Here is a 113,639-nt window from a genome sequence, read left to right on the forward strand (position 1 = left end):
TTGTTTACCGGATTTCCACGGTCTTCTTGACGGATTTGCGAATTGACCGTTGACCGGAAATTAACCTTCCGACACTATATCTTGTGTCGGGGCAAAGGAGTGAGACCACATCTGGTTTAACTCCCGCGATATCCCTATATCCGCAGGAACATCGAGGAGGGTGGCCATGTCGGCAACCAACGCTAAATCCGTCGCCAGTGAAGCCGCCCGCAAAGGCAAGCCGAAAGCTGGTGGGGGCGCGAAAGTGGCGCTCGTGCCGGTCAACCAGGTTGTGACCGACCCGTCGCGCGACGCGTTGCTGACCGATTTTGGCAAGAAGACGCTCGACGACCGCTACCTGCTTCCGGGCGAGTCGTATCAGGACATGTTTGCCCGCGTCGCCACCGCCTTTGCGGATGATGCCGACCATGCCCAGCGTATCTATGACTATATCTCGCGCCTCTGGTTCATGCCGGCGACGCCTGTGCTCTCCAATGGCGGGGCCGATCGCGGCCTGCCGATTTCCTGCTTCCTCAACCAGGTCGGCGATTCGCTGGACGACATCGTCGAGACCTGGACCGAGAATGTCTGGCTCGCCTCCAATGGCGGCGGCATCGGCACATATTGGGGCAATGTCCGATCGATTGGCGAAAAGGTCGGCCAGAACGGGCAGACCTCCGGCATCATCCCCTTCATCCGCGTGATGGACTCCCTCACCCTCGCGATCAGCCAGGGCTCGCTGCGCCGCGGCTCGGCTGCCTGCTATCTTGATGTGCACCACCCGGAAATTGAGGAGTTCCTCGAAATCCGCAAAGCCTCGGGCGACTTCAACCGTAAATCGCTGAACCTCCATCACGGCATCAACATCACCGACGGCTTCATGGAAGCTGTCCGCAGTGATGAAGACTTCGGCCTGATCAGCCCGAAATCGGGCGAGGTTCTTAAATACGTCAACGCCCGCAAACTCTGGCAGAAGATCCTCGAACTGCGCATGCAGACCGGAGAGCCCTACCTCCTGTTTACCGATACGGTGAACAATGCCATGCCCGCCCACCAGAAACGGCTTGGCCTCAAGGTTACCCAGTCGAACCTCTGCTCGGAAATTACCCTGCCGACCGGCGTCGACCATCGCGGCATCGACCGGACGGCTGTCTGCTGCCTTTCTTCGGTCAATGCCGAGACCTTCCTGGAATGGTCGAAGGAGCCGATGTTCCTGGAGGACGTCTTCCGCTTCCTCGATAACGTCCTGGAAGACTTCATCCAGCGCGCCCCGCCGGAAATGGCCCGCGCCGTCTATTCGGCCAAGCGCGAGCGCTCTGTCGGTCTCGGCGTCATGGGCTTCCACTCCTTCCTGCAGGCAATGAACGTCTCGCTGGAAAGCGCGACCGCCAAGGCGCTGAACCTCAAGATATTCAAGCACATCCGTCAGGGCGCGGATGCAGCCTCGGTGAAACTTGCCAAGGAACGCGGCCCCTGTGAAGATGCCCGCGATGTCGGCATGATGGCCCGCTTCTCCAACAAGCTCGCCGTTGCCCCCACCGCGTCGATCTCGATCATCTGCGGCGGCACCTCGGCTGGCATCGAGCCCATCCCGGCCAACGTCTACACCCACAAGACCCTCTCGGGCTCCTTCACGGTGAAGAACCAGCAGCTGGAGACCCTGCTCGAATCGAAAGGCCTGAACTCTGACGAGATCTGGAATTCGATCCTCGAGCATGAAGGCTCGGTCCAGCATCTTGATTGCCTTGACGCGCAGGAGAAGGATGTCTTCAAGACCGCCTTCGAGCTCGACCAGCGCTGGATCATCGAGCTGGCGGCCGACCGCACGCCGTTCATCTGTCAGTCGCAGTCGCTGAACCTCTTCCTGCCGGGCGACATCAACAAGTGGGACCTCCACATGCTCCATTGGACGGCATGGGAGCGCGGCCTGAAATCGCTCTATTATTGCCGCTCCAAATCGGTCCAGCGCGCGGCCTTTGCCGGGTCTGAGAGAGCGGAAGTCGAGAAGCTCGAAGTCGAGAGCACCGACTATGACGAGTGCCTTGCCTGCCAATAAGGCTGGCTGCCTGACTTGAGTGCATTCCATCAAAGGGCGCTGGCTGATTCTGGCTGGCGCCCTTTTTGCTGCGCGAAGTAAACAGCTGTTTGGCCAGCTTTTCGTCAATTTTCTCAACGTGTTAATCAATTCCGACCCCGTATCGCAGGGGCAGGTTTGTCAAAAAAATTTTTAGAATCTGGAACCTGTAGCGGTTTCTACAGAACGGAGCGCAATGGCCGTCTGTTAATCTCTTCGGGGCGGAATCCGGGTTGGGCCGGTTTTCTCTTCATGATATTGGAACTGATAAGGGAGACCTTCGTTAGACATTATGTCGCGAGGAGCTACCTTGAGAGGCGTCAGACTTATGATGATTGCGTTTGCAACAGGTCTTGCATCACTGGCCTGCCAGGGCTGTGTCTCCGGCGATGCCATGAATGTCGCCCGGTATGAGCCAGCTGCCGAGCCCTCCCTCGGCATGACGCTCGCAGTTCCCGGCCTTATGGGCAACGGCGCGCTGAACACCCCTTCGGCAGAAGCATCCGCCTCGCTCGCCGCCACCACGGGGGCGCAGGCCATCACGCAGCTCGCCTCGCAGGGCGCGCCAATTTCCGTTGTGGCTGTTGCAGGCCCGCCGCCGGCTTTCAGCCTGACAGGTTCGGGCGTCACGGGCATGTCAGTTGTCGATACCAATCTCGGCTGGAGTGGAAGCCCCGCGCTCGCGCGCGTCGCTGCCCAGCTCTCCGCGCGCCGCGCGGGCCAGCCCATTGAAGTTATCCAGGACGTGTCGATCGGGGTCTCCATCGCCGCGCCTGCAGACCGCACCGGCCTTGCCTTTGATGTCGGGCTTGCTCCGCGCGTCGCCATCCGCGACCAGGGCGACCTGTCGAGCCAGCGTTTCGGCGGTGAAGTCCGTCTCGGTCAGGGTCTCAATATCGTCAACCAGAGCGGCCAGCCGGAAGGCTGGTATCTGTTCCTCGGCGCGGACGGGGAAGCCCTCGTCTGGGACAATGATGGCAGCCTGCCGTCGATCGGCGATGTGCTGGACGTCCAGATGACCGACCAGGTCACTGTTGGCGACCTTCAGGCAGGTCTCTCGATCCAGCGGGCAGGGGGCGAGCTTTCGCTCAGCTATATCCGCCGCGAAATGAAGTTCAGCGACCGCAACCGCAGCCTCTCGGACACTGAGGACTTCGCAGGGATCACCTTCACCATGCGCCGCTGAGCCTCCGGGCTCGCAAGTTTCCAATCCTGACACTCAGTTGGCCGGATAAATCCGGGTGACTTGGTCTGTGACGCCGCCCTCAATCGTCCTGATCAAGCGGCGGAGCGTCGCTCATGTCGCGGCGGGGGCGGGCAACGAGGTCGCCCAGATCGGTCAGTTCGATGAAGGTGTCGGCTTCCCGGCGCAGGTCGTCTGAAATCATCGGCGGGGTCGCGTTCATTGTCGAGACGACCGACACGCGCACGCCCTTGGCCTTCACCGCTTCCACCAGCCTGCGGAAGTCGCCATTGCCGCTGAACAGAACGATATGGTCGCAGTAAGCCGCCGCTTCGAGCATATCGACGGCAAGCTCCACATCCATGTTCCCGCGCACGCGCTTGCGCCCTTCGCGGTCCACAAACTCGCGCGCCGGCTTCTTCACGACGTTGAAACCGTTATAGGCCAGCCAGTCCACCAGCGGCCGGATGGGGCTGTATTCATCGCTCTCCACCAGCGCGGTGTAATAGCTCGCGCGCACCAGCCGGCCTCGCGACTGGAACTCCTTCAGCAGTTTCCGGAAATCGATCTCCAGCCCGACAGACCGGGCGGCGGAATAAAGATTGGCCCCGTCAATGAAAAGCGCCAGGCGCTCATCCTTGTAAAAAGCCATTGGCTTTATCCTTTTCTTCCAATAGGGAGGGGCCAAATTCATGCCCAGGCGCGTTTACGTTCCGGAATACCGGTCCCTTGCAGAGTCTGCAAGGACGGCTTGCCGTGGCGTGCTGCAGCGCATATAAAGGGCGGTTCTTCAGGAGAATACCCCGCATGGCCCGCGTTACCGTAGAAGACTGCATCCAGAAGGTTCCCAACCGCTTCGAGCTCGTTCTGCTCGCAGCCCACCGCGCCCGCATGATCCGTGAAGGATCGCCGCTGACCGTGGACCGGGACAATGACAAGGATCCGGTCGTTTCCCTGCGTGAGATCGCTGAAACCTCGGTCGACCTGAAAGTCGTCAAGGAAGCCCTTATCTCCAACCTCCAGGACATCCGTCCGGGCGAAGAGAATGAGCGCGAAGCCGACCGCGTCGCCCTGCAGGCAGCTCCTGCCGCCACCGAAGAAGATGTTCTGCGTGCCTATCAGGCAGAGCTCGAATCCGGGCGCGACGACCGGCTCTAGGAGACTCAATGGACGGCAGCGCCCTTTCCGGACCGGAAAAAGGGGCTGGCACAGGGGCTGGCAAACCGGCCCCTGCCGGCGATGCTGCGTCTGAACTCCCGCATTTCCTCTCCCGCGAAGAGCTGATCGCCAAGGTCCGCGCTTATCACCCGCGCGTGCGGTCTGAACTCCTCGGCCTCGCCTATGATTTCGCCAAGAAGCATCACGGTGAACAGTCCCGCGACTCGGGCGAGGCCTACTATTCCCACCCCGTTCAGGTCGCCAGCCTCCTGGCCGACGTGAAGCTCGACGAAGTCACCATCGTCGCCGGCCTCCTGCACGACGTGGTCGAGGATACAGAGATCGACATCGGCGACATCGAAGTCCGCTTCGGTCCGCATGTGGCCGAACTCGTCGACGGCGTCACCAAGCTCGACAAGCTGGATTTCACCTCCAGGGAAACCGCGCAGGCCGAGAACTTCCAGAAGTTCATCCTCGCCATGACCGGCGACCTGCGCGTGCTGCTCGTCAAGCTGGCCGACCGCATGCACAACATGGAGACGCTGCATTTCCGCAAGAAGCTGGAAAGCCGCCAGCGGACGGCGCGCGAAACCATGGACATCTACGCGCCGCTGGCGCGCCGCATCGGCCTCTATGACATGGCCGCGCGGATGGACGACCTTGCGTTCAAGGAGCTCAACCCCGAGGCCCGTCGCGCCATCATCTACCGGCTCGAAGAGCTGGAGCGCGAGAACAAGAACGACCTCGGACGGATCCGCGCCGACCTGACGCGCATCCTCAGCGAGGCAGGCATACGCTGCCGCATCAAGGGCCGCCGCAAACAGCCCTATTCGCTGTGGCGCAAGCTTGAGCGTAAATCGATTTCCTTCCGCGATGTGGCTGACCTCTTTGCTTTCCGCATCATCGTCCCGGATGTGACCGACTGCTACCGCGTGCTGGGCGTCCTGCACACGCATTGGGCCTGTATTCCCGAACGCTTCCGCGACTTCATCTCCGTGCCCAAGCCCAATGGCTATGCCAGCCTCCACACCACCGTGCGGGCGTCGGGTAATCGCCGCGTAGAGCTGCAGGTCCGTACAGAGACGATGGACCTCACCGCCGAGCTCGGTGTGGCCGCCCATTGGGGCTACAAGAACCGCGCTTACGGCTTTGACGCAGACTCCGCGCGCGCCGCCGGCCTTGATCCGGAAGCCAACCTCAAAGCCTTTGCAGAGCTTCTGCGTGACGGGGCAGAGCCCGGCGAATTCCTCGAGCATGCCAAGCTCGAGATGTACCGCGAGCACGTCTTTACCTTCACGCCCAAGGGCAAGCTGATCATCCTGCCGGCCGGCGCCATGCCGCTGGACTTTGCCTATGCCGTCCACTCCGCCGTGGGTGACACAACCATCGGGGCCCGGATCAATGGTGAGGAGAAATCCCTCCGCCGCCCGCTCAAGAATGGCGACGTGGTCGACATCATCCGGGGCAAGACGCCCGAGCCCATCCGGGGCTGGGAAATGCTCACCCATACCGGCCGCGCCAAGTCTGCCCTGCGCCGGCTCGAGCGCGAGCGCGAGATCGCCGAATTCCGCCGCCTTGGCGAAGGCCTCATCAACCAGGCCCTGCGCCGCGCCGGGGCCGACCCGGTCGACGTCATGCTGATGGATGTCGCGCAGAAGTTCGGCTTCAAAACGCTGGACGACATGCGCGAAGCGATCGGCCGGGGCCGGTTCAAGACCTCCACCCTCGTCCAGACCGTCTTCCCCGGCTACCAGCCCGAGCGTACCGATGACGCGGCCAAGACCATCATCGACGCCGACCATGTGCCCCTCTTCGTCGAGGGCCGAACGCTCACCCCCGGCGTGACGCTGCACCTGGCCACCTGCTGCCACCCGCTCCCGGGCGACCGCATCATCGGGGTTCAGGTGCCGGACAAGGGCCTGATGGTTCATGTTTCCAGCTGCCCGCGCCTTGCCGAATATGACGACCGGCCCGAGCTCTGGCACGACCTGAAATGGACCGAGCTTGCCCGCACAGACGCCGTCGCCGTTACGCGCATCCGCGTCAACGCTTCCAACCAGCGCGGCGTTCTGGCCAAGCTCTGCGCGGCGGTGGCCGAATCCAATGGCAACATCATCGGGATTTCCACAGCCTCCCGGCATCCCGATTTCATCGAACTCGTTATGGATATTGAGGTTGAAGACCTGAAGCGTATGACGCAAATCCTAGCGGCACTGCGGTCTCTGGCCGTGGTAGACCGGGCCATACGCGATCAGGAGGGACAATATGACCAGTGAAGACGTGCTCGCCGTGTTCAAAGAGGCGGGCGCATTGCTGGAGGGGCATTTCATCCTCTCCTCCGGACGGCGCAGCCCGGTCTTCCTGCAGAAGGCGCTCGTCTTCTCGCGGCCGGACCTGTCGGAGAAGCTCTGCAAGGCGCTCGCCGCCAGGCTGACGGCAGATTTCGGCAAGATTGATGTGGTGGCCGGCCCGGCGGTCGGCGGCATCATTCCGGGCTATGAGCTTGCGCGTCACCTCGGCGCGCGCGCCATCTTTGCCGAGCGCGTGGACGGCCAGCTCCAGTTCCGCCGCGGCTTCTCCATTGCGGCCGGCGAGCGGGTCCTGATCGCCGAAGACATCGTGACAACCGGTCTCTCTTTCCGCGAAACCGTCGAGGCGCTGGCCAAACTTCCCGGCGAAGTCGTCGGCGGCGCCTGTATCATCGACCGCTCGGGCGGGCGCGCCGATGTCGGCTGCAAACTGATCTCGCTCGCCCAGGTGAATTTTCCGGACTATTCGCCCGATGATCTGCCTCCGGAGCTTCAGAAACTGGAAGCCATCAAGCCCGGTTCGCGGGGCCTTGCCTGATGACCGGCCGTCTCCGCCTCGGGGTCAATATTGATCATGTGGCAACCATCCGCAACGCGCGCGGTGGCGCCCATCCCGACCCCATGCGCGCGGCTGAAATAGCCGCCGCTGCGGGCGCAGACGGCATCACCATTCACCTGCGCGAAGACCGCCGCCACATCCGTGACGGCGACCTTGAAGCCATCCGCGCCGCCACCCACCTGCCGATCAATCTGGAAATGGCGGCCACCGACGAGATGACGGAAATCGCCGTCCGTTTCCGCCCCCATGCCGCCTGCATCGTGCCCGAGCGGCGCGAGGAACGCACCACCGAAGGGGGCCTCAATGTCGCCGGTTTGCACAACCAGATTGCCCCTATCGTCAGCCGCCTGAATGAAGTTGGTGCGCGCGTCTCCCTGTTCATCGAGCCTGACCCGGTCCAGATTGCTGTGGCCGAAGTGCTAAAAGCGCCCGTCGTCGAGCTGCACACCGGCCGATATGCCGAGCTCTGGATCGAGGGCGGGGCAGAGGCCGCTGCGCCTGAGCTCGAACGTCTGAAACTCGCCGCCGCCGATGCCCGCCGCCGGGGCATCGAGCCCCATGCCGGCCATGGCCTCACCTTCGAAAATGTCGGTCCGATCGCAGCCATCGCCGAAATTGCCGAGCTCAATATCGGCCACTTCCTCATCGGTGAGGCCATCTTCATCGGCCTCAACGCCGCCATCCGCGAAATGCGCCGCCGCATGGATGAGGCGCGGCGATGATCATCGGCCTCGGCAATGATCTGTGCAATATAGAGCGCATCCAGCGCTCGCTCGATCGCTATGGCGAGCGCTTCGAGCAGCGCGTGTTTACGCCTCATGAAATCGCCAAGGCGCGCGGCCGCCGCCGCGTGGCGGAAACCTATGCCAAACGCTTTGCCGCCAAGGAGGCGATGGCCAAGGCGCTGGGCACGGGCGTGCCACGCGCGGGCGTCCACTGGAAACATCTCGGTGTCATCAATCTTCCTTCCGGAAAACCCGGCTTTGAGCTCTCCGGCGGCGCGGCCGCGAGACTCGCAAAGCTCACTCCGCCGGGCTACCGCGCCGTGATACATCTAACGCTCACCGATGATCACCCCTGGGCCGAGGCGCAGGTGATCATCGAAGCGCTCCCCATGATCGAGACATCATGAAGCCCGCCCGTCCCAAACGCACGCGCCAGCGCGCCGCGGTGAAGGCTGTCCGGCCTTCGCTGCAGCCTGACGCGCTGAAAGAAGCGCAGGAGCTGATCGGTTTCAAGTTCAAGGATGCCGCAAGTCTTGAGCGCGCACTGACCCATCCGAGCGCTATCCCGCCTTCGGGCGATACGGTGAAACTCTCCAACCAGCGTCTCGAATTTCTCGGAGACCGGGTGTTGAACCTGCTGATCGCAGAGCGCCTGATCGAGCGGCGCCAGTCCGACAGTGAAGGCGATCTTGCCCCGCGTCTCAACCGGCTGGTCAAGAAGGGCGCCTGCGCAGAGGCCATGCGCCATCTGGGCCTGCAGCGTTTCATCCTTCTGTCCGACAGCGAAATCGCCGCCGGCGGCCGCGACCGGGAATCGACCCTGGGGGATGCCTGCGAGGCGATCATCGCGGCGATCTATCTGGAAGGCGGTCTCAGCGCCGCGCGCAAGTTCGTCGAGCGGGCATGGGCGCCCCAGTTCGAGAACGCGCCGGCTGAAACCAAGGACCCCAAGACCCTCCTTCAGGAATGGGCGCAGGGGCAGGGCCATCCGCTCCCGGAATATGTCATCACCGGCCGATCGGGCCCAGATCACGCACCCGTTTACGAGGTGGAAGTCCGCCTTCCCGCCGGCAAGGCTGCCGCGACAGGATCATCAAAGCGCGAGGCGGAGCGTCATGCTGCCGCACTGATGCTCACGACACTGACAGGAACAGAATGACCGAAACAGAAATCCGCCGCGCAGGCTTTTGTGCCGTCATCGGCGCGCCGAACGCCGGCAAGTCGACGCTCACCAACCGCCTCGTCGGGGCCAAGGTCGCCATCGTCACTCACAAGGTGCAGACGACCCGCTTCCCCGTGCGCGGCGTCGCGCAGGTGGGCGACACGCAGATCGTCATCGTCGACACGCCCGGCATCTTTGCCGCCAAGCGCCGTCTGGACCGCGCCATGGTCAAGGCCGCCTGGGGCGGGGCCGATGAGGCAGATTGCGTCGTGCATCTGGTCGACGCTTCGGCCTGGGTCGCCGAACAGGCCGGCCGCACCAGCGCTGGCCAGCGCCACTCCCTGGAAGACGACCGCCGCGTCATCGAACAGCTCAAGGAAGCGGGCAAGCGCGCTTTCCTCGCCCTCAACAAGATCGACCTTTTCCCGCATGATCAGGTCCTGCCCGTCATCGCGGCGCTGAATGAAGCGGGCGTCTATGATGAGATCTTCCTGATCTCTGCGGAAAACGGGGAAGGCGTCGACACGCTCGAAGCCGCCATCGCAGCCCGCATGCCTGAAGGCCCCGCGCTCTATCCGCCAGACCAGATCGCCGATCTGCCGATGCGCCTGCTGGCGGCGGAAGTGACGCGCGAAAAGCTCATGCTCCGCCTGCACCAGGAGCTGCCCTACCAGCTGATGGTCGATACCGAAGCCTGGGAAGAGCGTGCTGACGGGTCTGTCCGTATCCAGCAGGTCGTCATTGTCGGCCGCGATGGCCACAAGGCCATGGTGCTTGGCAAGGGCGGCAGCCTGATCAAGGAAATCGGCCGCCAGGCGCGCCTTGATCTCACCGCCATGCTCGACCGCCCGGTCCACCTCTTCCTCTTCGTCAAGGTCGACGAACGCTGGCAGGAAAAGCGCGAGCGCTATCAGGGCATCGGCCTGGAGTTTGATGTCTGAGGGTTCATGAACTGGTCCGATGACGGAATAGTGCTGGGAGGGCGCCGCTTCGGGGAAGGCGGCCTGATCCTCGATGTGCTGACCCGTGAGAAGGGCCGCCGCTCCGGTCTCGTCTATGGCGGCGCCTCCCGCCGCAAGCGGGCCCAGTTCGAGGCTGGCAACACCATCGCGCTGAGCTGGACCGGACGCCTCGATGACCAGCTTGGCCGTTTCGATGTTGCCGAAGCCCGGAAAGACCGCGCTGCCCGCCTGTTGGACGATCCTGCCGCGCTCGCCGCGCTCTCGGCCATCACCTCCCTCCTGCGCGGGGGCCTGAACGAAGGCGACGCTGCAGGCTCCAGCCTCTACGAGGCTACCACCGTCCTTCTCGATGAGCTTGTCCATCCAGATGTCTGGCCCGCGATTTATGTGCGCTGGGAACTCGGCCTTCTCTCTGCGCTGGGCTTCGGGCTCGATCTCGACGAGTGCGCCGTCAGCGGCGCCAATGACGGCCTCACCCATGTCTCCCCGCGCACCGGCCGGGCGGTGCGCGGCTCCGAAGCCGAGCAATATGTCGACCGATTGTTCGCCCTGCCAGGGTTCCTCGTCGATACGCGCGCCGACATCCTGCCCGGCGACATCGCCGCCGGCCTGCGCCTTACCGGCCATTTCATCGAAAACCGCCTCTTCGCCTCGGTCCATCGCGGCCTGCCGCCCGAGCGCGAACGCCTCCTCCGGCGGATCGCCCGCCCAGCCTGAACCTCGCTCATTCAGCCAGTATTCACCCGGCCGCGTAAAGTATAGGGGCGGGGAGTTGATATTGATCAACACAAGAAGGCTGATGACATGAAACCGATCCTGATCGCCGCCAGCGCCGCGCTCACCCTCGCCCTCACGGGCTGCATCTCCGTATCCGACCATTCCGCAAAGTCCGCCAAGGTGCAGGAGAATACCGACCTCGCCGTGAGCGTCTGCGGCGGTCCCGGCAATGTCGCCGAAGTGAGCCGCGACGGGTATCGCTGCAAGGGTCGCTGACCGGCGCAAGCTGCCAGAACCGAAAGCCGGGAGGCGCGCCCTCCCGGCTGTTCCGGTCAGATCACCGGCAGATCCCGCCCGTCCCCATATCCATGTGGAAATGGTCGGCATGCGCCGCGTTGTAGTCCGGCCCCAGCGTCACCGAGAAAAGACCACACGCCCCCTCATGCGCGTGCTTCAGGAACTTGCCTTCCTTGCCGCGCTTGCCCCAATGGGCCTCCACATCAATTACCCGCCCGTCCTCCAGCCGGAAGCCGGAGACATCGAGCGCATTGCCAAACGCATGCTGGGAAAGCCGCCGCGAGCCGGCAATGTTGCGGCAGGAGAAACTGCCATAGGTCTCGATCCGCGTGACCGGCGCGTCAAAGATTTCCACAGCCGCCGGGCGCACCACATGCCGCTCCCACATATAGGCTGCCGCCGTCTGCGCGCAGGTCATCTGCAGCGTCGCCGAATAGGGCGTCAGCGTCCGGTCCAGCGTCAGGGCATCAAACAGGCCGCATTTTTCCCCGCGAAGCTCGTCTTGCAAAGGCGTATACAGCACGCCCGCCTGGTCCAGCGCCTTGAAACAGGCCTCCCGGTTGCCTTTCAGCCGCGCCAGCTGCATCGGGGTGGCCACGCCCGGCCTCGCCGCCAGGTCAATCGGCGCAAACGGGTTATGCCGTGCGGGCAGGGCGCGCACGATGATCACGGCAAGGGCTGCCAGAAGAAAGGCATATGTCAGGAGAATGCTGATTCCACGCATATCTGCAGCAGCGGCCTTTGATGTTCCTTAACCAAACGCAGGTTTCTGTTAACCTGCGCTGTTTCCAGCGAGTCGGGGCACCCTGACCCGCAAACCCGCACCAGAATGTGGCGAGACCTGCAAAGAGGCCAGAATGTCCAAACGCACCACCGAGCCCCCAGAGGACCGGATCATCAACGAGCCGATGAGCGAGGCGCTCTCCAAGCGCTACCTCGCCTATGCGCTCTCCACGATCACGTCCCGCGCGCTGCCCGATGTCCGCGACGGGCTCAAGCCCGTCCAGCGCCGCATCCTTTACGGCATGCGCGTCCTGCGGCTCGATCCGGAAGGCGGCTATCGCAAATGCGCCAAGATCGTCGGCGACGTCATGGGTAACTACCACCCCCATGGCGACAGCTCGATCTATGACACGCTCGTCCGCCTCGCCCAGGATTTCAACGTCCGTTATCCCCTCGTCGATGGCCAGGGAAACTTCGGGAATATCGACGGCGACAGCGCCGCCGCCTATCGCTACACCGAAGCGCGCATGACGCGCGGCGCCGAGCTGCTTGATGGAAGGGCTCGACGAGAACGCCGTCGATTTCCGCCCCAACTATGCCGAGAATGACGAGGAACCCGTCGTCCTCCCCGCCGGTTTCCCCAATCTCCTCGCCAATGGCGCCACCGGCATCGCCGTCGGCATGGCCACCTCCATTCCGCCCCACAACGTTGCCGAAGTGATCGACGCAGCCCGTTTCCTGATCGAGAAGCCCAAGGCGACGACCGAAGAGCTGATGCAATTCGTTCAGGGTCCGGACTTTCCGACCGGCGGCGTCATCGTCGAGGATCGCGCCTCGATGCTGGAGGCCTATGAGACCGGCCGGGGCGCCTTCCGCATGCGCGCCCGCTGGCATGTCGAGGATACCGGCCGGGGCACCTACCAGATCATCGTCACCGAGATCCCGTATCAGGTCCAGAAATCCCGCCTCCTGGAGAAACTCTCCGAGCTGCTGGAAGCCAAGAAGGTCCCTCTCCTGGAAGACGTGCGCGACGAGTCCGCCGAGGATGTCCGCCTCGTTCTCGTGCCGCGCGCCAAGACGGTCGAGCCCGATGTGCTGATGGAAAGCCTGTTCAAGACCTGCGATCTTGAAACGCGCTTCTCCATGAACATGAACGTGCTGCACAAGGGCGCGCCCCAGGTCATGGGCCTGCGCGATGTGCTCCAGGCCTATCTCGATCACCGCCGCGAAGTCGTCGTACGCCGGGCCGAGTTCCGCCTCGACAAGATCGAGAAGCGTCTGCACATCCTCGAGGGCTTCCTCAAAGCCTATCTCAACATCGATGAAGTGATCCGCATCATCCGCACCGAGGACGAGCCCAAGCCCGTCCTGATGAAGCGGTTCAAACTGTCCGACATCCAGGCCGAAGCGATCCTCAATCTCCGCCTGCGCGCGCTGCGCAAGCTCGAAGAGATGGAAATCCAGGGCGAGCATACCAGGCTGCAGGAAGAGCGCGACGAACTCGTCCAGCTCATCGGCTCGGTCCGCCGCCAGTGGACGCGCGTGTCGAAGGAACTGAAAGCCGCCCGCGACGAGTTTGATCCCTCCACCGCGCTCGGCCGCCGCCGCGCCACCTTCGAAGAGGCCCCCACGGTTGACCTTGCTGCAGCGCTGGAAGCCTCCCGCCCGAAAGAGCCCGTCACGGTCGTCCTTTCGGCGCAGGGCTGGATCCGCGGCATGAAGGGCCATGGCCTTGATCCGGATACGATCAAGTTCAAGGAAGGCGATGGCCCGAGCTTCACCGAAGAAGTGATGAGCACAGACCGGCTCGTCTTCATGTCATCGGACGGGCGTGCCTTCATGCTCTCGGCTGACAAGCTCCCCGGCGGGCGGGGCCATGGCGAACCGATCCGAATTTCAATCGAGCTGGAAGACAATGTCGCCATCGTCGGCATGTTCAGGTTCGATCCGGAGCGCAAACGCGTGATGGCGTCTTCTACCGGCTACGGCTTCGTTGTTCCGGAGGCGGAGCTTGAATCAAACCGCAAGGCCGGCAAGCAGATCGTCAACACCGGCGGGGGCCATCTCAATGTCTGCGTGCCCGTCCTGGGCGACATGATCGCGGTCGTCGGCACCAACCGGAAGATGCTGATCTTCCCGCTGAAAGACCTGCCCGAAATGCCGCGCGGCAAGGGCAACAAGCTCCAGTCCTACAGCGGCGGGGCAGAACTCGCCGACCTCATCACCTTCGACAGGCGCGACGGCCTCATCGTCGTCACGGGCGGCCGCTTCCGCGCCTTCGAGGAATGGAAAGAGTGGAAAGGCCAACGCGCCCAGGCCGGCAAGGTCGTGCCCAGGGGCTTCCCCCGGACGGGCACATTCAGCGGGTAACGTCGAGCGCTTACTGTTCTGCCGATAGCCACCCCACCCTATCCCTTCCCATGACCATGGGGAGGGATAGGGTGAGGCGCGCTGAGTAAAAAACACACAAGCCCGGCAAGCCCTAAGCCGCGCCGATCGTTGTCCGGTGCAGCAGCCGGTCATGCCCCGCATAGCCGCCTGTCGCCATGTGCAGCGTGCAACGATTGTCCCACATCAGCAGCATGCCCTTTTCCCAGCGGTGCCGGTACTGGAACTCCGGCCGCGTCTGCCAGCGATAAACCTCCGTCACGAGATCCCATCCCTCCTGCTCGCCCATGCCTTCCACGCCCACGATATAGCCCGCGCAGCCAAACAGGCTCTCGCGGCCCGTCTCGGGATGTACACGGATGAACGGATGGGTATTGGCCGCTTCGGCCTCGTCAGACGCGCGAATGTCCATGCTGCGGCCCGTGTCGCCGGCGCCATACATCCCCTTGGGCGAATAGGCATTCTTCGCCGAGTGGATGGCCTTCTTCCCCTCGATCCGGCGGCGAAGATCCTCTGGCATCTCGGCCAGCGCCTTGTACTGGTTCACGAACAGCGTATCCCCGCCCATGGGGGGAATGGTGATGCCATAAAGGCAGGTGCCCTGCGGCGGGCGCGCCTGAAAGCTCCAGTCCGAATGCCAGCTCTCGGCAAAGATCGGCGAGGTTTCATCGGCTGCCCGCTTGACCGCGATGATGTGTTTGCGCCCGGGGATCGGCGCAATGAACGGATCGTCGCCAAACGGCCCGAAGGCGAGGGTAAAGCGCTCGAGATCATCATCGCTGAGGGTCTGCTCCGGAAAGCAGATCACCTGATGCCTCAGCCAGATGTCCCGGATCTGCGCTGCCAGGTCCGCAGAGACCGGCTTTGACAGATCCAGCCCGCGAACTTCCGCGCCACACGCCATGTCAGAAGGTGTAACAGTCAGGGTCATTTTATATTTCCTCCCAATCCCCACCTTACCATGCCCTGCCCAAAGTCCTAGAAGTCCCCATGAGCGATCTTTTTTCCGCCGCTGGCCTTGAAGACACCGCGCCCCGTCCGCTGGCAGACCGCCTGCGCCCGAAGAAGCTGTCAGACGTCGTCGGGCAGGGGCATCTGATCGGTCCGGACGGCCCCATCGGCGCGATGCTGCGCAATGGCCGCCTTGTCTCGATGATCCTCTGGGGCCCGCCCGGCGTCGGCAAGACGACGATTGCCCGGCTGCTCGCCCAGGAAACCGATCTCGAATTTGAGGCCCTCTCGGCCATCTTCTCAGGCGTCAAGGATCTGCGCGCCGCCTTTGAAAAGGCCGAGGCCCGCCGCCGCATCGGCAAGGGCACGCTGCTCTTCGTCGACGAAATCCACCGCTTCAACCGCTCCCAGCAGGACGGGTTCCTCCCCTTCGTGGAAAGCGGCACGGTCACGCTGGTTGGCGCCACCACCGAGAACCCCAGCTTCGAGCTCAACGGCGCGCTTCTCTCCCGCTGCCAGGTGATGGTGCTCAAGCGCCTCGAAGACACCGATCTGCGCGAGCTGATGACGCGCGCGGAAAAAGCCATGGGCCGCCGCCTGCCGGCTGTTCCGGAAGCCCGCGAAGCCCTCCTGCGCATGGCGGACGGCGACGGGCGCTACCTCTTGAACCTCGTCGAACAGGCCTATGCCATGCGCGGCGAGCCAGGCCTCCTGAGCCTGGAAGAAATTGCCACCGGCCTGCAGAAACGCGCCGCCGCTTACGACAAGGACCGCGAGGAGCACTACAACCTCATCTCCGCCCTGCACAAATCCGTGCGCGGATCCGATCCCGACGCGGCCCTCTACTGGTTTGCCCGGATGCTGGAAGGAGGCGAAGACCCGCTTTTCATCGCCCGCCGCCTCATCCGCATGGCGAGTGAGGACATTGGCCTGGCTGATCCCACCGCCCTGATGATCTGCGGGGAGGCCGCCCGCGTCCTATGAGCGCCTCGGCTCGCCCGAAGGCGAGCTGATGCTCGCCCATGCCGTCATTCATCTCGCCACCGCGCCCAAATCCAATGCTGCCTATGTCGCCTACAAGGCCGCCCGCCGCGCCGCTGCGGAGACGGGCAGCCTGATGCCCCCCAAACATATCCTCAATGCCCCCACGTCCGATGATGAAGGATCAGGGCTATGGCTCAGGCTATGTCTATGATCACGATACGGAAGAAGGCGTTTCGGGCCAGGACTATTTCCCGGACGCCATGGGCCGCCAGCAATACTACACCCCCAAAGGCGCAGGCCGCGAAAAACCGATCGCCGACTGGCTGAGGGAAATCGCCGCCCTCCGCCAGAAGAAGACCGGCGCATGACCCGCAACCGCGACATCCCCGCGCTCAGCCCGGAAACGGTCGCCCTCGCGCGCAGCCTGCTGATCCATGAGGACGCCGTGCTTCTGGCGTTCAACAAGCCCTCCGGCATGGCCTCGCAAGGCGGCAGCAGCGTCGGCCAGTCCCTCGATGATCTCCTCTGGGCCTTTGCAAAGTCCAACGGCAAGCGCCCGCGTCTTGTCCACCGGCTGGACCAGGGCACCTCCGGCGTCATCCTCACCGCGCGCACCCAGCCCGCCGCCGCTTCCCTCTCGGCCGCCTTTGCCGGACGCGAGGCGAAGAAAACCTATCTCGCCCTCGTGAAGGGAAAACTTCCGCCTGCGGAGCATGGCGTGATCGATGCCTCGCTTGTGAAGGTGGAGGAAGGCGGGCGCCCCCGCATGATCCTCGCCCGCGAGGGCCGCAAGGGCGCCCAGCCCGCGCGCACCGGCTGGCATGTCCTTGCCCGCAATGGCGACCACGCGCTGATACAGATTTCCCCGGAAACCGGCCGCATGCACCAGATCCGCGTGCATCTCATGTCGCTCGGCTGCCCCATCCTCGGCGACGGCCTCTATGGCGAAGGGCAGGCGACCGGCGCCCGCGTCATGCTGCATGCCGCCCGGCTGGAGGTGCCCCATCCTGACGGCGGCACGCTGACGCTCGAGGCGCCCGTGCCGGAAGATTTTCAGACGATGGCGGAAAAGGCGGGCCTTCAGGCCGGCTTGAAATAATCGCGATACCAGTCGACGAAGCGCGCAATGCCGTCCCGGTAATCGGTGTCCGGCGTATACCCGGTCAGGGCTTCCAGCAGGCGCACATCGGCAAAGGTCTGCTTCACGTCGCCCGGCTGCATGTCGATCATGTTCTTCTCGGCCTTGCGGCCAATGGCGTCCTCGATGGCCTCGATATAGTCCATCAGGCGCACGGGGCTGGCATGGCCGATATTCACGAGCCGGTAGGGCGCCACCGGTGAGAGGGAATCCCCGCGGATCAGATGGTCGCCCACCTCCGGCGGATGATCCATCAGCCGGCGAATGGCCTCGACCAGGTCGTCGATATAGGTAAAGTCGCGCAAGAGGTCGCCGTGATTGAACACGTCGATCGGCTGGCCCTTGAAGATCTTGTCGGTGAACAGGAAGAAGGCCATGTCCGGCCGGCCCCAGGGTCCATACACGCTGAAAAAGCGCAGCGCCGTGGTCGGCACGCCATAGAGGTGGGAATGGCTGTGCGCGATCAGTTCGCTCGCCAGTTTTGTCGCTGCATAGATGGTCAGCGGGTAGGGCGCGGAGTCGCGCTCCTCGAAGGGGAATTTCTGGTTGGCGCCATAGGCAGAGCTCGTCGAGGCCAGCACGAGGTGGCGCGTGCCATAACGGCGCGCAAGATCAATCACATTGAACGAGCCGACGATGTTGGCGTCGATATAGTCGCGCGGATGGTCGAGGCTGTAGCGCACGCCCGCCTGCGCGGCGAAGTGGAGCACCATCTCGGGCGCGTCCCGCCGGAACACGGCCTCCATTGCCTCGCTGTCCTCGATGCGGATGCGCTCCAGGTCAAAGCCGTCGAATGCGGCGAGGCGCGCGGTGCGGTCTTCCTTCAGCTGCGGGTCGTAATACGGCGTGAAACAGTCGACCCCGGTCACGCTGTGGCCTTCCTTGAGAAGCCTCAGCGCCATTTCGCTCCCGATGAACCCGGCGGCGCCGGTTACAAGGATTTTCATGTTGGTCCGGTCTCGCGCCGCTGCGGGGACCTGCTAGCTAGCAGGTCCCCTGAAAGTGCAACACCCCCACCGGTCAGGCGAGGGTGTTGCGGCAGGTCAAACATCAGTGAGGATCAGCGCTCGCGGATGCGGGGGCCGATCGCCATGACTTGTCCGGAGTTCATCGCTTCGGCCGTCGCCAGTTCCTCAAGCAGGACCCGTGTCCGCTCGTCGCCGGCGATCGAGCTGATCACGGCGGCGGCGCGGGCGGTCTCGGCGGAGACGCCGAACAGGTCCTCAAGGGCTTCAAAGCCCGACTTGCGATAGGGGTAGAAGGCGAGGCGCGGTTTCACGTCGGCTTCGATGCTGGCCAGTTCCTTGGCTTTCTCGATGGCGTCCATGAATGTGCCGATCTCGTCGACAAGGCCTTGCTCGAGCGCATCTTCCCCGGTCCACACGCGGCCGCGGGCCACTTCATGCACCTGGTCATAGGTCATGCTGCGGCCTTCGCCCACATGGGCAAGGAACCGGTCATAACCGCGCTTGAGCATGTCACGCACCTCGGCTTCCTGGGTTTCGGTGAAGGCCTGCGTGCCCCAGGCAGAGGCAAAGTCGCCGCCCACCGTCACGGTGTCAAAGGTCACGCCGACCTTGTTGAACGTGCCGTCCAGGGCGAACTTGCCGCCGAAGATGCCGATCGAACCGGTGAGCGTTGCGCGGTTGGCGAGGATCGCGTCAGCGCCGGTCGAGACATAGTATCCGCCCGGAAGCTGCCAGGCTCCCCATGGAGACGACGACCGGCTTGCCCGCTTCCTGGGCGCGCTCGACGGCGCGCCAGATCTGGTCAGAGGCGGTCGGCGAGCCTCCGGGGCTTTCGACGCGGAACACGATGGCTTTCACGTCTTCGTCCTCGGCCGCATCCAGAATGGCGCGGGCAATCATGTCAGAGGCAAAGGCCGGCGGGTCGGAGAAGGGCGATCCACCTGCAGAGCCGCCGGTGACGATGGGGCCTTCGCCGCCGATCACCGCGATCAGCGGGGCTTTGCTGTCATACTTGGCAGGCGAAACATACATGCCGAGGTCAATCATCTCGGCATCATCGCCGCCGGCGCGTTCCTTGGCGGCCTCTTCGGCCTCTTCCGGCCAGCCGAGCTTGTCGACCAGTTTCAGCTCCAGCGCGGTTTCCGCGGGCTTGGGGCCGCTTTCCAGAACCGTGCGCAGCTGCCCGGCCGAGGTGCCGCGGTCTTCGGCGATCTCGTCGAGAGCGGTTGCCCAGATCGAGTTGGCGAGGGCGACCATGGCTTCACGGTGGGGCTCGGTGTAGCCCGCCTCATTATAAGAGTTGGGGGCGTTCTTGTATTCGTAGAAGGGATAGATCTGTGGTTCCAGATCGATCTTCTCGAACAGGCCCTTGAGGAACTCGGTCTCGAAGGTCACGCCGGTGACCATCAGGTCGGTGCCCGGCTGCATCCAGATTTCATCGGCGGCAGAGATGGAGTGGAAGGCCGAAGGGCCGCTGGCGCCGAACATGCCCTGCGAATGGGCGATCACGAACTTGCCCGAAGCCTGGAAGCTCTTGAGGGCTTCGCGCAGCTCTTCGGCGCGGGTGGTGCCGAAGCCGAAATCGGCGCCGCGAATAAAGAGGCCTTTCACCGCGTCGTCCGTCTCGGCGTCTTTCAGCTTGATCAGAAGGTCGATGAAGCCCGGCGTGCCGGAGAGGGCGGCAAAGCCGCTTGACGGCGCCTGGTCGGGATAGCCGGCATTCAGGTCAAGGGTGAGGACGATATTGTCCGGATGAGGGGGCTTTGCGCCCGCCGCTATGCCGATCAGGGTGAACAGGAAAAAGAAGCCCAGGACGATGAAAAGGATCATCGCCGCAAAGGCACCTGCCATGGACAGCAGAAAGGTTTTCATTTCCAGGAGGCCTTCCATAATGTGGCGCGCAGGATGCGCTGGACGTAGTTCGGATCGATATTGTTGATAATCGATAAAATGTAAAGGCCTGCTGTACTGCGGGTCCCTGTCGCAGGCCTTCTGGTGAAATCCGTGTGCAAAACGCTGGCAGCGGGTGTTGCCAGCGCAATAAAGGTTGGCTATCTGGCGCTTCCACTGTTGGGGTGTCGCCAAGTGGTAAGGCAGCGGTTTTTGGTACCGCCACCCTAGGTTCGAATCCTAGCACCCCAGCCACCTTGTCTCCTGTCCTGTATTTTCTGCGTCAGTCCGGCCGCGCGTCAGCGCGTTTGGCCGTGCCACCTGACGCGCGCGCAAAGCGCTGCCAAGGAAAGCGGCAACATTGCCCCAATTGTCCGCACTGACATGTCTGCGGACGTAATCCTGTCATGATGGATCGCTAGAGGAGGGAAGGGGTGCTTTGTGTTGCACCGGACCGGCACTGCGCTGGGCCGGTTGCGAAAAAGGGCAGTCAGGATATTTTCTGAAGGAATCGTAAAGCCTGATTGATCCGAAATTAGAGGATTGTTACCGTTATGGTTCACCGCTAAGGGCTTTCGGCGATCTGCAGCAGAATGCCGCTGGATCATCATGACAAAACAGAGGGCGGACAGCGCCCCGTTTTCAAGCAGGGGAGGTGATTGGGTGAATTCTCCCATTCCACTTCCGGGTCAACTTTCGGCTCAGTGTGTGCGAGCCGGTACACATCGGGACGGCCTCGCAAGCAGGACCGCCCGTAACCAGGATTTGCGCGCCCTTGAGGGCGCGTCACCGTTTGGAGAGTTGAGAGGCTGACCTCATGAAGAAATTTCTTTCACCCGCCCGCAGCGTGATCGCTGCAGCGCTTATTGCCGGGCTGGCAATCCCAGCCCAGGCACAATTCCGCGATGCGCTGAACACGGGCGAGCAGGCGACCCGGAGGGCAGAGCAGGTCCAGGACCAGATCAACCAGCTGGATGATCAACGCTCCGACATGGTCCGCGAATACCGCACCCTCCTGCAGCGCCGCGATGCTGCCGAGCTGTTTGCCAAACAGCAGGAACTGGTTGTCCAGAGCCAGCGCGAAGAGATCGCCTCGCTCACCGAACAGCTGGGCTCGATCGACGACATCACTGCCCAGACCGTCCCGATGCTCCTTGGCATGATCGAAGACCTCAAGCTTTTCGTGGCCGCTGACCTTCCGTTCAAGATGGAAGAGCGCACGATGCGTCTTGAGGCCCTCGACGGTGTCATGGCCAGCCCGAACGTCACCGCGTCCGAGCAGTACCGACTGATCATGGAGGCCTACCAGGCCGAGATGGAATACGGCCGCACGATCGACACCTGGCAGGAAGAGATCACCATCGACGGTAACCCGACGACGGTCGACATGTTCCTCTATGGCCGTGTCTCCCTCGTTTACCTGACGCCAGCCGGCAAAGCCGCCCGCTACGACCGCGCAACCGGTGAGTGGGTCGCCCTTCCGGGCAGCTATGTCCAGGATGTCCAGCGCGCCATCAGCGTTGCTCAGGGCAAGGCCCAGCAGGTTGTCCTGTTCGCCCCGGTCCAGAAGTTCTCGGTCCAGTAACCCGGTCCGAACCGTCAGAATCAAAGGTTTTCAAGACATGTTCAAGTTCAAATCCTCTCTGAAGGCTCTGGGTGTTTCGGTCCTGCTCGCATCGACCGGCGTGCTCGCTGCCCCCCCGGCAGTTGCCCAGTCCCTCTCCGAAGTCCTCGCCGCCGTGAAACGCGACTCCGACCAGATGTCGGCTGCTGACCAGGCTCGCCTGCGCGAGTTCCAGCAGGACACCGCCAGCCAGGCGGCCCGCATGGCCGAAGGCCGCGCGGCGCTCAACGCTGCTGAAGGCCGCGCAGCTGCCCTCAGCAACGAGTTCGACGCCAATGAAGCCCAGCTCGGCGCCCTGGAACAGCAGGTCTCCGAACAGGCCGGCGACTTCCAGGAACTGCTTGGCCAGTTCCGTTCGGCAGCCGGCGCCACGATGCCGGAAATCGCCAACTCCTTCGCCAACTTTGACTATGCAGACCGCGTCGACGCGATCGCCGAGATCGCTGAAGCCCGCGTCCTGCCGACCCGCGCCCAGCTGGAGCGTCTGCCCAAGGCGATGCTGCAGGAAATGATCGCCCAGTCGGAAGTCAAAACCTTCACCGCAACCGTCAACGGCATTGGCCCGGAAGGCTCCAACGCTGAAGCCGAACTGATCCGTATCGGCGTGTTCACGGCTGCGACCACTGATGGCCGCGAGCTGGTGGAAGTGCGGGGTTCGGGCTCCGACACCTTCCTTCAGGCATTTGCGAAACAGCCGGGCGGCGCTTACTCGTCCAGCCTCTCGTCCCTGATCCGTTCCGGTGAAGGCGAAGTTGTCCGCGCGCCGGTCGACCCGTCCAAGGGGAACCTCTTCGGCATCCTCGGCGACCTGCCGAGCTTCGGCGATCGTCTCCAGCAGGGCGGCGCCGTGGGTGCGGTCATCGCCTTCCTGGCCCTGATCGGTATCCTGATCGGCCTGTTCAAGGTCTTCACCCTGTTCACTGGCGGCGCTGCAATGCGCGCTACCGCAAAGACCCGCCAGGCAGGCACCGGCAACCCGCTGGCCCGCGTGTTCGAAGTCTACGAGAACAACCGCACTGCGGACGTGGAAACCCTCGAACTCAAGCTTGACGAGCAGATTCTGCGCGAAAGCCCCCGCATCGAGCGCTTCAACGACATCATCAAGGTGCTCGCCGCGATTGCGCCGCTGATGGGCCTGCTCGGTACGGTTATCGGTATGATCATCACCTTCACCGCCATCACCATCTACGGTGCAGGCGATCCGAAGCTGATGGCCGGCGGTATCTCGGTCGCGCTCATGACGACGGTGTTCGGTCTTGTGGCCGCCATCCCGCTGCTCCTGATCCACGCTGTGGTTTCGGCCATGGCGCGCGGCAACCAGCAGCTTCTCGACGAGCAGGCCGCTGGCCTTGTCGCCGAGAAAATGGAAGCCATTCACGGGGGCCGGGCATAAGCCCGCCCCTCAGAGCGCTCGAGGAGTAACCCGGTATGGGTTTCCAAGACCTACAAGCCTTCCTAGATCGTGGCGGTCCGGTTCTGATCGTCATCATGGCAGCCACATTCGTCATGTGGGCGCTGATCCTGGAACGGCTGTTCTACTTCCGCTTCGCCCACAAGAATGTGGCGGCTGACGCGATTGCCCAGTGGAACGCCCGCACGGACCGCAAGTCCGTGCCGGCTCACTGGATCCGCGACAAGCTCGTCTCCGAAGTGCGCGCCAAGGCGGAAGCGAACGTCCAGCTGACCAAAGCAATGGTGGCCCTTGCGCCATTGCTGGGCCTGCTGGGCACAGTTACGGGCATGGTGGCCGTGTTTGATATCATGGCCATCACCTCCGGTGCCGATGCCAAGGCCATGTCGGCCGGCGTGTCGCGCGCCACGATCCCGACCATGGCGGGCATGGTTGCCTCTCTGTCAGGCATCCTGTTCACCTCGGGCATGGACCGGCGGGTGAACCGTTCTGTCCAGGCGGTCGAAGACGATATGGAGATCAGCTGATGCGTGGACGCAGTTCAAGAGCCCCTGATGAGGCCAATGTTGACCTGACGCCCATGCTGGACGTCGTGTTCATCCTGCTCATCTTCTTCATCGTGACATCGACCTTTGCGCGTGAGGAAGCGATCGGCCTCGAGCCGCCGCCGCCGCCGCCCCCGCCGGATCAGCCGATCCCGCCGGATCAGCAGGCGATCCTGATCTACATTGACGAGTCGAGCCTCATCACTGTGAACGGGCGCCCGACGGACATCGGGTCGGTGCGTGCAAACATCGAGCGCGTGGTCGCAGAAAACCCGCAAAGTGCGCTTGTAATCCAGGCTCACCCCAAGACCCGCTCGGGCATTGTGGTGAGGATCCGGGACGAAGCGTACAATGCGGGCTTCACTGACCGCGTGAACATCGTCATTTCGCAGACCTAGGAGACCAGCCATGGCCAGAAGAAAACGCCAAGCAGCGGCTGGGGGCAGCGCCGAGGATGATGTCAACCTGACGCCCATGCTGGACGTCGTGTTCATCCTCCTCATCTTCTTCATCGTGACCGCTCAGTTCATCAAGGAGCCGGGTGTTCCCATCATTCGTCCGGAAGTGGACAACAAGGCAGGGGTCAAACCCCTCGCCATCCTGATCGCGATCAATGAGAACAGCGAAATCTATGTCGATAAACAACTTGTGAGCCCGGATGAAATCGGGTTCGTTATCAAGGAGATGCGCCTTGATAACCCGCGTGGCGAGGTCGTTATCCAGACGGACGTGGACGCTGAAGCGCAAGTTATGGTTGACGTAATGGAAGCTATCAACAAGATTGATGGGGATACGGTCATCAACATCTCGGCGAAAACGACGGGCTAAGGAGGATCGGGTATGCTCAATAATCCATTCATGCGCCTGCTGGTTGGTGTGGTTATCGCCGTACCGATCGTAATGATCCTTTTCCTTCTCATGAGTGCGCTCATCTCGGTTGATGAAATCGAGTTGCCGGAAGGGGAAACCCGCGTCCTGGCCGCCATCACCCCGCAGAAGCAGGACAGCGAAGTGCGCACGCGCTCGCGCTCCCAGCCCAAGCGGATTGATGCGGCCCAGAAGCCGCCGCCGCCACCCAAGCAATCGGCCACGAAGTCGAGCATCAACCTGCCGACTCCGAGAATCGACGGGGCTGTTCCGCAGAACCTCGATCTTGGCCGGATGAACTCGCTGGCGATCGACCCGGTTGCCGTGTCCGACCGTGACGCGCAGCCGATCCGTCCGCCGACGCCGTCTTTCCCGCAACGTGCGGCTGAGCGCGGCATCTCGGGGTCCTGTGATGTGCGCTTTGACGTGGATACACGCGGCAAGCCCTACAACATCCAGGCAACCTGCACGGACAACGTCTTCAAGTCGGAAGCAGAACGCTCGGTATCGCGCGTCGAGTTTGCGCCCAAGATCGTTCGCGGCAAGGCGGTCGAGCGCCGTAACGTGGTCTACCCGCTGGAATTCAACATCCAGTAGGCCCCCAATCGGGTGATGGCGGCTGCTCCAGGCAGCGGCCATCAGCCCCTTCGGCGGAGTTGCCGGCCCGGGCTCAGGGGCCAGCCGGCGACCCATCAGGTCCAGAATGCCGCCTCGGCGGCGAGGAGAAACAACGATGCAACTCAAGGCAATCCTCAAAGGGGCGATCGTAGCGGGGGCGATGGCTGTGATGGGCGCAGGGCATGCGCTGGCACAGGCTTGTACAGAGACCCAGTTCAGCGCGAAGACGGGCCAGTCCTATCTCGACGCTGAAACGGCCGCGATGGCGAACAAGGACTGGGCGACGGCGATTGCCAAGCTCAACCAGCTGCGCGCCGGCGAACTCAACTGCTACGAAGAAGGCGCGGTCATCCGCCTTTCTGCCTATATCAAGATCGAGACGGGCGACCGCGCAGGCGCCATCAAAGATCTTCTGGACGCGATCAACAAGGGTTACATCCCGGAAGATCAGCGCGCCCAGACCTATTACAATATCGCCCAGATCTACCTGCAGGACGAAAACCTCACCCAGGCGCTCGATTACATGAAGCGCTGGATCCAGGCCGGCGGCAAGCCGGACCGGACGCAGAAATGGCAGCTGGCGGTGCTCAACCAGCGCGCCGACAACAATGACGAGGCCATCAGATGGGCCGAGGACGTCCGCCGCGATGATGGCAGCAAGTTTGACCAGCAGCTCTATGACCTGCTCGTCTTCCTTTACAACGCAACCGGCAACAAGGCGAAGCTGGCTGAGGTTCTCGAAACCCTCGTCGAGCGCAATCCGCAGGAACGCAAATACTGGGATGCCATTGCCGGCAACTACTTTGCCGACAATGAAGAGCGCAAGGCGTTTGAAGTCCAGAAAGCCATGTATCTCGGAGGTCTGCTGAAGACCGAAGAGGAGATCATGCGCATCGTGAACTTTTATAACCGCTTCAACGCGCCCTTCCATGCAGCCCGCGTGCTCGAGAAGGAAATGAATGCCGGCCGTATCAACAAAACGGTTGAGCGCATGTCCCTCCTGGCCGACTTCTACCAGGTCGCCCGTGAGCATGAAAAAGCGATCCCCGTGATCCGCCAGGCTGCCGAAATGGGCGGTGGCGGCGCGATGTATGAGCGTCTCGGCGCGTCCTACAGCGAGCTGCAGAAATGGCCGGAAACCGAGGAAGCCCTCCAGCGCGCCCTTCAGCTTGGCGGCGTGAAGGACCGGGGCAATGCCTGGGTGCGTATCGGCCAGGCCCGCTTTGAGCGCAAGGACCGAGCCGGTGCCCGCGAAGCCTTCCGCCAGGCGAACAATGCCGGTGGCCGTGGCTGGCTCGCCTTCATGGAGTCCGAAGAGTACACCCGCGACGCGCTCGTCTGCTTCGAGGTTCAGGCAGCCCTCCTCAACGTCCAGAACGAAGAGAAGATCTGCAAGAAACTCGCTGCCCTCGGCGACAGCATGCCGGAAGGCTGCAAGACCGTTGCGACCCGTATCGAGGCCGCCGAGACGAAGTTCAACGACACGCCCGAGTGCAAGCGCGCAGCCCAGCCGGTCTGATCCGCTTCGCCAGGCCTGGCAGCCAAAAGCAGAGCCCCGGCCCGAAAAGGGCCGGGGCTTTGTCCGTTCTGGCCGCAATTGGCCGCATCTGTCACGCGTCTGACCGGCCTCAAATGACCGCCTTCGGGCCACAAAAAAGCGCCGGCAGGAAACCCGGCCGGCGCGATTTTCATCCGTCAGTCTTCTACGGGCGGACGTCAGCTCGGCGGCGAGGAGCTCGAGATGCTGTAAGGGCCCGGTGCGTTGGGGGCGACTGCCGGCTTGCTGTCGCTTCCCGTCGAGGCGGCGCCTACAGGCCCGGTCTCTTTGAGCGGGTCATCGGCATGTTTCACCTGGCCCTCGAACACGGCATTCGACTGGATCTGCAGCGATGAATGGACAATGTCGCCCTTCACATGCGCGCCGGTCTCCAGCTCCACCTTGCGGGCGCGGATCGAGCCCTTGATGCGGCCTTTGACCTTGACCACTTCGGCTTTCACTTCGCCGATGATCTGGCCGCTGGCGCCGATGGTGATATCGGTGGCGCTGACATCGCCGTCCACAATCCCGTCGATCTGCAGGGCGCCCTCAGACGTCACCGAGCCGTTGATCTTCATGTCAGCGCAGATAATCGAGGCGGCCCGTGCGGCCGGTTTGGTTGCCGCGCCGCGAATGGCATCCTGGGCGGGCACCGGCTTCTGCATCGGTTCTGGCGGGGGCGCCGCCGGGGTTTTGCTATTCTTTGTGAACATGTTTGCCTGCTTTCAGGAACTTCATAGGGTCATAAGGCTTGTCATTGTACCACACTTCGTAGTGAAGGTGATCCCCGGTGCTGCGCCCCGTAGAACCCATGCGCCCCACCAAATCCCCCCGCTTTATAACATCCCCCTTCTTCACCGTATATGAGCGAAGGTGGCCATAGCGGGATCTGAATCCGTGGCCGTGATCAATCTCGACCAGCAGGCCGTATCCGCCCCGCGGGCCCGCATGCACAACGGTTCCCGGGCCGGACGAGACGATCGGTGCGTCGCGATAGGCGGCAAAGTCGGTGCCCCAGTGGGCGGCCGGCCGCTTGGTGAAGGGGTCGACGCGAATGCCATAGGGGCTGGTATAGCGAAACGGTACGGTGATCGGGGTGCCGAGCGGCAGGTCATCCACGATCCGCTCATAGTGCTTCATCTCGGCGATGCGGGCGCGGGCCTGCGCCAGGCGGGTCATGAACGAGGTGTCCCCGCCGATGGCCTGTTCTGAGGCCGAAGAGGTCAGCGCCCCGATGGAAACCAGAGGCCCGCCGATGCCGGTCTGCGGCGCGGCGATCCGGTTGCCGGTGGCCACTTCGGTCAGCACCAGTACGCCCCGGGCCCGCTCTGCCCGTTCGGCGGCCAGGTCTTCCATATGGTTGAACAGCATGTTCATGTCGGACTCGATCGCCCTGGGCGTGCCCCGGGCCGGCGGAACGCCAACAGAGGCGAGGGTCAGGTAAGCGTCGCGCGACTGGCGGCGGTCGGCTTCCTCTATGGTGGCTTCCACCAGCAGCGCAGCGCCGTCGCCTTCGAGCGCCGACATCTTCATGCCGTCCTCTTCGCGCATTTCGTTGAGAAGTTCTTCAAGCGCGCGCTGCTTCTGTTCGAGCTCGGCGGTTTCCTTGGTGCGTTCTTCCAGCAGGGTGCGCTGGAGGGATTCGCGGGCGCGCAGATCCTGGACCCAGCGCTCATACTTGGCGAGTTCCTTGCCCTCGCCCGCCTGCGGGGTACCCGGGCCGCCGGCAAGAACGAAGTTTGCGGTCGCAAACATGGTCCATCCGGCGAGGGCGGCAATGCCACCGGCCATCATGGCCTGCTGCCAGGGGGAGATGGAAATATAGCGGACGGTCCCACCGCTGCGATGATAGATCTGGCGTTCCGGAAAAGCGCGATCGAACGTCGCTTTTAGGTTAGCACTCCACTTCGCCATGCAAGCTACCTGTCAGCTGGAAACTTTTTTCATGATTTACCGCGAAAGATATCTTCCGCAGCGCTCCCATACCCCGGGATATACATACGCAATTCGCGAGGGTGGGGAACCCCTTGAGAGCACATTTTTCGGCAATGTTAGCTTGATTGGGTTAATCTGCTGTTAACCCGGGCATCTGTTGCAGGCGCAACAGGTCCGGCGCCTCCTAACCTGTCAGGGAGTTAATGAAATCCAGCACATCTGCGGCATGCCCCTTGACCCGCACTTTGGGCCACACACGGATGATCCTGCCGTCCGGCCCGATCAGGAAGGTGCGCCGCGCCATGCCCATATAGGTCCGTCCGTACAGGGTTTTCTCCTCCCAGGTGCAATAGGCGTCCGACACTTTTCCGTCTTCATCACTGCCGAGCTCGATGGCCAGGGCGTGCTTGGCGGCAAACTTTTCATGCCGGGCCAGCAGATCGCGGGAGACCCCCAATACTGACGCCCCGGCCTTCGCGAAGGCCTCGGCATGTGCGGTAAAGTCGATCGCTTCCTGCGTACATCCCGGCGTATCGTCCTTTGGGTAGAAATACAGCACAAGGTATCTGCCCGCATAGTCGGCCAGGCGGCGCTTACCGGTGATCGTCTCGATGGTGAAGGCGGGGGCCTTGCGCCCTTCCTGCGGTCCTGCGGCCATGTAATGCTCCTATGGTGCCTGAAGTTCACGAAGTTTATAGTCTTCTCATGCCTGTGGACCTGCGGCAGATACGACTATCCTGAGGAGCCCGCCATTGGTCCGCCAGACCGCTTCCATCGTGGTTTTCGAGATCCTTGGCGGATTGGTCCTGCTGGCCTTCGTGCTGGGGGCCGCGCTGATGCTGCGCCTGGCCGGCGGTCCGATCGACCTTGGGCCTTTCCGCGATAATGTCGAAGACGCCATCTCCGATGCGCGCGATGGGCGGGGCGTTGCCCTTGGCAGCCTCCAGCTGGAATGGTCTGCGGAAAACCGCCGTCTCCAGATTACGGCGCAGGACGTTCTCCTGCGCGACGCTGCCGGCCAGCCTGCGGCAGAGGCCGATCATGCGGTCATCCAGCTTTCCGGCTCGTCGCTGGTCTTCGGTTCGGCCGAAGTGCTGGCGATGGATCTCAGCGATGGCTGGATTGCGATTGACCAGATGTCGGCCCGCCAATGGGCGCTCGCGGGCGATCCCCTGCCGGAGTTTCGTGAAACCGTTCTGCCTGATACGCCCCAGGGCTGGATCGATTATCTTGGCCGCGTCCTGCCCGAATGGCTGCGCGCCCTGCGCGAGGCGCGGGAGGGCATGCGCCTTGAAGGCGCAGGCTTCGAGAATATCGAGCTGCGCGTTCGCAATGAACGCCGCGCCGTGATCGGTACAGTCGAGCAGGCGAGCGGACGTCTAACCCTCGCGCCTGAAGGCATGGCCCTGAGCTTTTCGGGCAATGGCCTCGGCGACGGCCTGCCCGCGGGCATTACGCTCGCCATTTCGAGCCTCGAAGCAGACCGCAGCCTTCGCGCCGAGCTTGCACTGGCTGACTGGCCGCTGGGCGATTTCGGCGCCCGCCTCGGGCTTGACCGGGAGCTCACCGAAGGTCTGCCCTCGGACATTCGCGTGGCGGCTGACTTTTCCGAGGCCACCGGCATTGATGAAGTCACGCTGGTCGCCAAAAGCGGGGCGGGCCAGCTTTCCTTTGCCGGCCAGCTCTGGCCGGTGCGCGACCTCGATACCTCGCTGCTCTATGATCGCGCGGAAGACAGGCTGAACCTCAAGATCGCCTCGCGCGGCGCAGGGCCCTTCACCGGCACGGCCGACATTGCGCTGGAGCAGGCCCTCACGGGAGAGGGCTTCCGCCCCTTCGTGCTGCAGAGCCCGGCGCTGACACTCGACCTGACGCCCGCCTTTGCCGCGCCCATCGATCTCGCCAGTGTCCGCGTTTCAGGCGAGGCCGATGTTGATGCCCTTGCCCTTCGCGGGGCAACCGCCGCGTTTGTTTCGGGCGGGGCGCAGTTTGACGCCAGAGGCGATATTGCCCGCACGCCGGACCGCCAGCCGGGAGAGCCCGCGCTCATCAGCCAGCTGGAGCTTTCCGTGCCTGGCCCGATGCAGCTGGAAACCGTGCTCAGTTTCTGGCCGGTGGGGCTTGGCTCGGGTGCCCGCAATTTTGCTGCCCAGCGGATCGAGGCGGCCTCCGTGTTTGATGTCGCCGCCCGCATCACCTTGGCCCGCGACAGTCTGGCGGCAGGCTATCTGCAGGATGATCATCTGGAAGTGACCTTCCGGGTGGAGGACGCTGTGGTCCGGTTCCTTGACGACCTGCCCTCGATCGAGAACGGTTTCGGGGAAGGGCGCCTGACCGGCAACAGTTTCCGGGTCCAGATGAGCCAGGGCCGTTTTGCCGGCTGGACGCTCAGCGAGGGCCTGGTCGATTTCCCGGCCTTCAATCCCCGCGGCGGGGATTTCCGCGTCTTTGCCAGGGGCAGCGGGCCTGCGCAGAACCTGATGAAGGCGCTGGTGGACTCCCGTCTCGAGATCAATTTTGATCCGGCGCGCCTTTCGGGCAATGGCGACCTGACTTTCGAGATGTTCCGCCCGGCGCTCGACGATGTGCCGTATGAAGACGTTCGCTTCACCGCCATCGGTACGGTACGCAATGCGGGGCTGAAAGGCGCCGCGCTCGGCTTTGATCTTGCCAGTGGCACGATGGACGTGAAGGTTGACCAGGCCGGCGCCGAGCTTACCGGCGCGGCCAGGCTCGGCCCCTCTCCGGTCACGTTCCGCTGGTATGAAGGCTTCACCGATGACGGCGCCCCGGCGGACCTGACCGCCAGCGGAACAGTCTCGGCAGACTTCCTCAACCGCTTCGGTATCCTCGGGCGCGCCTACATGACCGGGGAAGCGCCCCTCGATGTGACTGCCCAGCTCGACGGCGAAACGCTGGTCTCCTCGCGCGTCGGTGTGGATCTCACCCCGGCGCGCCTCGACATTTCGGAGATCGGCTGGGTCAAACCGGCCGGGACCGCTGCCCGCGCCGATGTGGTTTTCTCCCAGCGCGGCGAGATGTCGACCTCCAGCGTGAAATTCACGAGCCCCACCGCACGCCTTGACGGAGACTTCACCCTTGGCCCGGATTCGAAGCTTATCTCCGCCGACCTGCGGGAAGCCTTCTTTCGCAATGTCGCCGAAGTGAGCGGCGCTGTGCAGCGCGAGCCGGGCGACCGGCTGACGCTTACCCTGGGGGGCAAGCATCTCGACATTTCCGGGCTGATCGCCGGCCTCGGCGGAATGGCCGGGGCGGCGGGGGGCGCGCCGGAGGAAGGCACGCCGCTGACCATTGCGGCCGAAGTTGACCGGCTCACGCTTCGCGAGGGGCTCGACCTGCGCCAGGCCAGACTGCTCGCGGTGACCGGCACGCGCGGGCTCCAGTCGCTGGAAGCCAGCGGCCTTGCCCTTGGCGGCGCGCCGCTCCGCGCCCGGCTTGCCGCGGGCGGCGCCGCGCCCATCAGCATCGATGTCACCTCGGGCGATGCCGGCTTCATCGCCAGCGCGTTCCTCGGCGCAGACTTCATCACCGGCGGAGAGCTTGTCCTGACCGGCACACTGGAAACGGCCAGCGCCCCGGCCGACCTTGTCCTGCAGCTTACCAATGCGCGGATGAGCAATGCGCCCTTCCTGACGCAGATCCTTTCGCTCGCCTCGTTGCGCGGCCTTGCCGATACGCTCAGCGGGGAAGGCGTCATGTTCTCGCGGATCGACATCCCGATGAAGGTCCAGGGCGGGCGGTATGTCGTTTCCGGGGGCAAGGCGCAGGGCCCCGCCCTTGGCCTCACCGCCAGCGGCTTCATAGACCTCAACAGCCAGGCCATCGAGATTGACGGCGTGCTTGTGCCAAGCTTCGGCGTGAACTCCGCCCTCGGAGGGATCCCGATTATCGGAGACCTCGTCGTCGGCCGGGACGGGGAGGGCGTCTTCTCGCTGACCTACAGCGTGCGAGGTACGCTGGAAAAGGCCAATGTCTCGGTCAACCCGCTCTCGGCGCTGGCGCCGGGCGTCATCCGCCGCATCTTCGAGAACCCCTCAGACACCAGGATCCCCGAAGCCACCCCGCGTGCGCCCGATCAGGCCCTGCCCGAAGGGCTCCCGCCACTGAAGGAAGAAGAGTTCTAGACGGGTCTTACCCCGCCTTCACCAGCGCATGCCGCTTCTTGCCCGCTGACAGCCTGATCGCCCCGTCCTGCAGGTCAGCCATCGCCACTTTTGCGTTCGGGTCTGACACGAGCTCATCATTGACGCGGATCGCGCCTTGCTCGATCAACCGCCGTGCTTCGCCATTGGACCTGGAAAGCCCGGCCGCCGTGCAGGCGGCCGCCACCAGCATTCCGGCCTCAAGCTCAGCCTGCGGAACAGTCGCAGTTGGCAGCGCATCTGCCGAAACCCCGCCTGAAAACACGGCCTTCGCCGCCGCTTCAGCGTCCCTGGCTGCCGCCTCTCCATGCAGCAGGGTCGTGGCCGCATTGGCAAGGGCAATCTTCGCGTCGTTGATCTGCGCGCCTTCCAGCGTCTCAAGCTGTTCGATCTCTTCCCGGCCAAGATCGGTGAAGAGGCGCAGGAACTTGCCAACGTCGGCATCTTCCGTGTTGCGCCAGAACTGCCAGTATTCATAAGGGCTCTTGCGGTCGGCGTTCAGCCACACGGCCCCGCCGACGGTCTTGCCCATCTTCACGCCGGACGAGGTTGTGACGAGGTGCGCCGTCACGCCAAAGGCTTCCCCGCCCTCGGCCTTGTGGACGAGGTCCACCCCGCCCACGATATTGCCCCACTGGTCTGACCCGCCGAGCTGCATCCGGCAGCCATGGCGCCGGAAGAGCTCCAGGAAGTCATAGGACTGCATCAGGAGGTAATTGAATTCGAGGAAGGTGTAGGGCTGCTCGGCTTCAAGGCGCCGGCGCACGGTGTCCTGCTTCACCATCGTGTTGATGGTGAAGTAGATGCCTACAGCGCGCAGCATTTCGAGGTAACCCAGCTCGCCCAGCCAGTCATTGTTGTTGACCATTATGGCGTCATTGGCGCTTGTCCCAAAGCGCAGGAACGGCTCGAACGCGGTCCTGATGCCCGCAATGTTGGCGTTGATCTGGTCGTCGGTCAGCAATGGCCGGGACTTTTCCTTGTCCGTCGGATCGCCCACCTTGGTCGTGCCCCCGCCCATAAGGGCAATCGGCTTGCCGCCATGGCGCTGGAAAATCCGCAGCATCATGATCGTCATCAGATGGCCGACATGCAGGCTGTCTGCCGTTGCGTCATAGCCGACATACGCGACCGGAGTCCCCTGGCTGCAATAGGCATCGAGCTCAGCCTTGTGAGTCGTGTCCTTGATGAAGCCGCGCCAGCTGAGCTCGCGCAGGAATTCCGACTTGTAATCGCTCATATTCTCGTGTCTCCGATGAGATGCGCGCGCCTAGCATGGAAAGGGCCAGCCTTGAACACCGCTGTTGAAAAAACCGGGCCGATCTGGGTCGCAGGCTTCATGTCCGGCACCTCGCTGGACGCGGTCGATGCCGCCATGATCCTCACGGACGGGCAGGATGTGCTGGACTTCGGCCCCGTCGCCGAGCGCAAATACACCCCTGAGGAACGCGCCGTCCTGCAGGCTGCCACCGACGCCGCCCGCGCCTGGAACTGGCAGGGCCTGCGCCCTGAGGGCCTGTTCCGGCAGGCCTGCGAAATCATCACAAAAACCCATAGCGACGCCTGGGCGATGATGACCGGGCAGGCGGGCGCGCCAACACCCGTCCTCGCAGGCGTTCATGGCCAGACCGTCCTCCACCGCCGCACAAAGCCTGACCAGCCCGGCGCGACCCTACAGCTGATCGACGCCCCTGCGATGCAGGCCGCCCTCGGCGTCCGGCTCGCTTACGATTTCCGCTCGGCTGATGTCGCCGCAGGCGGGCAGGGCGCGCCCCTTGCCCCGGCCTATCATGGCGCCCTGATGAACCGCCTCGGCGGAGAGCCGGCCGTCGTTCTCAATCTCGGCGGCGTCGCCAACATCACCGCGCGCACCGCCAATGGCACCCTGATCGCCTTCGACACCGGCCCGGCCAACGGCCCCATCGATGAATGGGTCGAAGGACATGGGCGCGGCACGCATGACACAGGCGGCAAGCTCGCCGCCGCCGGCCGCGTGCATGAAGGCCTGCTGACCCAGCTCCTTGCCCATGACTGGTTTGACGAACCGCCCCCAAAATCGCTCGACCGGTATGATTTCAACGCCTCGATGGCACGCGGGCTTTCCCTCGAGGATGGCGCCGCCACCCTGACGGAGTTTTCCGCCGCCGCCGTCGCTGCCGGTATCCGTCAGCTCCCGGAGGTTCCCGCCCGTCTCATCGCCTGTGGCGGCGGGCGGCATAACCCGTCCTTCATGGCCGCGCTTGCCCGCCAATGCCCCTGCGCCGTGCTCACCGCCGAGCAGGCCGGCTGGCGCGGGGATTCCATCGAAGCGGAAGCCTTCGCCCTCCTCGCCGCCCGTACTGCCCGCGGCCTGCCGTTGAGCTGGCCTGGCACCACCGGCGCCCCGGGGCCGCAAATGGGCGGGGAGATGATCGGCTAGGCTTTGGACAGCGCCGTCAACGCCTCCCCGTCCACCCGGTAGATCGTCCACGCGTCCATAGGCTGCGCGCCCAGGGAGAGGTAGAAATCGATAGAGGGCTGGTTCCAGTCGAGTACGGACCATTCCAGCCGGCCACACCCGCGTGCCACGGCAATCTGCGCAAGCTTTGCGAGCAGGGCCTTGCCATATCCCTTGCCGCGCCGGGCGGGGTCCACGAACAGGTCTTCCAGATAGATGCCGGGCTTGGCCAGGAAGGTTGAATAATTGTGGAAGAAGAGGGCAAAGCCGTGTGCCTGCCCATCCTCTTCGATCAGCAGGACTTCGGCATAGGGCTTGGGGCCAAACAAGGTGCTCTGCAGGCTGTCTTCTGTCGCGACACAGGCCTGCTCCAGCTTTTCATACACCGCGAGCGCGCGGATGAAGCGGAGAATGACCGGCGTGTCCCCCGCATCTGCAAACCGAATACTGGCCATGGGCATGGGTCCCTCAGGGCAAGGAAAAACGGCCCGCCCGGCAGGGCGGGCCGCCTGATCAGGCTTCAATCCTCGAAGTCTTCTTCCTCGACGATCACGTCAACGCCGGCGTCTTCGTCGGCTTCCTTGCGCAGTTCCTGCTCGGCCTCTTCAAGGCGGCGCAGGAGATAGGCTTCGCACACGGCGATCAGCTCTTCGCGGCTGTCCTGGTAGAAGTGGTTGGCTCCGGCAACCTTTGCGCGGTCGACCTTCTGGCCTTTCTGCACACGCACCTTGGTGAGCGCGCGCTCCACGTCTTCGGGTGACGCGATGGCATCCTTGTCGCCCGCCACGATCAGGCCCGAGGCCGGGCAGGGCGCCAGGAAGGAGAGGTCATAATGGTTGGCCGGCGGCGAGATGGCGAGGAAGCCGTCAATCTCCGGCCGGCGCATCAGCAGCTGCAGCGTGATCCAGGCGCCGAAGGAATAGCCCGCGCACCAGACAAAGCGCGGCGATTCCGACAGGTTCTCCAGATAGTCGAGCACATAGGCGGCGTCTTCCAGCTCGCCGATGCCCTGGTCATAGGCGCCCTGGCTGCGGCCGACGCCGCGCGAGTTGTAGCGCAGCACGCCAAAGCCATGCTTCTCGAACAGCTGATAGAGCATGATCGTGATCGGATCCTGCATCGTCCCGCCCGCTTTCGGGTGGGGGTGCAGGATCAGCGCGATCGGCGCGCCCGGGTATGGCGGCTCCGTATAGCGTGCTTCAATTCGGCCCTGGGGGCCCGGGATGATGATCTCGGCCATCGGCAACCTCGGCGTTTTTCCACAGAAGGGCGGGTAGATAGGCCAAGTGAGCCGCAAAAAGCAAATTTTTCTGCAGGGTGCGGGATTGCCCGGAAAATACTATATAAAAGAGACCATGATCTATGCCGACTATAATGCCACCGCCCCGCTGCGGCCGCAGGCCCGGGCGGCCATGCTCGCCGCCTATGAGCTGGGGCCGGTAAACCCGTCTTCGGTCCACAAGGCCGGGCGGGCGGCCCGCGCATTGGTCGAGAAGGCCCGCGCCGAAGTCGGCGCCGCCATCGGCAGCCGGGCTGAAGACATCGTGTTTACCAGCGGGGGCACCGAATCCCTCGCCCTCGCCATCCAGGGCGCCGTCGCTGCGCTGAACGGCGCCGCCACCCTGATTGTTTCGGCCATTGAGCATGAAGCCGCCGGCAAGGCGGCCGCCCATTCCGGCGTGCCGGTCGAAACCGCCTATGTTCTGCCCACCGGCCAGGTGGACCTGGACGACCTGCGCGCCCGTCTCACGGCCTGGGACCGGAGCCTGAAAGGCACACCCCTCCTCGTCCTGATGCTCGCCAATAACGAAACCGGCATCCTCCAGCCCGTTCAGCAAGCGGCCGCCCTCGTGCGCGAGGCAGGGGGCCTGACGGTCTGTGATGGCGTCCAGGCCCTCGGCAAGGTCGCGGTCAATGTCGCCCTCCTCGGCGTCGATTATCTCGCTCTTTCCGCTCACAAGACCGGCGGACCTCAGGGCACCGGCGCGCTGTGGCACCGGGCGGGCGCGCCGCTGAAAGCCGTGCTCTATGGCGGCGGCCAGGAACGTGGCCTGCGTTCGGGCACCGAAAATGTCGCCGGGATTGCCGGATTTGGCGCGGCGGTGTCCCAATCTGTCCTCGATCTGGCCGGATATGAGCGTCTTCTGGCGCACCGCGACGCGATGGAGGCCCGCCTGAAAGCCGAAGGCGGCGTCACCATCATCGGCGAAGGCAGCCCCCGGCTTGCAGGGGTTTCAAACTTCGCCCGCGCCGGTTTCCGGGCCGAAACCCAGGTCATGGCCCTGGATCTGGCAGGGATCTGCGTCTCCGCCGGCTCGGCCTGCTCGTCAGGAAAAGTGAAAAGATCCCTTGTCTTGATGGCCATGGGCGCAGATGACGCCCTTGCGGAATCGGCGATCCGCACCAGCTTTGGCTGGGACAGCCAACCGGAAGACTTCACCCGCGTCGCCGACGCCTGGCTGGAAGCTGCCCGGAGAAGTGTGTTGAAGGAGCCGGTATGATGGACTGCTGCGGCGGAATTGAAGAGCATGATGACGACTGCGCCGATGTGAAGGTGAAGGAGGGCATTGATGCCAAAACGGTGGAGGCGGCAAAGCGCCTTGAATCGGAAAACTATTCTGCCGGTTTCATCACCGATATCGAAATGGACATGGCCCCTATCGGCCTCTCCGAAGACACCGTCCGCTTCATCTCCGCCAAGAAGAATGAGCCCGAATGGCTGCTCGAATGGCGGCTGGAGGCCTATCGCCGCTGGCTGACCATGGAAGAGCCAAGCTGGGCGCGGGTGCATTATCCCAAGATCGATTTCCAGGCCTATTACTATTACGCCGCGCCCAAAGCGGGGGCGAAGTACAAGTCCATCGATGATGTGCCCAGGGAAATCCTTGAGGCGTATGAAAAGCTCGGCATCCCGCTTCGGGAAGCCGAAGTCCTGCTGGGTGTCGAGGGCGCGGCCGACACCGCTGCGGCGGCCCGCGAGAAGCCACGTGTTGCAGTTGATGCTGTGTTCGACTCAGTCTCGGTGGCCACGACGTTCCGCGAGGAGCTTAAGAAAGCCGGCGTGATCTTCATGTCGATTTCCGAGGCCGTGCATGAGCATCCCGAGCTCGTGAAGAAGTATCTCGGCTCGGTGGTCCCCACCTCTGACAATTTCTACGCAACGCTCAATTCGGCCGTCTTCTCAGATGGCTCCTTCGTCTACATCCCCAAGGGGGTGCGCTGCCCGATGGAGCTGTCGACCTATTTCCGCATGAACGCCGAAAATACCGGCCAGTTCGAGCGCACACTCATCATCGCTGATGAGGCAGCTTACGTCTCGTATCTTGAAGGCTGCACCGCGCCCATGCGGGACGAGAACCAGCTCCATGCTGCGGTCGTCGAACTCGTCGCGCTCGACGACGCCGAGATCAAATACTCGACCGTCCAGAACTGGTGGCCGGGCGACGAAGAGGGCAAGGGCGGCATTTTCAATTTCGTGACCAAGCGTGGCGATTGCCGCGGCGCGCGTTCCAAAATTTCCTGGACGCAGGTTGAGACCGGCTCTGCCGTCACCTGGAAATACCCTTCCTGCATCCTGCGCGGCGACGATTCGGTCGGCGAGTTCTACTCAATCGCCGTCACCAATGGCCGCCAGCAGGCCGATACCGGCACCAAGATGATCCATCTCGGCAAGCGCACCAGGAGCCGGATCATCTCCAAGGGCATCTCGGCGGGCAAGTCCGACAACACCTATCGAGGCCTTGTTTCCATTCATAAAAAAGCCGAAGGCGCCCGCAACTTCACCCAGTGCGACAGCCTCCTGATCGGCGACCGGTGCGGGGCCCATACGGTGCCCTATATCGAAAACCGCCGCGCCGACGCCCAGCTCGAGCATGAGGCGACGACGACCAAGCTCTCGGAAGACCAGCTCTTCTATGTCCGCCAGCGCGGCATCGCCGAGGAACAGGCCGTCGCCCTGCTGGTTAACGGCTTCGTCCGCGAAGTGTTGCAGGAGCTTCCGATGGAGTTTGCCGTCGAAGCGCAGAAACTGCTCGAAGTCAGCCTCGAAGGCAGCGTTGGTTAAGCCTGAAGGCAAGAGGCATGGAACTTGCTCCATGTTGCTTTTGGGACATTTAACGGCCCGCGGGGACAGACTTTGGCAAATCCGGTTAAATTCGCGTCCGGCCTCGGCCTCGGGGCCCTGCTGCTGACGGCAGCCTGCGCAACCAGCCCGTCTGGCGTGCCTGAAGACACCGCCGAGCGCCGGGCGAGGCTTGCGGCCGTTTCCCTGTTGCCTGACTGCGCCGACGCCGCAAGGGTGACCGGCGCCTTGACCCTCCGCATCCCTGACTGCCGGATGACCGCCAGGCCCTCGCGCCTGCAGCTCTCCCTGAAGAGCGACCTCGCCGGTCAGCAGATGTTCGGTCCCTCCGGCTTTCTCACTGTCTCCGTAATCGACCGCCGGGGCGCCCCGATCGGCGAGTTTTCCGAGATTACCATTGGCGAGTATGCCTATCCTGCGCTTGAGGACGTCAATGGAGACGGCCTCGACGACCTGATCATCCCGCGCGCCACCGATGCTGTGAACCGGGTCCATTCCCTTTGGCTGCAGCAGGAAGACGGGGATTTCGTCCATGCCGGCGAAGTCACCGGCAATAAGGTCAACTGGACCTCCCGGGGCTATGTGGCCGCCATCCGCCGGACTGGCGCGGCAGACTGGGAAACGGGCTATTACCGCGTTCACGCGGGAAAACTGGAGCAGGCGGCCCTGACCCGGAGCGCCGGCGTGCGCGCGCCTGGCCGGAACGATCCCTGCGCTATCGTTGAGATCGCCCCCGGGCTCGATCCCCAGCGCTTCTGCCCCCGCCGCTAGGGCCGGGCGCCAGGCACGATCCTTGCAGTTTCAGGTATGGCCGGGACCGGTATGGTCCCAAGAGGGAGCAAGCCGTGACCGCATTATTCAAGGAAATTGCCAGCTACGTCCTGCTTGCGGTGGCCATCTTTGTCGCCCCGCTGCTGGCCGCCTCGTTCGGCTGAGCCTGCGCTGCAGAACAGGCATTTGAAGCCGGGCGCGGCTTTTCCGCGCTTTGCGCTTTCAAATCATCGCAGGGCGCCCTAAATCCCGCCCATGTTGAAGATCGAAAATCTGAGCGCCACAGTTGGCGAAGGCGAAGCGGCCAAGACCATCATCAATGGGCTGTCGCTGAAAGTGCCTGCGGGCGAAGTCCATGCCATCATGGGACCGAACGGGGCGGGCAAGTCCACCCTGTCCTACGTTCTCACGGGCCGTGAAGGCTATGAAGTCACCGGCGGCGGCGCCACGCTCGACGGGGCCGATATTCTCGCCATGGATCCGGAGGAGCGGGCCGCAGCAGGCCTTTTCCTCTCCTTCCAGTATCCGGTCGAAATTCCCGGGGTGCCGGTGATGACCTTCGTGCGCACCGCCATGAACGCCCAGCGCAAGAAGCGGGGCGAGCCGGAAATCTCCGCGCCCGACTATCTGAAGAAGTCCCGTGATGTGGCAAAGATGCTGAACCTTGACGCCGACATGCTCAAGCGTCCGGTCAATGTCGGCTTTTCCGGTGGCGAGAAGAAGCGTCTCGAAATCTACCAGATGATGATGCTGGAGCCCCGCTTCATGGTCCTCGACGAGACCGATTCCGGGCTCGACATCGACGCCCTGCGCACCGTTGCGGACGGGGTGAATGCCCTGCGCGCGCCGGAGCGCGGCATGCTGGTTATCACCCACTATCAGCGCCTGCTTGACCATATCAAACCCGACAAGGTCCACGTCCTGGCCAAGGGCCGCATCATCAAGACCGGCGGGCCCGAACTGGCCCATCGCCTCGAAAAAGAGGGCTATGACGGCGTTCTCGCGGAGGCCGTGTGAGCATCGCCCTGAAAGACCTGATCCGCAACCCGTCGGTTGCCGAGCTTGAACTGGTCGCGCGCTACGCGGCCCTCAAGGCAGACCCGCGCCGCGAGCGCCTGTTTGAAGCCTTCGCGCTGACAGGCCTGCCTCATCGGCGGAACGAAGAATGGCGCTGGTCGGATTTCAAGGCAGCGGTCGGGGCGCTGGAGGCTTCGGCCACGCCGCCTGCGCAGGATCCTCTGGCCTCTGATGGGGTTGCCACTTTGAAACTTACCCCGCAGGGCTATGTGGCGCCTGTTTCTCTTCCGCCGGGCCTGCGTCTTCTTCCCAAAGACGATGTCCAGGCGATGAGTGGAGCCGAAGATGCTCCGCTGGGCGCTTTGGCCGCTGCGCTCTCGGGCGCAAAAAATGCGCCGGCAACGCTGATGGCCGAGGTGACCGGCGAAACGCCTGTGCGCCTTCACATGGTCTTCTCTGGCCCCGGCGCAATCAACGCGGCCCGTATCGTGTTCCTTGTACGTCCGGGTGCGGAACTTCAGGTCTCCGAGAGCCATCTGGGCGGCGCGGCTTTCTCCACAGCTCTCATCGAATATACGCTTCAGCCGGGCGCACGACTTGATCGCGTTGTCTATCAGCGCGGCGGCAAAGGCGAGGCGCAGGCAATCACGGCGCTGATCCATCAGGAGGCTGACGCCGAAACGAAGCAAACCGTGCTTGCATTTGGCGCCAGGGTTTCCCGCATCGAAACGCGGCTTGTGCACCACGAGACAGGCTCTCGCGCGACACTCAACGCCGCCTATCTCGCCGGAGACGGCTACCATGTCGATTTCACCAGCCACGTGCGCCATGGCGCGCGGGCGTGCGTCACGCGGCAAGTCACCAAGGGCGCGGTTGTCGATGGCGGGCGCGGCGTGTTCCAGGGCAAGTTCCATGTGCCCCGCAATACCGGCCAGCAGACCGACGCCTCGATGCAGCATAATGCGCTGCTGCTGGAAGACGGCGCCGAAGTGTTCGCCAAGCCTGAACTTGAAATCCTTGCTGACGATGTTCAGTGCGCGCACGGAAATACGTCCGGGCAGCTGGACGCGGCCCAGCTCTTCTATCTTCGCCAGCGGGGCATCCCGCTTGTTCAGGCGCGCGCGCTGCTGACCGAAGCCTTCATTGCGCAGGCGCTGGAAGAGGCGGGCGTTCACGACGAAGCTCTAAGGGCGCAGGCGCAAGCCTGGCTGTCAGAGGTCTGACGCGATGCTGCGCAAACTCGACATTCCTGCCATCCGCGCCGAATTCCCGATCCTGTCACGCGACGTGAACGGGCATCGGCTGGTTTACCTCGACAACGCCGCCAGCGCGCAAAAGCCCAATGCCGTTATCGACGCGCTGGCAGGCCAGATGCGCACGGCTTACGCCAACGTCCATCGCGGCCTGCACACGCTGGCGAATGAGACAACCGAAGCTTTTGAAGCCGCGCGCGCAACGGTGCGTGCCTTCCTGAATGCCCCGTCTGCGGACAATGTGATCTTCACCAAGGGTTCGACTGAAGGCATAAACCTCGTTGCCTCCGCGCTCGCGGCGCGCATCCAGCCGGGCGACGAAATCGTGCTCTCCATCATGGAGCATCACTCCAATATCGTGCCCTGGCATTTCCTGCGCGAGCGCCACGGCGCCGTGCTGCGCTGGGTCGGGCTGACCGAAGACGGAGCGCTCGACATGGACGCGATGGCCGCCGCCATCGGGCCGAGGACGAAGATGGTCGCGGTCACGCATATGAGCAACGTGCTCGGCACGGTGGTGGATGTGGCGGCGATCACAAAGCTTGCCCACGCGGCCGGCGCGGAAATCCTCATCGATGGCAGCCAGTCGGCCGTTCACCTGCCAGTCGATGTTCAGGCGATCGGGTGCGACTGGTATGTCATCACCGGCCACAAGATCTACGGCCCGACCGGCATCGGCGCGCTATATGGCACGGCGCAGGCGCTCGACCGCGCGCGGCCCTATCAGGGCGGCGGCGAGATGATCGAGGTCGTCGAGACAGAACGCGTCACCTACAATACAGCGCCTCACAAGTTCGAAGCGGGCACCCCGCCGATTCTCGAGGCCATCGGCTTTGGCGCGGCCCTGCGCTGGCTGGGAGCGTTCGACAAGGCGCAGATCGCCGCCCATGAGCATGCCCTTTATGAGCGTGCCGCGGCGGCCCTGCGCCGCGTCAACGGCATCCGCATCCATGGCGAAGCGCCTGGAAAAGGCGCCGTGCTGGCCTTCAGCCTGGAGGGCGCCCACCCCCATGACATCGCCCAGATCGTCGATCGTTACGGGGTTGCCATCCGCGCGGGCCACCATTGTGCCCAGCCCTTAATGCAGCATTTAGGCGTGACGGCTACGGCTCGGGCGAGTTTCGCCCTATATAACACGGACGCTGAGGTGGACGCGTTTGCCGAAGCGCTCGCCAAGGCACGCAAAATGCTGGTATAAGTACGTATATGGCCGATGACATGACCTCCCAAGACCTGCTCGGCGTCCGCAATCAGGACGCGGTTTCCGCGATTCCGCAGGACGAGCTGGACCGGCTGACCGACGCGCTGATTGCCGCTTTCAAGACGGTGTATGACCCGGAAATCCCGGTCGACATCTATGAGCTGGGCCTGATCTACAAGGTCGACATCGATGATGACCGCAAGGTCGACATCGAAATGACCCTGACCGCGCCCGGCTGCCCGGTCGCGGGTGAAATGCCCGGCTGGGTGGAGACCGCGGCCAGGAGCGTTGAGGGCATCAAGGCTGTCGAAGTTTCGCTGACCTTCGATCCGCCCTGGGACCCCTCCCGTATGTCGGATGAGGCCCGCCTCGCGCTCAACATGCTGTAAGCGCTTCAGCCTTCGGTAAGGCTGAGATTGTTGCCGTCCGGATCGTTGAACCAGCAGACCTTCGCGCTGCCATCTGGTGCCGTCCACAGCCCGTCGGGACCCGTCATTCCCGGGTATTCGATGAAACGGACACCCCGCGCCCGAAGCTCGGCCATCATCGCGCCAATGTCGCTCACCTGCCAACCCAGCACCGTATGCGGCGAGGGGGTGTGCGCCTCGATATCGGTCAGTCTCAGAACTGTGCCCCCTCCCAGATCAAAGACCGCCGCGAAGGGGTCTTCGCGCAACAGGAGAAGGCCAAGCACGTCGCTGTAGAAAGCCTGCGCTCTGGGCCTGTCCGGGGTGAGGACAAAGGTGACCGCGTTCTTGCCCCTGAGGCTCATCTCATCAACTCCTCTGACGACCTGGTCATCCTATCCTAAATGCGGTGATGGCGGCAGGGGCTCTTGATCCGGCGGCCTTTACGGCCCACTTATCGGACATGGCCCGCAGACCCCGTCCCAAACCCGTCCGCCTCTCTGATGCCGCTGCTGTGCGCATCAGGGAGATCATGGCTGAGCGTGGCCTCGGCTATCTCCGCGTCGGCGTGAAGAATGGCGGCTGCGCGGGCATGGAATACGTCATGGACTATGCGCAGGCGCCCCAGCCGCTGGATGAAGTGGTCGAGGACAACGGCGTCACGATCCTGATCGACGCCAAGGCGGTGCTGTTCCTCCTGGGCAGTGAAGTCGATTACGAGACCACGTTGCTCCACGAGAAATTCGTGTTCCGCAATCCCAACCAGACAGATGCCTGCGGCTGCGGCGAGAGCGTTACGATTGTCCCCGCCGCTGCCGGATAGGCAGGCGCCCGGGGCGTCTTCGCCGGTCCCTGTGTCGGCAGCCGCGGCAAGGGCGATGGTCGCCGACAGGGCCGCGCCGGTTATGCGTTTTGCCAGTCCAGGCACCATCGCGTGCTCCCCCGTTTTGTTCAGGGGAGCACGCTATTTCAGAGAGTGTCAACCTGCCGGCGCGGGCAGCTTGGGGTGGCCGATCTGTTTACTCGGCAGCGGCTTTGCGCAGGCCGCTGCAGGTCTTGGCGAATGCCCTGAAAGCGGCGTCAGGTGCCGGAAGGGTTGTTTCGATTGTGCCCTCGCGCCGGGTCTCGATCTTGAGCCTCTCGCCCTTGACGGCGGAGTTGTAGACCTTCGCTGCCGCGGGCATACTGGGCGTTGCGCTTCATGACATCGGGGATGGACGCAGGCTCCAGGGTGAGCATGGCGACCATTTCGCCTTTCGCGTTGCAGGCCAGCATCGCGCCTGCCTGGTCGGATGCGTCGGTATAGATGACGCGCGGGGTGGCTTCATTCTGGCCTTCCCATGCCATCCAGCCTGCGGCGGAAGCTGGCAGTGCCAGGGCGCTGCCAGCAATGAAGAAGCCGGATACAGCAATTGCGGCCTTGAGAGTGTTTTTCATGGGTAGCCCCTTTGATTTGGTTTGATGAATTATTGAATATCAATAACTCATCATCGAGTAAAGATAAAAGTTTGTTGGATTACATGAAATTCACACGGCCGAGATCTTTATCAGGATGATACCGCCGCCACTCATTGCGGCCGCGCGCAGGCGCATTGGCGGGGCCGCTTCCCCGAGCCAGAGGACGCCGACCAGGAAAGCGCCCACCCGCGCCAATCCCGGTCCAGACCATGCAGGCGGTCGCCCGTGGCAGCCGTGCGCATGGCCCAGGCGAGCAGAAGAAAGCTTGCAGGCATGGCGGCAAAGAAGATGAGGCCCGGGGCGAGGCGCGTGAAGCCGGCAGACTGTTTCACCGCGGTTGCCCAGACGATTTCCAGAAGGCCGGCGATGAGGCGACAGACCCGGGGATATGAGGGCTCCCGGACAAAACGGGCCGTCCCGCCCGGTAAGGGGGAGGTCCTCCTCCTGCCCCTACCGGTCAGAGAAGGATCAGAGTGGCAAGCTCAGGCTTTTTATGGGCGGCGAGGTCACGCGTTGTGGGAGCTGCCTCGCGCCCGTTTGGCGGATCCGGGATCAGCTCCGCGCGCCGGACCGGCTCTCCGGTGGCTTCGGCGACCAGGTCTGCAGTGCGCGCCTCAACAGCTTCGGTCAACCGGGCGATGAACTCTGCCTTGGGCAGGCCCGGCGGGATCGGTTCAAGGAACTCGATGATGGCGGTGCCGGCGCGGCGGGGTGTTTCCTGCTGCTGCCAGAACACGCCGATATTCGTGGCGACCGGAACGACCGGCACGCCCATCGCTTCGGCCATGTGCCAGACGCCGGCCTTGTAGCGGAAGTGATAGCCGACCGGTGCAAGGTGGCCTTCAGGATAGATCAGCACTCGGCGGCCGTCTGCCTTTGCCTTGTTCATCCCGTTCGCCAGCGAGGAGGCTTTCTTCTCGCCGCCGCCGCAGGTGTCGATGACGATGGCGCCGAGTTTCTTGAGAATACCCGAGACCAGCGGGAAGCGCTCCAGATGGTCTCCGGTGACGAAAGCAAGGTCGGGGACTTCCGGATAGATCAGGAAGCCGTCGCCCCAGCTCTGGTGCTTGGCGCCGATGACGAAGGCGCCTTGCGGCAGGCGTTCGCGCCCGCGCACTTCCTTGGCGATGCCAGCGATGTAGCGCAGCGCCAGGTTCATCGCGCGGGTATAGCTGCGGATGATGGCGCGGACAGGCCCGTGCCCCGGCCAGGCCAGAAATGGTAGCGAGACGAGGATGTAGAAGACCGAGAGAACCCAATAGGCCGTCTGGAAGAGGGCGCCGCGCATGGGAGTATGCTCCGTAGAGGGATGGATCAGGTGGATTTGAGAACGGCCAGAACGCTGCGCGCAAGGGCAGGGGCGTGGCGCGAAAGAGGGCCGGGCAGGCGGTTATAAATCTTGTTCTGACCTGCCTGCATGACAACGCCGAGCGCCATGGCGGCCTTCAGCGCGGGATCACCCTTCGGGATGGCACCGGCGTCCATCAAGCTTGAAATGATCCGTTCCGTGATGGATACGGGGTCATCATCGCGGCGGCGGTCATAGGGCAGGTATTTGTTGAGCGAGACGAGGTGGAAGGAGAAGAGGAGGAAGTCTTCGTCCGCCAGCGCGCAATAGGCCGTCACGGCGGCATGCACCTTCTCATCAAGCGTTCCTGCGCCGCCCAGCGCCTGCGCCAGCATGGCGGAAAGGCGGTTATGGGTTTCCATGAACAGGGCAAGGGCAAGCTCGTCCTTGCCTTTGTAATGTCGGTAGAGCGCGCCTTCGGAAACCTGCGCGCTTTCAGCGATTTCCCGCGTCGTGGCCGCGTCCACGCCGACATTCACGAACAGCTCCAGCGCGGCGCGCTCGATCTTCGGGCGGGCATCGCGCACCCGCGGGCGGCGGACGGGCTCCTCAGCTTTGGTGATCGTGGCTTTCTCGCCCCTGGAGGGCGGGCGCTTGGTGCGCGGAGCCTGTTTCCTGGCGGGCTTTGCCGGAGAGGATTTGATGGGCATGAGGCGCGAACTCCTGAACTTCACCGCAGCCATAGCATGGCGCGGCAATGTCAGCAAGTGATCAATCGCTCACTAATTTTCGGTTAATGCGGATGTCCCCCTGCCCGGTCGTCAACTGTAAATGAAAAGGGCCCCGCAAGGGGCCCCTGACGTCTGGCAGGATGTGCAGGTTCAGACGAGTTCGATGCGGTAGCTTTCGATGACGGTGTTCGCCAGAAGCTTTTCGCACATTTCCCTGACGCGGGCCTCGGCGGCGACCTTGTCGGCTGCCCCGGAGAGATCGAGTTCGATCACCTTGCCGACACGCGCGCCGCCGACTTCGCCATAGCCCATGCGGACCAGCGTATCGGCTACGGCCTTGCCCTGAGGGTCCAGCACCCCGGACTTGAGGGATACGTGAACAACCGCTTTCATTATTTGCTGCCCCCGGTGAAGTGGATGACGTTGTCGGTCTCTTCGCTTGATTCCCGGATAATGCCGAGACGGCGCGCGACTTCGGCGTAGGCTTCGGTCACCCCGCCCATGTCGCGCCGGAACCGGTCCTTGTCCATTTTCTCGCCGGTCTTGGCGTCCCAGAGGCGGCAGCTGTCCGGGCTGATCTCGTCGGCCAGCAGGATGCGCGGCATGTCGTGATCATTCTCGAACCAGCGGCCGAACTCGATCTTGAAGTCGACCAGGCGGATCCCGGCGCCGGCGAACAGGCCGGACATGAAATCATTCACGCGCAGGGCGAGGGCGATGATGTCGTCATACTCCTGGGCGGTGGCCCAGCCGAAGGCGGCAATGTGTTCTTCAGAGACCATCGGGTCATGCAGGGCGTCATTCTTGAAGTAGAACTCCACCAGCGGGCGCGGCAGGGCCTGGCCTTCGGGGATGCCGAGGCGTTTGGACAGCGATCCCGCGGCGATGTTGCGTACGACCACTTCGAGCGGGATGATGTCGACCTTACGGACCAGCTGCTCGCGCATGTTGAGGCGGCGGATGAAGTGGTTGGGAATGCCGACCGACGTCAGATGGGTCATGATGAACTCGCTGATGCGGTTGTTCAGAACCCCTTTACCATCGAGCACGGCCTTCTTGGTCGCATCGAACGCGGTGGTGTCGTCCTTGAAATACTGGATAAGCGTACCAGGTTCTGGCCCCTCATAGAGGATTTTCGCTTTTCCTTCGTAGATGACGCGACGCTTGTTCATCTCGTCCGGCCTTTCCTGCGCAGTCAAAGGGAAGTGCGTTGCCAACGGGAATCATCCGCCCCGCTCCCCTCAAGCGCGGACTGTTACGCCAAACCCGCGACAGAAACAATTATTGCGAACACCTGATGATCCACCCTATATCAGCGCAAACAGAGACCGGCAGACTTGAAAGGGCCCCCTCATGAGCACATTCGACGATCGCGAACGCGCAGAGGAAGCCCGCTACGCGCTTGATCAGGAAACACAGTTCAAGATCAATGCGCGCCGCAACAAGCTTCTGGGGCTCTGGGCGGCGGATCTTCTCGGCCTCAAGGGCGCCGATGCTGACGCTTATGCCAAGTCTGTCGTGATTGCAGACCTGGAAGAGGCCGGCGACGATGACGTGGTGCGCAAGGTGCGCGGCGACCTGGAGAAATCCGGGCTCACACGCACCGACGTCCAGATCCGTGAAGAAATGTCGCGCCTCCTGCCCGTCGCCCGCGAGCAGATCATCAACGACATCAAGGGCTGAGAACGACCGGCGGCGCGTAGGTATCTGCGCAGCTCGGTCCCGTTGCGCCCATCGGTACAAACGAAACGCAGCTGAAATGCGCGCCGGTCCCTGACTTGTAGGTCGGCGGCCCGGTCCATTGCCGGATGCGTTCGGCGCCTGCCCAGGTGCTCACATGGATCTTTCCGGCAGCCACCGGCAGGTCATTTCGGCCTGCAGGCGTTGCATAGATCGCCTCTCCGTCAACAAACCAGGTGATGCCTTCGGGGCTCCACTCGAACGCGTAGAGCCGGTCTGCATCGGCCGCGTCGAAGGGCAGATCGAAGATCTCGTCGGCGCCGGTTTTGCCTTTGCGGAAATAGTTGAAGTGGACCCGGGTCGTGTCGGTGCCGACGAATTCGATGTCGATCTCGTCATGCGGGTCGCCGAAATAGCCGCCGGTATAGGTGAAGAAGGCAGAGACCAGCCCTGAGCCGCGCGCCGGGCGCATGACAACCTCATAGCGGCCATAGCTGTAATGACCGGCGGTCTGCATTTCAGCGGCCGTGCAGGGCGCGCCGCCATCGGGCCGCTTGTGGACGGCGAGCAGGACACCATTTGACGTCGGCTCGACATTCTCCGGCCGCCAGCGGCAGTCATAATGGCTGTTGGCGACAAAGAAGTCAGACGCCCTCAGGACGGGGTCGGTGCGGGGTGTTTCAAATCGGGTTAGCACCGGGGGCTGCGCGGAGGGCAGGGCGGAACGCTCTTCTCGCTCGGGCAGGACCGGGACATAGGCCTGTGGCGGTGTCCAGGGGTAGAATTGCGGCGCGGCGGCAAGGCGCGATGGCTTTGGCGGGACGGGCGCCATGACGGCGGGCGACGTTTCGGAGACGAGCTTCGGCGCGGCAGGGGGCGAGAGCGTGAAGAGGCCGAGGCCTGCGACCGCCAGAAGGCAGCCGACGATCAGGGCGTCGGTGCCGTGCGAACTTCCGGTCCAGTTCACTGACTCAGCTTTGCCGGGATGGGCCATGCCTGCCTCCGAAGGTTAATCCTTCGTGAAGAGCAAGTTATGCGCCAACTGCTTAGTTACGCAAAACCCTGCCGGTCAGCCTGCGCTGCTGCCGTCAGTTTCTGACCGTGTCAGGGACTGGCGGTTGCGCATCATGAACAGGGGCACCGACCCGATCGGGGTAATGGCCCAGTCCAGCGGCTGGTCGTGGGGCTCTGAGGGAACCTTGTCTATCTGCTGGGCAGCGTAGGCGACGGCGCAGGCAAAGGCCCTGCCTTTCGAGCGGAGCTTTTCCAGGGCGGCGTCATAATGGCCGCGGCCATAGCCAAGCCGGTTGCCCAGCGTGTCATAGGCAAGCAAGGGCGTCAGGACGAGCGTGGGCGTCACTTCGGGCGCGTCGGCAGTCGGCTGCGACAAACCGAACGGGCGGCGCTCCAGGGGCTCTCCGGGCGACCACAGACGCCAGCTGATGCCGGCCTCTTCCATGCGGGGCAGGCAGAGTTCTGCGCCGGCGCGGGCGAGGCGTTCCATCAGCGGGAAGGGATCAAGTTCCTCGTTGATCGCAACATAGCCCGATACGACCGGGCCATATCGCTCCAGAAGCTTCATCGGAAAGATGTCTGCGAGGCGCTCGGCCGCGTCAGGATCGCGCGCAGCGGCCTCGGCGCGGAGGGTTCGCATGCGGTGGCGAAGGGCGGTCTTGTCAGCGTCAATGCTCATGCCTGCCCTCCTGGGCCTCGATCGCCGCGGCCAGTAGGGCAAAAGTGCACAAGAACCACGTCGCCGCCAGGCACATTTCACTCCCGTCGACCTAGAGACTAGGTGGGTGCCAGATGAGCCAGGGCCACGGCCCCGGCCAGAATGCCAGCCCCCTGACGGTAAGTAAGGTCACTGGAGATCAGTCCCAGCGGGCGCAGCAGCCCTTGTGCCCTTCAAACCTAGTGTGTCCCCGCCCCTTTGGGAAGCGGCATACACCGCTAGTCCTGTGGGATCGTGATATCGAAGGAATAGAGCAGGGTTTTCTGCCCGCCGGAAAAGTTGTTGTCCGACACCATCCAGACGCGGATGGCCCCGTTCTGCAGGGCCTCTGCGGCGAGGCCTTCAAAGTTATCCACCAGGAGCGGACGGGACAGCGTGAGCGAATGCGTTTCGTCTGCGCCCCATGTCAGGCGGATGCGGTTGCCCTGAACGGGGTCCCAGGCGCGGAACATGTCCAATGTGCGGGCAGAGCCATCGGGCAGGGCGAGGATTTCGCGGGCGACGAAGCCATGGAGGGCCGGCGCGGGGGCGCTCTGGCCGGTCCATTCAGCGGTGCCATCGGCCAGTACCTGGCCCAGCGGCGAGACGCTCAGCATGCCTTCATAGCCAAAGCCAAGCGCGCCGCCTGCCTCAAGGAAGATCGCTTCAGGGCCCTGATTTTCATCGATATTCCGGCGCTCATATGTCTCCGGCAGGGCGGCGACGGAGGCTGCGCGCGCCGCTGATCCGCAGGCTGTCAGCGCGAAGGCTTCGATGCGGAAGTCGCGCTCGAAGCTGACCAGGGCGAGGCCGTCTGACCAGACGAGGCCCTCGGCATCGCCGCTTTTCTTGCCCGAGATCTGGGCGCCGCTACGCCCTTGCATATAGGCGATTTTTGCTCCTGAAGGGGCGCCGTTTTCCAGGTCGATCCAGATGAAGGCACCGGCATCGGAGACGGTCAGCAGGCCGCCGCCTTCAGACGGGGGCAGGCGGGCGAGGCCGGAGAGGCCGCCAAAGTTCGAGTTGGGCGAGGAAAGCTCCCAGGCCCCTGAAAGTATTGCCGTTTCCGGGATGCGGCGGGCGATCTGATCGGCGGCGCCGAGCGAAACGGGCGTCACGGAGAGGTCAATCGGGAGAGGTTCCTGACGCTTTGTGCCGGCCGGGCAGGAGGCGGACATCAGCGTCTTTGCGTGGTCACGGACGCGCCAAAGGCGGTCAACCGCGGCCAGATGAGGGTCACTTTCGGCCATTTCCGGGCGGTCCGGGACACTTCCGGACACAGGCGCGGCCCCTGCGCCGACGTTCTGAGGCGCCGCGCAGGTGACCATCAGCGAAGCCGCCAGGAGGGCCGGCAAAAGCTTGAAGAGGCGCATAGGCAGACTCCAGAGAATCACGTCACGGGCTATCGGGGAGAACGGGGACCACGGAATGACAAAGGTCTGACCATTTCGTGAAAAGGTGTGCCGCCCCCTCTGGATTTAGAAAGCGAACCCTTTCAGGTTTAAGGACATGAGTCAGATACCCCTTGCCCGACGCTCTCCCATACCGCCGGAGAACTGCAATCTTGCCCGTGCCATCGAGCTGATCGGTGACCGTTGGACGATGCTGATTCTGCGCGCCGCGCTGTATGGCGTGCGCCGATTTGATGATTTCCAGTCGGAGCTGAAATGCCCGCGCACCGTACTGTCGGGCCGTCTCAAGGTCCTTGTCGATGCCGGCCTGCTGACCAGGCGGACCTACAAGGTGCCGGGCAAGCGCGCGCGGCCTGAATATGTGCTCTCGGCCATGGGCATCTCGCTGCGGCCGATCCTGATCGGGCTGACCCAGTGGGGCGATGTGTGGCTCGGCCAGGGAGAGCCTGCGCCGATCAGCTTCACCAAGGCGGGCTCCAAGGGCGCAATCCGCGCCGCCTTCGTGGACGCGGAGGGCCGGGAAGTGCGCCCCGATCAGATCCGCGCAGTCCTGCGCGGATAACTCACAATTTGTGCAGGCGGGGCCTCATTTGGCTCTTGCAAACAGCCCGCTTCCCGCATATTCCGTCCGCTTCGCCGAGGAGGCGGACACATTGTCGGATGCGGGCGTAGCTCAGTGGTAGAGCACAACCTTGCCAAGGTTGGGGTCGAGAGTTCGAATCTCTTCGCCCGCTCCAGACAGAAACCAGCCAAGACAACTTAACGAAGCGACGCAGCGAGGTCCTGGCGGCTCGCAAGCCGTCTGGCGCTGAGGCTGATTTCAGACCGTGAAACGGATGGCCACGTCGTTGCCGTCCTGGCGGATGAATTCGGCAGGCGAATTGATGCCGAGCTTGGCCGAGACGAAAAAGAACCGGGCCGGCAGCATGACCTTGTGATGGAAGCGTATGCGCGCTCCGGTGGCAGAAATGTCTATGCAGACGCCTTCTTCCCGTCCCTTCGGCTCCCAGACCAGAACGCAGGTTGCCCAGGTCGACTCGCGGTTGGCCCGAGGGGCCCGGCGGGTCGACTTGATCTGCTCATTCGGCACAGTTGAGCGCAAAGCGGCTGAAAGACGCTCTTGGGATACTGCCGGGGGCTTTTTTCCAAACACCACCGGTGCGGGAGCTCCTCCAAGGCTAAACAAGCTGTTGGGAACCTGTCCCAATTCTGGAACGATTGGAACCCCAATGGTGCCGTGTTTGGTTTAGGAATTGGTAAAGTGATGCATAAACTGACGTCGCGCTTTCCTGCTGCAGCCGGTTTCCTATGGACAGTTTAACGGCTGCGCCCCTAGCTTCTGCCAGGGTAGGCTTGCGGGGCTGTGAGATGACGATCGGCGAGATTGCAGAGCGGGTCTATCTGAGCCTGATCGGCGTTTCGGCGCTCATCGGCATTTATGGCTTCCTGCTCTACCGCAACAGCTGGCGCTGGCGGCAGCTGGCGGCAAGCTATCCCGCGCCGCCCGGCGAGAAGCCCGATCGCCAGCACTGGACCAATCTCGTGCTGACAGGGGTGAACCCCGCCTGGAACAGCTATTCCGGGATCACCCTTATCGGCGTAAACCGGCGGGGGGTGTTCTTGCGCCTTCTGCCACCCTTTTCTTTCCTGCATGCGCCGCTTTTCTTTCCGCACCATCAGGTGTCGCTGACGCCTACGCGCTGGCTGCTGCAGGAGGCTTATGAGATCGAACTGCGCGGGGGATTTCCGATCCGCATGATTATCAATGCGAAGGCCAAAAGCTGGATTGAGCGCGAGCGCTGACTAGCGGTAGGTGAAGGCTGCCGGGCGCTTGGCCAGGAAGGCGCGGTAACCCTCCTGGAAATCCTCATTGGCGAAGCCTTCCAGGAAGAGGGCTTCGGCTTCCGGGCTGGTATCCTGCCAGCCTGATTGCAGCCCGCGGATCATCTGCTTGATGGCGCGCGCAGACCATTGGGATGTGGCGGCGATTTCACTGGCCCAGCTGCGGGCGGCCTGCAGGGCCGCGCCGGTTTCTGCAAGGCGGTCGATGAGGCCGATTGCAAGCGCGTCTGATGCGCCGATGATGCGCCCGGTGAAGAGGAGGTCCTTCGTGGCCCCCGGGCCGATGGCAGCAAGCAGGCGGCGGGTGTCGCCGGCAGGATAGACAAGGCCGAGCTTGCCTGGGGTAACGCCGAATTTCGCGCCGGCCCCGGCAACGCGCAGATCGGCGGCCATGGCGAGGCTGACGCCGCCGCCGACGCAGGCGCCTTCGATGGCGGCGATCACCGGCTTTTCGCTGGTCTCGATCGCGTCCAGCGCGGCGGCGATGCTCTGGCCCGAGGCGCGCGCGGTTTCGGGCGTGGCGTAGATGGTCTCGAATTCTGAGATGTCAGCGCCGGCCGCAAAGGCGCCAGCGGCTCCGCCATGGATGAGGATCAGCTTCACTTGCCGATCGGCGTTGGCCTCTGCGACGAGGCCGGGAATGGCGCGCCACATGGCAACCGAGAGGGCGTTCCGCCGCTCGGGCCGGTTGAGCACGATTTCGGCGAAGGTGCCGGAGAGGTCGAGACGGATCGGGGGCATGGCATACCGCGGAGGACTGAAGGGGCTGGCCGCTTATCGGCGGGCAGGGCGCCCGATGCAATGGACGGGCCCTGAACGCAGGAAGCCCCGGCAGGGGGGCCGGGGCTTCCATCTGTCTGGTGCATCAGGCCTGAAGGCGATCAGGCGTCTGCGCGTTCCCTGAAGCGGCGCGGGCGGCCTGCATTGGACGCGCGCTGGGGCTGCCCGCCTGAAGACTGCGAGCCGGACGGGCCCTTGCGATGGGGACGGTTGCCGCCGCGCTCGAAGCTCTGGCCTGCGTCCTGGCCAGAAGACTGATCAGAGCGTTGGCTCGAATTCCGGCTCGGGTCGTAGCCGGACTTTCCGCCGGTACGGCCTTCGGAGCTGCGGCCCTCGCTGTTGCGGCCCGATGACTGGCCGCCCTTGTAGCCACCCCCAGTGCCGGAGCGGTTGCCAGCACGGCCGCCGCCACCTGAGCGGTTGCCTTGCGGCTTGCCCGGCTTGCGCAGGGGCTCGTCCGGCAGGAATTCGCCGTTCGGGGCGAGCTTCAGGCCGGTGAGCTTTTCAATGGCGCGCAGGGTCGGGCGTTCGTCCTTGGAAACGAAGGAGATCGCAATGCCGGTTGCGCCGGCACGGGCCGTGCGGCCGATGCGGTGTACGAACTGTTCGGGAACGTCCGGCAGGTCGTAGTTGATGACATGGCCAAGGCCGTCAATGTGAATGCCGCGCGCGGCAATGTCGGTTGCCACAAGGATCGGCACGCGGCCGGCCTTGAAGGCGTCGAGCGCTTTCTGGCGCTGGGCCTGGCTCTTGTTACCATGGATGGCAACGGAATCGATGTCGGCCTTCGCCAGACGCTTCACAACGCCGTCAGCGCCATGCTTCGTGCGTGTAAAGACGATAGCCGAGCGAAGTTCAGGCTCTCGGATCTTCTCGACGAGCAGCGAGAGTTTCTCGGACTGTTCGACAAAGCAGACGCGCTGTTCGATGCGGCCGGCCGGGGAGGCAGGCGGCGCCACCGAGACTTCGGCCGGATTGCGCAGGAAGGTGGCGGCCAGCGCTTCGACGCTTTTCGGCATGGTGGCCGAGAAGAACAGCGTCTGGCGCTTGGAGGGCACGTTCTTGGCGATGGCGCGAAGGGCGTGAATGAAGCCAAGGTCCAGCATCTGGTCGGCTTCGTCGAGGATGAGGGTTTCGACCTTGTCGAGCGACACGGCGCGCTGCTCCATGAGGTCGATCAGACGGCCGGGCGTTGCCACCAGGATATGGGCGCCACGCTCAAGCTGGCGGATCTGGCCGCCGATCTTGGCGCCGCCGCAAACCATCACGACACGGAGGTTGAGGCCTGCGCCATAGGTGCCGAAGGAGGTTGCAATCTGGCCTGCGAGTTCGCGGGTCGGGGCGAGCACGAGAACGCGCGTGCCGCGGACGGGTGCCGGGGTTGCGTTGCGGCTGAGGCGATCCAGGATCGGGGCCGCAAAGGCGAGGGTCTTGCCGGTGCCGGTCTGGGCAAGGCCGACAATGTCGCGGCCTTCAATGACCAGCGGGATGGCTTTCTGCTGGATCGGGGTGGGGGCCGTGTAGCCAGCTTTGGTCAGAGTCGTGAGGATACGGCCGGAGAGGCCGAGGGATTGGAAATCGGACATGATTACTTTCGTCATGAAGGCGCCGGAACTGCCTGTGGCAGCCAGCGTGCGGGTCGAATAACGGCCCGGCGTGATACAGGACGTGGGGTGAATTGTCTCTAAGGAGGGGTCTGGAACGTTTCAGATAACTCTGACTTGCTCGCTCACGCAGACCCGACCAGGCGGAAATCCGCCCTAACCTGCGGGCCTATGCGCTTGTTATTTCAGGAAGTCAAACACTCTTCCCAGCTGTACCGGTCTGGCACAGCGTCTCATCCGCCGCCGGAAGGCGCGGTTGCCGTTGCCTGATAGGCCTGCCAGCAGCCGATCCCGGCTTCATTGTAGGCGCGCATCGCAGCGACCATTTCGAGGAAGCGCTTCTGGTTTCCGAGTGCCGGCGGCAGAAGGGGATCGAAGTTGATGGCGCGGATGGCGGCCTGGCCGATGAGCAGGGTTTCGCGGGCCGCGTCTGCGGCGGAAAGGCCAGGCAGGCGGGCGAGGCTTTCGGTCATGGCGCCGATGGCGTCGTCGTAGGAGCGCTCCAGGGCCTGCGCCGACCAGAGCGCCGGCCAGTTGCGAAGGCCCGGGCCGGCCATGCCGGAGACACGCAGGACCGGGAGGGTGTCGTCCGCGCCGATGCCGATCAGGTCTTCCCGGTGAGCGTCCAAAGGCCGGGCGAGATTTGCCGGGCGCGCCCAGAGCCCATCCCCGGCCTCCTGATAGCCGAAAAGGGCAAGGGCGCGTTCGCGCGTGCGCAGCTGGCGCCGGTCGCGACGGCCAAGGTGATGGGTCATCGCCACCAGCCAGTCGCCATTCCAGGGGACGACCTTGTCTGCCACGTCCCGCCATTGCTGCACGCGCCGGGTGAGCGCGCGGGCCTTCGGGCCGGGCACATAGACGCCGCGCTCAGGGCTTTCCAGCAGGCCTTCCTTGAGCAGGCGGGTGGCCGCGACGCGCAGGGTGGCGGGCTCGATCTCAAACAGGGCGCCGGCATGGATGAGGCTGGCGATCCCCTGACGGTCCGTGTCGATAGAGCTGATCAGCGACAGGATCAGCGCCTTCGCCGTCAGGTCCTGCGGCGTCAGAGGATTAAAATAATACGTGAATTGACCCATTGCGTCATTTTATGTAATAAGTGTTGAGGAACAGATAATGGGAGCGGCCGCATATGCAATCCTTAGCCAAGATTTCCGATGTCCTGTCAAAAGACGAGCTGAATGCGCTCCGGCAGAAATCGGACCTGAAGGCGCTGGCCACTCTGGTGTGGAACTGGGGGCTGATTGTTGCGGCGTTTGCAATCGCCATTGTCTGGCCCAATCCGCTGACGATCCTGCTGGGGGTTGTCATCCTGGGCGGGCGCCAGCTGGGCCTCGGTATCATCAATCATGACTGCGCCCACCATGCCTTCTTCAGGAGCAAGGCCGTGGATGATTTTGTCGGTCACTGGATTGTCGGGGCACCGATGAATATTTCGCTGGCCGCCTACCGCGCCTATCATCTGAAACACCACCAGTATGCGGGTACGCCGGATGACCCCGATATCGGCTTCGTGAAGAATTACCCCGTGCCTGCGCAGAGCCTGCGCCGCAAGTTCGTGCGCGACCTGAGCGGGCAGACCGGATATCGCGACACGCTGCGCAAGATAAGCAATTTCAAACTGTCCCGGAACTGGCCCTGGCTGACCTTTCATATCCTGCTGCTGGGGACGGTGACGCTGGCAGGCGCGCCCTGGGCCTATCTGATGTGGTGGGCGGCGGAGATCTTCGTTTATCCTGCGATTGTCCGCCTGCGGCAGATCGGCGAGCATGGCACGGCGCCAGACCGCACCAGCCGCGACGCGCGCCTCAACACAGGCACCACGACCGCGCCCTTCTGGCAGCGCGTGCTGGTGGCGCCCAACAATGTGAACTTCCATCTGGAGCATCACCTGTTTGCGCACATCCCGCCCTATAACCTGCGCCGGATGCATACGCTGCTCGCCTCGCGGGGCTATTATGACGGCGTCGACTGCATTTCGCGGGATTATTTCGATGTGCTGCGACGCGCGGTTCGCAAGGACGATGCGGCCGGGATGGTACCTGCCGAATAGGGACTGCGGGGAGAGGCCGGATACGTCTCTTGACGCCAATTGCTACCGGTGTCATTTTTCCTCCGGCGCGGCCGCATTGCCGCGATGGAGGAAGGCCGGAATGGCAATCGGTATATCGGGAAAAGCGGGCCTGCGCGCCCTGCTCACGGCAGGCGTGGTCCTGTCGCTCGGTGGCTTGGCCTGTGCCCGGCCACCGCTGCCGCTGGACCGATTTCAGGACGCGATCCATCACTGGCAGATGAAGGGCGGGGAAGACTATCCGCGCCATGACCCGGCCGACATAGCGGCAATTGCCGACAATCTTCTGCTTCTCCAGCGCGATCATGGCGGCTGGGTGCAGAACCGCGACCCGCTGCAGGTTCTGCGCCCGGCCGACGTGGAAGCGCTGATGGCCGAGAAGGCGGAGCCGCGCGGCAGCTTCGACAACCGCAATGTTTACACTCAGATCGAGTATCTGATGGGCGCCTATGATCGCCTTGGGGACGCGCGTTACCTTGAAGGGGCGAGGCGCGGGCTGGGCTATCTCATTGCCAACCAGATGCAGGGGTGTGGGGGCTGGCCCCATACAGTTCCACCGCAATCGCACTATCAGGGCCGCATCACGGTGGCCGATGAAGTTTTTTCCGGGCCACTCGCCCTGCTGCGGAGCATTGCCGAAGCGCGCGCGCCAATGAATGGGTTCGGCGCAGAAACGCAGGCGCAGGCGGCCGCTGCCCTTGAGCGCGGCGAAGCGTGCCTTCTGAAACTTCAGGTCCGCCAGGGCGAGACGCTGGCCGGGTGGGCCGGGCAGTATGACCCCGGCACGCTGCAGCCGATGGGCGGGCGCAGCTTTGAATTGCCCGGAATAGTCTCTGAAGAGACGGTGGCGATCCTGCGCTATCTCATGTCCATCGAGGCGCCATCGCCTGAGATCATCGCGAGCGTGAAGGGCGGCGCGGAGTGGCTGGCCCGGGTCAAGATCGAAGGGGTGCGCCTCGAAACCGTTAAGCTTGATCAGTCAGCGGAATACCGCTTCCATGATGCGGATTTTGACCGGCGTCTGGTCGAGGATGCCGGTGCCCCCCGCTCTGGGCGCGTTTCTACGATCTGGAGGACAATAGCGTCGTTCTGGCCAACCGGGACGGGATTCGGGTGGAGCGCTACGACCAGGTCGATCCAGAGCGCCGTACGGGGTATAGCTGGTACGGGACATGGCCTTCCAGCCTGGTGGCGAAGGAATATCCCCACTGGCATTGCCGGGTGCTATCGAGCCCCGTGGAGGGCGGCGCATGCAAGTAAACCGCCGCGCTGCACTGGCGGCCATCGGGGGCGCCGGCATCGCGCTGACGGCGCGGGCGGGCGGGCGGGAAGATCCTGTCGTGCTGACAACCAACGGCCCGGTCTGCGGTGTGCATGAAAGCGGCGGAGCGGTGTTCCGGGGTATTCGCTACGGCGCCGATACGGCCACGACGCGGTTTGTCCGGCCCCGGCGGCCTGCGCCCTGGCAGGAGACCGTCCGTGCCGTGAGTTATGGGGCTGCCTCGCCGCAGCGCGGGAGCGAGCCCGATCAGTCCGAGGACTGCCTCTTCCTGAATGTATGGACACCTGAAGCCAGAGCGGGCGGGAACCGGCCAGTGATGCTTTACATCCATGGCGGGGCCTATAACTCCGGATCGGGCTCTGACGCGCTTTATGATGGCGCCCGGCTGGCGGCGCGCGGCGATGTGGTTGTCATCACGATCAATCACCGCCTGAATGCCTTCGGTTATCTATCGCTTGGGCAACTCATGCCGGACGCCTATCCCGATTCCGGAAATGCCGGGCAATGGGATATCATCCTGGCGCTGGACTGGGTGAAGGAGAATGTCGCAAGCTTTGGCGGCGATCCGGGCCGGGTCATGCTGTTTGGCCAATCGGGCGGCGGGGCAAAGATTGCAACGCTCATGGCCGCGCCGGCGGCCAGAGGCCTTTTCCATTCCGTTGCCACAATGAGCGGGCAGCAGGTGACCGCGTCCGGACCACTGAATGCGCATCGGCGGACGGCGGCCTTTCTTGACCGGCTCGGTATTGCGCAAGGGGACGCGGCTGCGCTGGCATCTGTGCCGGCTGCCCGGATCATCGAAGCGCTCGACCTGCGCGATCCGGTGAACCCGGAGTTCCAGATATATTTCGGGCCGGTGATGGATGGGCGCCTGCTGACGCGGCACCCTTTCTGGCCCGACGCCCCGCCGCAATCGTCTGCCATTCCGATGATCCTTGGAAATACGCTGGACGAGACGCGAAACCTGATCGGGCGGGGCGCGCCGGAAATGTTTGATCTGAGCTGGGGTGATCTGCCCGGCGCGCTCGCCCGGCACATGCGGTGCGACATTGATCCGTATGAGGTGGTTTCAGCTTATCGTGGCTTTTACCCGGATCGCTCGCCGGGAGAGATTTTCTTTGCCGCGACCACGGCCGCGCGCTCCTGGCGCGGTCAGGTCGAGGAGGCCGATGCGCGGGCGCGGGAAGGTGGACCCAACTGGGTTTACCGGTTTGATCTTCCGTGGGCAGCCGAAGGCGGCAGATGGGGCGCGCCGCACATGGTCGATATCGGCTACGCTTTCCTGAACCTTGACCAGCCTGGCGCGATGCCCGGCGAGCGGGCCCATGCCTTGCGGGTGTCGAACGCTCTTTCCGGGGCCTTCATCTCGCTCGCCCGGAACGGGGACCCCAACCATTCCGGGATCCCGCACTGGCCACGCCATACGATTGCGGCGCGTGAAACGATGATCTTTGGCAAGACGGTCTACGCCGCCAATGACCCGCGCGGGAATGAGCGCGCCCTCTTTGCCAAGGTCCCCTTCATCCAGTGGGGCAGCTAGACCGCCCGGAACTTGACGGAGCGGATGAGCGCAGACCCGTTGCCAGAGGCATAGAGGGCGGGGCGCAGGCTGAGGAAGTCGCCATCGGTGTTGTGATGGTAGCCGGAGACTTCCATCTGGACGGCGTATTTCTGCCAGGTCTGCCCATCACGGCTCGTATGGATTGTCACGATGTGATGGTCGTTCCGGATACGGATCCGCAGGCGGTTGCCATGCCCCTCCGGCGCGCGGCCCCGGCGCGGGCGGCCATAGCGGTGCATCACCACACTATCAGCGTCAAAGCCGACGCCGGCATACAGCCGTTTGCTGTAGAACAGAAGCAAACCGGCCTCCGTGCCCTCGCCGATTTCGATATCCGCTTCGATTTCATAGGCGAGCTCACCCGCGATCAGGCAAAGGGGTGACGCGTCGCCGGGGCCACTGCCCTTGGCGGCAAGGCGCAGCCCTTCGGGGGTAAGTTGGAACCGGCTGCTTTCGTCAGCTGCCGGATCATAGAATGTCCAGAGGGTTCCGAGACGATTGGTGCTGAAATCATCCGACAGGGCCTGGCCATGGCTCAGGCTGCTTGTCGGAGCGGGCATGGGAATGGGCCCGGAAAGGTCTCCGCCTTCGGCAACCGGCCAGCCATCCTCGCTCCAGCTGACAGGGTCCAGAAGCATCTGTCGCCCCAGTGTCCAGAAGCCGTTCTCGTAGCCATGATAGGCCATCCACCATTTCCCGTCAGGCCCTTCGACCAGCGTCGCATGCCCCCGGGACCACCATTTTTCCTCGGCAGACCATGTGCGGACAATCGGGTTGTTCGGGCAATCCTCCCACGGACCATGGATGGAGCGTGATCGTGCGACGATGACCATATGGCCGGTTGGCGGGCCGGCTGTCCCGCCGACGGCCGTGATCATGTAAAAAAAGCCGCCCCGGCGCATGATCTTCGGCCCCTCTGGCGCAAAGGCTTCGACAGTCCAGTCATCGGGATACCGCCAGGGATCGTAGACATGCTCAACCTCGCCAACAGTGGCAAGGCCGTCCGGGGTGAGACGAACCCTGTCGCCTCTGCTGAGAAACAGGTAGCGCTGTCCATCTTCGCCCACAGCATGGCCGGGGTCGATATGACCGGGCAATTTGAGGTCGACAGGCTCGCTCCACGGGCCTTCGATCCGGTCGGCCCAGATGACATAGTTTGAGCGGTAATCTGGAAAGCGTGCGGGAATGTAGAGGAAATAGCGCCCGTCATGCTTGCAGAGTTCTGGTGCCCAGACAGAGCCGATGGGCGTGTTCAGGGCCGCCGTGACGGGGGACCAGTTCACCAGGTCCTTCGATTTCCAGATGGTCAGGCCCGGATAGGCATCGAAGGTCGAGAAGGTCATGTAATAGGTGTCGCCGTCGCGCAGGACGCTGGGGTCTGGCCGGTCACCAGAGAAAACAGGATTCAGGAATGTGCCATTGCCGAGATCGGCGCGGCGCTGGCCTTCAAAGCCGCCGGGCCAGGACAGATGCCGCCAGTCCTTTCCCGATACCGACAAAAGGCCTTCATGGCCTGCTCCCGAGGGCGCAAGCGCTTCGGTCACCGGGGCTGCAGGCGCCGGGCCTGTCCGGGAGGTGCAGCCTGCCGCCAGGGGCAGGGCGCCAAGTGTCAACAGGGCAGAGCGTCTGGATAGGTCGGCCATGAATGTGTCTCCATAAACAAAATCGCCGGCGGCTTCGGGAATGAAACCGCCGGCGTTTGAGGCCAGGTCAGGGGGCGGCGCCCGGTGCCAAGGGAGCAAGCACTGAGCCTGCCGGCCCCGCCTGAGCCCTAGTAGCGGTAGCGCACACCGACAACGAATTCGCGGCCGGTATGTTCGTAATTGAGGTTGTTCTGACGCTCCGAGCTGATCCAGCGCTCGTCATACACATCGGTCAGGTTGATCGCCTCGAAGGTGAGATCGATCTTCTCCGACAGCTGGTAGGAGGCCGAGAAGTCGAGGTTCAGCGTTGCCGCCTTGCCTTCAACGTCGTTGTTGTTTCCTGCCGGAACAGTCGTCAGGTATTCGTCCCGCCAGGTGGTGGAAATCCGTGCTTCCAGCGGACCGCGCTCATAGTAGAGCGTGCCGCTGAAGGATTCCGGGGACTGGCCGACGAGGGGCTGTGTGACTGTCGCGCCGGTCGTGGCGCTCACGATGTAATCGAATTCGGATTCGATCTTTGTGAAGTTCACGATGCCGCCGAAGCCATGCAGGTATTCCGGGATGAAGCTGAAGTTGAACGGCGTCTGTGCCGTCACTTCAAACCCGGTCAGGTCGCCGCCTTCTGTGTTGACGAAGGTTGTCACCGCGAAGATGTCGGACGGCGACACGCCGGGCTGCAACAGCGATGCCGGGAAACCTGTTTCCGAGAACGCCTTCTGCTCGCGCAGACGCTGCACGAAGCTGTCGATTTCCTTGCGGAACAGGGCCACCGAGAACAGGGCTTCTTCGTAGGGATACCATTCGAAAGACAGGTCATAATTGTTTGACCGGATCGGATCGAGAAAGGGGTTACCGGATGTGAGCGACAAGCCGGGGGGGCTGGTGTCGATTGAACCGCCGGGCGTCAGCGCGGTAAGGTTCGGCCGGGCCATCGTCTTGGCGGCAGCAAAGCGCACCAGGACATCCGGTATCGGCTCAAGGACCATGTTGAGAGCCGGCAGCGTATCATTGTACGTGTTGTTCGCTGTGGTTTCAGCGCCGCTCAGGAGGCCGACCGAGGTGAGGTCTGTCTCGACATAGCGCACACCGAGATTGCCGCGGAACGGCATTGTGCCCAGATCCGTGCTCCAGTCGAGCTGGACATAACCGCCTGTCGACTTCTCGTTGGCGCTGCGGGTTTCACCTGCAAACACCGTGCGGCGCCAGTCACCATATTCATTGATGCAATTGCAATCGAAGTTGATGATGGTGTTCAGGGCGTTGAGGTCTGGTATTATCCAGCTCGTCGGCGTTCCGGCAGGCAGGTCCATGCCCTGGCCGAAATTGCTGATCGTCGTCGTATAGTCGGCCAGCGAGAATCCGTTGGCCGCAAGCTGTGCCAGCGTTGCCGCCGATACGCCTTCGGCGGGCTTGCGCCATTCATTGACGCGGAACCCAAACTCCTTGACCGAGACGCCGCCGCTGACGGTGAACACATCTGTCAGATCATACTCCAGATCAATGCGGGCCGTTTCATAGGTGTTCAGTGTCTTGTTTGGACGCAGGCGGATGATTGAAGCGTCTCCGAGCGCGGTGCTCGACGAGAACACATAGTTGGCCGGGTTCGTCACGTCGAAGCCGTAATTGAACGCGGGCAGGTTCGGATCGGAGTAATCGTACGAATAACCGTCCACGTCGTAGGCCTCGAGCGAGATGGTCGTCTGCTGCGGGTTCGAGCCGATTGCGCGGGAGAATCCGCCCATGGCAGTCATCCGGAGGCGGTCAGAGACCTCATGCTCCACGTTGAGCGAGTTCTGAATGAACTCTGTCGACAGAATGTCGATCCGCTGCTCTGTGCGGATGTCGACGTCATTGAACGTGCCCTGGACCAGAGTGCGGTTGTCATCCACGCGGCCGGACACAAGATCCATTGCGCGGAAGCCCTGATCCCTCGTTTCACGGGCAAAGGAAATCACTTCCAGGAACTCTTCCTGCCGGGTCTGATCGAGCTTTGCATAGAGCGAGTCGAACGTGATTTCCGTGCCATCAAAGGGCTCGAACTGAAGCGCGCCGGTAAGGCCAATGCGTTCACGGTCATAGCCGATGCGGCCATAGCGCGGGATACGCGGGTGAGCGGCGTTCCAGGCAGCCTCCTCGGCCGCAAGTCCGCTCAGCGTATTGCCGGCAGCATCGGTAATGGTGCCGACCGACTGATAGCAGCGCGTTCTGCCCACATAGCTGGTAATGATCCCGCCTGTGCTTGTCGGAACGCAGCCGTCATCTGCCGGAACACGGAAGCGGCCCGAGCTCGAGCCCTCTTCGAATGTGTTGCGGGCCGAGTAGGCAACGGACAGAAGGCCGCCAAGGCGCCCATCCATCCAGCGGTCGGAGATCAGCGCGGTGAAGCGTGGGTCGGTCTCTTCGGAGAGGTCGTTATAGGACGCCTGCGCGCCGGTCGCGAAGGTGAAGCCGTCAAAGTCGAACGGTTTGGCTGTGCGCAGCTGGACAGTTGCGCCCAGGGAGCCTTCGTCCACAGCCGCTTCCTGTGATTTGGCAACCTTCACGCTGTTGAAAAGGTCAGCTGCGAAAATGTTGAAATCGAACTGGCGGTTGCGGTTGGCGCGGCCATCGCGGCCGCCGGTGGTCGCCAGGGCTTCCATGCCGTTGATCTGAACGCGGACGAAGTCAGAGCTCAGGCCGCGCACGTTGATGGAGCGGCCTTCCCCGCCGTCCCGGTCAATCTGGACGCCGGGAATACGCTGGAGCGATTCGGCCAGGTTCAGGTCCGGGAAATCCGCGATGTCTTCGGCGCTTATGGCGTCAACGATGCCTGTTTCCGCGCGCTTGACCGCAAGGGACTGCTGGAGGCTTCCGCGGAAGCCCTTCACAACAACCGTTTCCTGCCGGCTTTCTGCTTCGTCCGAAGGCGTATCTTCCTGCGCCGCTGCCCCAAGGCCGCCCGTGAGCAGGCCGATGGCAGCTGCTCCCATGAGCAGCCGGAAGTTAAAACTGTTTTCCTTGAAACGCATGTCTGGTCTCCTCCCCAGGGTATCGTCGTCTCTACTTGCACCCCTTTCTGCGAAGGGGGTCTGCGATAATGCCACCGGTATCATTACTCATTATGCCACCGGTGGCAATTCTAAAAATTTCCGTTACTTCATCTTTGGGATACTTTCCTGATGATGGCCGGGATTATCAAGTTTCAGCTGGGCGCGAACGTGACGGCGGGTTGATCGGATGGGCGGGCAGCAATCTAAGATAGATTGTCTCCAGCCCTTCGGTTTCTATCGAGGCGGTTTGCCCGGCAGAGGCGGCGTGCACGCCGGTAACGGCGCCGGTCGAGACGTGCATTCCCTTGCGCAGGGGCAGGCCGCGCGCCGCGCAGATTTCCAGAAGCTGTCGGAACGATTCAAGAGGGCCGCCCGGGATGGAGTTTGCGTCCCCCTTACCAGCCAAGCCGCCATCGATCAGTGTTCGCATCTTCCAGCTTGCGGGCGAAGCATCGCGCCAGCCCTGGATTTCCTGGCCGAGAACCAGGCCGTTATTGTTGCCGAAATCGGAAATCGTCACCAGGGGGCCGTGATCATTGATTCCCGCAAAACAGCTGGAGGCGATCTCGGCGCCAACACGCACCGAACCCGCAATCGACAAGGCCTCTTCCAGTGTCCACCGCATCTTGTCGGCGGGTGCGTCGTGTCCGGCGGCAATGACAATTTCACCCTCCACCGCGCCGAAGCCGCCCTCAAAGACCTGGCAGTCAACCGGCGTGCCGTGTGCGTACGAGACCTGTGAAGCAAAGATCGGACCGGCAAGGCGATCCGTGCCATAGGCACTGTCCCAGGGGGGATTGATGCGGCCGACTTTCCAGCCGGCAACCACGTCGGGCCAGAGCTGGATGGCGCGGTTCTGGATCTCATACGCCTCAGCCAGGCTCGCAGGCATGGCGCCTGGATAGGCAGGCAATGGCTCAGCGCTGAGGCGAGCGCGCACAAAGGCATCGGCCCGGACATCAGCCGCGGCCACATTGCTCACTTCAGTTGTATTTCCCTGCGTCATCCCTCGTGCCTGTTCTGTCAGCTGGGGCGCTGTCTGACGCCCTGCGGATCTGATTGTTGAATTCCGGGCCTGCCTTGCTGGACAGGTGTGGAAACCGGTGTCATACTTCCCTTAAAGTTCAGTCTGTCAACTGGTTTCTGACCCGGGTGGCAGGCAAGACAGGTCAGGCGCCAGATCAGAGCGCCCATCGGAGGAAAAGTTCATGGGGTATACATTCCGCAATTCTGCGCGCAGCGGCGCGGCCATTCTGGCGATCATCCTGAGTGGCTGCGCCAGCCTTGCCATTGCGCCCTCCATGAGCGCGGCGCCCGCTGAAGGATCAGCCCTCGCCGCGGCGCCCGATCAGGTCTGGTTTTTCCCGGATATTGACTGGTCGGCCTATACCGATGGCGGCCGCGGCGGAGAGATCGTGCGGGTCACGACGCTTGCCAATGACGGGCCAGGAAGCCTGCGCGAAGCCATCGCCATGAAGGGCCCGCGTATCGTCGTGTTTGAAGTGGGCGGCGTGATCGATCTGGAGAAACAGACGATCACCATCAGCAATCCTGACATTACGATTGCGGGCCAGACCGCGCCGTCGCCGGGAATCACGCTGATCCGCGGCGGGATTGATGTGAAGACGAACGACGTCATCCTGCAACATCTGCGCATCCGGCCCGGAGATAATGGCGAGGCCCGCGCATCTGGCTTTGCTGAAGATTCCATTGCCACAACCAGCGCCCGCAATCTCATCGTCGATCATTGCTCACTGACCTGGGCGGTCGACGAGAATCTTTCCGCCTCTGGCCCGCGGTTCACGGGCGAGACGCCGGATGAATGGCGCGCAGGCACGTCCCACAATATCCTCTACAGCCACAATCTCATCGCCGAGGGGCTCGCCGATTCGACCCATCCCAAGTTCGAGCATTCCAAAGGCTCGCTGATCCATGACAACGTGAACGGCATCCTGATCTATGGAAATCTGTATGCCCATAATTATGAGCGCAGCCCGCTATTCAAGGGCGGCGTACACGGACAGATCGTCAATAACTTCATCTACGATCCCGGACAGCGCGCGGTGCATTATAATCTGCAGGCGCTGGAATGGGGCAAGGTAGCGTTCGAGACCGGCAAGATGGACCTTATCGGCAATGTCATGCGGGCCGGATTGTCGACGCTCGATGGACTCCCGCTGGTGATGATCGGCGGCGACGGCGATCTGGCGCTCTATGCCCGCGACAATATCGCGGTTGACCGCTGGGGCGCGCCATTGCCTGAGCGCGGGCGTTACACGACTGGCGCGGCAAAGATCATCGAGGCAGACGCTCCGATGCCCCTGCCGGAGGGACTGCCCGTGCTGCCGGCGGCTTCGGTTGAGCGCTTCGTGCTCGCCAATGCCGGCGCGCGGCCCTGGGACCGGGACGGGCATGACGTCCGGATCTTCGCCAACGCTGCTGAAGGCCGGGGCGAAGTCATCGACAGCCAGTCGGAAGTCGGTGGTTATCCGGACATCGAACCGACCCGGAAAGCTTTCGACCCCTCGCTCTGGGACCTTGATACGATGTTGCCGAAATCCGCCGAAGCGCTGGACGCCAGCGCGCGCGGCAGGGGAACCTGAGGCCTCAAAAACCGCACGACGCTTGCAAAATGTCCACCGCCGGGCAAAAGAGGACATTCCATTCTCAAACAAGGGTTTCCGGTGAGCGACAAATCAAAACCTGAGCTCGAAGCCGAACTCGCGGCCGCCGTTCAGGAAGCTGCTGAATTCAAGCTTCAGGGCCGGGCAACGATCAACGATATCGCGCGCATCGCGAAGGTGTCGAAGAAGACCGTGTCGCGCGTCATCAATGACAGCCCTCTGGTCAAGCCGCGCACCCGGGAAGTCGTCAAGGCGATCATTGCCGAACTGGGCTATACGCCCGACCCCCAGGCCCGGGCGCTCGCTCTGCGCCGGTCGTTCCTCGTCGGCCTTGTCTATGACAACCCCAGTCCGCAATATGTCGTGAACATGCAGCGGGGGATCCTCGACGCGCTCGAGGAGACAGATTTTCAGCTGGTGCTGCGCCCGGTGAGCCGCGCAGATGCGAATTATCCCGGCCGGCTCAAGCAGTTCATCCAGCATCACAAGCCCTTCGGCCTGATCCTGCCGCCTTCGGTTTCGGAGGATGAGGAACTCACGCAGATGTTCCGCGACAATGATGTGGACTATGTGCGCATCGCGTCGGGCATGCTGGACGAGCCTTCGCGCATGATCCTGACGCATGACAGTGAAGGCGCCGCCCAGGCTGCGCGTCACCTTTGCGCGCTGGGGCATACCGATATCGCCCATATCCATGGCCCGGAATCCTTCCGCTCGGCGCCCGAACGCCGCAGCGGCTTCCAGCGCGGCCTGGCCGAAGCCGGTGTCGCGCTCAATCCGGAGCTTACCGTCGAGGCGGGCTACACGTTCGATTCGGGCCTCCAGGCGATGGAGCGCCTCCTCTATGGCAAGCGGCGCCCGACGGCTGTGTTTGCCGGCAATGACGAGATGGCGACCGGCGCCTATGTCGCTGTCCGCAAGGCGGGCCTGCGCATTCCCGAAGATGTGTCCATCGTCGGCTTTGACGACACGCCTATCGCCGGGCGCCTCTGGCCGGCCCTGACCACCGTCCGGCTACCCATCCGCGAGATGGGCCAGGCGGCTGCGCGCCTGCTTCTGGCGCAGGCGGCAGGGGTGGTGCGGGAGGATGTGATCAGCTTTACGCCTGAGATCGTGGTCCGCGAGTCGACGGCCGCGCCGCCGCGCAAGGCGGGCTGACCCGCTTTCCGATTTTCGGGGATATGAGACCGATAACGGGTTGCAGCCGCTTGCGGCAGGGGTTATGACACCGGTTACCAAGTGATATGCTCCTGAGGAACATCCGAATGAAAATCGCGCTCATCATTGAAAACAGCCAGGCTGCAAAAAGCAGCATTGTTCACGACGCGCTGACAGCTGTGGCAGAGCCGCTCGGCAATCAGGTGTTCCATTACGGCATGTACACGCCCGAAGACAAAGCCCATCTGACCTATCCGATGATCGGCGTCCTTGCCGGCATCCTGATCAACTCGAAAGCCGCCGACTTCATCGTTACCGGCTGCGGCACGGGCATGGGATCAAACCTTGCCTGCAATTCGATGCCGGGGATTTTCTGCGGTCTCATCATCGACCCGACCGACGCCTACCTCTTCGGCCAGATCAATGACGGAAACGCCATTTCCATGCCCTACGCAAAAGGTTTCGGCTGGGCCGCCGAACTCAACCTCCAGGACTGCTACCGCAAGCTGTTCGAGGTCAAGCGCGGCGAAGGCTATCCGAAGGAACGCGCCGCCGTCATGGCGAAGAATCGCGGTATCCTCAGTGATCTGAAGAAGGCTTCCTGCCACGATATGCTCACCGTGCTGAAGACGATTGATCAGGACCTTCTGAAGACCGCCATTTCGGGCGAGAAGTTCCAGGACTACTTCTTCGCTAACTCCCAGGACGAGGGCATTTCCGCCTATCTGAAGGGCGTGCTGGCATCCTGATCGCTGCGCGGTTTCAACGCCTGTAATGTCTAGATTTCCGGAGGAAACCCGTGCGCCCCAGCATGTTCAGCCTTGAAGGCAAGATCGCCCTCGTCACCGGCGCCAATACCGGCCTTGGGCAAGGCCTCGCTGTCGGGCTCGCTGAAGCGGGCGCGGACATCGTAGCGGCCGGCCGCTCCGTGCCCACCGAGACGGAAGCCGCCGTGAAGGCGCTTGGCCGGAAATTTGCCTTTGTGCGCGCCGACTTCAGCAAGCCATCTGTCACCGGTGATGTGGCCGCTCAGGCAGAAGCCGCGCTCGGCCCGGTCGACATACTCATCAACAATGCCGGAATGATCAAACGCAATGACGCGCTGGACTTCACCGAGGCCGAGTGGGACGAGGTGATGGATGTGAACCTGAAATCGGCGTTCTTCCTGTCCCAGGCCGTTGCCCGGGGGATGGTCGCGCGAAAGTCCGGCGGAAAGATCATCAACATTGCGTCGATGCTGTCTTTCCAGGGCGGCATCCGCGTGGCGAGCTACACCGCGTCCAAGAGCGGCATTGCGGGCCTGACCAAGCTGCTCGCCAATGAGTGGGCAAAGCATGGCATCAATGTGAATGCGATCGCGCCGGGCTATTTTGCCACCAACAATACCGACGCCCTGCGCGCCGATGAAAAACGCAACACCGAGATCCTCGGCCGCATTCCCGCCGGCCGCTGGGGCGAGCCTTCCGACCTTGCCGGCGCGTGCGTATTCCTTTCCTCCCGCGCCTCTGATTATGTCCACGGAACAATCGTCGCCGTGGATGGCGGCTGGCTCGCGCGCTAAGCCGGGCCGGTGGAGGAAGTCGGAATGCCCGCGCGTGTTGTCTGTTTCGGAGAGCTTCTGCTGCGCCTGACAGCGCCGGGCGCCGAGCGCCTGCTCCAGTCCTGGTCGCTGGACGTCTGCGTTGGCGGGGCTGAAGCCAATGTGGCCGTCTCGCTCGCCAGCTTCGGACATGATGTGCGCTTTGCCAGCATCGTTGCCGACAATCCCCTCGGCGCGGCGGCCCTGGGCGAGCTGCGCCGGCACGGCGTCCAGACCGATGCCGTGATTTCCGCGCCGGGCCGGATGGGCCTCTATTTCCTTGAGCCGGGCGCCGTGCGCCGCCCCTCCCGCATCACCTATGACCGGGCCGGCTCTGTCTTTGCCGGCGCTCTTCCCGATACACTTGATTGGGCGGCCATCCTTCCGGGCGCGGCGCTCTTTCACGTCTCCGGCGTCACCCCTGCCATCGGGCGCAATGGCGCGCATGCGGCCATTCGCGCGGCGAGGGCTGGCGTTGACGCAGGCGTGCCAGTCTCGTTTGACGGCAATTACCGCGCGCTTCTCTGGGAAGCCTGGGACGGGGACGGTCCTGCGATCCTCAAGCAAATTCTCTCCTGCGCCACCTACGCATTCATCAACGAACGCGACATTGCCCTGATCCTGAAAGCCCGTTTTGAAGATCGCCAGTCCGCCTTCGAGCAGGCGTTTGCAGCTTTCCCGCGCCTTCAGGCCATCGCGGCAACCACCCGCCAGCAATCCTCCGTAGACGATCAGGCGATTGCCGGAGAACTCGTCACCCGGCAGGGCCGCTGGACCTCGCCCGTTCATGAGCTGCCCGGCGTGATCGACCGGATCGGCGGGGGCGACGCCTTTGCCGCCGGCGCTCTGCACGGGCTGATCGCGGGCAGGGCGCCGCAATACACAATCGACTTTGCCGTCGCTGCCGGGGCGCTGAAACACTCGATACCTGGCGATTTCAACCGCGTGACCATTGCGGAAGTCGAAGCCGCCATGGCCGGCGGCAGTCTTGACGTCAAACGCTGAAATTCAGCGTCGAAACAGTATTGACACCGGTTACCATAACGCCAGTATGGTGCCAGAAAAGAATGAGAGCCGGCCGCAAGTTCCGGCGCCCACAGGGGGCAGGATATACCCATGAGGATGCCAGAATCAGCTGACGCGATACGCCTGAGCCGCCGCCATGTGCTGGCGGCCGGCGCGGCCATGGCGGGGCTAAGTGCCTGCGGCATGCGCGCAGGGCGGGAGTTCCTGTCCACTGATACGCACCCGGAGGAATACCCCACCGTCCAGGCGGTCAAGGAAATGGGCCGCCTCCTGAGCGCCCGCACAGATAGCCGGCTCGGCATCAAGATCTATGCCGGCGGCCAGCTTGGCTCCGAGCAGGATACGCTGGAGATCACGGTCTTCGGCGGCCTTGACCTCAACCGCGTGAACCTGGCCCCGCTCAACTCCATCGAGCCTCTGACGGCGCTTCCGGCGCTGCCTTTCCTGTTCAGGTCGAACGATCACATGCGCCGCGCGCTCGATGGCCCCATCGGTGACGAAATCCTTGCTTCGCTGGAGCCCCACGGCCTCATCGGCCTCTGCTTCTATGACAGCGGCGACCGCAACTTCTACAACACCCGCCGCCCCATCCGCACGCCAGGCGACATGCGCGGTCTGAAGATCCGGGTGCCAAGCTCTGACCTCTACGTCTCGATGATCCGCGCGCTGGGCGCGGACGCAACGCCGATGAGCATCGCCGAAGTCTACCAGGCGCTCGTCCAGGGCGTCATCGACGGGGCAGAAAACAACTGGCCTTCCTATGAAAGCGGCCGCCATTTCGAGGCCGCGAAATATTACAGCCTCACTCAGCACGTCATCGCCCCGGAAGTCCTCGTCATGTCGAAATCCCGCTGGGACAAGCTCGGCGAGGCCGACCGCGCCCTTGTGCGCCAGACGGCCAGGGAGTCGGTGCCCTACATGCGCTCCCTCTGGGACCAGCGCGTGGAAGATTCCCGTGCCCGCCTCATGGCCTCAGGCATAGAAGTCAACGAGGTAGAGGACAAAGCCGCCTTCGCCGCCGCCATGCGCCCGGTCTGGGATCGTTATGTGGTCTCGGACAAGGCCAGGCGTCTGGTCTCGCAGATCGAAGCCATGGGAGAAACGGAATGATCCGTATGCTCGCAAATATCACGCGCATCGCCGCAGACCTGCTCATCAAGACAGCGGCCTTCGGGCTCGTTCTGATGACGGTCATTGTCGGCTGGCAGGTCTTCGGCCGCTATGTCCTGAATTCCACCCCGTCCTGGTCGGAGCAGGCCGCGCTGACGCTGATGATCTGGTATGTCGCGCTCGCCGCTGCGGCCGGCGTCCGGCAGGGCTTCCACATCCGCATCGTGGCGCTGGAAGAAGCCGTTTCTCCGGCCGTGCGCAAATGGATGCAGGTCGTTTCCAACACCCTTGTCGGCCTCTGCGGCGCGGCGATGCTGATCTGGGGCGGGGAGCTTGTCCTGCGCACATGGAGCCATGTTGTCCCCTCGCTCGGCATCCCGCGCGGGCTCACCTATCTTGCCCTGCCAATCTCCGGCGCGCTGATGGCCTTGTTTGCCTTTGAACAGGTGCTCGAACGCCTCGGCTACCGCGCAGAAGCCCCCCCGAATGAGGAAACCGCCTGATGGAACTGCTCATTCTGATGGGTGTGCTCGTGGTGCTGCTCGCCATCGGCGTGCCCGTCGCCTACTCGCTGCTGGGCGCTTCCATCGCGACCTTCCTCGCCATGGACATTCCCCTTGTCGTGGTCTTCCAGCGCCTTGCCGGCGGCATCAGCGTCTTCTCGCTGATGGCCATTCCCTTCTTCATTTTCGCGGGCGACCTCATGTACCGCTCAGGTATCGCCAAGCGCCTCGTTGAGGCGGCCGAGGCCATGCTGGGGCGCACGCGCGGCGGTCTCGGCCTCGTCAATGTCGGCGCGTCCACGATGTTTGGCGCCGTCTCCGGCTCGGCGATCGCCAGCGCCTCGGCCATGGGCTCGACGCTCATGCCGCTCATGAAACAGAAGGGCTATGGGGCGGACTATGCCGTCAACGTCACCGCCTCTGCCGCCATCGTCGGGCTGCTTATTCCGCCCTCCCACAATATGATCATCTATTCGGCTGCTTCCGGCATCGGCGTGCCGATCGGAGACCTTTTCCTCGCCGGTGTCGTTCCCGGCCTCGTCACGGCGGCGATCCTGATGGCGGTCACCTGGCTGGTGGCCGTGCGCCGGGGCTATCCCAGTGGGAAATTTCCCGGCTGGGGCGCCTTCATCCGCGCGATCCTGATCGCTGTTCCCGGCCTGATGGCCGCCGTCATCATCATGGGCGGCATTCTGTCGGGTATCTTCACCGCCACCGAATCTTCCGCTGTCGCTGTCATCTACACAGTGCTCGTCGGCGCTTTCGTATACCGCTCGCTTGGCTGGTCGCGCTTCGTCGATGCCGCCCAGCAATCGGTTAAGGTCACGGCCATGGTGCTCCTGATCATCGGGGCTGCCACCGCGTTCGGCTATGCCCTCGCTGTCCTTGAAGCGCCCGCACAGCTTGCAGAACTCATCACCTCGATCACCCGCAACCCGCTCGCCATCCTCCTGATCATCAACATCACGCTGCTGGTCCTGGGCACGTTCATGGACATGTCGCCCCTGATCGTGATCACGACGCCGATCCTGCTCCCGGTGGTCATGGAAGTGGGCGTCGACCCTGTCCATTTCGGCATCATCATGATGCTCAATCTGGGTATCGGCCTGGTGACCCCGCCGGTGGGTTCGGTCCTGTTCGTGGGCGCCGCCGTCGGCGGCATCAAGGTTGAGGATGCCGTCAAGACCATCTGGCCCTTCTATCTGGCGCTCATCGTGTCGCTCCTGCTGATCACCTACATTCCCGCCCTGTCGCTGTCCCTGCCGGGCCTCTTCAACTAGAGGAATGCTCATGATCCGCCTGCTGACCGGACTGCTCGCGTCATCTTTCCTGATTGCCTGCGCAAGCGCTCGGGCGCCGGAGGCAGCCCCGGCGCCCGCCATGGTCATCGTCGCCGGGGAAGACGTGAAGGTGGAGGAGCCTCCGCCCCATGGCAGGATCGGCATGAGCACCGCCTGGCGCATTTCCGATGCCGTCCCCGAGCGCAGCTTTGAATTCCGCAAGCGCGCGCTCCATCCGGGCAGCGCCATCGGCCTCCACCCGATCAGTCATGACGAGATCTATTACGTCCTCTCCGGCGAAGGCGTCGTGCATTCTGATGGCGAGGAACAGACCCTCACGGACGGCATGGCGGCCTATCTCTATACCGGCGCGACCGTCGGCATACGGCAGGTGGGCGCAGAGCCGCTCGTGCTGATCATCGCCTATCCGCCAGGGAAATGATCATGCTGGCCCGGCGCTTCTTTCTGGCAGCGTTTGCTGTTCTTGCCGTCGCCGCGTGCATGACAGCTCCGGGCGCGCCGGAAACCACCGCGCCGGCGATCGAGGCAGATACCGTGATCCCGCTCTGGCCGGAGGGGCCGCCCGGCGGCGTATCTGAAGGCCTGCAGGAAAGGATCGTTCATCGCGACAATCCCTTCGGCCTGACAGACCGCGCGGCCCATGATGTCACAACGCCCAGCCTCTCTATCTTTTATCCTGCCACGCCCGATGGCTCGGCGATCCTCATCATTCCGGGCGGCGGTTACAGATGGGTGGTGATCGACAAGGAAGGCTTTGAAGGCGCCCGGCATTTCGCCGGCGAGGGCGCCACGGTTTATGTCCTGCGTTACCGCTTGCCGCATCAGGGCTGGCAGGCAGGTCCGGACGCGCCGCTTCAGGATGCCCAGCGGGCCATCCGCCTTATCCGCGCCCGCGCGGCGCAAGACCTGATCGACCCATCCCGGGTCATGGTCGCAGGCTTTTCGGCGGGCGGACATCTCGCCGGTACGCTTGCGATGCGGTTTGACAATCCGGCCTATACGCCGGTCGACGCAACAGATGCTCTCTCGGCAAGGCCGGACGCCGCCGCGCTGGTCTATCCCGTCGCGACGATGACCGAGCCGTTCGCCCATCCCGGCTCCCGGCTCAACATGCTGGGAGACCGGCCGGCGCCGGAAGCGATCGCCAACTGGTCGCTCGAATCCATGGCGCGGGCGGACATGCCGCCTGTCTTCCTGATGCACGCCGCGGACGACGTCGCCGTGCCTGTGGACAACGCGCTCATGCTCCACGCGGCGCTCCGCAAGGCGGGCGTGCCGGTGGCCCTGCATGTCTATGAAGCAGGCGGCCATGGTTTCGGGCTTCGCGGCATAGACGGCACGCCGCTGCAATCTTGGCCCTCGCTTCTGCGCGAGTGGGGCGCTAACAAGGGTATCTTCCCTTACGTTACCCTTGAAGACTGAGCTGCAGAACATGACCAGGACCCGTATCGAGCCGTCCCTGCCGGCCGCAGGCGAATATCTGCGCCAACAGGCAGAGCGGATCGGCGAAGACCCGATGACCAATTCGGTCTTCTCCCTCGCCCAGACGCTGTTCCGGGATATCGAGCAGGGCCAAACCAGTCTCGATGACGTTGCCGGTCTGATTGATGAGGCCCATCTGCTGGTCGTCACCGAGCGCGCGGCCCGGCTTCGCGAGCGCCATGCCGGGGTAAAATCCGATAAGGTATGGGCGCAGGTCCGGGCACAGCTCGAACGCATCGCCGGTGAGGGCCTGACCGCCTTCCGAGCCGCTGTGGAGCAGGCCCGCGGCGGCGTCGTGTTCACGGCCCACCCCACTTTTTCGCTCTCCCCGGAACTGCGCGCGGCCATCGCCGCCGAAGCGGTAAAGCCCGGCAGGACAGCCCGCGCTGCCCTCAAGAAAGCCATCGGGTCTGACGCCAGAAGCTGGAACAGCTCCATCACGCTTGCCAGCGAGCATGAAGAGGCCCAGGCCGCGCTCCTTAATGCCGCCAGGGCCCAGCGCCAGTTTGCAGGGCTACTGTTTGATGTTGCCCGCGCGCGCTTCCCGGATCACTGGCAGTCCCTGCGCCCCGTCCTTCCCAGTATCGCCAGCTGGGTAGGGTATGACCTGGATGGCCGCACGGACATCCAGTGGTATCATTCCATCACGTTCCGCCTCACGGAAAAGGCAGAGCAGCTCCGCCGTTACCAGGCCCGCGTTCAGGAAATTCTTGAAGCTCACCCTGGCGCGCCCGGGCTCGGCGCCCTGCTGGAGCGCCTCGGACTCGCCGCAGGCGAAACGGCGCTTCAGGCGGCAATGTTCAGCGGAGACCTTCAGTCGCCGGAACGTCTCGTCGCGGCGGCCAACCGCCTCACCCATGATGGTCCCGGCCGCCTGACAGATGCATCTGAAATCACTGCCGCGCTGGATGCGGCGCTGGCCGCGTCAACAGATGACACGGCATTGGCCCGTGAGCTTCTGATCCTGCGCGCACAGGCCGAAAGCCAGCAGCTGGGCACGGGACGCATTCACCTGCGCGTCAACGCCGCCCAGATCGCCACGGTCATCAGCCGCGAGCTAAATCTTGATGCGGACGAACGCAGTCTCGGCCGTCTTGCCCTGGCCGAGCTTTCCCGCCGCGCGGCCACGCCCAAACCGGTTGACGTGAACTTCGCTGACCTCTTCCTTGAGCCGTCCACCGCCCGCCGCCAGTTCATGATGTGCGCCCAGATCCTCAAGCATATCGATGCCCGATCGCCCATCCGCTTCCTGATCGCCGAGAGCGAGAACCCCGCCACCGTGATGGCCGCGCTCTATCTCGCCCGGCATTACGGCGTGAACGGAAAGCTCGACATTTCGCCCCTGTTTGAAACGCCTGAAGCACTGGAAACCGGCGGGCGCTTCATCGAGCGCCTGCTGGATGAACCCGAATTTGCCGCCTATGTGCGCCGCCGGGGGCATCTGTCCATTCAGCTCGGCTTTTCCGATTCCGGTCGCTTCATCGGCCAGATTGCCGGCAACATGGCGATCGAGCGTATCCACAACCTCATCCTGCGGGCGCTGGCGCCGCGCGTGCCCGGCGCGGGCCTTCTCATCTTCAACACCCATGGCGAATCGATGGGCCGCGGCGCCTGGCCGGGCAGCTTCGAGCAGCGCTTCGATCATCTGCTCACGCCGTGGACGCGCGCCAATGCCCATACGCTGGGAATACGGATCATCCACGAATCGAGCTTCCAGGGAGGCGATGGATATCTGCATTTCGCCACACCCGAACTTGCGCAAACCACGCTTGCCCACTGGTGCGCCCATCTGTTTGCGCCCCCGCCGGGCAGCGCGGCCAAAGACCCGTTCTATACGCGCACGGACCTTGTCTGGGACTTCTACCGCGCCTTGCGCGCCTGGCATGAGCGCTTCTTCACCAATCCTGACTATGGGCGGCTCCTGTCGGATTTTGCGCCCGGTTTTGTCGTCACCGCCGGCTCGCGTCAGACACGTCGCCCGTCCGGCGCGGCGGGCCCGCGCGCCCTGCGCGCCATCTCGCACAATGCCGAGCTCCAGCAACTTGGCATCCCGGTCAACACCGCTTCGGGCATCGGCTCGTCCCTGCAGCGGGAAACCGACCGCCTCGTCGATCTCGTCAACACCAGCCCCCGCATGCGCAGTCTCGTCCAGCTCGCCTGGCGCGCCCGTCTGCTGACCAGCCTGCCGGTGCTGCGGGGCTATGCCTCGATCTACAATCCGGACGTCTGGATCGCCCATGCCCGCGCAGCGAGCTCCGAGCAGGCGTCAGCCTATCGCGGCGTCTATTACGCCCTGCGCGACGGTGAAACCGCCCTCTCGGTCAACCGCACGGCCAACCTCCTCTCGGTCGATCTTGACCGGTTCGACGGGCTTCTCGCCCGCCTCGATGAAGCGCCCTCGACAGCCTCCCGGCATGAAGACCGCATCCATCTGCATGTCATTCACGGCGTCCGCCAGGCGCTGATGATGCATGCCTTCGCCCTTGCCGGGCGCCTGCCGCGCATTTCCGAGCGTCATGACACCAGCCTGCGCGACATCATCCGCCTCGTAACAGGCCTGCGGATTGCCGAATGCGTTGAGCTTCTGCGACGCATCTTCCCCGCGTCCCAGGACCGGATGACGCTCCTGTCCGCGCTGGAAGAAACCGGCGAGGCAGCAACCGGGCCGGGCCAGTCTGGCTACGACCATATCCATGCGGAGGTGATCGCCCCGCTCGACCGGATCGATCAGCTTCTCCACCGGATCAGCCTCGCCCTCAACCATCCCCATGACGCCTTTGGCTGAGACCCGCGGCAAGACGGCCAGGGGACAGTTTTATCACCCCGCCAACCCGTTGCGGCGTGTGCAGGCAGCAAAGTCCGGCAAGCGGCGTCTCAACCCTAGGTCTTTGGTCATAGCTGACTAAATCAATTGCAGGGCGATTGGCAGCGCGCTATCGGCTGAGTCTGTTTTCAGTATCAGGAAATGGCTAAGGTGCGGTGCATGAACACTGAACGGCTCGACTGGGACACGTTGCGCGTCTTCCGCGTTGTGGCGGAGCTCGGCAGCATGAGCGGCGCCGCCGCCCGCCTTGGCGAATCCCCTCCGACCATCAGCCGCAAGATCGACGATCTTGAAGCCTCGCTTGGCGCCCAGCTGTTCATCCGCTCCACCCGCGGCGTCGAGCTCACCGAAGCCGGCAAGGTCGTGCTTCGCCATGCCCACCAGATGGCAGAGGCCGCCAACACCCTGCGCGATGAGGCTGGCGCCCAGCGCGCCCCGGTGGAAGGCCGGATCGTCATTGCGACCGGTGACGGGATCGGCCCTTACTGGCTTGCCGCCCGCCTGCACGAATTCCAGAACGAGCACCCGCGCATCCAGATCCGGATGACCGTCAATGACGAGGCTGCTGACGTCACCAATGGCGACGCGGACATCGCCATCCATTTCGTTGAGCCAAAGAGCCATGAACTCCTCGCCCACAGGCTGGGCGTGCAGCATTATATCGGCTTTGCGGCAAAGGACTATTTCCGCGAGCGCAAGCCGCCAGACAGCCTCTTCGAATACTACAAGTATCGCTGCCTGATGCATTCTGCCTATGTGAACCAGGTGGAACGCTGGGCGCCGAAAGTGTCCGAACTGAAACGGATGATCGATTACGCTTTCATCTCCAATTCCGGCACGGCGCTGATCCAGTCGTGCGCAGCAGGCGGCGGCGTTGCCATCCTGCCGTCCTTCGTCGCGGCCGTGGACAACCGGATCGTCCCGCTGGATCTCCCGGAAATCGCCCCGATCCAGTTCTGGATCGTCTACACAGAGCGTTTCCGGCGGCGGCAGGAAGGTCAGCCCTTTGTCGACTGGATCCGCAAACGGTTCGAGCAGGACGACGCCATGTGGTTCCGGGAACAGTTCGTCCACCCCCGCGACGTGTTCTCCAATGTCCACATTTTCCCCGGCGCGGCCGCCTCCCGGCCCTAATCCCGATTGTCGCGCCCGCTGCGCCTGGCATTGCGTGAGAGCGAAGTGGCGTCCTATGATCGCAAAGTCCGGTTGACAGGCCGTGGCATAGCCTGAGGGGGATACCATCGACACGAATGACAGGCGCCCGGCCACGATCATCGACGTAGCCCGCGAAGCCGGCGTTTCCTTCAAGACAGTCAGCCGCGTGCTGAACGGAGAGCCCAATGTGCGCGCCGAAACCCGTCAGCGTGTCATGGAGGCAGTGGCCCGCCTCGGTTACCGCGCCAACCAGCATGCCCGCAGCCTGCGTGCGGGCCAGAGTCGTCTGATCGGCGTCTTCTATTCAAACCCGTCCCGCAACTATATCGGTGAAATCCAGATCGGCGCGCTCCAGCGCGGTAATGCCGAAGGGTTCTCCATCGCGTTCGAGCATCTTCAGGAGGGCCCGGAAGGGTCTGTGCTGCCGCGCGGCGGCGCAGCGCTCGCCGGTGTCGTCCTCACCCCGCCGCTCACCGAAGACCGCGCCCTGATCGCCCGCCTGATCGAAGCTGACACGCCCTTTGTCCGCCTCTCGCATACCGAAGCCGAAGGCGAGGTTGGTCACATCACCATGGATGACGAGGCGGCTGCGCGCGAGCTCATGGATCATCTCTTCACGCTGGGCCATCGCCGCATCGGTTTCATTGCCGGCACCCAGAGCCATCCCCAGGCCCGACTGCGCGAGGCAGGCTACCGCGCGAGCCTTGCCGCCGCAGGGATCCCGGTCGAGGAGTCCCTGATTACGCGCGGCACGTTTGAATTTGAATCCGGCCTGCGCGCCGCCGCCGATCTCCTCGCGCGCACGCCCCGGCCGACGGCGATCTTTGCCAGCAATGATGATATGGCCGCCGCCGTGCTGGCCGTGGCCTTCCGGTCCGGCCTGCGTGTGCCCGAGCAGCTCTCGGTGACCGGCTTTGACGACACGCCGCTCGCCTCGGTTGTCTATCCGGCGCTGACCACAATCTACCAGCCCAGCCGGGAGATGGCCTCGGTTGCCGTGAGCATGCTGCTGGAAAAGCGCAGCACCGACGGCCCCGGCAAGGCCTGCCTGCCATACCGTCTCGTGGTGCGTGAAACCACCGCGCCGCCGGAGGCCTGAGCCCCCGTTCCCTGCGCCCCGGCTTTCGTGTAAGCGCCCTGTCCATGACCAAGCCCATCAGCCAGATCGCACCCCTCCCGCACATTGCTGCCACCAAGCCCTATGTTCCGGGCGGCAAGCTGCATGGCGCCAGGGGACCGGTTGCGATGCTTGCCTCGAATGAAAACCCGTTCGGGCCAAGCCCGAAAGCGGTCCAGGCCGCCCGCGCCGCCGCCGCGGATGTCCACGTCTATCCCGATCCCGATTATGGCCAGCTGCGCGCCGCCATCGCCGCCGCCAAAGGCATTGCAGATGTTTCCCGCGTCGTCACCTCGGCCGGGTCCGACGAGATCATCCACCTGCTCACCCAATGCTATGCAGGCCCCGGCGACGAAGTGGTCTTCACCGAACACGCATTCTCCATGTACCGCGTCTCGGCCGGTGCCCATGGCGCCATATCTGTCGTCGCCCCGGAAACGGAGATGACCGCCGGCGTCAATGCCATCCTCGGCGCGGTTTCCCCGCGCACGAAGCTCCTTTTCCTCGCCAATCCCAACAATCCGACGGGCACCATGCTCACGGGGGAAGAGCTCCGGACGCTGCAGGACGCGCTGCCTCCGCAGGTCCTCTTCGTGGTCGATGGCGCCTATTCGGAGTATCTCGGCCCGGCCTATGAGGCCGAACTGCGCGACCTCGTCGACCGGCGCGACAACACCGTGATGATGCGCACCTTTTCCAAGATCTATGGCCTGGCCGCTATGCGCCTTGGTTGGGCCTACATGCCCGCCGCCATCGCCGCGATCTACCAGCGCATTCGCGGGCCCTTCAATGTCAGCAGCATTGCCGCCGCTGCCGGTATCGCCTGCGTCGGCGATGAAGACTTCCTCAGGATGTCCCGGGATCACAACACCAGATGGCGCGCCGTCATGACGGACGCCCTAAATGCCATGGGCCTGCCGACGCCGCCTTCGCACGCAAACTTCATCGTCACCGAGTTCGGGTCCGCCCAAAGGGCGGCCGACGCCAACCAGCATCTCAGGGATAACGACATCCTCGTACGCGCGATCAGCGGTTATGGCCTGCCCACCAGGCTGCGCATTTCGGTGGGCAGCGAAGCGGACAATCAGCGTTTCCTGGACGCCATGCAGGCCTTCACCGCGTCACGCTGATATTATCAATCAGCCGCGTCTTGCCGATCCACGCCGCCGCCAGCAGGCGCGCTTGCGTGCCTTCTTTCAAAGGCTCACCCAGGGGCAGGGCCTGCAGCGTCGCCGGGTCCACGAGCGTGACATAATCCAGCTTCCGGAATCCGGCAGTCAGGATATGCCCTTCTGCTTCCTTAAGCGCCTCTGAGGGCAGGGTACCGAGTGACATCCGAACCGAGGCCCGGTGCATTGCTGCAAAGATCGCGCCGGCCGCGCGCCGTTCCTCCGGGGAAAGATAAAGATTGCGGGAAGACTGGGCGAGCCCGTCCGCATCCCGCTTCGTTTCTCCGCCGATGATCTCGATGGGAAAGCCGAGGTCCTGCACCATCCGGCGGATCACCTGCAGCTGCTGGTAATCTTTTTCCCCGAACACGGCCAGGTCCGGCTGCGCATGCAGGAAGAGGCGGGCCACCACGGTCGCCACCCCGTAGAAGAAGTGCGGCCGGTAAATCCCGTCGAGCAGGTCCGACAGCGATTCGACCCGCACATTGGTCACTGATCCTTCGGGATACATTTCTGCAACACTGGGAAGATAAACAGCGTCACATTTCGCGCTGGCCAGCTTGGCAATGTCTTCGGCCTCGCGGCGCGGATAGGTGTCGAAATCCTCGCCCGGGGCGAACTGCGCCGGGTTAACGAAAATACTCGCTACGGTGCGTGTTACCTTTTCCTGAGCTTTTTCAATGAGGGAGAGGTGCCCCTCATGCAGGGCCCCCATGGTGGGGACGAAACCCACGGTTTCACCGGTCTGTTTCCAGGCCCGCACACAGGCCTGCAGTTCGTTTCGGGTACGGATTATTTCGACCCGGTTTTCTGTCGTCGAATTCACTTTTCAGATGCCCTGCTTCAAGATGAAGTTAATGTGTTGTTAACCCAGACGGGGGAATTTTACAGACATGACCCAGCGCATCGTAACCACTCTCCGCTCGCTCGCACTTTTCGGTGCTGTCTCGCTTGGCCTGCGCAAGGCGAACATCGAAGAAAGGCATCCTGAACCCATCCTCGGCGCCCTTCGCCCGGATGAAGAGAATGATGCCTGGTTGTTCGACCGGTCCGAGACCAATCTTTCCTCCGGTGCCTACATGCTGGAGCAGGAATATTCCCGCGTGTCCGGCGCTCTTTCGGCGCTTCGCGGCGTCCTGTCCAGCCTTGCCCGCGTTCCAGAAGCCGGCGAGATGGCTTATGCCGCGCCCTATGACGCGCCGCTGGCCACCGATCCGATGCTCTTCGACGAGGCGCGCGCGCTCATCCCGGTTCTCACCAACGTGGTTCCCTTCGAGGACGACGATCTCTTTGTCGAACATACCTTCGCTCTGCCGCGGGCCGGTGCCGGCCACCATCACCCGCAGTCTGTCGAAGCCCTGCAGCGCGTCGCCTGACCTACGCCGGAATAGTTTGACCGAAGGCTTGTTGCCGGAGGAGTTGTGGAGTTCCCTGGATGCCCGCTGACGGCGTCGCTCATCTCAGCCGCGTTCCGGGTGCGGGCCTGGAGGCCCCTGCGCGGGACGCGCGCGTTATTGTCATCGGCAATGAAAAGGGCGGGGCGGGCAAGTCCACCGTCTCCATCCACCTGTCCGTCGCCCTCCTGCGCACCGGCAGGAAGGTCGGTGTCATCGATCTCGATGTCCGCCAGCGCTCGCTGACCCGCTATCTCGAAAACCGAGTCCGGTGGGCCCAGAACACCGGCGCCACGCTCGTCATGCCGGAAATCGTCCGCGTCGAGGCCAGCCAGGAGCGCGACCTTGACCGCGCCGAGGCCGAGGAAAGCCAGCGCTTCCAGGCCGGCCTCGCCCGACTGAAGCAGACCTGCGACTTCATCCTTATCGACGCCCCCGGCGGCGATACCTTCCTCTCGCGCGCCGCCCATCGCAGCGCCGACACCCTCATCACCCCCCTCAATGACAGCTTCGTCGACTTCGACCTGCTGGGCGACGTGAACCCCCAGACCCTCGAAGTCCTGCGCCCCAGCTTCTATTCCGAAATGGTCTGGGACTGCCGCAAGAAGAAGGCTCAGACGAGCCGCCGCCCGATTGACTGGGTGGTGATGCGAAACCGCATGTCGCCTCTGGCCGCCCGCAACAAGGAACGCGTCGGCGGCGCGCTGGAAAATCTCTCCAAGCGTATCGGCTTCCGCCTGGCCCCCGGTCTTTCCGAGCGCGTCATCTACCGCGAGCTCTTCCCCGCCGGCCTTACCCTGCTGGACCTCACTGAAGCGGGCTCCAACGTCGCCTTCACGATGAGCCACAAGGCCGCCCGCCAGGAGCTGCGCGATCTGGTCATCGTCCTCCAGCTCCCCGAACTCGCCGGCGCCAGCATCGACTTCTGACCGCCCCGGCGTCAGCCTTGCCAGGTATCCACAGCTGGCTTACCCCAATCCCCGAAACAGACCTGCCCGTGAAGGCAGGCCACATCCTTTTGGGGGAAACCAATGAGCCAGACCGAAATCCACGGCACCGTGGAGCCCCGCTTTGTCGCCGTCCGCAACGCCTTCGCGCAGAACTTCATCAATGGCGAGGAAAACGGCGCCGCCTTCTGCATGACGCTGGATGGCAAGCCCGTCGTCGACATCTGGGGCGGCTTTGTGGACGAGGCTCAGACCAAGCCCTGGCAGCAGGACACCATCGTCAACGTCTACTCCACCACCAAGACGATGACCGCGCTCACCGCGCTCTACCTGGCGGACAAGGGCGCGCTGAAGTTTGAAGACCCCGTGGCGAAATACTGGCCCGAATTTGCCGCCGCCGGAAAGGCAGACGTCACCGTCGCCCATCTGATGAGCCATTCGGCCGGCCTCTCTGGCTGGAAAGAGCCGCTGGTGCGTGAAGACCTCTACGACTGGGAAAAGGCCACCAGCCTGCTGGCCGCGCAGGAACCCTACTGGAAACCTGGCAGCGCGCCGGGCTACCACGCCATGACGCAGGGCTATCTCGTCGGCGAAGTCATCCGCCGCGTGGCGGGCGAAACCGTCGGCACGCTCTTCCGCAAGGAAATCGCCGGGCCGCTCGGCGCAGATTTCCACATCGGCCTTCCGGCTACGGAGGATCACCGCGTCGCTGATCTGACGCCCCCGCCCGCCAGCGGCACGCTTGGGCAGGGCACGGCAGACCCGCTCATCACCAACATGGCCAGCAACCCGCCGATCAATCCGCTCGACACCCGCAGCCGCGCCTGGCGCGCCGCCGAAATTCCGGCCGCCGGCGGCACAGGCAATGCCCGCTCGGTCGCGCTCGTCCACACCATCCTTGCCAATGGTGGCCATGCCAATGGCAAGCAGATCATGTCCGAGGCCGGCTGCCGCAAGGCGCTGGAACTCCAGATCGAAGGCAATGACAAGATCCTCGGCATCCCGGTGCGCTACGGCCTCGGCTTCGGCCTGCCCGGGGGCGTGGCAAACTTCCCGAACCCCAACACCCTCTTCTGGGGCGGCTATGGCGGGTCCCTCGCGGTCATCGACATGGACCAACACGCCACCTATGCCTACGCCATGAACAAGATGGCCCCCACAACCACGGGCGACATGCGCGCCTTCGGCATGCTGATGGCCGCCTGGCAGGTCTTCATGGCGGGGTGACCCGCGCGGCTTGGCTTCCATGGGGCGCTCCCTTATAGGAGCCCCCCATGGCTACCTTCCCATTCGAAATCTCCGCCCGCGAGGGCAAGGCGCGCACCGGGCGCCTGAAAACCCCGCGCGGCGACATCCGCACGCCCGCCTTCATGCCCGTCGGCACTGCCGGCACGGTGAAGGCCCTCTATATGGATCAGGTCAAAGGGGCAGGGGCCGACATAATTCTCGGCAACACCTACCACCTGATGCTCCGCCCCGGCGCCGAGCGGGTTCAGCGCCTCGGCGGCCTGCACAAATTCTCCGGCTGGCCTGGCCCGATGCTGACCGACTCCGGCGGCTTTCAGGTCTGGTCGCTCGCCCAGCTGCGCAAGATGGACGCAGACGGCGTCACCTTCCAGAGCCATATCGATGGCAGCGCCCATCGCCTCACCCCCGCCCGCTCCATCGAGATCCAGGCAGACCTTCTGGGCGCGGACATCTCCATGCAGCTTGATGAGTGCACAAATTTTCCGTGTACACATGAAGAGGCAGCGCGGAGCCTTGAGCTCTCCCTCAAATGGGGCGAGCGCAGCCTCGACGCCTTCGGCGCCCGCGACCGCCAAACTCTCTTCGGCATCATTCAGGGCTCAAACTTTCCAGATCTCCGCGAGCGCTCTGCCAGAGGCGTCACGGGCCAGGGCTTCGGCGGCATCGCGCTTGGCGGTCTCGCGGTCGGCGAAGGCCATGACCAGATGTGCGCCAGCATCGACATGACGACGCCGCATCTGCCCGACCACATGCCCCGTTATGTCATGGGCGTCGGCAAGCCCATCGACCTCGTCGAAAGCGTCGCGCGCGGCATCGACATGTTCGACTGCGTCCTGCCCACCCGTTCCGGCCGCCACGGCCAGGCCTGGACCTGGGATGGCCCGCTCAACCTCAACAACGCAAAATTTGCCGAAGACACGAGCCCGCTGGAGGAAGGCGTAAACTGCCCGGCCAGCCAGGACTATTCCCGCGCTTACCTGCATCACCTTTTCAAGGCCGGCGAATATCTCGGCCCCATGCTGCTCTCCTGGCACAACACCGCCTTCTTTCAGGCCCTGATGGCAGAGATGCGCGCCGCCATCGCCGAAGGCCGTTTCGAGCAGCTGCGCGCGCAGCTCAGCGCCCGCTGGGAAAGCACGAAATCCAAACCGAAAACCAAGGCGCCCGGCTGACGCGCCCCTAGCGGTACTGGATCTTGCTCTCGGATTTCAGGGTCTCCAACGCCTCGAAGTCTGGCTGGGCGGGGATCTGGCACCCCAGCGCCTGGCCATAGCCTTTCAGATAGGCCCGTCTCTGCGCGCCGATCTTGAAGGCCTGATTGTATTTCTTCTCATGGCTCTCCGCGCCGGTCGCCTGGCGAACGAGGCCCCGGAAAGGGATCCATCCTGTGGAGACATTGCGCACTGCGTCGAGCGCCGCGTCGGAGGCTTCCTCCGCCAGCACTTCGGAATTCAGCCGCTCGTCCGGCTGGCCTGAATCCCAGTCGAGCCCCAGAACGGCGTCGAGCTCGGCAACGTCCATTTCGATGCCGGCGCAGGTCATCTCCCCGGGCGGGCCGTAGGGCACTTTCAGCGTCGCCAGAAGCTGTGGAATTTCCCGGCGGCGCAGGTTGAAATCATCCAGCGGGGCGGATGCCGCCCCGGCCAGCCCGTCGCGCGTCTGGCCGGCCGCGCTTCCGGCCGCAGCGCCCATATTCTGGCCCGTCTGGCCCCCGCTGGCGCAGGCAGAAAGGGCAAGGGCGGCTAGGAGGGGCAAAGCAAGGTGTCGCATCGGCCGAGGAGATGTGAAAAATATGGCCACATCAAGCCTCTGCGTGCAGGGAACGGTTGACCGGCCCCGACTCCCGGCCTAAATGGCCGCTTCGATTGGTTCCGGCCAGTCTTTGGTGCCCATAGCTCAGCTGGTAGAGCAACTGACTTTTAATCAGTAGGTCACAGGTTCGAACCCTGTTGGGCACACCATTTTCTTAAATAAATTCAATAGGTTGATTGGATGGATCCAGACGCGCTCCGGAACAAAATGAGCCGGGACACGTTGGGGGACACTCTTCCCCGCTGTTACCGCATTTAGAATTTTTCGTGTCTCGTTTTCACCCTGCGCCGGGAGCATCGAGGCTGCGAGGCAATATTTGAATTGGCGCGGGCGGTCTGCCGACCTCGCAGTGCGGACGGCAGAACTCACTCGTCCTGTCTGTCGTTCCATGTCCGCTCAACATCAACACCATGTTCCAAAACTCTTTCTGCGCGGGTTCCTTATCCAGCACGACCACTAGGAGGCTATTGAACGCCTTCGGGTGTTCGACCTGCTTGCCCGCCGCGTGTTCTCCACTTCCAATGCCAACACCATGGGCAAGCGCCGCTACAACGATTTTTGGATCGACGAAGAGACACTGGCCACTATCGAGCCTGCTGCCGGTAGAATTAGAGCCATGTTGCGTCGCTTGTGGAATGGTTGCGCACTGAGAAAAAGCTGGCTCGAACCGTCGAGGAAATGGGCGACTGGACGCTGCTCTTTGCCTTGCAGTTCATTCGGACAAAACGCATTCGTTTGCTTCCAGCAGAACTGAGACGTCAGCTGAGCGAACGCTTTGTTCGAACGGGGTTTGATCCGAACAAAGTCGAAGGGTTACCTCCACTCGATGAAGAGGCCCTCAAGAAGCTGCACACCAAACGCCAGCTCGAAAGCCTGTTCAAATACTTGGAGATGTTTGCGAATAGAGAAATCGTTTTGATGGCTGCGCTGAATTGCCCCGGATCCAGGTGCCATGCCCGGCTGAGGAAACGCTCGCCCTTCCTCTCGAAGATCTGAAAAAAAAGAATGTTCAATCGCCACGCCTTTTCTAGCCGTCGGCGGCGCGCACGTACCACTCCTATTGTTGGTCGAGGATTATCTCATTGAAACGGTTCATTCCCGATCCACCCCTGGAACCCGCATCATAAATGTACCCGTAAGCTCTTCGCCCGTCTGGACGATTGAGTATGTTGCCGCGGACCCAGGAACCCTCGATACCTTCCACCATGACGGTTGGCGGCTGCCATCCGCCGGCATCATGGGTCGCGAATATCTGCCGGGAGTGTTCATCAATAAATAGCAGATGTAAGACGCTGCCGTCCAAAACGACATCGGCGGCTGGCTGCTGGGCATCGACCGCATTCGTGATCACCGGCAGGCCGCTGATTTTCACTGCAGGTGTTGCAGGTGACATCCCGCGCACTCTTCGTTCCCACAAATGACCGTCTTCCAGCCTGTAGATGATGATCGTCGTGTCTGTTGTGGGGTCATAGACCAGAGGCAGAACGGCTCCGTACTCGGCCCGGCTGGTCCCTGCGCCTGTGGCAAGACGTTGCCGCGCCCCGAGCGAGCCATCGGCTTCCACGCGCCGATACCAGACAGTCCCATCTGTCCTAAGGTAAGCCAGATGAACTACGCCGTCTGTACCGAGCACAGCCTGGGGACCAGCGTTGCCGTATTCATCGGCCGGATCCAACTCTGTCGCAGGTTCCCATTGGCCGTCCGGCGAACGGCTGGCCATATACAAACGGTCGGCGAGGAAAACCGTGACCAGGCTGCCATCCGGCCGAACCACGAGAGTGGCCATCTGGGCAATAGCCGTCGCTGTTGCGGCGACTTCGTCGCGGACTGACCATCGGTCAGGCTCATTAGGATGGTCAGAAGTATTAAAGACATGATAGCGCACAGAATGCGTGACTTGATGGATGATGTGGATACTGTCCCCGACTTGCCGGCTGTCCACTGACTCCAGATCTCCTGTTTCAGGGCGATTGGCACCATCGACCTCACGCCATGTCTTTCCGCCATCTGCAGATTTCATCATCATGAAACGGTTGTCGGTTTCACTTGGCTCCATGATGAAATAGAGGTCACCATTGCCTGCCTGCCACGGCCCGATACGGCCGGGTGTCTCTACAAAAGTCCCGCCAAGATGGCCGTCGGGAACAGTCAGAACGATCTGCGCAACTGCCGCGCCAGCCACCGGCAAACCCCCGGCCTCGATCATACGGAACTCGAACTTATCACCCGCCTCATTCATCAGCGCGCCGTCTGCAAGGCGCCGGATCACCAACGGCCATTCAAATTCTCCGTGTCCTGACTTGCCTCCCCAAAGCGGGGTATCTTCAGATAAGGACAAACCGAAGCCCGGCACAAAAGCGGACTTTGATCCCGAAAGCAGATCCGTGGTAGCGTCAGCATCGGCGTAGGCGGTTGTGCCTGCGATGCTGACGAGAGGGCTCCTTGGCTCTCCTTCCAAAACAAGTTCGCGGAGGTCTGCGGTATGCAGAGCATCTGCGGAAATCCCAACATCGCCGGACCATAGCGCCGTCCCTGTGGGCACGATGAATTCCAGCGTATCATCATCGAAGCTGACTTGCAGTGAACCGCCCTCAAGCTGAATTTCCAGTTCAAGCCAGATACCCGGTTCGATAAAAACCTTGCGTTCGGCCATGACGCGTTCTTGGCCTTGCTGGACTTGGCTCACCTTGATCAGCTCAGGTTCAACCTGCACGCGGGCATAGTTTTCAGAATCGGCATAGGCGAACAGCATGGCGAACCCTGGCGATCCTTGGGGCGCTAGGCGAAATTCGACTGCATAACTGAATGTCGTCAAAGGCCAGGGGCTTGGATAAAGTGCGGCAAACCCGTCCTTGCTGCCATTGATCCGCAAGATCGCATCGGATCCTGCGGCAACGACCGTCAGGGCCTCAGATGCCCCCTTCAGCAAGGTCCAACCGTCCAGGGCGCCAGGATCCTGATCTTCGAAGGTCATGTGGACTTTTCGTTCTGGCTTTGGAAACCCATGCGCTTCAAGCGTTTCCCAGACCTCCCCATTGCGCCGGGCCTGAAGCCGGAATGTCTGAGGGTTGGTTTCAGCCGCCTCTGCTTCAAACCGTAACCGGAAAGGTTGATCTGCAGGCTGAAGAACTGCTTCACTCTGTTCGCCGGCCCAGCCCGTATCTCCATTCAAAGGTGCCTGAAGATCAGATCTCACGCGAAAGGCCGGATCGCTGGCAGCCACTTGCTGCGTTCCAAGGGCCAGACCCGTTGCCATCAGTAAACGCTGCAGCCAAGTGGACAAGGGGCGGACAGGAAACCTTTTGGAGCTCATTATTTGTGTCCTAAATTCGCATCAGCCCATGGGGATTGTGCGCAAGATAGCGGAGAGTGCCGTGCGTCTTTCGCGCCGTCCGTAGTTTGCACAGCAACGTGACATTGATGATACGATAGAAAACGAAAATGAGAAGCAACCACGCGGATTGCCAATGGAGAAACCTGTCATGATTCTTACAGTTCTCCTGGCGCGCCGAGAGGTCTCTCTATCTAACGTATAGGCTTCTTTCAGCGCAGGTTCGCGCGGCAGTGACAGAAACCATAATTCAGCTGACATTTTCAGGATGAACCAGGCCGGTCTCCCGACCCGATATTCACGCAAACGTTTTGTCACATAAGTATTTCGTAAAATTCAAACTTATCTCGCGACTCCCCGATTAAGAGAATGCTTGCTTAACCAATAGGGGTGTTTGGTATGACTACGAACAAATTTCGCGCGGTGTTGCTAGGCAGCATTGCTCCATTTCTCGCGATCTCCGGAGTGGGTTCGACTGCTCAAGCTCAGACCGGTGCCGCCGATACGCTCCAGGCGACCGGCGAAGTAACCGGCGTCGTGTCGGATGCGGTCCGGGGCGTCTACCTCGTTGGCGCCGAAGTGCGCATCACAGGCCTCAACATCGTTGCAGTTACCGACTCTGAAGGACGTTATTCCTTTCGTCAGGTGCCGCTTGGTCAACAGACGGTGGAAGTCAGCTATCTAGGGCGGCCGACCCGCCAGGCACGCGTCACGGTGACGGGCGGTGAACCTGCGCTTGTCGACGTTGTCCTCGGGGCGACCGGTGAAGATGACCGGGTGATGGAGAGCATCATCGTGCTCGGCGCACGTCCGCAGGCAGAGTCGGAGGCCGCAGCGCTTCAGGTTCAACGTTCGTCCAAAGCCATCGTCAACGTCGTGGCCGCTGACTCGATTGGCAACTTTCCCGATCAGAACATCGCGGCTGCCATTGGAAGACTGCCCGGCGTAGCTGTCGGACGCGACCAGGGACAGGAGCGCACGCTCAGCCTCAGGGGCGCGCCGTCCCGCTGGACATCAATCGCCTTTGATGGCGTGAATGTCATTGCACCGGGCGGCAAGTCTGCGCGGACCGATACGGTTCCTGCTGCGATCGCCAGTTCCGTCATCGTGCGCAAGGCTGTGACACCGGCAATGCCGGGCGAGTCTCTGGCGGGAAATATCGACATCATCACCCGGGGCGCCTTTGACTATCCCGGTCCCAAGGCAGCTCTCAATACCGCCGTCGGATATAATGAGCTCGGCGGCGGTGAGCAGTATGATATCGGGGGCTTTGTCTCCAATACGTTTGCAGATGGCCGCATCGGTCTGCTCCTTTCGGCATCGCGCTATGAGCGCGAGATGATCACCGACAATTTCGAAACCGACTGGGAAACGGGTGAAGATTCTGAAGACCGTGAAGCCGGCTTTGCGGATCGCGCCTGGGCAGACGCGCACCAGAACAAGCTTTATCGTCTGACGCGCAGCAATACGGCCTATTCCGGCCGGCTCGATTTCCGCCCCTCTGATGCGCATCGTTTCTTCTTCAGTTCCATCTATACCGAGTTTACCGATGATGAACTGCGCAACGCGATGGAGTTTGATCTCGATGATGGGGCGCGGGACACCGACGAGGCTGCGATCACGCGCGGTTATGCCGACATCCGGACGGGCAATACACCCTTCCAGGGACGCATCTTCGCAGTCGAGCTCGACAGCACGCTTAACTCGAACAGAACCCTGCAGAGCATTTTCACCAATACGTTGGGTGGTGAGCAGAGGTTCGGAGATTGGGACGCTTCCTGGAGGCTGAACTATAGCAATTCGCTGTCTGAAAGCGGGCCGACGATCCAGTCAGCCTGGAGGAGCCCGCGCGGATCAAACGCCCTCGCCGGACGCCCGACCGTGATTTACGACTTTACCGATCCGGAAAATCACCGCGTCGAGCTGTTCGAGACGATCGTTAACCCTGATGGCTCTCTCTCTCAGGGCGAGTCGAAGCGCAACCTCGACGCTCAGGACTATGAGTTTGTTCGTCTGCGAAACAACGACCGGCTGCAGGACAGCTATTCCTACAGCGCCCGCCTCGATCTCGGCCGTGAGCTGACCCTGTTTGACCGGGCAACCGAATTCCAGTTCGGCGTTCAGTATGACGATCGCTCGAAGAAAGACACCCGCCAGACCCTGGAAATCACTGCAGCCCAGCTGGCTGCTGCCGGCATTGCAGCCCCATCGAGGGCCGACATTGAGATAAATGATCCGTATAAAGGCGAATTGCCACTCGGTTATTCTTTCCGGTATTTCTCCGACAGCGCCATACGGCAGCTGTGGAACGGTCTGGCCGATCAGGGAGTGTCCCGGGTCCAGGCTAATACATCCGAGACAAACAACTTCAGGGTCACTGAGAATGTAATCGCCGGTTATGCGATGACGACGACGTATTTCGACTGGGGTAACATTCTCGCGGGTGCCCGCGTGGAACGGGTTGAAAATACCGGGCGGGCCCTCGTCAGGTTCGGCAATAATTTCGAACTTGCCAATGTGGGGGATGATAGCCTTCAGGTCTTCCCGAGTATGCATGTCAACTGGGACATCAATGACCAGCTCAAACTGCGTCTTTCGGCAAACAGCGGCGCGGCACGCCCGGATTTCTCCATCCTGCGGCCGAACTTCAACGTCTCCGACGAGAACCAGACGATCAGCGGGGGCAACCCCTTCGCGCTTCCGGAAAAGGCGATCGGCGCAGATGGCTATCTCGAATGGTACCTGCCGTCGGGCGCCTTCCTTTCATTCGGCGCCTATTACAAGTCTCTGGACGACGTGCTGTTTTCGGTTCGCAATCCGGCTTTTGGCAGTGATGTCCTCAACGAGCCGGGAATTGATCGCTCCGGCTATGTGTTCACGACGACCGACAATGGCGGCAGTGGCTACTTGGCCGGCGCTGAGGTTGCCTTTTCCCAGACCCTTGAGCCTTTTGCTGACCGGTTGAACCTGCCCGAGTGGGCAGGTGGTTTCGGCGTACGCGGAAACTTGACGCTGAACGATTCGGAAGTGGAAACACCAGATGGCCGCAAGGTTCAGCTGCCCGGTTCGTCAGATCTGATCTACAATGCTGCTCTTTCGTACGAGCGCTACGGCCTCTCGACCCGGATCAGCTGGCAGTACCAGACAGAGTATATCGACAGCATCGGGAGTGGCGACGTCCTGGGTGATGGCTTCTGGAGCGATGTCGGGCGCCTGGATTTCAAGACGGAATATACCTTCAACGACAATGCCCAGGTTTATTTCGAGGCAAACAACCTCACTCGTGAGCCGGGCGTGCGTTATGAGGGTATCGTTGCCCGCACCTCCGAATACGAAGAATTCGGGGCGCGCTATCTGCTCGGTCTCCGCCTGAACTTCTGATATCGTAAGCTCCCTCGCGCGCTAGCGAGAGGGAGCTTACACCCGTTTGGGAGGGCGGTCTTCTGAGCGGGGGGGCAGAGTGGTCTGGCAAGGCCCCGTTAAGCATCAAGGCGGCCGGTTTGCAGACTTGCCGTTCATATACGTTCGTTACCATGAAGGAAGAAGTACGATGATCCGGGTCCGAGCCTTTATTCTTTCGGCTAGCCTTTCAATAATCTGCGCTACCGGTGCAAACGCGCATCAAGGCCACGCAGCGCCGCCATGGCAACAATCATCGGTTTGGCCCGACCGGATCGTCGTTACGCTCCCGGATGATCCGGCGACATCCTTTGCGGTAACCTGGAGAACGTCAGCGGACGTTGAAAACTCTGTCGCGGAAATCGCTGTGGCAACACCTGATGCCCGCTTCGATCTGGCTGCGGAAAGCCGCACGGCAGTATCTGAAGAACTCGATCTGGCAACTGTGAAACGACTTGGTGCAGATGTTCCAGTTGAATGGAACAGCATGCTTGCGCCCGTTCGCTTCCATTCGGTTACCTTTGATGGCCTTGAGCCGGACACGCTGTATGCTTACCGCGTTCGGGGCGCAGACTCGGCATGGAGTGAATGGTATCAGGTGCGGACTGCGCCTGTTGATGGTCCGATCTCTTTCATCTATGTGGGGGACGCGCAGAACGGTATCCTATCGCATTGGGCGCGGACGATCCGGGCCGCATTTCAGACGGCGCCTGACGCCAGGTTCATTCTTCATGCAGGCGACCTCGTGAACCGCGCTTCGCGTGATTTTGAGTGGGCCGAGTGGTTTAAGTCTGTCGGGTTTATCCACGGTATGATCCCGGCGATGCCCGTTGCGGGCAATCACGAGTATGATCGCATTGGTCTGCCGGAAGATACGACAAGCCGTATTCTCTCCATCCTGTGGCGCCCGCAGTTTACCCTGCCGGTCGAAGAAACACTCCACGCCGATCTCCGCGAGACCGTCTATGACGTGCGCTACACAAAGGATCTGCATCTCTTCGTCCTCGACACGCAAGCAGGCCGGATCGACGAACAGGCCGAATGGCTGGACAAGGCCCTGTCAGAGAGCGACGCCCGCTGGCGGATCGTCTCGATGCACCACCCGATATTCTCCTCAGGCCGCGGAAGGGATAATGCTGACCGCCGGCAGATCCTTTTGCCGGTTTTCCTCAAGCACAATGTCGATCTCGTTCTGCAGGGACATGATCACACCTATGCGCGGGGCCTCATACCTCAGGATGATACGACCCAGACACCAGAACGTATTGCAATGGGTGATACGGATCTTATCAAGACGATGTTCGTCAACTCTGTGTCGGGTGCCAAGCAGTATACGTTCAAGGATGACCGCTGGGACGGCTATACCTCCGACGGTGTGGAACTTAAGAACTATGCAGAAAACACTCAATTTTTCCAAGTCGTTCGCATCTATGGCAATACGCTGAGCTATACCGCTTATACAGCGACGAGGGAAATCTATGACAGCTTCGTCATGACTAAAGGAGAAGATGCAGTAAAAACCCTGCTGGAAGGCAGCGGATCTACGATCGATCTTCGCCTTTTCGAGAGCACGATGCCCTACCCAGGGGTAAGTGATCTGAGTGCGGAGTAGTAAGTCCGAGCGATTGGCGCTGTAAACTGCGTATTCAGGATTAGCCTTCCAGTTTACAGCGTCGTCGGAACGTGGCTTAGAGCAGACTGAAGGGTGCTGACCTGCCACTGAACTTTGATCTTGACGGGATTAGAGCCGCTGCGGTCTGTACGCCTTCCAGTGCGGGCTTAGCAACGAAGGATTGGCGGAGCTTTTAATCAGTAGGTCACAGGTTCGAACCCTGTTGGGCACACCAAATTTTTCAGTAGATTCACCTGTTTGCCTGGTGCGCCTGCAACGCGGTCGGGACCAGAATGTTCCGGTCGTAGGGTGCCCTTCTGACGCGTGCCGCAGGGTTACGGTCAAAAGACACCCCGCCCGCGGTTTGAGTCTCCAATCTTCACGTCGCTTGAAGTTCAAACGTAAGACCGGCATGAGCCTGCAGCCGGTCGATCAGTTTATCGCCCATGAGCCCTGCCGGGGTCCAAAACCCGCCCACGGTGTTTTCCGGCACGTCCCTGGCCAGGCAGGCAGCGGCCTGTGCCAGCATTTTAGCCGTGGAGCCATACCCTGGGTCGCGATCCCCGGTTACCCGGCATCTGATTTTGTCGCCGCGGCGTGTTGTTCCCAGGAACACCAGATCATATTCGCCATCGAGCTGTTGTTGTTCGCTCGGCCCTTCTCCCGGCTTGGGGAGGAAATAATTTTCCAGTAGCCAGCGCGTGGGCGGGAAAGCGAAGGCGAGCATCCCGCCTGCCAGTCCCAAGCTGATCGCTCTGGCCGTGCGCTTGCCGCGGCCACCGGCTCCCGACAACATGGCCTCTTCATACATAAAGTCGGTGCCATAGCTGTTGTTGCTCAACGCGTTGGAACGATGGACGACGCGCGCGTTGATGGCCGCCATGATGAAGGGAGCAATCCAGCTGTTGCAGTCTTCGTCATAAGCCATCTGCACATCGTGCTGGCGGGCAGCAAAGGCATGGCCCGGCGGGCAAAGGCTGTAGGGATCCTTCAATTGCCTGCGCAGCTGAGCATCCCCCGACGCCTCCTTGACCATATTGATCATGCTCGCAATCGTTCCGCCGGAAGCTGCGCCCTTGATCTTCGCTACCCGCATGTTGATCCGGTTGCAGGTCTGACCAAGCTTTTCCGTTGCCTGCTGCTGAAGAAAATGGACACCCAGATCCGAAGGAATGGAGTCAAACCCGCAACAGTGCACGATCCATGCGCCGCTCTGCCTGGCGGCCTGCTCATGGCGCTCCTGCATCTTTCGGATCCATTGCGGCTCCCCTGTGAGATCGCAGTAATGGGTTCCCGACGTAGCGCAGACCTTTACCAGCGTGTCACCATAAAGCGCATAAGGCCCAACCGTAGACACGATGACTTTGGTCCTTGCGCTCATTGCCTTGAGAGCCGCTTCATCACTGGCATCGGCGACGATCAATTCGATGCCTGACAAGCCGATGTCCTGGCTGAGTTTTTCCAGCTTGCTTCGCGAGCGCCCGGCAATAGCCCATTTGATCGCTCCTTTCCCGAACTGCTCATTCATGTAGCGAACCATGATCTGACCCACGAAACTGGTCGCGCCGTAAAGAATGATGTCGAAGGTCTTGTCTGTCATTTGGTTCTCTGAACGCCTTGGGGTCAGCTACGAATGGCTCGGGCAGCCTTTGATCGATGAGGGGCGCCCCGTTTCAGCTTCGCACCATTGACCAACCGCTGTCTGAAGGCAAACTGGTGATTTCAGCCCAACCGCCCCCACCAGAACCCTAAAGCCCCAAAACCCCCTTCGCGATAATGTTCCGCTGAACTTCGTTCGAGCCGCCATAGATCGAACCGGCCCGGTTGTTGAGATAGCGCGGCATTGCCGTCACCAGCTCCGCCGGGCCGATCGGCGCCACATTCGCCAGCGGATGCACCGCTTCCAGCTGTTGGACGCCTGCGTAAATCCCGCTCGCCAGAACGGCGAGCTCATCTACCGCCTGCATCAGCTCGGTGCGCTGTATCTTCAGCATCGAGGCTGCCGGCCCCGGCGGTTTGCCGCTGGAAACAGCCGAAAGAATGCGCTGCTCGGTGCCTTTGATGGCCTCCACGCGCGTCCCCAGATCGCCGGCAAGACGCATGAGATCGGGGCACCCGATCCCTGTCACATAACGCTGCAAACGGGCAAGGCCTGCCTCCAGCCCGGCAGACGATCCGCCCGACCGCTCGAATTCCAGAAGGTATTTTGCCACCGACCAGCCATCATTCTCCTCGCCGAGGCGGCCGGACTTTGGCACGCGGACCTCGTCGAAAAACACCTGGTTGAGTTCATGCTCGCCCGCCAGCGTGATGATCGGGTCCACCTTGATCCCGGGGATCGACATGTCGAGCAGGAGGAAAGTTATCCCCTTTTGCGCCTTTGCCTCCGGGTCCGTCCGCACAAGGCAGAACATCTTGTTGGCGTGGTGGGCATGGGTGGTCCAGATCTTGGTACCGTTTAGCACATAATCGTCCCCGTCACTCACCGCCCGCAGCTGCAGCGAGGCCAGATCAGAGCCCGATCCCGGCTCCGAATAGCCCTGGCACCAATAGTCCTCGCCCGAGAGGATCCGCGGCAGGTAATGCGCCTTTTGCTCCGGCGTGCCATAGCCGATGATGCACGGGCCCACCATGCCCAGCCCCATCGGCGCCAGCCCCGGCGCGCCTGCGCGGGCGCACTCGCTGGCAAAGATATAGCGCTGCATTTCGCTCCAGCCGGTGCCACCATACTTCTTCGGCCAGTGGGGCGCGACCCAGCCGCGTTCATGCAGAATGCGCTGCCAGGGCAGGGTGAATTCCGGCTCGATGAAGACGCTGGTGGCCAGCCGTCCGGCAGCGGCGAGTTCGGGGCTCAGCTTTTCCCCAAGGAAGGCTCGCACTTCCTGCTGAAATTCAACATCCTGCGATGACAGATCTAGTTTCATGGTCCGTGCCTCCCGGCTCATCCTCTTGCTTTCCTCATGACAGAGCAAGCAGAACAGCATGAGGCAAGATGCACAGCTGGCGTCAGCTGCGCGCGCTGGAGGCGGTCAATCCCAGGATCGATCCGCAAGCGTATGGCTCTTACGGCATTGACGCCGCCATCGTCGCGCCGCTCCAGCCTCCCATGGGCGTCTGCGCGCCAGCCATGCGCTTCCATATGAAGAGTGCCAGCCGCAAGCTGGGCGTTTCCGGCCGTTCACAGTCGATCCGGCTGGCGACAACGCTCGGCTATCCCGGGCAGGGCAGCGGGGCCTGAAACGGGGTCAGGTGACTTTCGCCCGCGCGTGGAACTCCGGCTTGTCCCAGCTGCCACTCTGCAGAATGTGCTCAAGCGCGTCCATCGCGCCCCGGACATCTGCATGGCTGAGGAAGAGCGGCGACAGGCCAAAGCGCACAGTATCGGGCGCCCGGAAGTCTGCCATCACGCCGCACGCGGCCAATGCCTGAACGACGGGATACCCCTCCTTGATCCGCAGGCTGACATGTCCGCCGCGCCGCGACGGATCCCGGGGCGACATCACGTCCAGCCCCATGCTGTCTGCCCGGCTGATGACAAGATTGCCCAGCGCCCTTGCCTTCGTGGCAAGGGCGCTGGCGCTCACATTCGCGAATGTCTCCAGCGCGCCGCTGAGCGTCGCCAGCGACAGGATGGGCGGCGTACCGCTGGCAAAGCGCGCGGCGCCGGCGCGGGGGGCATAGTCCGGCGTGAATGCAAACGGCGCGGCATGGCCCATCCAGCCCGGCAGCGGCGAAGCCAGACGGCCGGCCAATTCGCGCGCGGCATAGATGAAGGCCGGCGCGCCGGGACCGCCATTGAGATATTTGTAGGTACAGCCCGCCGCGAGGCGCGCGCCACTCGCCTTCAGTTCGACATCCAGAACGCCGGTCGCGTGGCTGAGGTCCCAGACAATGATAGCGCCGTGGCGGGCTGCTTCTGCTTCGAAATCGTCAATCCTGGCAACCTCTGCCGAGCGATAGTTCACCGCGCTGCGGATCAGGACACCGCCGCGGGAAAGCGCGCCAAAGCCGCCGCCCGCCGCAAGGCGCTGAAACTCCGCGCCTGTCTGCCGGGCCATCTCCTCGGCGATATACTGGTCTGTCGGAAACTCGTCTTCCTCAACAAGGATCACCCTGCGGGCGGCAAGGGGCAGGGCGGCAGCCGCCAGCTTGAACAGGTTGACCGAGACGCTGTCAGTGACAATCACTTCCTCCGTATCCACACCGATCAACGGCGCGATCTGCGCGCCTGCGCGCTCGGCAAGGTCGATCCAGCCTGCACTGTTCCAGCTTCGCACCAGGTCGCGCTGCCAGTCTGCCTGCGCTTCGCGCAGGCGCTCTGACGCCGAGAGTGGCGGCGGGCCCAGAGAATGGCCGACAAGATAGCAGCAACCTTCCGGCAAGCAGAAAAGGCGCCGCTTGCCTGCCAGCGGGTCGATCTGGTCGAGCGCCAGTGCAGCGTCGCGGGAATGCGGGAGGGATGCCATTTGAGCCACTTGCCTGTTCGGACGAAGCTGCGACACTAGCTTTCAGAGACGCCGGGGCAAGGAGGCAACATGTTCAAAGCCATTTCGGCTGTCGGGGCGCTGGCCCTGCTGGCGGCGGCCTGCACGCCGGCGCCGAGCCCGGCCAGCGCGCCGGTCACTGCTGCGATCGAGGAACCCGCCATGGCCGAGCCCCCTTTGATGACCTGGCCGGACCTGTTGGCCATCGAGCGGCCCACCGGCGCGGAAAAAATTGGCTGGGGAACGGGGCAAACCGATATTGCCGATCTCTGGTTACCGGCGGGGGCAGGCCCACACCCCGTGGCGGTGATGGTGCATGGCGGCTGCTGGCAGAAATCGATTGCCGACCGCACGCTGATGGACTGGATGGCCCATGGCCTTGCCCAGCGCGGATGGGCCGTCTGGAACATTGAATATCGCGGTGTGGACGAGGCAGGCGGGGGCTATCCCGGAACCTTTCTGGATGTCGGCGCCGCCACCGATGCGCTTGCGGTCTATGCGCCTCAGTACAATCTGGACCTCTCCCGCGTGACCGGTATCGGGCATTCGGCGGGTGGCCATCTCATTCTCTGGCTCGCGGCGCGCGGCAAGCTGCCGGAAGGCAACGCGCTGAAGCCGGAGAGCCCCATCGCCTTTCGCGGCGTTGTCGTGTCAGGCGGCCTGGCAGACCTTGAGGCTGCCCGGCCGGTGACACTGGAGAGCTGTCTTGATGCGGTCTACGAACCGCTGACCGGCCCGGCAAGCGCAGAGCGGCCTGATCCGCTGGCGGATGTTTCGCCGGCGCGCCTGCTGCCCATTGGCGTACCTTTTGTCAGCGTCCATGGCGACAAGGACCAGATTGCGCCGCCGCTTCTGGGCGAGGCATTGACCGGGAAAGCCGTCGCGGCTGGGGACGCTGCCGAACTGATCATTGTGCCTGAGACGGGTCATGTGGAACTCGTCGCGCCGGATACGGACGCCTTCCGCCTGCAAGCAGAGGCGCTGGAGCGCTTTATCCAGCCCTAGCAGGCCTTAAGGCTGGCCAGAAGCTCCTGCGCAAAGACCGTCAGCGTGTCATCCCGCGCGCCCATGACGAGGATGCGGTCGCCTGGCTGGGCAAGTTCCATCAGGCGGGCGCCACAGGCGGCGCGGTCGCCCAGCGCCTCGGCGTGTCGGCCCAGCGCCGTGATGTCAGCGGCAAGGTCCGTGCTGCCGACAGAGCGGTCGACGGTGCCCCCGAAATAAGCCGGCTCGGGCATGAGGAGGATATCCTCCGCATCCAGATTCTGCGCAAAGCACTCGGCAAACTCGCGGCGCATGTTGCGCAGCGGGCCAAAGCCGTGGGGCTGGAACATCACCAGCACGCGTCCGGGGAACTGGTTTATGGTGCGCAGGGTCGCGGCGATCTTGTCCGGGTTGTGCCCGAAATCGTCTATCACGGTCACGCCGCCCCCCGTGCCGATCACATCGAAGCGGCGGGAGATGCCCGCGAAGCTGCCAAGCGCTTCTGCGGTTTCTGCCAGCGTGACGCCGCAGGCCAGCGTGGCGGCAATAGCGGCCAGCGCATTGGAGACGTTGTGCTCACCCGGCGTTGCGAGGCGGATGGGGGCGGAGGCGCCGGAGGTCTGGTCGTGTACGGAAAAAGTGATGTGGGTGGGCGCAGGCGCGATGTCGTGCGCGGTGAGGCGGGCAGCAGGATCGCTCAGGCTGTAGGTGACCGCTCGGGGAAAGGCCCCGGCCATGCGGGCGGTCTCGTCATTGTCGAGGTTCAGCACGAGGGTTTCGGCGCGGGCCGCAAAGCCGCCGAAGAGGGCGCGCAGCTCGTCCATCGATTTATGATCGAGCGAGATGTTGGAGACGACCGCGACGCGCGGGTTGTACCCGGCGATCGAGCCGTCGCTTTCGTCAACTTCTGAGACGAAGATGCCGCTGGCGCCTACCAGAGAGCTGGCGAAGAGGGCGTCCGGCGTCTGGAAATTCTTCATGACCGCGCCGTTCATGACGGTGGGGCTTTTGCCGGCATGGTGGAGTATCCAGGCGATCATGCCGGTGGTGGTGGATTTGCCGCTGGTGCCTGCCACGCCGATGGCTGTTGGCGCGGCGTTGAAGAGGGCGGCGAGCATCTGCGCCCGGCTCATCCGCCTGGCCCCCACGCTCAGGGCGGCGGCAATATCGGGCACGGTCTCCTCTATGGCGGCCGACGCCACGATGACCTGATCGGAGCTGGTCACCCCGCTGCCATCCTGCGGGAAGAGGCGGATACCGCGCCCACGCAGATAATCAAACTTTTCCGGCGTGCGCCCCTGATCGAGCGAGCGGTCCGACCCCTCGATGATGTGGCCCTGATCGAGCAGGATCAGCGCCAGCGGCAACATGCCGGAGCCGCCAATGCCGCAGAAGAAGTAGCGATTGTGATTTATCATAAAGTCCACTCTAACTGCGATTCTGATTACCCCAATCTGTGCCTTGGAGCCGCAAATGTTACAACGCAGATCGCGCATCGGCATCGTCGCCCCCGGAAGGGCTCTCGATCAGTCTATCGCGGATCGCGTGACTGCCCTCGCCGGCGACGCGGCGGAGCTGGTCTTCCACACCCAATGCTTTCTGCACGACGGCCACTTCGCTGGGCCGGATCAAGCGCGGGCCGATGCCTTCGTAGAGTTTGCCAATGACCCCGCACTCGATGCGATCTGGTTTGCGCGGGGAGGGTATGGGGCTTGCCGGCTCCTGGATCTGGCGTTTGGGCGGCTGGGGGAGGCGGCGCGGCGCAAGACCTATATGGGGTATAGCGATACCGGGTTCCTGTTGGCGCGGCTCGCGCGTGAGGGGGTTGGCCGGGTGGCGCATGGGCCGATGCCGGCGGATATTCTGCGGGAGGGTGGCGAGGCTGCCGTGCGCCGGGCGATTGGGTTTCTGACGGGGGTGGACGGCGATGCGGGGGTTGAGCCATCGACGCTCGCGCCTGGAAAGCACGCGGCGTATAACATCAGTGTACTGGCGAGTCTGATCGGCACAGTGCATGCGCCTGACCTTTCCGGGGTGACGCTTTTGATCGAGGATGTGGGCGAGTATCATTACCGGCTGGACCGGCTGATGTTCACGCTGACCTCCAGCGAAACGGTGCGCGCGGTAGCGGGCATCCGGCTGGGCCGTTGCGGGCCGATCCCGGTGAATGATGTGGATTTCGGGAAAACCGAGGAAGAGATTGCGCAATCCTGGTGCGCGCGGGGTGGCATTGCGTATCTTGGCCGGGCCGACATTGGCCATGATGTGGGCAACAAGATTGTGGTGTTCGGGGCGCGGGGCGCGGGGGCATAAAAAAAGCGGGCATCGCGTCTGCGAGCCCGCCTTTTTGTTTGAGGGCGGATGACTGGGTCAGAGGTTCTTGACGATGTCCTCGACCATCTTCTTTGCGTCGGCCAGCAGCATCATCGTGTTGTCGTTGAAGAACAGCTCGTTCTCGATACCGGCATAGCCCGAGCCCATCGAGCGTTTGATGAAAAGCACCGTGCGGGCGTTTTCCACGTCGAGGATGGGCATGCCATAGATCGGGGAGGTCTTGTCCGTCTTTGCGGCGGGGTTGGTTACGTCGTTTGCGCCGATGACGAAGGCGACATCTGAAGAGTTGAACTCCGAGTTGATGTCTTCGAGCTCAAACACCTCGTCATAAGGCACCTGCGCTTCGGCCAGCAGCACGTTCATGTGACCCGGCATCCGGCCCGCGACGGGGTGGATGGCGTATTTCACTTCGACGCCTTCTTCTTTCAGCTTCTCGGCCATTTCTTTCAGCGCGTGCTGGGCCTGGGCGACCGCCATGCCGTAGCCTGGCACGATGATGACCTTGGAGGCGTTCTTCATGATGAAGGCGGCGTCTTCGGCCGAGCCGCGCTTATAGGGCCGGTCTACCTTTGCGCCGCCAGCCGCGGCCGCTGCATCTTCCCCGCCAAAGCCGCCGAGGATGACCGAGATGAAGCTGCGGTTCATGCCCTTGCACATGATGTAGGAGAGGATGGCGCCCGAAGATCCGACGAGCGCGCCGGTGATGATCAGGGCGAAGTTGCCGAGCGTGAAGCCCAGCGCCGCTGCCGCCCAGCCGGAATAGGAGTTCAGCATCGAGACGACGACGGGCATGTCTGCCCCGCCGATCGGGATGATCAGCGTGATGCCGAGGATCAGGGCCAGGGCGGTGAGGCCCCAGAAGGCCCAATGGGCCGTGCCGCCGGACTGGATGAGGATCACCATCAGGGCAATAATGCCGACGCCGAGGGCAATGTTCAGAAGGTGGCGGGCGGGCAGCAGGATCGGCGCGCCGCTCATATTGCCGTTGAGTTTGGCAAAGGCGATGATCGAGCCGGTGAAGGTCAGCGCGCCGATGGCCGAGCCGAGGCCAAGCTCGATCAGCGAGACGGCGTTGATCCCGGTGATGCCGAGGATGCCGAAACTGGCCGGCGCATAGAGCGCGGCCGACGCCACGAGAACTGCCGCGAGACCGACGAGCGAGTGGAACGCCGCGACGAGCTGTGGCATGTCCGTCATCGGAATTTTCCGCGCGATGATGGCGCCGATCGTTCCGCCGACGGCAACTGCCCCGATCATCAGCGCCCATGTGGCAGCGTCCAGCGAGTCCCACAACAGGATGATTGTGGTCGCCACGGCAATCGCCATGCCGATCATGCCGTTGCGGTTGCCCTTCTGGCTGGTGGCAGGGCTGGAGAGGCCGCGCAAGGCCAGGATGAAGAGGATGCCCGATACGAGATAGAGCAGGGGCGCCCAGGTCGAGTTGAACTGTTCCAAGACTACTGCCCCTTCTTCTTGTACATGGCCAGCATGCGCTGGGTGACGAGGAAGCCGCCAAAGATGTTGACGCTGGCAAGGGCGACGGCGATGGCGCCGAGGATCTTGGCGATCCAGCCTTCAGAAGACAGGCCGTGAGCGGCGGCGGCAACCAGCGCGCCGACGACGATCACGGATGAAATCGCGTTGGTCACAGCCATCAATGGCGTATGCAGCGCCGGGGTGACCGACCAGACGACATAATAGCCGACAAAGCAGGCGAGCGCGAAGATGGCCGCCAGGAAGACGGTCGAGTCGATGCTGCCGGCGTCGGCGAAAGCCGGAAGCGCAAAGGCGGCGAGGGCGAGGGTAGTGGCAGTAGCGCGTTTCATCACTTCAGCCTTTCACTAACGGTTGCGCCATTGCGCGTGAGCAGCATGGCAACGACGACTTCATCCTCGGTATCGAGATTGATCGCGCCGTTTTCGGCGGTGATCAGGGGAATGAAGGCGAACAGGTTCTTGGCGTAGAGCGAGGAGGAGTCGGCCGGCAGGCGCGCGGGCAGGTTCGAGAACCCGGCCACTTTGACGCCGCCAACATCGACGATCTCATCGGCTTTCGAGAGCGGGCAGTTGCCGCCCTGGCTTACGGCCATGTCGACAATGACCGAGCCGGGTTTCATCGACTTCACCATTTCCTCGGTGATCAGTACGGGCGCGGGGCGTCCCGGGATCAGCGCCGTGGTGACGACGATGTCCTGCTTGGCGATGTGGCTGGCCGTGAGGGCTGCCTGTTTGGCCTGGTATTCAGCCGACATTTCCTTGGCGTAGCCGCCGGAGGTTTCAGCCGCTTTGAACTCGTCATCTTCCACCGCAATGAACTTGGCGCCGAGCGAGGCGACCTGTTCCTTGGCGGCGGGGCGCACATCGTTTGCGGTGACAACCGCGCCGAGGCGGCGGGCGGTGGCGATGGCCTGGAGGCCGGCCACGCCTGCGCCCATGATGAAGACCTTCGCCGGGGCAATCGTGCCAGCCGCCGTCATCATCATCGGCATGGCGCGGCCATAAATCTGGGCGCCTTCGATCACCGAGCGGTAGCCTGCAAGGTTTGACTGGGACGAGAGCGCGTCCATCGACTGGGCGCGGGTGATTCGAGGCGTGAATTCCATCGACAGCGCCGCGATCTTCTTTGCGTTCAGCGCGGCCAGCTCCTCTGCCGGATAGGCAAACGGCTCCATCAGCGCGATCAGCGCCGCGCCATCGGGCAGGGCGGCAATCTCGCCAGGTTCGGGCCGGCGGACCTTGAACACGATGTCCGCGTCTTTCGCCGCTTCGCCAGCCGAGCTGGCAATACTGGCGCCCGCTTCGGCAAAGGCTGCATCGAGGAAACCGGCCACGGTTCCCGCGTCTTGCTCGACCGTGACCGAATGGCCCAGTCCAACAAGCTTCTTGACTGTCTCCGGAGTTGCCGCCACGCGGGTTTCGCCGGGTCGCCGTTCTTTGAGCACTGATATCTTCATGGCGCCTTGGATTAGGTTAAATGTTGCGCTGTGCAATAGTTATTTTGAGGGTTGAGGGCATGAGTTTGTTTAGTCTCGCTAACAGGACAGCTCTGGTGACGGGGGCATCCAGCGGCCTGGGCCGCCATTTTGCGCATGTTCTGGCTGATGCCGGCGCCACAGTTATCCTTGCAGCACGCCGGATGGACCGGCTTGAGGAAGTCGCCGCCGCGATCACGAAAAAGGGCGGAAATGCCCTGACCGTGGCCATGGACGTGACAGATGATGGCAGCATTGTCGCCGCTTTCGATTCTATCAAGGAAGCCCTCGGCCGCCCGGCGGACATCCTCGTCAACAATTCCGGAATGTCCCGCGGGGGCTGGTTCCGCGACATGTCCGAAGAAGACTGGAACGCGGTGATCGATACCAATCTCACCGGTGTCTGGCGCGTGGCCAAGCATGGCGCCAACGCCATGGTGGCGGCCAAGGCCAAGGGGTCGATCATCAACATCGCCTCCATCACGGGCCTGCACCCCCAGGCGATGACGACCGCCTATTGCGTCTCCAAGGCCGGGGTCGATCACATGACCCGCCAGATGGCGCTGGAAATGGCCCGCTATGGCGTCCGCGTGAACGCGATTGCGCCGGGCTATTTCAAGACCGAGATCAATGACGAATTCCTCGACAGCGAGCAGGGGCAGTTGATGATCCGCCGGATCGCCATGCGCCGGATCGGCGACATCAACGAACTGGCCGGGCCGCTGCTGCTGCTGGCGTCTGATGCCGGCAGCTTCATGACCGGCTCGACCCTCGTCGTGGATGGCGGGCATTTGCTCAACAGCCTTTGATTTGACTGGCCGTGTCGTTATCACGGGGTGCTCGGGTGGAGGTAAGTCCGCATTGCTGGATGAACTTGCACGGCGCGGCTTCAGCATAGTCGCGGAGCCGGGGCGCCGGATCGTGCAGGAACAACTGTCAAAAAGCGGAAACGCGCTGCCCTGGATTGACATGTCGGCCTTTGCCCGGCGTGCCATTGACATGGCAGCGCGCGACCTTGAGCGCGTGCAGGGTGATGCCGGTTGGGTGTTCTTTGATCGCGGATTGATTGATGCTGCCGCAGCGCTTTGCGCGGCAGACGCCCTGCCGGTTGAGACACTGCTCCCACCGACAAGTCCCTATCATAAAACGGTGTTCATAGTGCCGCCCTGGCTGGAGATTTTTCACTCTGACCCGGAGCGCCGGCATGGGTTTGATGAGGCGGTCCGGGAATACGAGCAGCTGACGCAAGTTTACCCTGCATACGGTCATCAGCTTGTCGAATTGCCAAAGGTATCGATTGGCAGACGTGCAGACATTGTTCTGGCAAACCTCGCCTTGAGCTGAGACCGGTAAAACCAACTGCCGCTTGCCGCGTTACGAAATCCGCATTACAGCCAAATCCACGCAACAGGTGCCCGGATCATGGTCCGGGTGAAAAGGGAAGCCGGTGGGAATCCGGCGCTATGCCCGTAACTGTGAGCGGGGAGCCGTGTGAGCGATACGCCACTGGGAAACCGGGAAGGCAGCTCTCTCCGGCGATGATCCGCGAAGTCAGGAGACCTGCCTGTTGCCGTCGTTGGCTCGCCGTCCGGGAACAGGCGTAGGGCCGCGGAAGGCCACCTTCCGTTCATGCGACATGTCATGAACCCGCCGCGAGGAAACCCCTCCGGTCCAAGAAGGATGCTGTGGATATGTTCCTCAGAGCCGCACTGCTGGGCGCTTCGGCGCTTGTTTTCAACGTTACCCTTGCGCAGGCCGAAGAGGCCCGCATTCTCGATACGGTCGAAGTTTCGGGCCTGCGCGCCGTCGAGCCCGAACATGTCACATCGTCCGTATCCGTCCTGACGCAGGATGATCTGGCCGTCCGCCTGTCGCCCAACCCCGCTGACCAGCTGCGCGCGCTACCGGGTGTTGCGGTTTCCCGTTCGGGAAGCCTTGGCGGCCTGACGCAGGTGCGCCTGCGCGGGGCCGAAGCCAACCATACGCTTGTCCTCCTTGAAGGCATCGAGATTTCCGATCCGGTCAATGGCGACACCGATTTCGGCCTGCTCACGGCCCTGCCCACAGGCCGCATCGAAGTGCTGCGCGGGGCCTCCTCCTCGATCCATGGCTCGGATGCCATTGGCGGGGTTGTCTCCCTTTCGGCAGCGCGGGAGGCGGGTTTTAACGCCTTTGCCGAAGCCGGCAGTTTCGGCACCGTCCGCGGCGCGCTCGGTCTCTCCGGCGCGCAGTTTGGCGGCGCCATCACCGGCTTCACCACTGACGGCGTGGACACGTCCGGCAGCGGCGGCAGCAAGGATGGCTCCGAGGCGCTCTCGGGTTTCGTGAATGGCAGGTTTGATCTGGGGGCGGACTGGTCGCTTTCCCTCGTCGGCCTCGCGCGTCAAACCAGGTCCGAGTTTGACGCCGACACCGACTTTGACGGCCTGCTGAATGATGTTGACCGCAGCACTGAGGCGGACCAGTGGCTGGCAGGCGTGGCCCTGGCAGGGTCCTTCGGCCTGCTCGATCATATCATCCGGGCGAGCTTCAATGAGGTTGACCGCGATAATTTCAGCGTTGGCACGAAGACCGACGACGCCAGGGGCCAGCGCGCCAAGCTTGCCTGGTCGCCCAGCTATACGAGCGGCGTCCACACGCTGACCGGCCTTCTGGACTATGAGCGCGAAGATTATGACCGCACGGATGTTCAGTATGCTGGCGCAACCGACGCGTCCGAGCGCTTTGAGTCTGTTGGCCTCGCGGCAGAATATCGCCTGGCGGCGGGCGCGTTCGACTTTTCGGCATCGGCCCGGTTTGACGACAATGACGGACGCTTCGATGATGCCACCACCTGGCGTCTTGGCGCAGGCTACACGATCGACAGCATTGGCGGGCGGGTGCGTGCGTCTGCCGGAACCGGCGTGAAGAACCCGACCTTTACGGAGCTGTTCGGCTTCTTCCCCGGCAGCTTCGTCGGCAATCCGGGCCTGAAGCCCGAAGGGTCCACCAGCTGGGAAATCGGCTGGGAACAGACGATGGGTGAGTTGAGCTATTCGGCCACCTATTTCGAGGCGGACCTGACCAAGGAGATCTTCACCGTCTTCAATCCGGATTTCACCTCGACGGCAGCCAACCGCGCCACCGACAGCGAGCGGAGCGGCATTGAACTGGCGGCCCGCTGGCAGGCGCTGGAGAATCTGGCGTTGTCCGGTCAGGCGACTTTCTTTGACTCGCAGGACACTAACGGCGTGGACGAGATCCGGGTGCCGGAGGCAACCGCGTCCCTGGCAGCTGACTGGCTGGTCAATACCGACGGCCTGCGTCTTGGCGCAGCGCTCGATTATGTCGGCGATCAGGGCGACACCGATTTCGGCCCGTTCCCGGCCCGGGCGGTCAGTCTGGATGCCTACACCCTTGCCTCGATCACGGCAGAATATCCGCTGACGGAGCGTATCTCGTTCACCCTTCGCGGTGAGAACGTGCTCGATGAGACGGCTACGGATGTCTATGGTTATACTGGCCCGGGCGCCGGCGTGTTCGTGGGGTTGAAACTCAAGTGAGACAAGGGCTTGCAGCCTTTCTCCTGATGATGGGGCTGGCCGGTTCTGCATCCGCAGGACCGGCCAGCCTCGATCCCGGACGGCCGAGCGTGGTGTCCCTCGACTATTGCGCCGACCAGTTCGTGCTGGCGCTCGCGGACCGCGGGCAGATCCTGGCCCTGTCGAAGGATTCCGAACGCGCTTTCAGCCATTTGCGGCAGAAGGCAGCGGGCATTCCCAAGGTGCGCGCGGCGGCAGAGGATGTCGTCGCACTGCGGCCTGATCTTGTTGTGCGCAGCTGGGGCGGGGAGGCGCGGGCGCTTGCCCTGTATGAGCGCTTCGGCATCAGGACGGTGCAGATCGGGTATGCCGAAAACGTTGAAGACACAGGCCGCCTGCTGCGAGAGGTCGCCGCCGCAATCGGGCAGCAGGACCGCGCCGAGGAGATCCTCGCCGCGACACCGGCGCCGGCTGAGCCCACTGGCCGCGCGGCGCTGTATGTGACCCCCGGCGGCGTGAGCGCGGGCAGGGACACGATGATTGGTTCGATCATGACCCATGCCGGCCTCGCGAATGCAAACCGGGGGACGGGCTGGACAAGCCTGCCGCTGGAAAGTCTCGTTCTGGAGCCGCCCGGCCTGATGCTGGCGGCCTTTTTCGGATTTGATGATGACGCGACTGACCGCTGGTCGGTCTCGCGCCATCCGGTGATGCAGCGTCTGATGGCAGAGGCCCAGGTGATCGACATGGACGAGGCCCGGGTTTCCTGCGGCGGCTGGTTCGTGGCTGATGAAGCCGCTGACATTGCTGCGGCGCTGGAGGCCGGGCGATGAGCCGGCTGACGTTCGCCCTCGCGCTGATCGCTGCGCTGCTGTTTGCGGTGTCCGCGCTTGTGGGCACCGCGCCGCTGCCGCTTGGCGACACGCTGGCGGCGCTGGCCGGGAAGGGCGACGAGCGCGTGCGCGCCATCCTCTGGGAGCTGCGCCTGCCGCGCGCGGCCGCTGCCTTTGCCGTGGGCGCGGCGCTTGGCCTTGCCGGGGCAGGGCTGCAGGGGTTGTTGCAGAACCCGCTGGCGGAGCCTGGCGTGCTGGGCGTGTCTGCCTTCTCGGCGCTGGGCGCGGTCATTGCGATCTTCTTCGGCTTTGCGGCGGTGGGCAGTTTTGCCGTGCCCCTGGCGGCGATCTTAGGCGCAGGGATTGCCACCCTCCTTCTGGTTTTCGCCGCGATGCGCGGGGCCGGCAGCGTGACGCTGCTGCTGATCGGTATCGGACTTTCGAGCCTTGCCGGGGCGCTGATGTCGCTTGCCCTCAATATGGCGCCCAACCCCTATAGCCTCGCTGACCTCGTCAACTGGATGATGGGCTCGGTGGCCAACCGCTCCTGGGCGGACATCCTGCTGGGCGCGCCCGGATGGGTCATCGGGGCGGGCCTTGTCCTGATGGCAGGGCCCGGCCTTCGCGCGCTGAGCCTTGGCGATGAGACAGCCAGGACCCTTGGCGCAGACCCGCGCCGCATCCGCCTCATGGTGATCACCGGAACTTCGCTTCTGGCAGGCGCCAGCGTGGCAACGGCTGGCACCATCGGCTTTGTGGGCATCGTGGCACCGCACATCATCCGCCCGTTCGTGCGGCATGATCCCCAGCGCCTGCTGATCCCGTCGGCCTTGCTCGCCGGGATCATCCTTATGGCCGCCGACATCGCCATCCGCGTCCTGCCCTTCCAGCAGGAGCTGAAGCTGGGCGTGGCGGCCGCGCTGGTCGGCGGGCCGGTGTTCATCTGGATCGCCACGCGGCTGGGGAGGGTGTCGCCATGATTTCTGCCGAACACCTGACTGTGACCCTGAATGGCCGGGCCGTGGTCCGGGATGTCTCCTTCTGGCTCAATACCGGCGAGATGGCGGCGCTGGTTGGCCCGAACGGGGCCGGGAAAAGTACGGTGCTGAAGGCGCTGTCGGGGGTGTTGCCCTCAGGCGGCGAGGTTCGCATCGGCGGCGCCCCGGCGGACAAGCTGACCGTGAGAGGGCGGGCCGAGCGCCTTGCCTGGCTGCCCCAGACCCGGCCGGTGGCGTGGAACCTGATGGCCGCGGATGTGGCAGCGCTGGGCCGGTTCGGGGGCGCGCCCGGGCCCTTCGACGCAATGGGCGAGACTGACCGGGCCGCCGTGCGCGCGGCGCTGGAGAAGGCGGACGCGGCCCAGCTGGCGGAGCGGCCTTTCCAGGCGCTTTCAGGCGGGGAGCAGGCGCGGGTTCATCTTGCGCGACTGCTGGCCTCGCCGGCGCCGGTGCTGCTGCTGGACGAGCCGTGCGCGGCGCTGGATATAGCCCATCAGCTGTTGCTGATGGCGGCGCTGCAGGCGGAGGCGGAGGCGGGGCGGACGCTGATCGTGGTGCTGCATGATCTGGAGCTGGCGGCGCGGTTCTGCCCGCGTATCC

The 113,639-nt window shown here is 63.1% G+C and carries 103 protein-coding genes, 3 tRNA genes, 4 pseudogenes and 1 riboswitch (1 of these 111 cut by a window edge); of the genes and pseudogenes, 71 read left to right on the forward strand and 39 right to left on the reverse strand.

The annotated features are described in order from the left end of the window. The first annotated feature begins 166 nt into the window (after positions 1-166). Together KG722_RS08265 and KG722_RS08270 are read left to right on the forward strand one after the other, a co-directional pair. Positions 167-2,035 carry a ribonucleoside-diphosphate reductase subunit alpha gene (locus KG722_RS08265; RefSeq protein WP_213271267.1) on the forward strand — a complete coding sequence of 623 codons (1,869 nt, stop codon included), beginning with the start codon at positions 167-169 and terminating at the stop codon, positions 2,033-2,035. Positions 2,036-2,381: 346 nt separating this feature from the next. Next, positions 2,382-3,239, forward strand: a complete 858-nt coding sequence (locus tag KG722_RS08270; RefSeq protein ID WP_213271268.1) for a hypothetical protein — start codon at positions 2,382-2,384, stop codon at positions 3,237-3,239. A gap of 79 nt (positions 3,240-3,318) precedes the next feature. Here the strand turns inward: KG722_RS08270 and KG722_RS08275 are convergent, their stop codons facing one another. Beyond that, positions 3,319-3,888 carry an NYN domain-containing protein gene (locus KG722_RS08275; RefSeq protein ID WP_213271269.1) on the reverse strand — a complete coding sequence of 190 codons (570 nt, stop codon included), beginning with the start codon at positions 3,886-3,888 and terminating at the stop codon, positions 3,319-3,321. 155 nt (positions 3,889-4,043) lie between these two features. Here KG722_RS08275 and rpoZ point away from each other — a divergent pair, with 155 nt between their 5' ends. The 9 genes from rpoZ (at position 4,044) to KG722_RS08320 (ending at position 11,104) form a co-directional block, all read left to right on the forward strand. Next, positions 4,044-4,394 carry a DNA-directed RNA polymerase subunit omega gene (gene rpoZ, locus KG722_RS08280; RefSeq protein WP_213271270.1) on the forward strand — a complete coding sequence of 117 codons (351 nt, stop codon included), beginning with the start codon at positions 4,044-4,046 and terminating at the stop codon, positions 4,392-4,394. An 8-nt stretch (positions 4,395-4,402) separates the two neighbouring features. Next, the gene (locus tag KG722_RS08285) at positions 4,403-6,670 is read left to right on the forward strand and encodes a bifunctional (p)ppGpp synthetase/guanosine-3',5'-bis(diphosphate) 3'-pyrophosphohydrolase (protein WP_213271271.1); all 2,268 of its coding nucleotides are present in this window, start codon (positions 4,403-4,405) and stop codon (positions 6,668-6,670) included. Further along, complete coding sequence (pyrE, locus tag KG722_RS08290) at positions 6,660-7,241, forward strand: orotate phosphoribosyltransferase (RefSeq protein ID WP_213271272.1); 582 nt, start codon at positions 6,660-6,662, stop codon at positions 7,239-7,241. Before KG722_RS08285 ends, pyrE begins: the two co-directional genes overlap by 11 nt. Next, entirely contained in the window at positions 7,241-7,984 is a 744-nt protein-coding gene (locus KG722_RS08295; protein WP_213271273.1) for a pyridoxine 5'-phosphate synthase, read from the forward strand. The genes pyrE and KG722_RS08295 overlap by 1 nt, the downstream gene beginning before the upstream one ends. Beyond that, entirely contained in the window at positions 7,981-8,394 is a 414-nt protein-coding gene (gene acpS, locus KG722_RS08300) for a holo-ACP synthase (RefSeq protein WP_213271274.1), read from the forward strand. The genes KG722_RS08295 and acpS overlap by 4 nt, the downstream gene beginning before the upstream one ends. Continuing rightward, positions 8,391-9,146, forward strand: a complete 756-nt coding sequence (gene rnc / locus KG722_RS08305; RefSeq protein ID WP_213271275.1) for a ribonuclease III — start codon at positions 8,391-8,393, stop codon at positions 9,144-9,146. Before acpS ends, rnc begins: the two co-directional genes overlap by 4 nt. Beyond that, complete coding sequence (era, locus tag KG722_RS08310; RefSeq protein WP_213271276.1) at positions 9,143-10,090, forward strand: GTPase Era; 948 nt, start codon at positions 9,143-9,145, stop codon at positions 10,088-10,090. Before rnc ends, era begins: the two co-directional genes overlap by 4 nt. 6 nt (positions 10,091-10,096) lie before the next feature. Beyond that, complete coding sequence (gene recO / locus KG722_RS08315; RefSeq protein ID WP_213271277.1) at positions 10,097-10,828, forward strand: DNA repair protein RecO; 732 nt, start codon at positions 10,097-10,099, stop codon at positions 10,826-10,828. A gap of 87 nt (positions 10,829-10,915) precedes the next feature. Continuing rightward, positions 10,916-11,104, forward strand: coding sequence for a hypothetical protein (locus tag KG722_RS08320; protein ID WP_213271278.1), 189 nt, complete (start codon positions 10,916-10,918; stop codon positions 11,102-11,104). 61 nt (positions 11,105-11,165) lie between these two features. Here KG722_RS08320 and KG722_RS08325 read toward each other — a convergent pair whose 3' ends face one another. Beyond that, a complete protein-coding gene (locus KG722_RS08325; RefSeq protein WP_213271279.1) occupies positions 11,166-11,849 on the reverse strand; it encodes an extensin family protein in 684 nt (227 codons plus the stop codon). Between the two features lie 133 nt (positions 11,850-11,982). Between KG722_RS08325 and parC the strand changes: the two are divergent. Further along, positions 11,983-14,218 (forward strand): annotated as a pseudogene (gene parC, locus KG722_RS08330) (DNA topoisomerase IV subunit A). 112 nt (positions 14,219-14,330) lie between these two features. Here the strand turns inward: parC and KG722_RS08335 are convergent. After that, complete coding sequence (locus tag KG722_RS08335) at positions 14,331-15,167, reverse strand: TauD/TfdA family dioxygenase (protein ID WP_213271280.1); 837 nt, start codon at positions 15,165-15,167, stop codon at positions 14,331-14,333. 59 nt (positions 15,168-15,226) lie between these two features. Here KG722_RS08335 and KG722_RS08340 point away from each other — a divergent pair. Both KG722_RS08340 and KG722_RS08345 read left to right on the forward strand, forming a co-directional pair. Continuing rightward, a pseudogene (locus KG722_RS08340) lies at positions 15,227-16,539 on the forward strand (replication-associated recombination protein A). After that, a complete protein-coding gene (locus tag KG722_RS08345) occupies positions 16,536-17,270 on the forward strand; it encodes an RluA family pseudouridine synthase (protein WP_213271281.1) in 735 nt (244 codons plus the stop codon). Before KG722_RS08340 ends, KG722_RS08345 begins: the two are co-directional and overlap by 4 nt. On the opposite strand, the gene KG722_RS08350 is transcribed toward KG722_RS08345, so the two are convergent. The 3 genes from KG722_RS08350 to KG722_RS08360 form a co-directional block, all read right to left on the reverse strand. Then, positions 17,252-18,256 (reverse strand): NAD-dependent epimerase/dehydratase family protein, encoded by a 1,005-nt coding sequence (locus KG722_RS08350; RefSeq protein WP_213271282.1) that lies wholly within the window; start codon positions 18,254-18,256, stop codon positions 17,252-17,254. The two genes, KG722_RS08345 and KG722_RS08350, sit on opposite strands and share 19 nt — an antisense overlap. 113 nt (positions 18,257-18,369) lie before the next feature. Continuing rightward, a complete protein-coding gene (locus KG722_RS08355; RefSeq protein WP_213271599.1) occupies positions 18,370-19,083 on the reverse strand; it encodes a S49 family peptidase in 714 nt (237 codons plus the stop codon). Next, a complete protein-coding gene (locus KG722_RS08360) occupies positions 18,971-20,149 on the reverse strand; it encodes a S49 family peptidase (protein ID WP_213271283.1) in 1,179 nt (392 codons plus the stop codon). Before KG722_RS08360 ends, KG722_RS08355 begins: the two co-directional genes overlap by 113 nt. Positions 20,150-20,348: 199 nt before the next feature. Here KG722_RS08360 and KG722_RS08365 point away from each other — a divergent pair. From KG722_RS08365 to KG722_RS08400, 8 genes are all read left to right on the forward strand, one after another. Then, positions 20,349-20,422: transfer RNA gene (locus tag KG722_RS08365), tRNA-Gln, on the forward strand. Positions 20,423-20,984: 562 nt separating this feature from the next. Continuing rightward, positions 20,985-21,752: a DUF3450 domain-containing protein gene (locus KG722_RS08370; protein ID WP_213271284.1), complete on the forward strand. Its 768-nt coding sequence runs from the start codon at positions 20,985-20,987 to the stop codon at positions 21,750-21,752. Positions 21,753-21,789: 37 nt separating this feature from the next. Further along, positions 21,790-23,184: a MotA/TolQ/ExbB proton channel family protein gene (locus KG722_RS08375; RefSeq protein ID WP_213271285.1), complete on the forward strand. Its 1,395-nt coding sequence runs from the start codon at positions 21,790-21,792 to the stop codon at positions 23,182-23,184. Positions 23,185-23,219: 35 nt separating this feature from the next. Next, complete coding sequence (locus KG722_RS08380; protein WP_213271286.1) at positions 23,220-23,729, forward strand: MotA/TolQ/ExbB proton channel family protein; 510 nt, start codon at positions 23,220-23,222, stop codon at positions 23,727-23,729. Further along, positions 23,729-24,145, forward strand: coding sequence for a biopolymer transporter ExbD (locus tag KG722_RS08385; protein ID WP_213271287.1), 417 nt, complete (start codon positions 23,729-23,731; stop codon positions 24,143-24,145). Before KG722_RS08380 ends, KG722_RS08385 begins: the two co-directional genes overlap by 1 nt. Positions 24,146-24,155: 10 nt before the next feature. Then, positions 24,156-24,575, forward strand: coding sequence for a biopolymer transporter ExbD (locus KG722_RS08390; protein ID WP_213271288.1), 420 nt, complete (start codon positions 24,156-24,158; stop codon positions 24,573-24,575). 12 nt (positions 24,576-24,587) lie between these two features. Beyond that, on the forward strand, positions 24,588-25,211 hold the full coding sequence (locus tag KG722_RS08395; RefSeq protein ID WP_300998314.1) for a TonB family protein: 624 nt from the start codon (positions 24,588-24,590) through the stop codon (positions 25,209-25,211). 136 nt (positions 25,212-25,347) lie between these two features. After that, positions 25,348-26,751 (forward strand): hypothetical protein, encoded by a 1,404-nt coding sequence (locus KG722_RS08400; protein ID WP_213271289.1) that lies wholly within the window; start codon positions 25,348-25,350, stop codon positions 26,749-26,751. Positions 26,752-26,948: 197 nt separating this feature from the next. Here KG722_RS08400 and KG722_RS08405 read toward each other — a convergent pair whose 3' ends face one another. From KG722_RS08405 to KG722_RS08415, 3 genes are all read right to left on the reverse strand, one after another. Then, a complete protein-coding gene (locus tag KG722_RS08405) occupies positions 26,949-27,482 on the reverse strand; it encodes a polymer-forming cytoskeletal protein (RefSeq protein WP_213271290.1) in 534 nt (177 codons plus the stop codon). Next, positions 27,466-28,683 carry a peptidoglycan DD-metalloendopeptidase family protein gene (locus KG722_RS08410; protein ID WP_213271291.1) on the reverse strand — a complete coding sequence of 406 codons (1,218 nt, stop codon included), beginning with the start codon at positions 28,681-28,683 and terminating at the stop codon, positions 27,466-27,468. The genes KG722_RS08405 and KG722_RS08410 overlap by 17 nt, the downstream gene beginning before the upstream one ends. Before the next feature lie 205 nt (positions 28,684-28,888). After that, positions 28,889-29,362, reverse strand: coding sequence for a peroxiredoxin (locus tag KG722_RS08415; RefSeq protein WP_213271292.1), 474 nt, complete (start codon positions 29,360-29,362; stop codon positions 28,889-28,891). Positions 29,363-29,456: 94 nt separating this feature from the next. On the opposite strand from KG722_RS08415, the gene KG722_RS08420 reads away from it, so the two are divergent. After that, entirely contained in the window at positions 29,457-32,849 is a 3,393-nt protein-coding gene (locus KG722_RS08420; RefSeq protein WP_213271293.1) for an AsmA-like C-terminal domain-containing protein, read from the forward strand. 7 nt (positions 32,850-32,856) lie between these two features. Here the strand turns inward: KG722_RS08420 and tyrS are convergent, their stop codons facing one another. Next, entirely contained in the window at positions 32,857-34,107 is a 1,251-nt protein-coding gene (tyrS, locus tag KG722_RS08425) for a tyrosine--tRNA ligase (RefSeq protein WP_213271294.1), read from the reverse strand. 51 nt (positions 34,108-34,158) lie between these two features. Between tyrS and KG722_RS08430 the strand changes: the two genes are divergently transcribed. Then, entirely contained in the window at positions 34,159-35,286 is a 1,128-nt protein-coding gene (locus tag KG722_RS08430; RefSeq protein ID WP_300998315.1) for an anhydro-N-acetylmuramic acid kinase, read from the forward strand. Here the strand turns inward: KG722_RS08430 and KG722_RS08435 are convergent. Beyond that, positions 35,283-35,765, reverse strand: a complete 483-nt coding sequence (locus KG722_RS08435) for a GNAT family N-acetyltransferase (RefSeq protein WP_366910208.1) — start codon at positions 35,763-35,765, stop codon at positions 35,283-35,285. The genes KG722_RS08430 and KG722_RS08435 overlap by 4 nt on opposite strands. Positions 35,766-35,824: 59 nt before the next feature. Then, complete coding sequence (locus tag KG722_RS08440) at positions 35,825-36,544, reverse strand: alpha/beta hydrolase (RefSeq protein ID WP_213271297.1); 720 nt, start codon at positions 36,542-36,544, stop codon at positions 35,825-35,827. A gap of 115 nt (positions 36,545-36,659) precedes the next feature. Here KG722_RS08440 and KG722_RS08445 point away from each other — a divergent pair, with 115 nt between their 5' ends. The 7 genes from KG722_RS08445 (at position 36,660) to KG722_RS08475 (ending at position 44,016) form a co-directional block, all read left to right on the forward strand. Beyond that, positions 36,660-37,805, forward strand: a complete 1,146-nt coding sequence (locus KG722_RS08445) for a cysteine desulfurase family protein (RefSeq protein ID WP_213271298.1) — start codon at positions 36,660-36,662, stop codon at positions 37,803-37,805. Beyond that, complete coding sequence (gene sufB / locus KG722_RS08450) at positions 37,802-39,367, forward strand: Fe-S cluster assembly protein SufB (protein ID WP_300998316.1); 1,566 nt, start codon at positions 37,802-37,804, stop codon at positions 39,365-39,367. The genes KG722_RS08445 and sufB overlap by 4 nt, the downstream gene beginning before the upstream one ends. 72 nt (positions 39,368-39,439) lie before the next feature. Then, on the forward strand, positions 39,440-40,156 hold the full coding sequence (locus tag KG722_RS08455; protein ID WP_213271299.1) for a hypothetical protein: 717 nt from the start codon (positions 39,440-39,442) through the stop codon (positions 40,154-40,156). A 255-nt stretch (positions 40,157-40,411) separates the two neighbouring features. Further along, positions 40,412-41,173 (forward strand): Fe-S cluster assembly ATPase SufC, encoded by a 762-nt coding sequence (sufC, locus tag KG722_RS08460; RefSeq protein WP_213271300.1) that lies wholly within the window; start codon positions 40,412-40,414, stop codon positions 41,171-41,173. Further along, complete coding sequence (locus KG722_RS15430; protein ID WP_213271301.1) at positions 41,170-42,396, forward strand: SufD family Fe-S cluster assembly protein; 1,227 nt, start codon at positions 41,170-41,172, stop codon at positions 42,394-42,396. Before sufC ends, KG722_RS15430 begins: the two co-directional genes overlap by 4 nt. Positions 42,397-42,400: 4 nt before the next feature. Beyond that, on the forward strand, positions 42,401-43,624 hold the full coding sequence (locus KG722_RS08470) for a cysteine desulfurase (protein ID WP_213271302.1): 1,224 nt from the start codon (positions 42,401-42,403) through the stop codon (positions 43,622-43,624). Between the two features lie 8 nt (positions 43,625-43,632). Continuing rightward, positions 43,633-44,016: an SUF system Fe-S cluster assembly protein gene (locus KG722_RS08475; protein ID WP_213271303.1), complete on the forward strand. Its 384-nt coding sequence runs from the start codon at positions 43,633-43,635 to the stop codon at positions 44,014-44,016. 5 nt (positions 44,017-44,021) lie between these two features. Here KG722_RS08475 and KG722_RS08480 read toward each other — a convergent pair whose 3' ends face one another. Beyond that, on the reverse strand, positions 44,022-44,399 hold the full coding sequence (locus tag KG722_RS08480; protein WP_213271304.1) for a VOC family protein: 378 nt from the start codon (positions 44,397-44,399) through the stop codon (positions 44,022-44,024). Positions 44,400-44,497: 98 nt separating this feature from the next. Here KG722_RS08480 and KG722_RS08485 point away from each other — a divergent pair, with 98 nt between their 5' ends. After that, a complete protein-coding gene (locus tag KG722_RS08485; protein ID WP_213271305.1) occupies positions 44,498-44,857 on the forward strand; it encodes an iron-sulfur cluster assembly accessory protein in 360 nt (119 codons plus the stop codon). A 257-nt stretch (positions 44,858-45,114) separates the two neighbouring features. Here the strand turns inward: KG722_RS08485 and KG722_RS08490 are convergent, their stop codons facing one another. From KG722_RS08490 to purC, 6 genes and pseudogenes are all read right to left on the reverse strand, one after another. Beyond that, positions 45,115-45,471 carry a hypothetical protein gene (locus KG722_RS08490; RefSeq protein WP_213271306.1) on the reverse strand — a complete coding sequence of 119 codons (357 nt, stop codon included), beginning with the start codon at positions 45,469-45,471 and terminating at the stop codon, positions 45,115-45,117. Positions 45,472-45,561: 90 nt separating this feature from the next. Next, positions 45,562-45,860: pseudogene (locus KG722_RS15085) on the reverse strand (SMR family transporter). 89 nt (positions 45,861-45,949) lie between these two features. Continuing rightward, positions 45,950-46,780, reverse strand: a complete 831-nt coding sequence (locus KG722_RS08500) for a 1-acyl-sn-glycerol-3-phosphate acyltransferase (protein WP_213271307.1) — start codon at positions 46,778-46,780, stop codon at positions 45,950-45,952. A 26-nt stretch (positions 46,781-46,806) separates the two neighbouring features. Further along, a complete protein-coding gene (locus KG722_RS08505) occupies positions 46,807-47,490 on the reverse strand; it encodes a TetR/AcrR family transcriptional regulator (protein WP_300998317.1) in 684 nt (227 codons plus the stop codon). A gap of 171 nt (positions 47,491-47,661) precedes the next feature. Beyond that, a complete protein-coding gene (gene purS, locus KG722_RS08510) occupies positions 47,662-47,904 on the reverse strand; it encodes a phosphoribosylformylglycinamidine synthase subunit PurS (protein WP_213271308.1) in 243 nt (80 codons plus the stop codon). Next, the gene (purC, locus tag KG722_RS08515; RefSeq protein WP_213271309.1) at positions 47,904-48,683 is read right to left on the reverse strand and encodes a phosphoribosylaminoimidazolesuccinocarboxamide synthase; all 780 of its coding nucleotides are present in this window, start codon (positions 48,681-48,683) and stop codon (positions 47,904-47,906) included. Before purC ends, purS begins: the two co-directional genes overlap by 1 nt. 181 nt (positions 48,684-48,864) lie before the next feature. Here purC and KG722_RS08520 point away from each other — a divergent pair, with 181 nt between their 5' ends. Further along, complete coding sequence (locus KG722_RS08520) at positions 48,865-49,194, forward strand: DUF1476 domain-containing protein (protein WP_213271310.1); 330 nt, start codon at positions 48,865-48,867, stop codon at positions 49,192-49,194. On the opposite strand, the gene KG722_RS08525 is transcribed toward KG722_RS08520, so the two are convergent. The 3 genes from KG722_RS08525 to KG722_RS08535 form a co-directional block, all read right to left on the reverse strand. Then, complete coding sequence (locus KG722_RS08525; RefSeq protein WP_213271311.1) at positions 49,184-50,185, reverse strand: family 16 glycosylhydrolase; 1,002 nt, start codon at positions 50,183-50,185, stop codon at positions 49,184-49,186. The genes KG722_RS08520 and KG722_RS08525 overlap by 11 nt on opposite strands. Positions 50,186-50,260: 75 nt before the next feature. After that, entirely contained in the window at positions 50,261-50,884 is a 624-nt protein-coding gene (locus KG722_RS08530; RefSeq protein ID WP_213271312.1) for a 5-formyltetrahydrofolate cyclo-ligase, read from the reverse strand. A gap of 257 nt (positions 50,885-51,141) precedes the next feature. Continuing rightward, the gene (locus KG722_RS08535; protein ID WP_213271313.1) at positions 51,142-52,275 is read right to left on the reverse strand and encodes an esterase-like activity of phytase family protein; all 1,134 of its coding nucleotides are present in this window, start codon (positions 52,273-52,275) and stop codon (positions 51,142-51,144) included. A 136-nt stretch (positions 52,276-52,411) separates the two neighbouring features. On the opposite strand from KG722_RS08535, the gene KG722_RS08540 reads away from it, so the two are divergent. Both KG722_RS08540 and KG722_RS08545 read left to right on the forward strand, forming a co-directional pair. Beyond that, positions 52,412-52,876, forward strand: a complete 465-nt coding sequence (locus KG722_RS08540; protein ID WP_213271314.1) for a helix-turn-helix domain-containing protein — start codon at positions 52,412-52,414, stop codon at positions 52,874-52,876. Positions 52,877-52,976: 100 nt separating this feature from the next. Then, a tRNA-Gly gene (locus KG722_RS08545) sits at positions 52,977-53,051 on the forward strand. An 83-nt stretch (positions 53,052-53,134) separates the two neighbouring features. On the opposite strand, the gene KG722_RS08550 is transcribed toward KG722_RS08545, so the two are convergent. Beyond that, positions 53,135-53,467, reverse strand: a complete 333-nt coding sequence (locus tag KG722_RS08550) for a hypothetical protein (protein ID WP_213271315.1) — start codon at positions 53,465-53,467, stop codon at positions 53,135-53,137. A 215-nt stretch (positions 53,468-53,682) separates the two neighbouring features. Between KG722_RS08550 and KG722_RS08555 the strand changes: the two genes are divergently transcribed. Beyond that, entirely contained in the window at positions 53,683-54,117 is a 435-nt protein-coding gene (locus KG722_RS08555) for a hypothetical protein (RefSeq protein ID WP_213271316.1), read from the forward strand. Here KG722_RS08555 and KG722_RS08560 read toward each other — a convergent pair whose 3' ends face one another. The 3 genes from KG722_RS08560 to KG722_RS08570 form a co-directional block, all read right to left on the reverse strand. Then, a complete protein-coding gene (locus KG722_RS08560; protein ID WP_213271317.1) occupies positions 54,118-54,897 on the reverse strand; it encodes an enoyl-CoA hydratase-related protein in 780 nt (259 codons plus the stop codon). A 140-nt stretch (positions 54,898-55,037) separates the two neighbouring features. After that, positions 55,038-56,522: a DEAD/DEAH box helicase gene (locus KG722_RS08565; RefSeq protein ID WP_300998318.1), complete on the reverse strand. Its 1,485-nt coding sequence runs from the start codon at positions 56,520-56,522 to the stop codon at positions 55,038-55,040. Between the two features lie 251 nt (positions 56,523-56,773). Next, complete coding sequence (locus KG722_RS08570; protein WP_300998319.1) at positions 56,774-57,616, reverse strand: hypothetical protein; 843 nt, start codon at positions 57,614-57,616, stop codon at positions 56,774-56,776. Positions 57,617-57,669: 53 nt separating this feature from the next. Between KG722_RS08570 and KG722_RS08575 the strand changes: the two genes are divergently transcribed. From KG722_RS08575 to KG722_RS08585, 4 genes and pseudogenes are all read left to right on the forward strand, one after another. Then, positions 57,670-58,590 carry a fatty acid desaturase family protein gene (locus tag KG722_RS08575; protein WP_213271319.1) on the forward strand — a complete coding sequence of 307 codons (921 nt, stop codon included), beginning with the start codon at positions 57,670-57,672 and terminating at the stop codon, positions 58,588-58,590. Between the two features lie 238 nt (positions 58,591-58,828). After that, a pseudogene (locus KG722_RS15435) lies at positions 58,829-59,575 on the forward strand (pectate lyase); the annotation flags it as partial. 122 nt (positions 59,576-59,697) lie between these two features. Continuing rightward, positions 59,698-59,868 carry a pectate lyase gene (locus tag KG722_RS15440; RefSeq protein ID WP_366910225.1) on the forward strand — a complete coding sequence of 57 codons (171 nt, stop codon included), beginning with the start codon at positions 59,698-59,700 and terminating at the stop codon, positions 59,866-59,868. Then, positions 59,859-61,430 (forward strand): carboxylesterase family protein, encoded by a 1,572-nt coding sequence (locus tag KG722_RS08585; RefSeq protein ID WP_213271320.1) that lies wholly within the window; start codon positions 59,859-59,861, stop codon positions 61,428-61,430. The genes KG722_RS15440 and KG722_RS08585 overlap by 10 nt, the downstream gene beginning before the upstream one ends. Here KG722_RS08585 and KG722_RS08590 read toward each other — a convergent pair. From KG722_RS08590 to KG722_RS08600, 3 genes are all read right to left on the reverse strand, one after another. After that, positions 61,427-63,094: a family 43 glycosylhydrolase gene (locus KG722_RS08590; protein WP_213271321.1), complete on the reverse strand. Its 1,668-nt coding sequence runs from the start codon at positions 63,092-63,094 to the stop codon at positions 61,427-61,429. The genes KG722_RS08585 and KG722_RS08590 overlap by 4 nt on opposite strands. A gap of 128 nt (positions 63,095-63,222) precedes the next feature. Further along, positions 63,223-66,102, reverse strand: a complete 2,880-nt coding sequence (locus KG722_RS08595; RefSeq protein ID WP_213271322.1) for a TonB-dependent receptor — start codon at positions 66,100-66,102, stop codon at positions 63,223-63,225. A 166-nt stretch (positions 66,103-66,268) separates the two neighbouring features. Further along, positions 66,269-67,105, reverse strand: coding sequence for a hypothetical protein (locus KG722_RS08600; protein WP_213271323.1), 837 nt, complete (start codon positions 67,103-67,105; stop codon positions 66,269-66,271). Between the two features lie 226 nt (positions 67,106-67,331). Between KG722_RS08600 and KG722_RS08605 the strand changes: the two genes are divergently transcribed. From KG722_RS08605 to hisC, 14 genes are all read left to right on the forward strand, one after another. Continuing rightward, positions 67,332-68,726: a pectate lyase gene (locus tag KG722_RS08605; RefSeq protein ID WP_213271324.1), complete on the forward strand. Its 1,395-nt coding sequence runs from the start codon at positions 67,332-67,334 to the stop codon at positions 68,724-68,726. 81 nt (positions 68,727-68,807) lie between these two features. Next, positions 68,808-69,905, forward strand: a complete 1,098-nt coding sequence (locus KG722_RS08610; RefSeq protein ID WP_366910209.1) for a LacI family DNA-binding transcriptional regulator — start codon at positions 68,808-68,810, stop codon at positions 69,903-69,905. 107 nt (positions 69,906-70,012) lie between these two features. After that, the gene (locus KG722_RS08615) at positions 70,013-70,654 is read left to right on the forward strand and encodes an RpiB/LacA/LacB family sugar-phosphate isomerase (protein WP_213271325.1); all 642 of its coding nucleotides are present in this window, start codon (positions 70,013-70,015) and stop codon (positions 70,652-70,654) included. Between the two features lie 50 nt (positions 70,655-70,704). Continuing rightward, complete coding sequence (gene kduD, locus KG722_RS08620; protein ID WP_366910210.1) at positions 70,705-71,466, forward strand: 2-dehydro-3-deoxy-D-gluconate 5-dehydrogenase KduD; 762 nt, start codon at positions 70,705-70,707, stop codon at positions 71,464-71,466. Between the two features lie 24 nt (positions 71,467-71,490). Further along, positions 71,491-72,489 (forward strand): sugar kinase, encoded by a 999-nt coding sequence (locus KG722_RS08625; protein ID WP_213271326.1) that lies wholly within the window; start codon positions 71,491-71,493, stop codon positions 72,487-72,489. 111 nt (positions 72,490-72,600) lie between these two features. Next, a complete protein-coding gene (locus KG722_RS08630; RefSeq protein WP_300998321.1) occupies positions 72,601-73,620 on the forward strand; it encodes a TRAP transporter substrate-binding protein in 1,020 nt (339 codons plus the stop codon). Continuing rightward, the gene (locus KG722_RS08635; protein WP_213271327.1) at positions 73,617-74,123 is read left to right on the forward strand and encodes a TRAP transporter small permease; all 507 of its coding nucleotides are present in this window, start codon (positions 73,617-73,619) and stop codon (positions 74,121-74,123) included. Before KG722_RS08630 ends, KG722_RS08635 begins: the two co-directional genes overlap by 4 nt. Then, a complete protein-coding gene (locus KG722_RS08640) occupies positions 74,123-75,403 on the forward strand; it encodes a TRAP transporter large permease (protein ID WP_213271328.1) in 1,281 nt (426 codons plus the stop codon). Before KG722_RS08635 ends, KG722_RS08640 begins: the two co-directional genes overlap by 1 nt. Positions 75,404-75,503: 100 nt before the next feature. Beyond that, positions 75,504-75,845 carry a cupin domain-containing protein gene (locus KG722_RS08645; protein ID WP_366910226.1) on the forward strand — a complete coding sequence of 114 codons (342 nt, stop codon included), beginning with the start codon at positions 75,504-75,506 and terminating at the stop codon, positions 75,843-75,845. Positions 75,846-75,847: 2 nt separating this feature from the next. Continuing rightward, entirely contained in the window at positions 75,848-76,846 is a 999-nt protein-coding gene (locus KG722_RS08650; RefSeq protein ID WP_213271330.1) for an alpha/beta hydrolase, read from the forward strand. A 10-nt stretch (positions 76,847-76,856) separates the two neighbouring features. Further along, positions 76,857-79,691 carry a phosphoenolpyruvate carboxylase gene (locus tag KG722_RS08655; protein WP_213271331.1) on the forward strand — a complete coding sequence of 945 codons (2,835 nt, stop codon included), beginning with the start codon at positions 76,857-76,859 and terminating at the stop codon, positions 79,689-79,691. Positions 79,692-79,889: 198 nt separating this feature from the next. After that, positions 79,890-80,864 (forward strand): LysR family transcriptional regulator, encoded by a 975-nt coding sequence (locus KG722_RS08660; protein WP_213271332.1) that lies wholly within the window; start codon positions 79,890-79,892, stop codon positions 80,862-80,864. A gap of 139 nt (positions 80,865-81,003) precedes the next feature. Further along, entirely contained in the window at positions 81,004-81,984 is a 981-nt protein-coding gene (locus KG722_RS08665) for a LacI family DNA-binding transcriptional regulator (protein WP_366910227.1), read from the forward strand. Between the two features lie 44 nt (positions 81,985-82,028). Then, complete coding sequence (gene hisC, locus KG722_RS08670) at positions 82,029-83,132, forward strand: histidinol-phosphate transaminase (RefSeq protein ID WP_213271334.1); 1,104 nt, start codon at positions 82,029-82,031, stop codon at positions 83,130-83,132. Here hisC and panC read toward each other — a convergent pair. Beyond that, the gene (gene panC / locus KG722_RS08675) at positions 83,116-83,997 is read right to left on the reverse strand and encodes a pantoate--beta-alanine ligase (RefSeq protein ID WP_213271335.1); all 882 of its coding nucleotides are present in this window, start codon (positions 83,995-83,997) and stop codon (positions 83,116-83,118) included. The genes hisC and panC overlap by 17 nt on opposite strands. Before the next feature lie 67 nt (positions 83,998-84,064). Here panC and KG722_RS08680 point away from each other — a divergent pair, with 67 nt between their 5' ends. The 4 genes from KG722_RS08680 (at position 84,065) to tgt (ending at position 87,932) form a co-directional block, all read left to right on the forward strand. Next, positions 84,065-84,547 (forward strand): hypothetical protein, encoded by a 483-nt coding sequence (locus KG722_RS08680; protein WP_213271336.1) that lies wholly within the window; start codon positions 84,065-84,067, stop codon positions 84,545-84,547. A 59-nt stretch (positions 84,548-84,606) separates the two neighbouring features. Continuing rightward, positions 84,607-85,494 (forward strand): division plane positioning ATPase MipZ, encoded by an 888-nt coding sequence (locus KG722_RS08685; RefSeq protein WP_300998323.1) that lies wholly within the window; start codon positions 84,607-84,609, stop codon positions 85,492-85,494. A 102-nt stretch (positions 85,495-85,596) separates the two neighbouring features. Continuing rightward, positions 85,597-86,739: a serine hydrolase domain-containing protein gene (locus KG722_RS08690; protein WP_213271337.1), complete on the forward strand. Its 1,143-nt coding sequence runs from the start codon at positions 85,597-85,599 to the stop codon at positions 86,737-86,739. A gap of 47 nt (positions 86,740-86,786) precedes the next feature. Next, on the forward strand, positions 86,787-87,932 hold the full coding sequence (gene tgt / locus KG722_RS08695; protein WP_213271338.1) for a tRNA guanosine(34) transglycosylase Tgt: 1,146 nt from the start codon (positions 86,787-86,789) through the stop codon (positions 87,930-87,932). Between the two features lie 7 nt (positions 87,933-87,939). On the opposite strand, the gene KG722_RS08700 is transcribed toward tgt, so the two are convergent. Further along, positions 87,940-88,515 carry a hypothetical protein gene (locus tag KG722_RS08700; RefSeq protein WP_213271339.1) on the reverse strand — a complete coding sequence of 192 codons (576 nt, stop codon included), beginning with the start codon at positions 88,513-88,515 and terminating at the stop codon, positions 87,940-87,942. 130 nt (positions 88,516-88,645) lie between these two features. Between KG722_RS08700 and KG722_RS08705 the strand changes: the two genes are divergently transcribed. Then, positions 88,646-88,721, forward strand: a tRNA-Lys gene (locus KG722_RS08705). Positions 88,722-89,211: 490 nt separating this feature from the next. Further along, on the forward strand, positions 89,212-89,568 hold the full coding sequence (locus KG722_RS08710; RefSeq protein ID WP_213271340.1) for a hypothetical protein: 357 nt from the start codon (positions 89,212-89,214) through the stop codon (positions 89,566-89,568). A 61-nt stretch (positions 89,569-89,629) separates the two neighbouring features. Here the strand turns inward: KG722_RS08710 and KG722_RS08715 are convergent, their stop codons facing one another. After that, positions 89,630-91,885: a hypothetical protein gene (locus tag KG722_RS08715; protein ID WP_213271341.1), complete on the reverse strand. Its 2,256-nt coding sequence runs from the start codon at positions 91,883-91,885 to the stop codon at positions 89,630-89,632. Positions 91,886-92,302: 417 nt separating this feature from the next. Between KG722_RS08715 and KG722_RS08720 the strand changes: the two genes are divergently transcribed. Next, a complete protein-coding gene (locus KG722_RS08720; protein WP_213271342.1) occupies positions 92,303-95,284 on the forward strand; it encodes a TonB-dependent receptor in 2,982 nt (993 codons plus the stop codon). Positions 95,285-95,453: 169 nt separating this feature from the next. Beyond that, positions 95,454-96,914 (forward strand): metallophosphoesterase family protein, encoded by a 1,461-nt coding sequence (locus KG722_RS08725; RefSeq protein ID WP_213271343.1) that lies wholly within the window; start codon positions 95,454-95,456, stop codon positions 96,912-96,914. Between the two features lie 379 nt (positions 96,915-97,293). On the opposite strand, the gene KG722_RS08730 is transcribed toward KG722_RS08725, so the two are convergent. Together KG722_RS08730 and KG722_RS08735 are read right to left on the reverse strand one after the other, a co-directional pair. Continuing rightward, positions 97,294-98,514 carry a saccharopine dehydrogenase NADP-binding domain-containing protein gene (locus KG722_RS08730; protein ID WP_213271344.1) on the reverse strand — a complete coding sequence of 407 codons (1,221 nt, stop codon included), beginning with the start codon at positions 98,512-98,514 and terminating at the stop codon, positions 97,294-97,296. A gap of 148 nt (positions 98,515-98,662) precedes the next feature. After that, entirely contained in the window at positions 98,663-99,838 is a 1,176-nt protein-coding gene (locus KG722_RS08735) for an acyl-CoA dehydrogenase family protein (protein ID WP_213271345.1), read from the reverse strand. Positions 99,839-99,906: 68 nt separating this feature from the next. Between KG722_RS08735 and KG722_RS08740 the strand changes: the two genes are divergently transcribed. Next, positions 99,907-100,152 (forward strand): hypothetical protein, encoded by a 246-nt coding sequence (locus tag KG722_RS08740; RefSeq protein ID WP_213271346.1) that lies wholly within the window; start codon positions 99,907-99,909, stop codon positions 100,150-100,152. Positions 100,153-100,159: 7 nt separating this feature from the next. Here KG722_RS08740 and KG722_RS08745 read toward each other — a convergent pair whose 3' ends face one another. Then, positions 100,160-101,380 carry an aminotransferase class V-fold PLP-dependent enzyme gene (locus tag KG722_RS08745; RefSeq protein WP_213271347.1) on the reverse strand — a complete coding sequence of 407 codons (1,221 nt, stop codon included), beginning with the start codon at positions 101,378-101,380 and terminating at the stop codon, positions 100,160-100,162. Positions 101,381-101,449: 69 nt separating this feature from the next. On the opposite strand from KG722_RS08745, the gene KG722_RS08750 reads away from it, so the two are divergent. Beyond that, positions 101,450-102,403: an alpha/beta hydrolase gene (locus KG722_RS08750; RefSeq protein ID WP_300998325.1), complete on the forward strand. Its 954-nt coding sequence runs from the start codon at positions 101,450-101,452 to the stop codon at positions 102,401-102,403. Here the strand turns inward: KG722_RS08750 and KG722_RS08755 are convergent. Then, entirely contained in the window at positions 102,400-103,800 is a 1,401-nt protein-coding gene (locus tag KG722_RS08755; RefSeq protein ID WP_213271609.1) for a Mur ligase family protein, read from the reverse strand. The genes KG722_RS08750 and KG722_RS08755 overlap by 4 nt on opposite strands. Positions 103,801-103,855: 55 nt before the next feature. On the opposite strand from KG722_RS08755, the gene KG722_RS08760 reads away from it, so the two are divergent. Then, complete coding sequence (locus KG722_RS08760) at positions 103,856-104,695, forward strand: LD-carboxypeptidase (protein WP_213271348.1); 840 nt, start codon at positions 103,856-103,858, stop codon at positions 104,693-104,695. 57 nt (positions 104,696-104,752) lie between these two features. Here the strand turns inward: KG722_RS08760 and KG722_RS08765 are convergent, their stop codons facing one another. The 3 genes from KG722_RS08765 to KG722_RS08775 are packed head-to-tail and all read right to left on the reverse strand — an operon-like array spanning position 104,753 to position 107,669. Continuing rightward, positions 104,753-106,171, reverse strand: coding sequence for an NAD(P)(+) transhydrogenase (Re/Si-specific) subunit beta (locus KG722_RS08765; RefSeq protein WP_213271349.1), 1,419 nt, complete (start codon positions 106,169-106,171; stop codon positions 104,753-104,755). A 2-nt stretch (positions 106,172-106,173) separates the two neighbouring features. Then, a complete protein-coding gene (locus KG722_RS08770) occupies positions 106,174-106,545 on the reverse strand; it encodes a proton-translocating transhydrogenase family protein (RefSeq protein WP_213271350.1) in 372 nt (123 codons plus the stop codon). Further along, the gene (locus KG722_RS08775; protein ID WP_213271351.1) at positions 106,542-107,669 is read right to left on the reverse strand and encodes a Re/Si-specific NAD(P)(+) transhydrogenase subunit alpha; all 1,128 of its coding nucleotides are present in this window, start codon (positions 107,667-107,669) and stop codon (positions 106,542-106,544) included. Before KG722_RS08775 ends, KG722_RS08770 begins: the two co-directional genes overlap by 4 nt. A 59-nt stretch (positions 107,670-107,728) precedes the next feature. Here KG722_RS08775 and KG722_RS08780 point away from each other — a divergent pair, with 59 nt between their 5' ends. From KG722_RS08780 to KG722_RS08805, 6 genes are all read left to right on the forward strand, one after another. Next, entirely contained in the window at positions 107,729-108,496 is a 768-nt protein-coding gene (locus KG722_RS08780) for an SDR family oxidoreductase (RefSeq protein ID WP_213271352.1), read from the forward strand. Beyond that, positions 108,468-109,031 (forward strand): AAA family ATPase, encoded by a 564-nt coding sequence (locus KG722_RS08785; protein ID WP_213271353.1) that lies wholly within the window; start codon positions 108,468-108,470, stop codon positions 109,029-109,031. The genes KG722_RS08780 and KG722_RS08785 overlap by 29 nt, the downstream gene beginning before the upstream one ends. A 48-nt stretch (positions 109,032-109,079) precedes the next feature. Further along, positions 109,080-109,270, forward strand: a riboswitch (cobalamin riboswitch). 108 nt (positions 109,271-109,378) lie between these two features. Then, a complete protein-coding gene (locus KG722_RS08790; protein WP_300998329.1) occupies positions 109,379-111,229 on the forward strand; it encodes a TonB-dependent receptor in 1,851 nt (616 codons plus the stop codon). Continuing rightward, complete coding sequence (locus KG722_RS08795; RefSeq protein WP_213271354.1) at positions 111,226-112,041, forward strand: ABC transporter substrate-binding protein; 816 nt, start codon at positions 111,226-111,228, stop codon at positions 112,039-112,041. The genes KG722_RS08790 and KG722_RS08795 overlap by 4 nt, the downstream gene beginning before the upstream one ends. Then, complete coding sequence (locus tag KG722_RS08800) at positions 112,038-113,021, forward strand: iron ABC transporter permease (protein ID WP_213271355.1); 984 nt, start codon at positions 112,038-112,040, stop codon at positions 113,019-113,021. The genes KG722_RS08795 and KG722_RS08800 overlap by 4 nt, the downstream gene beginning before the upstream one ends. Continuing rightward, positions 113,018-113,639 carry the 5' portion of an ABC transporter ATP-binding protein gene (locus tag KG722_RS08805; protein WP_213271356.1) on the forward strand. The gene runs 128 nt beyond the window's last position, so only the first 622 of its 750 coding nucleotides appear in the window; the start codon lies at positions 113,018-113,020; its stop codon lies beyond the right edge, outside the window. Before KG722_RS08800 ends, KG722_RS08805 begins: the two co-directional genes overlap by 4 nt.

It is taken from the genome of Hyphomonas sp. (assembly GCF_018402285.1).
Lineage (GTDB): Bacteria > Pseudomonadota > Alphaproteobacteria > Caulobacterales > Hyphomonadaceae > Hyphomonas.

Coding starts and splice junctions, on each gene's coding strand:
- KG722_RS08265 (WP_213271267.1), top strand. CDS start 167: ATGTCGGCAACCAACGCTAAATCCGTCGCCAGTGAAGCCGCCCGCAAA.
- KG722_RS08270 (WP_213271268.1), top strand. CDS start 2,382: ATGATGATTGCGTTTGCAACAGGTCTTGCATCACTGGCCTGCCAGGGC.
- KG722_RS08275 (WP_213271269.1), bottom strand. CDS start 3,888: ATGGCTTTTTACAAGGATGAGCGCCTGGCGCTTTTCATTGACGGGGCC.
- rpoZ (WP_213271270.1), top strand. CDS start 4,044: ATGGCCCGCGTTACCGTAGAAGACTGCATCCAGAAGGTTCCCAACCGC.
- KG722_RS08285 (WP_213271271.1), top strand. CDS start 4,403: ATGGACGGCAGCGCCCTTTCCGGACCGGAAAAAGGGGCTGGCACAGGG.
- pyrE (WP_213271272.1), top strand. CDS start 6,660: ATGACCAGTGAAGACGTGCTCGCCGTGTTCAAAGAGGCGGGCGCATTG.
- KG722_RS08295 (WP_213271273.1), top strand. CDS start 7,241: ATGACCGGCCGTCTCCGCCTCGGGGTCAATATTGATCATGTGGCAACC.
- acpS (WP_213271274.1), top strand. CDS start 7,981: ATGATCATCGGCCTCGGCAATGATCTGTGCAATATAGAGCGCATCCAG.
- rnc (WP_213271275.1), top strand. CDS start 8,391: ATGAAGCCCGCCCGTCCCAAACGCACGCGCCAGCGCGCCGCGGTGAAG.
- era (WP_213271276.1), top strand. CDS start 9,143: ATGACCGAAACAGAAATCCGCCGCGCAGGCTTTTGTGCCGTCATCGGC.
- recO (WP_213271277.1), top strand. CDS start 10,097: ATGAACTGGTCCGATGACGGAATAGTGCTGGGAGGGCGCCGCTTCGGG.
- KG722_RS08320 (WP_213271278.1), top strand. CDS start 10,916: ATGAAACCGATCCTGATCGCCGCCAGCGCCGCGCTCACCCTCGCCCTC.
- KG722_RS08325 (WP_213271279.1), bottom strand. CDS start 11,849: ATGCGTGGAATCAGCATTCTCCTGACATATGCCTTTCTTCTGGCAGCC.
- KG722_RS08335 (WP_213271280.1), bottom strand. CDS start 15,167: ATGACCCTGACTGTTACACCTTCTGACATGGCGTGTGGCGCGGAAGTT.
- KG722_RS08345 (WP_213271281.1), top strand. CDS start 16,536: ATGACCCGCAACCGCGACATCCCCGCGCTCAGCCCGGAAACGGTCGCC.
- KG722_RS08350 (WP_213271282.1), bottom strand. CDS start 18,256: ATGAAAATCCTTGTAACCGGCGCCGCCGGGTTCATCGGGAGCGAAATG.
- KG722_RS08360 (WP_213271283.1), bottom strand. CDS start 20,149: ATGAAAACCTTTCTGCTGTCCATGGCAGGTGCCTTTGCGGCGATGATC.
- KG722_RS08370 (WP_213271284.1), top strand. CDS start 20,985: ATGAAGAAATTTCTTTCACCCGCCCGCAGCGTGATCGCTGCAGCGCTT.
- KG722_RS08375 (WP_213271285.1), top strand. CDS start 21,790: ATGTTCAAGTTCAAATCCTCTCTGAAGGCTCTGGGTGTTTCGGTCCTG.
- KG722_RS08380 (WP_213271286.1), top strand. CDS start 23,220: ATGGGTTTCCAAGACCTACAAGCCTTCCTAGATCGTGGCGGTCCGGTT.
- KG722_RS08385 (WP_213271287.1), top strand. CDS start 23,729: ATGCGTGGACGCAGTTCAAGAGCCCCTGATGAGGCCAATGTTGACCTG.
- KG722_RS08390 (WP_213271288.1), top strand. CDS start 24,156: ATGGCCAGAAGAAAACGCCAAGCAGCGGCTGGGGGCAGCGCCGAGGAT.
- KG722_RS08395 (WP_300998314.1), top strand. CDS start 24,588: ATGCTCAATAATCCATTCATGCGCCTGCTGGTTGGTGTGGTTATCGCC.
- KG722_RS08400 (WP_213271289.1), top strand. CDS start 25,348: ATGCAACTCAAGGCAATCCTCAAAGGGGCGATCGTAGCGGGGGCGATG.
- KG722_RS08405 (WP_213271290.1), bottom strand. CDS start 27,482: ATGTTCACAAAGAATAGCAAAACCCCGGCGGCGCCCCCGCCAGAACCG.
- KG722_RS08410 (WP_213271291.1), bottom strand. CDS start 28,683: ATGGCGAAGTGGAGTGCTAACCTAAAAGCGACGTTCGATCGCGCTTTT.
- KG722_RS08415 (WP_213271292.1), bottom strand. CDS start 29,362: ATGGCCGCAGGACCGCAGGAAGGGCGCAAGGCCCCCGCCTTCACCATC.
- tyrS (WP_213271294.1), bottom strand. CDS start 34,107: ATGAGCGATTACAAGTCGGAATTCCTGCGCGAGCTCAGCTGGCGCGGC.
- KG722_RS08435 (WP_366910208.1), bottom strand. CDS start 35,765: ATGCCCATGGCCAGTATTCGGTTTGCAGATGCGGGGGACACGCCGGTC.
- KG722_RS08440 (WP_213271297.1), bottom strand. CDS start 36,544: ATGGCCGAGATCATCATCCCGGGCCCCCAGGGCCGAATTGAAGCACGC.
- KG722_RS08445 (WP_213271298.1), top strand. CDS start 36,660: ATGATCTATGCCGACTATAATGCCACCGCCCCGCTGCGGCCGCAGGCC.
- sufB (WP_300998316.1), top strand. CDS start 37,802: ATGATGGACTGCTGCGGCGGAATTGAAGAGCATGATGACGACTGCGCC.
- sufC (WP_213271300.1), top strand. CDS start 40,412: ATGTTGAAGATCGAAAATCTGAGCGCCACAGTTGGCGAAGGCGAAGCG.
- KG722_RS08470 (WP_213271302.1), top strand. CDS start 42,401: ATGCTGCGCAAACTCGACATTCCTGCCATCCGCGCCGAATTCCCGATC.
- KG722_RS08475 (WP_213271303.1), top strand. CDS start 43,633: ATGGCCGATGACATGACCTCCCAAGACCTGCTCGGCGTCCGCAATCAG.
- KG722_RS08480 (WP_213271304.1), bottom strand. CDS start 44,399: ATGAGCCTCAGGGGCAAGAACGCGGTCACCTTTGTCCTCACCCCGGAC.
- KG722_RS08485 (WP_213271305.1), top strand. CDS start 44,498: ATGGCCCGCAGACCCCGTCCCAAACCCGTCCGCCTCTCTGATGCCGCT.
- KG722_RS08490 (WP_213271306.1), bottom strand. CDS start 45,471: ATGAAAAACACTCTCAAGGCCGCAATTGCTGTATCCGGCTTCTTCATT.
- KG722_RS08500 (WP_213271307.1), bottom strand. CDS start 46,780: ATGCGCGGCGCCCTCTTCCAGACGGCCTATTGGGTTCTCTCGGTCTTC.
- KG722_RS08505 (WP_300998317.1), bottom strand. CDS start 47,490: ATGCCCATCAAATCCTCTCCGGCAAAGCCCGCCAGGAAACAGGCTCCG.
- purS (WP_213271308.1), bottom strand. CDS start 47,904: ATGAAAGCGGTTGTTCACGTATCCCTCAAGTCCGGGGTGCTGGACCCT.
- purC (WP_213271309.1), bottom strand. CDS start 48,683: ATGAACAAGCGTCGCGTCATCTACGAAGGAAAAGCGAAAATCCTCTAT.
- KG722_RS08520 (WP_213271310.1), top strand. CDS start 48,865: ATGAGCACATTCGACGATCGCGAACGCGCAGAGGAAGCCCGCTACGCG.
- KG722_RS08525 (WP_213271311.1), bottom strand. CDS start 50,185: ATGGCCCATCCCGGCAAAGCTGAGTCAGTGAACTGGACCGGAAGTTCG.
- KG722_RS08530 (WP_213271312.1), bottom strand. CDS start 50,884: ATGAGCATTGACGCTGACAAGACCGCCCTTCGCCACCGCATGCGAACC.
- KG722_RS08535 (WP_213271313.1), bottom strand. CDS start 52,275: ATGCGCCTCTTCAAGCTTTTGCCGGCCCTCCTGGCGGCTTCGCTGATG.
- KG722_RS08540 (WP_213271314.1), top strand. CDS start 52,412: ATGAGTCAGATACCCCTTGCCCGACGCTCTCCCATACCGCCGGAGAAC.
- KG722_RS08555 (WP_213271316.1), top strand. CDS start 53,683: ATGACGATCGGCGAGATTGCAGAGCGGGTCTATCTGAGCCTGATCGGC.
- KG722_RS08560 (WP_213271317.1), bottom strand. CDS start 54,897: ATGCCCCCGATCCGTCTCGACCTCTCCGGCACCTTCGCCGAAATCGTG.
- KG722_RS08565 (WP_300998318.1), bottom strand. CDS start 56,522: ATGTCCGATTTCCAATCCCTCGGCCTCTCCGGCCGTATCCTCACGACT.
- KG722_RS08570 (WP_300998319.1), bottom strand. CDS start 57,616: ATGGGTCAATTCACGTATTATTTTAATCCTCTGACGCCGCAGGACCTG.
- KG722_RS08575 (WP_213271319.1), top strand. CDS start 57,670: ATGCAATCCTTAGCCAAGATTTCCGATGTCCTGTCAAAAGACGAGCTG.
- KG722_RS08585 (WP_213271320.1), top strand. CDS start 59,859: ATGCAAGTAAACCGCCGCGCTGCACTGGCGGCCATCGGGGGCGCCGGC.
- KG722_RS08590 (WP_213271321.1), bottom strand. CDS start 63,094: ATGGCCGACCTATCCAGACGCTCTGCCCTGTTGACACTTGGCGCCCTG.
- KG722_RS08595 (WP_213271322.1), bottom strand. CDS start 66,102: ATGCGTTTCAAGGAAAACAGTTTTAACTTCCGGCTGCTCATGGGAGCA.
- KG722_RS08605 (WP_213271324.1), top strand. CDS start 67,332: ATGGGGTATACATTCCGCAATTCTGCGCGCAGCGGCGCGGCCATTCTG.
- KG722_RS08615 (WP_213271325.1), top strand. CDS start 70,013: ATGAAAATCGCGCTCATCATTGAAAACAGCCAGGCTGCAAAAAGCAGC.
- KG722_RS08625 (WP_213271326.1), top strand. CDS start 71,491: ATGCCCGCGCGTGTTGTCTGTTTCGGAGAGCTTCTGCTGCGCCTGACA.
- KG722_RS08630 (WP_300998321.1), top strand. CDS start 72,601: ATGAGGATGCCAGAATCAGCTGACGCGATACGCCTGAGCCGCCGCCAT.
- KG722_RS08635 (WP_213271327.1), top strand. CDS start 73,617: ATGATCCGTATGCTCGCAAATATCACGCGCATCGCCGCAGACCTGCTC.
- KG722_RS08640 (WP_213271328.1), top strand. CDS start 74,123: ATGGAACTGCTCATTCTGATGGGTGTGCTCGTGGTGCTGCTCGCCATC.
- KG722_RS08645 (WP_366910226.1), top strand. CDS start 75,504: ATGGTCATCGTCGCCGGGGAAGACGTGAAGGTGGAGGAGCCTCCGCCC.
- KG722_RS08650 (WP_213271330.1), top strand. CDS start 75,848: ATGCTGGCCCGGCGCTTCTTTCTGGCAGCGTTTGCTGTTCTTGCCGTC.
- KG722_RS08655 (WP_213271331.1), top strand. CDS start 76,857: ATGACCAGGACCCGTATCGAGCCGTCCCTGCCGGCCGCAGGCGAATAT.
- KG722_RS08660 (WP_213271332.1), top strand. CDS start 79,890: ATGAACACTGAACGGCTCGACTGGGACACGTTGCGCGTCTTCCGCGTT.
- hisC (WP_213271334.1), top strand. CDS start 82,029: ATGACCAAGCCCATCAGCCAGATCGCACCCCTCCCGCACATTGCTGCC.
- KG722_RS08680 (WP_213271336.1), top strand. CDS start 84,065: ATGACCCAGCGCATCGTAACCACTCTCCGCTCGCTCGCACTTTTCGGT.
- KG722_RS08685 (WP_300998323.1), top strand. CDS start 84,607: ATGCCCGCTGACGGCGTCGCTCATCTCAGCCGCGTTCCGGGTGCGGGC.
- KG722_RS08690 (WP_213271337.1), top strand. CDS start 85,597: ATGAGCCAGACCGAAATCCACGGCACCGTGGAGCCCCGCTTTGTCGCC.
- tgt (WP_213271338.1), top strand. CDS start 86,787: ATGGCTACCTTCCCATTCGAAATCTCCGCCCGCGAGGGCAAGGCGCGC.
- KG722_RS08715 (WP_213271341.1), bottom strand. CDS start 91,885: ATGAGCTCCAAAAGGTTTCCTGTCCGCCCCTTGTCCACTTGGCTGCAG.
- KG722_RS08720 (WP_213271342.1), top strand. CDS start 92,303: ATGACTACGAACAAATTTCGCGCGGTGTTGCTAGGCAGCATTGCTCCA.
- KG722_RS08725 (WP_213271343.1), top strand. CDS start 95,454: ATGATCCGGGTCCGAGCCTTTATTCTTTCGGCTAGCCTTTCAATAATC.
- KG722_RS08730 (WP_213271344.1), bottom strand. CDS start 98,514: ATGACAGACAAGACCTTCGACATCATTCTTTACGGCGCGACCAGTTTC.
- KG722_RS08735 (WP_213271345.1), bottom strand. CDS start 99,838: ATGAAACTAGATCTGTCATCGCAGGATGTTGAATTTCAGCAGGAAGTG.
- KG722_RS08740 (WP_213271346.1), top strand. CDS start 99,907: ATGCACAGCTGGCGTCAGCTGCGCGCGCTGGAGGCGGTCAATCCCAGG.
- KG722_RS08745 (WP_213271347.1), bottom strand. CDS start 101,380: ATGGCATCCCTCCCGCATTCCCGCGACGCTGCACTGGCGCTCGACCAG.
- KG722_RS08750 (WP_300998325.1), top strand. CDS start 101,450: ATGTTCAAAGCCATTTCGGCTGTCGGGGCGCTGGCCCTGCTGGCGGCG.
- KG722_RS08755 (WP_213271609.1), bottom strand. CDS start 103,800: ATGATAAATCACAATCGCTACTTCTTCTGCGGCATTGGCGGCTCCGGC.
- KG722_RS08760 (WP_213271348.1), top strand. CDS start 103,856: ATGTTACAACGCAGATCGCGCATCGGCATCGTCGCCCCCGGAAGGGCT.
- KG722_RS08775 (WP_213271351.1), bottom strand. CDS start 107,669: ATGAAGATATCAGTGCTCAAAGAACGGCGACCCGGCGAAACCCGCGTG.
- KG722_RS08780 (WP_213271352.1), top strand. CDS start 107,729: ATGAGTTTGTTTAGTCTCGCTAACAGGACAGCTCTGGTGACGGGGGCA.
- KG722_RS08785 (WP_213271353.1), top strand. CDS start 108,468: ATGGCGGGCATTTGCTCAACAGCCTTTGATTTGACTGGCCGTGTCGTT.
- KG722_RS08790 (WP_300998329.1), top strand. CDS start 109,379: ATGTTCCTCAGAGCCGCACTGCTGGGCGCTTCGGCGCTTGTTTTCAAC.
- KG722_RS08800 (WP_213271355.1), top strand. CDS start 112,038: ATGAGCCGGCTGACGTTCGCCCTCGCGCTGATCGCTGCGCTGCTGTTT.